Genomic DNA, 105,314 nt, shown 5'->3' on the forward strand with positions numbered 1-105,314 from the left:
GGGGTAGCGGTGGTGCAATTGCACCACCGCTTGCTCCAACTCCGGATCGCTGCGCCCTGGGCTGCTCAAAGGCCGCCGAGATCGATCCTGCAGGCCCGTATCACCTTGCTCACGGTACCGATCCAACCACTTGTAACCAGTCCTGGGACTGACGCCATACCGGCGACAAAGCTCCCGCACATTGCTTTCGGGTTGCCCCGCCAACAGAACAAATTCACGCCTTATCGACATAGTGCTGCGCTCCGGCCACGGCATCACTCGATCTCCCGATTCGATGAACCCCGTAAGCCTAAATGCGTTACCTATGTCTCCCGACACCCGTTACCTATGTCCCCCGGCTGAACACCGTGCGCACCAAGAAATCGCCAATATCATGCCGCTTGGGCGGCACCACGACACGCTACGCGTAACCCAGACGGGCGCGCAGCGTCTGCTCCAAACGTTGCGCCACCTCGTCGAACGCGGGCGGCGATGGCAGCAGATCACGCACCTGCACCATCTTCAACCCGGCGTAACCACAAGGGTTGATGCGCAGGAACGGCGACATGTCCATATCGACGTTAAGCGCCAAACCATGGAAGGAGCAGCCACGGCTGACGCGCAGCCCCAGGGAGGCGATCTTGTCGCCCACCACGTACACGCCCGGCGCATCCGCCTTGGGCGCAGCCTCGATGCCATAGCCGGCCAACAGGTCGACCAGGCTCTGTTCCATGGCGGTGACCAGCTCACGCACACCCATGTCCAGGCGGCGCAGATCCAGCATCAGATAGGCCACCAACTGCCCGGGACCGTGATAAGTCACCTGCCCGCCGCGCTCGACCTGGATCACCGGAATATCGCCCGCAGCGAGCACATGCTCGGCCTTGCCGGCCTGGCCCTGAGTGAAGACCTTGGGATGCTGCAACAACCAGATTTCATCCGGCGTCTGCGCGTCACGCCCGACCGTCAGCCGACGCATGGCCTCCAGCGTGGGCTGGTAATCGACCAGTCCGAGGTAACGGACGATGAGCTCAGGCATTGCGTTCACAGCACCATGTGCACACGACCAGTCGCGCGCAGGTCGACGTGAATCGCCTGCAACTGCTCGACGCCGGTGGCTGTGATCAATACCTGAACGGAAAGGAAGTTACCGTTGCGGCTGTCGCGCATCACCAGGGTGGAGGTATCCAGATCGGGCGCATGGCGCTGGATCACTTCGATCACCAGATCGGAAAATCCTTCACCGGCAGTGCCGATCACCTTGATCGGGTAACGCTCGCAGGGGAATTCGATTTTGGGTGCTTGAACGTCGCTATCGGTCATGTCATCAGCGGGCTTGTGGCCCGTCCAGAAAGGGCCGCCCCGGATTGGAGCGGACTGGATAAGTCAGGGCGCCTCGACAAGTCAATCAGCACAAGGTTCGGCGACCAGGGAAACAGGCTGAATGAAACAGGCGGAGCAACACCCTTTACCAGGGGTAAATGGGCATCGCTCCGCCTGTTTTCAATGCTGGACCACAATGTGGGTCGTTTCCAGCGTTCCCCGTCAGTTGAACAGGCCGAAGAAGAACAGTCGAATGCTGTCCCACAGACGACGCAGCAGGCCGCCCTCTTCTACCGGCTCAAGCGCCACCAGATCGGTGCTGCGCACCACGTCGTCGCCCAGTTTGACTTCGACCTTGCCGATCACGTCGCCCTGTTGGATCGGTGCGATCAGCTGCGGGTTGAGGGTCATGCTGGCCTGCAGTTTTTCCAGCTGGCCCTTGGGCATGGTGATGGTCAGGTTCTCCGCCAGACCCGCCTTGACCTGATGCGCAGCGCCCTTCCAGACGGTGGCCTGAGCCAGCTCAGCGCCCTTCTGATAGAAGGTGCGGCTTTCGAAGAAGCGGAAGCCATAGGTCAGCAGCTTCTGGGTTTCCGCGGCGCGAGCCTGCTCGCTGTCGGTACCGAATACCGAGGTGATCATACGCGCGCCATCACGTACGGCCGAGGCCACCAGGCAGAAGCCGGCTTCCTGGGTGTGACCGGTCTTCAAGCCATCGACCGTGCGATCACGCCACAGCAACAGGTTGCGGTTGGGCTGCTTGATGTTGTTCCAGAGGAACTCCTTCTGCGAGTAGATCGCGTAGTGCTCGGCATCTTCGTTGATGATCGCGCGAGCCAGGATTGCCATGTCATGGGCACTGGAATAGTGCTCCGGATGCGGCAGGCCAGTGGCATTCATGAAGTGGCTGTTCTTCATGCCCAGACGCTCGGCGGTGGTGTTCATCATGTCGGCGAAGGCGTCTTCGCTACCGGCGATGTACTCGGCGATGGCGATGCTCGCATCGTTGCCGGACTGGATGATGATGCCGTGCAGCAGATCGTCGACCGTGGCCTGGCTGTTCAGCGGCAGGAACATGGTGGAACCACCGGAAGCGGCACCACCGGTGCGCCAGGCGTGCTCACTGATGGTCACCAGATCCTTCTCGCCGATCTTGCCATTACGGATTTCCAAGGTGGCAATGTAAGCAGTCATCAGCTTGGTCAGGCTGGCTGGCGGCAGGCGCTCGTCAGCGTTGTTCTCGACCAGGACATTGCCGCTGGCGGCGTCCATCAGCACGTAGGATTTGGCGGCCAGTTGCGGCGCCGCAGGCACCACCTGCTGGTTGGCCATGGCGAGTGGCGCGGCCAGAAGGGTAAGAACCAGTGAAGCACGTTGCACGAAGCTGGTGATGTTCATCCGTCTCTCGAAAATCGTTGCATGGGTTGTACGGCCCCGAAAGGCCATCTTTCGACTCGCCACCAGGCAAGCCTCGGATTTAGTCCGGCAAAAACCGGTTAAGTTGCCATCAGTCGGCGCGTACCAGCGTGGGCTGTCCCAGATTGGCCAGGCGCACGCTGCTCTGCAACTGCTCAGCCTCGCCCTGGTTGCTGATCGGCCCCATCCGGACCCGATGCAAAATCTGCTGGTCGCGCACCACTGAGCTGATGAACACCGGCACACTGCTGGTCTGGCTCAGCTTGGACTTGAGCAGCTCCGCAGCGTCCGGATTGGCGAAGGCTCCCACCTGGAGATACAGGCCAGAGGCTCCGAGTGAATCGTTTTTTTTTGCGTCGATCTGTACCGGCACCACCGCAGCGGCGTGCTGGGCGGGCGGCGGCGCGTAATGCTCGACGACCTGCGGCACAGGCTGGGCAACCGGCTGGGCAAGAGCAGCCTTGGCCGGCTGGTTGTTGGCCAGCACCAGCGGTACCGGGCGGCCCTGCTGCGCCCACCACTCATGCGGGTCGATACCTTCGACCTTGACCCGCGCGGTGCCCTTCTCCGCATAGCCGAGCTTCTTCGCCGCCGCGAAGGACAGGTCGATGATGCGATCGGAGTAGAACGGCCCACGGTCATTGACCCGCAGGATCACGACCTTGCCGTTCTCCAGGTTGGTCACGCGCACGTAACTGGGCAGCGGCAGGGTCTTGTGCGCAGCGGTCATGCCGTAGAGATCGTAGGTCTCACCGTTGGCAGTGGCCTGGCCATGGAACTTGGTGCCGTACCAGGACGCCGGACCGACTGCCTGATAGCGGCGCGCGTCCTGAATCGGGTAGTACTGCTTGCCGAACACCACATAGGGGCTGGCCTTGACCGGCCCGTAGTGCGGCATGGGAATGGCGTCCTGAATCTTCGAGACATCGACATCCCACCAGGGTGCACCATCACGATGCGGGCGGTTGAAATCGTCCGGCCCGGAGAGACCGGCCGACTGACCGGGTGCTACCGCAGGCTGCGGTGCCCGATTGGAGGAGCAGCTCGCCAACAACAGCGCTGCCGTTACGCAGGCTGCCAGCGGCAGCAGTTTTGACGCACTCATCGATTACCCCGTGCTTCGACCAGCAGCTCGGCCAGTTGGTTGACCGCCATGGCATACATCACGCTGCGATTGTAGCGGGTGATGGTGTAGAAGTTGGGCAAACCGAACCAGTATTCGTCGCCTTCGGCACCTTCCAGACGAAACGCGGTGACTGGCGCGTCTTCAGCCAGCTTGTCCTGACTCTTCCAGCCTAGCTCGCGCAGCTCGGCGACGTTCTTCACCGGGTCCAGGCCCTGGGTCAGGCCTTCGTCGACGCGCGCACCGCTGGCCTCGACGCGACTGGCGACCTGGCCGCCGGCCTGCCAGCCGTGACGTTTGAAATAGCTGGCAACACTGCCAATGGCATCGGTCGGGTTGCCCCAGATGTTGATGTGGCCGTCACCGTCGAAGTCCACGGCGTAAGCGCGGAAGCTGCTCGGCATGAACTGCGGCAGGCCCATGGCACCGGCGTAAGAGCCCTTGAGCGTAATCGGGTCGACCTGCTCTTCACGGGTCAGCATGAGGAACTCGCGCAGCTCCTTGCGGAAGAACGGCGCGCGCGGCGGGTAGTCGAACGCCAGGGTCGACAGAGCATCCATCACGCGCCAGCTGCCGGTGTTACCACCGTAGAAGGTCTCTACGCCGATGATCGCGACGATGAACTGCGGCGGCACACCGTACTCAGCCTCGGCCTTCTCCAGCGCAGCCTGGTTCTTGCTCCAGAACTCCACACCCTGGGCGATACGCTTGTCGGTGATGAAGATCGGGCGGTATTCCTTCCAGGGTTTGACCTTTTCTGCCGGACGCGAAATGGCGTCGAGAATGGCCTGCTTGCGCTCGACCTCGGCGAACAGGGCGTACAGCTGCTCACTGGCGAAACCGTAGTCGCGGGTCATTTCCTCGACGAACTCGGCCACCTGCGGCGAGCCGTCGTAATCGGCTGCCAGCGCCTGGGCGCTGGTGCCGAGCATGCCGGCGACGCCAACCCCGATGAACGTACGAGCGGCCCAACTACGCAGAGAATGCATTAACTCAAAACCCCCAAAATCAAACCTGAGCGATCCACTTTCTGTGTGTGTGAATCGCCATCAATATCCCGAAGCCTGACAACAGCGTGACCAGATGGGTTCCGCCATAACTAATGAAAGGCAGCGGAACCCCAACCACCGGCAGCAGCCCGCTGACCATGCCGATGTTGACGAATACGTAGACGAAGAAGGTCATGGTCAGCGCCCCGGCCAGCAGTTTGCCGAACAGCGTCTGCGCCTGGGCAGTGATCACCAGGCCACGCGCCAGCAACAGCAGGTAGAGCAGCAACAACAGACAGACGCCGACCAGGCCGAACTCCTCCGCGAGCACGGCAATGATAAAGTCCGTATGGCTTTCCGGCAAAAAATCCAGGTGCGACTGAGTACCCAGCAGCCAGCCTTTGCCCAATACACCGCCGGAGCCGATGGCCGCCTTGGACTGGATGATGTTCCAGCCAGCCCCCAGTGGATCGCTTTCCGGGTTGAGGAAAGTCAGCACGCGGCGCTTCTGATAATCGTGCATGACGAAGTACCACATGCCCACCGCGACGGGCACAACGGCAGCGGCGGCACCAATGATCCAGCGCCACTGCAGGCCGGCCATGAACACCACGAAGGCGCCCGAGGCGAGAATCAGCAATGAGGTACCCAGATCCGGCTGCTTGACGATCAGCACGAAGGGAATACCGATCATCGCCAGGCTGACGACGATATGCTTGAAACGGGGCGGGAGGTTATGCCGTGACAGGTACCAGGCGATGGTCATCGGCATGATGATTTTCATCAGTTCAGAAGGCTGGAAGCGGATCACGCCAGGGATGTTGATCCAGCGCGTCGCGCCCATCGCCGTATGTCCCATCACCTCCACCACCATCAGCAGAGCGACGCCCACCACGTAAGCCAGAGGCACCCAGCGCGCCATGAAACGCGGGTCGAACTGAGCGATCGCCACCACCGCGACCATGCCGATGCCGAACGACGAGGCCTGCTTGAGCAGCAGGTCGACATTCTTGCCACTGGCCGAATAAAGAATGAACAGGCTTCCAGTACCCAGAATCAGCAACAGCAACAGCAACCAGCCATCGATGTGCATGCGCTGCAACAGACTGGCACGACGACGCAGTACGTCCTCGTCGGACAGGGTACGGTCGAAATTGCTAATCATCGCTGACTGACCTCGGCAGACTTGGGTAACGCAAACTCGGCCTTGAGCTGACCGGTTTCCTTATCCAGCAACCAGGCGTCCATCACCTGCTTGACCACTGGGGCAGCAACGCCAGAGCCTGACTCACCGTTCTCCACCATCACCGCCACGGCGATCTGCGGCTTTTCCGCCGGAGCGAAGCCAATGAACAGCGCATGGTCGCGATGGCGCTCCTGCACCTTGTTACGGTCGTACTTCTCGCCCTGCTTGATCGCCACCACCTGTGCCGTACCGCTCTTGCCGGCGATGCGATAGACGGCGCTGTCACCGACCTTGCGCGCGGTGCCGCGGGCGCCATGCAGAACTTCTTCCATGCCGTGAATGCCGTAATCCCAGAATTTGGGATCACGCAGGACGATATCCGGAATTGGATTGGGGTCGACCGGCAGGCGACCATCGACGCTCTTGGCCAGGTGCGGACGAATCCACTTACCGCGCGTGGCCATCAGCGTGGTGGCTTGCGCCAACTGCAGCGGCGTGGTCTGCATGTAGCCCTGGCCAATACCGAGAATCAGCGTCTCGCCCGGATACCAGGGCTGGCGGTAACGCGCCCGTTTCCAGTCACGCGAGGGCATCAGGCCGGCGGTTTCCTCGAACATGTCCAGCGAAACGCGCTGGCCGAGGCCAAAGCGGCTCATGTAGTCATGCATGCGATCGACGCCCATCTTGTGCGCCAGATCGTAAAAGTAGGTGTCGTTGGAACGAGCGATGGCCAGGTTCAGATCCACCCAGCCGTCGCCATTACGGTTCCAGTTGCGGTACTTGTGGCTGTGGTTGGGCAACTGATAGAAGCCGGGGTCGAACACCCGTGTCTGCGGCGTGACCACGCCGGCATCGAGCCCCGACACGGCGACCATCGGCTTGATCGTCGAGCCAGGTGGATAGAGACCGCGCAACACGCGGTTGTACAGCGGCTGATCGATGGAATCGCGCAGCTCGCCGTAGGCCTTGAAGCTGATCCCGGTGACGAACGGGTTGGGGTCGAAACTGGGCTGGCTGACCATTGCCAGCACCTCGCCGTTGTTCGGGTCGATGGCCACCACCGCACCACGGCGACCGCCAAGGGCGTTCTCCGCCGCTTCCTGCAGGTTCACATCGAGGCTGAGGACGATGTCCTTGCCCGGTTTCGGATCGACACGATTGAGCACGCGCAACACGCGACCACGGGCATTGGTCTCGACCTCTTCGTAGCCGACTTCACCGTGCAGCTCATCCTCGTAGAAACGCTCGATACCGGTCTTGCCGATATGGTGCGTGCCGGCGTAGTCAGTCGGATCCAGGCGCTTGAGCTCCTGCTCGTTGATGCGCCCGACGTAACCGACCGAATGAGCGAAGTGTTCCCGCTGCGGATAATGCCGCACCAGTTGCGCAGCCACCTCGACACCCGGCAGGCGGAACTGGTTCACCGCGATGCGCGCGATCTGCTCTTCAGACAATTCGAAAAGGATCGGCACCGGCTCGAACGGGCGCCGCCCCTGACGAACCCGACGCTCGAACAGCGTGCGCTCGTCCTCGGAAAGTTCCAGCACCTCGACCACCGTATCGAGCACACTCGGCCAGTCGCCGGCGCGCTCGCGGGTCACGGTGAGGCTGAAGCTCGGCCGGTTGTCGGCGATGATCACCCCGTTGCGGTCGTAGATCAGCCCGCGGGTCGGCGGCAGCGGCTGCACATGGATGCGGTTGTTTTCCGCCAGGGTGCTGTGATGCTCGTACTGAATCACCTGCAGGTAGTACATGCGCATGATCAGCACGCAGGTCAGCAGGATGATCACCATGCCGCCGACGAGCACCCGGCGCTTGACCAGGCGCGCGTCCTTTTCGTGATCCTTGAGGCGAATCGGCTGCGGCATGACTACTTGATCACTTGTGGTACGGGTGGCCGGACAGCACGGTCCAGGCCCGGTAGATCTGCTCGCCAAGCAGGATACGCACCAGCGGGTGCGGCAGCGTCAAAGGCGACAGCGACCAGCGCTGTTCGCTACGCGCACAGACTTCCGGCGCGAGCCCTTCCGGGCCGCCGACCATGAGGTTGACATTGCGCGCATCGAGGCGCCAGCGATCCAGCTCCGCCGCCAGTTGCTCGGTGCTCCATGGCTTGCCATGGACCTCCAGCGTGACGATACGTTCGCCGGGCTGCACCTTGCTCAGCATGGCCTCGCCCTCCTGACGAATCAGGCGGGCGACGTCGGCATTCTTGCCGCGGGTATTGAGCGGAATTTCCACCAGTTCCAGCGGGAGTTCGGCAGGCAGGCGCTTGACGTACTCCTGCCAGCCCTCCTCGACCCAACGCGGCATGCGCGAACCGACGGCGATCAGTTTGATCCGCACGGCTTGCGCTTACTCGGCCGAATGTTGCGCGCGGCTCTGCTCGGCACCCTGCCACAGGCGCTCGAGGTCGTAGAACTGACGGGCAGTCGGCAGCATCACGTGGACGACGATATCGCCCAGGTCGAGCAGGGCCCATTCGCCGCTGTCCAGACCTTCGCTGCCGATTGGACGCACGCCCTGCTCCTTGACCTTTTCCAGCACGTTTTCCACCAGCGACTTGACCTGACGGCTGGAGCTACCACTGGCGATCACCATGAAGTCGGTGATGCTGGTCTTTTCCTTGACGTCGATCACGGTGATGTCGGTCGCCTTGATCTCTTCCAGCGCCGCCACGGCGATCTTGACCAGCTCTTCGCTGGGCATGTTCTGCTTGCTCATAAAAACTCATTTGCCTCGTGTAATGGACGCCAGTGCACATGCGCGGCGTTTCAAGCATTGGGCGCACGGTACAGATCGTGCGCCTGGATATAGGCCAGTACCGCATCCGGCAGCAGATAACGCGCGGAGCGGCCGGTTGCCAGTAAACGGCGAATCTGCGTGGCGGAAATCGCCAGCGGAGTCTGCCAGATGAAACTGATTTGCCCACTTGCACCATTCAGGCTCAGTGGGTCGCTGACACTGCGTGCGGCCAGCAGATCGCGCAGCGCTTCCGGTGCCTCGCTGTCGGCATCCGGTCGCTGCAGCACCAACAGATGGCAGTGCTCGAGCAACTCCTGCCAGCGATGCCAACTCGGCAAGCCGCAGAAGGCATCCCAGCCGAGCAGCAGGAACAACTGATCGTCGCCTGCCAGTTCGGCGCGCACCGACTCCAGCGTGTCCACGGTGTACGACGGTTTGTCGCGACGCAGCTCGCGATCATCGACCGTCAACCGCGTCTCACCGGCTACCGCCAATGCGACCATGGCCAGACGCTGCTCGGCCGTTGCCTGTGGCGTATCACGGTGCGGCGGCCTGGCGTTGGGGATCAGCCGCAGCTCGTCCAGCGCCATGAATTCGGCCACTTCCAGCGCCGCGCGCAGATGTCCGATATGCACCGGATTGAAGGTACCGCCGAGCAAGCCGATGCGTCGGGCGCCGATCCGTTTCATTTATGTGCGAATGTGTCCGTCGCCAAAGACCACGTACTTCTCGCTGGTCAGGCCGTCCAGGCCGACCGGGCCGCGTGCGTGCAGCTTGTCGGTGGAGATGCCAATCTCCGCCCCCAGGCCGTACTCGAAGCCATCGGCGAAGCGGGTCGAGGCATTGACCATCACCGAAGCGGAATCCACCTCGGTGAGGAAGCGTCGCGCATCGCTGAAGTTCTCGGTGATGATCGAGTCGGTGTGCTGCGAGCCATAGTGGTTGATGTGCTCAATGGCTGCATCCAGCGAATCGACGATGCGAATCGCCAGGATCGGCGCGTTGTACTCGGCGAACCAGTCGTCCTCGCTCGCTTCCAGCACATCACCACCGAGCAGTTCGCGGGTGGCGGCATCGCCACGCAGCTCCACACCCTTGTCGCGGTAGATGGCAGCCAGCGGCGGCAACAGGCGTGCGGCGACGGCCTGGTGCACCAGCAGGGTTTCCATGGCGTTGCACGGCGAATAGCGCTGGGTCTTCGCGTTGTCGCAGACGCGAATGGCCTTGTCGAGATCGGCAGCAACGTCGACATAGACGTGGCAGACGCCGTCCAGGTGCTTGATGACCGGCACCTTGGCATCACGGCTGATGCGCTCGATCAGGCCCTTGCCACCGCGCGGCACGATCACGTCGACGTATTCGGGCATGGTGATCAGCTCACCGACGGCAGCGCGGTCGGTGGTTTCCACCACCTGCACGGCTGCTGCCGGCAGATCGGCCTCGGCCAGGCCCTGCTGAATGCAGCGGGCAATCGCCTGGTTGGAATGAATGGCCTCGGAGCCGCCACGCAGGATGGTGGCGTTGCCGGACTTCAGGCACAGGCTGGCGGCGTCGATGGTCACGTTCGGACGCGACTCGTAGATGATGCCGATCACGCCCAGCGGCACGCGCATCTTGCCGACCTGAATACCGGACGGCAGGTAGCGCATGCCCTGAATCTCGCCGATCGGGTCGGGCAGGGTCGCCACCTGGCGCAGGCCTTCGATCATCGAGTCGATCACTGCCGGGGTCAGCGCCAGACGGTCGACCATGGCCGGCTCCAGACCGCTGGCGCGGGCGGCGGCCAGGTCCAGTTCATTGGCGGCGGCAAGCGTGGCGCGAGCGGCGTCGAGGGCATTGGCAGCGGCTTGCAGCGCGCGATTCTTCTGCGCGGTGCTGGCGCGGGCGAGCACCTTTGAGGCCTGGCGGGCGGCCTGGCCCAGGCGGATCATGTAGTCGTGCACGGACTCGGTCATGGCGGCGGAGGTCTGGCAGTTGGAAAAAGGGGCTGATTATAGCGGGCTCGCAAGTCCGCGCCCAGCGGCGTCTGGCAAGCGGTAGACAGCGCGTCCACCAGGCCCCAGCGGTAACGCCCCAATTCCCGCCGCAGAGGCTCGCGAAACGCAACGGTGACACCCGGAAACGGAGGCCGCCCGAAGGTTGGGTAAACAAATCGCCCCCTGATGTTTACCTTGCAAGCGAGGTTTTGCCGCACCAGGCGAGACGGCGCCGTGTGCCGCCCCACCCAGAAGAACAACAAAAGACACTGGAGTGCACCCATGCGTTACCGCACCGACTACAGCGCCGCCCTGCTCACCTGCCCGCCCGACGTCATCGAGATCGCCGGTTGGCGCCTGCACTATCAGGCCTATTCGACGCATCAATGTGATACCCGCGCGCCAGTGCTGATGCTGGGCGGCGCCTTCCAGAGCTTTCGTTCGTTTGCCGCCGAGGTCGATGAACTGCTGGTAGAACATCCCGTCATTCTCCTCGACCTGCCCAGCCAGGGCAGCAATCTGCAACTGGCCCCCGAGCTCGGCCTGGAACAGCTGGCCGACTTGATCGCCGGCTTCACCGAACAACTGCAACTACCGCCCGTGATGCCCATCGGCCTGTCCTATGGCTCGGCCTTGGCGGCACTGTTCGCCGTCCGCCACCCGCAGCGCTGCGCGCGCCTGCTGCTGGCCGGCGTCACCGCTTTCGCTCGCCCGGGCGCCCGGCGATTGCTGGAGGAAGGCCTGGCCCTGCTCGATGACGGGCGCAACGGTGAATTCGCCCAGGGCGCACTGACCGGCCTGCTCAACCCACTGCAACTGCAGGACACCGGCGTCGCCCCGGTTTTTCGCAAGGCGCTACTGCGCCAGATTCAGCGCCTGTCAGCGGCCGAGGTGGAGCGCTACCGGCAGAACAGCCGCCGCCTGCTGGCCTTTGGTGGTTTCAGCGCACACCCGCAGTGCCCGACCCTGGTGCTGGCCGGCGAACATGACCACTTCACCCAGCCCTGGGAGCACGCGCACTTCGCTGCGGCCTGTACCAAGGCCGACTGCGTGCTGATCCACCATGCCGACCACCTCGCCCAGTTCGAACAGCGCGAAGCCTGCTCGGCGCTGTATCGCCCCTTCCTCAGCGAACGACCGCTGCCATTGCGCTCGCCCGGCAGCACGCCGCTGGCTAGCGAGCAGCTATTGCAACTGGAGAAACGTTGCGAGCCACGCCATACGCCGCGCCAACGTCAGGCCTGGCTTCAGCACGCCGATGGCCAGCAATGGGCGGTCGAGCTGAGCGAGCTGGGTTTCTTCGGCGGGCGGCTACAAGGCGACCTGCCCCGAGACCTGCCGTTGCGTGGCTGGCAACTGAGCTACGCAGACCTGCCGAACCAAGCGCTGCTGCCCCTGCGTCACGACGACCAGGGCCTGGCCTTCGTCTTCCCACATACCGATGCCGACGCCAGCCTGGCGTTGGCCGAACGCATCTATCCGGCGCCACTGCCGGCTGCGGCCTGCGCCTAACGTCGGCAAGCCTCGGTGCGCGCGGCGCCCCCTAAGTCCGCGCCTGAATCACCCGCACCAGTCCGGGCAACCGCGAAGGCTGCAGACCCAGGCTGGACGCATCGGCGCTGGGGTCGAGCACCTGGACCTGGGCGAAACCGCAGCGCTGGAAGCCCGCGACGATCTCGTCGTGATCACGGTAATGCAGCGGATAGCTGCCGCGAGTGAGCCGGCCGATCAGGTCGACACCCCAGCGCAACTGACGGTAACGCGGATGCTCACGCAGATCCGGATAGAGTTCGGTCAGGTAGGTGGCACTGGGGAACTCGCCCAACTCGGCGGCAAGCCGGCTCCAGAACCCCTCGATCAGCGCCAGCGGGAAATAGTTGACCAGCCCCTCGGTGATCACCACCACCGGCTGGCTGTGGTCCAGGCCTGCGAACAGCCCCTTGAGGCGCTGGTTGCCGCACTCGGCAAGGATGTCCACCGCGCGCACCTGATGCCGGCCATCCAGCCAGCCTTCGCCATGCAGCAGCAGGCGCTTGCGCGCCGCCATGGCCGGTAGATCGGCCTCCAGATACTGCAATTGCGGGTAGCGCGAGCAGAAACGCCGGCCGCGCGGCGACAGACCGCAGGCGATCTCCACCACCTGGCGCACACCCTGCTGCTCGATGGCTGCAGTGAGTTGCGCGTCGATCTGCAAGTGGCGCTGCAGCAGGAACGCCTCGATATCCAGCCCGAAACCAGCCCTGGCCCCCCAGGTCAGCGGCCACAGCAGCTTGTGCACGAAACTACCGAACGTGGTGACGAAGGCCGGCTCGGCCAGATGGTGGCGATACCACACATAGCCGGTGTAATGCGCCGACGGGCTGATATGGGCACTGCTGGCCCTGATACGTTCAGGCATCTTTAAGGTTCTTGTTTTATGCTCGCGGCCCAGATTAGAACGCTGCGAGCCCATTCAACAGATCATGCCCGCCGAACCCACCCTTAGTTTGCCCTGGCCCGGCGCCAGGCCGCTGCCCGATACCTTCTTCGACCGCGACGCGCAACTGGTCGCTCGCGAGCTGCTCGGCAAGGTGATCCGCCATCGTGTCGGCACGCTGTGGCTGAGTGCGCGGATCATCGAGACCGAGGCCTATTACCTGGTCGACAAGGGCAGCCATGCGTCGCTCGGCTACACCGACAAGCGCAAGGCGCTGTTCGCCGACGGCGGGCACATCTATATGTATTACGCGCGCGGCGGCGACTCGCTGAACTTCAGCGCCCAGGGGCCGGGCAACGCGGTGCTGATCAAGTCTGCGCATCCGTGGCTCGATGCCGTCAGCGGCGCCAATGCCCTGGCCGCGATGCAACGCAACAACCCCGACAGCCAGGGCCAGCCGCGCGCCCCTGAACGCCTGTGCGCCGGGCAGACCCTGCTGTGCAAGGCGCTCGCCCTGAAAGTACCGGACTGGGATGCACGCCGCTTCGACCTGCAACGGCTGTTCGTCGAGGATGTCGGCGAACGACCGCAATCGATTATCCAGTGTGCGCGGCTGGGCATTCCCAAGGGCCGTGACGAGCACCTGCCGTACCGCTTCGTCGACGCCCGCTATGCCCGCCACTGCACGCGCAACCCTTTGCGCCGTGGACAGGTCGAAGGACACGACTATCAACTGCATGCGCTGGAGCAAACCCAACCATGATGCAATGGTTCGACAGCATGACTACCTGGCTGCAAGGCAGCCCGCACTGGCTGGCATTGGCCATTTTTCTGGTCGCCTGCCTGGAGTGCCTGGCAGTGGCCGGCATCATCATCCCTGGCACCGTACTGCTGTTCACCCTCGCCGTGCTGGCCGGCAACGGCGCCCTGGAGTTGTGGCAAACGTTGCTGCTCGCCTATACCGGCGGGCTGCTCGGCGACGCGATCTCCTACGGGCTGGGTCGCCGATTCCACCAGGGCATCCGGCGCCTGCCGGTGCTGCGTGACCATCCGGAGTGGCTGACCAGCGCCGAGAATTACTTCCAGCGCTACGGCGTGATCAGCCTGCTGGTCGGCCGCTACATCGGCCCGCTACGGCCGATGCTGCCCTTGGTGGCCGGCATGCTGGACATGCCGGCCGTGCGCTTCGCTCTGGTCAGCCTGCTGGCTGCCGCTGGCTGGGCAGTGGCCTATATGCTGCCCGGCTGGGCCACCGGTGCCGCCTTGCGCCTGCCACTACCGGAAGGTTTCTGGGGCGCAGCCGGAATCGTCAGCGCGACACTGGCGGCGATGTTGCTGCTGATCATGCAGGCCAGCCTGCGTGAAAGGCGCTGGGCCGCCAGCCTGGCCGCGCTGCTCGGTGCGGTCGCCCTGGCCGCCATGCTGATCGGCTTCCCTCACCTGGACAGCCTCGACCAGGGCCTGATGACACTGGTGCAGGACGAGCGCAGCGCCGCCTTCGATCCCATCGCCGTGTTCATCACGCGCTTCGGTGACTTCCATATCCAGTTCGCGGCAGGCGTTCTACTGGTGGCGCTGCTGTTCGCCGTGCGCCGCTGGCAGGCCGGACTGTTCGTCGGCGGCGGCCTGTTGCTCGCCTCCATCGCCACCACGGTGCTGAAGAATCTGCTGGCGCGTTCACGCCCGGATGTCTTGCTGCAGCCGCTGGAAAGCTACAGCCTGCCGAGCGGACACAGCTCTGCAGCGTTCGCCTTCTTTCTGGCATTGGGCGTGCTGGCCGGTCGCGGCAGCTCGGCACGCACACGCCTGACCTGGCTGCTGGTGGCGAGCCTGCCGGCTCTGGCCATCGCCTTGTCGCGGGTGTACCTGGGGGTGCATTGGCCCAGCGACATCATCGCCGGAGCATTGGTGGCGGCGACCAGTTGTGCGCTCAGCCTGGCCCTGATCCAGCGCGCGGCACCGATGCAGCCATTGCCGGCGCAGGTGTGGTGGCTGGTGATCCCGGCCTGCGTTGCGCTGTTTGGCGCCATGGTTACCTGGGAACTGTCAGCGACACTACTGCGCTACAGCTATTGAAGCCTGGAGCGCCTTGGGGTCGCCCAGGCATTTCTGTGCGCACGGCGCACCCTAGGAGGCGTCGCCCTGTAGCTGTTCCACCATGGCCTGCAACTGGCTCAGACGCTGCTCGGGATCATCCAGCTGCAGCAACTGCAGCTTCTGCCCCGGCTCCAGCGGCAGCAGATAGGCGAGCTGATTGGCCAACTGCAGTTGGCCATTGGGCAACCCGGCCATGCCCAGTCCCTCGACCAAGGGATGCTGGGCCAAGGCCGAGAGCAGCGCCGCCAGATCGGCATGCTCGCCGAGCAATGGGCGCTCTTCATGGTCTTCCAGCCACTGCACATCGGCGATGGTCAGCTGGTCCGGCAGCACCCGGGCACGCTCCACCTTGAAGCGACGGCCACCCTCCACGCGAATCCCCAGCAAGCCGTTGGGGCGCTGCTGGAAGTCACGTACCAGCGCCTCGCAGCCAATGGCCGCAAAATGGCTGGCAGCCTCGCCCACTTCCTCGCCCTCGACGATGCACACCACCCCGAAACCACTGCCCTGCTTCATGCAGCGGCTGATCATGTCCAAGTAGCGCGCTTCGAATATCTGCAAGTCGAGCACGCAGCCGGGGAACAGTACGGTGTTGAGCGGAAACAGCGGGAGATTCATGGTTTCAGGGCCTGCTATCAATCAATGCAATGTGCCAGGTCATCAGAGATCGTCGGGCAGGCTCTCACCGCAACAGGGCAATCGCCAGAGGCAACAACACGGCGGTGATCACCCCCATCAGGCTCATCGCCAAGGCCGCGAAGGCGCCGCACTCGTCACTCTCCTGCAGGGCACGCGCCGTGCCCACGGCATGCGCGGTGATGCCCAGCGCCATGCCTTGCGCTGCCGGATGATGAACCCGGCACAGCCGCAGGATGGACGGCCCGACGATAGCGCCGATGACTCCGGTGATCATCACGAACACCGCCGCCAGCGCCGCGATACCGCCGATCTGATCGGCCACAAGCATGGCGATCGGCGAGGTCACCGACTTGGGCGCCATGCTCATCAGCATGATGTGCTCGGCACCGAACAACCAGGCCAGCCCCGCGCCGAGCACGGTGGCGAAGGTGCCGGCAACCAGCAAGGTCAAGATGATCGGCCAGAACAGCTGGCGAATCCGCCGCAGGTTGAGATACAGCGGCACAGCCAGGGCCACGGTGGCTGGGCCGAGCAGCAGAGTCAGTGCCGCAACGCTGTTGCGGTACTCGGCGAAGCCCAGGCCGCAGAGCAGCAGGATGCCGATCACCGTGAGCATCGATACCAGTACCGGCTGCAGGAACACCCAACGAGTGCGCTCGTAAGCGGCCATGGCCAACTGATAAGCGCCCAGGGTAATGCCGATGCCGAACAGCGGATGATGGGTCAGCGCCTGCCAGGCGCCCTGCCAATCGGGCGTCATACGTCCTCCCGGCGCTGCTGGCGCTCGATCAGTTTCTGCATCAGCCAGCCGGCGAAGGCCAGCGAGATCAGCAACGACAGCAGCAATGCACCGACCACGGCCCAGAAGTCAGCAGCGATGTCGCCGGCATAGGCCATTACGCCCACGGCGGGCGGCACCAGAATCAGCGGCAGGTACTTGAGCAGGCTGCTGGAGGCGACGCTCAGCGGCTCGCCCACCTCACCACGCAGCATGAGAAAGACGAACAGCAGCAGCATGCCGATGATCGGACCAGGCAGCATCGGTAGCAGCAGCACGTTGAGAACGGTACCCAGCAACTGGCACAGCACCAGCCAGGAGAGGCCGCGAAGCAGCATGTTTGAGGTCTCCAAAAAGCGAGCGATGACCGTGATCGCCGCTCATAAGAGGGGATTCCGGGCATCTGTTGAGGCATGTCGGCCATTATAGGCGCGATGCCCCCTCGCTGGCCCCTGTATTGCTTCGTCGGATTGGCCTATGCCGCGTCATTCATTACGCCAAGGCAGGCTTGACCCGCTGTCGCCCCCATGATGATCTAGGCCGCAACGGTTTCACGCACACAAGAAAAACACCCGCGTCCTCAAGGAGGAACTATGCCGTTAGTACCCGTAGCAGAGCTCAAGGACTATGTTGGCAAGGAACTCGGCAAGTCCGAGTGGCTGAGCATCGACCAGGAGCGCATCAACCAGTTCGCCGAGTGCACCGGCGACCACCAGTTCATCCACGTCGACCCGGAAAAGGCCAAGCTGACGCCCTTCGGTACCACCATCGCCCACGGTTTCCTGTCACTGTCGCTGGTGCCGATGCTGATGGAAAAGATCATGATCATGCCGCAGGGCCTGAAGATGGCGGTGAACTACGGCCTCGACAGCGTGCGTTTCATCCAACCGGTCAAGGTCAACTCCAAGGTACGCCTAGTGGTGACGCTGACCGACGCCACCGAGAAGAACCCCGGCCAGTGGCTGCTCAAGGCACGCGCCGTGCTGGAGATCGAAGGCCAGGAGAAACCGGCCTATATCGCCGAACCGCTGACCCTCTGCTTCGTCTGACCCTTCGCGGGTATCTCCAGCCGCTCCTGCTTCCCGCACCATACGCCGAAGCAGGAGTGCTCTCGCATCCGCAACGAGTGCGGCTATGCAGCGCAAGCCTGCGGGCTTGCGGCATACTGCGTGCAAAGCACCGACCTGGACGTCCGTCATGAATCCCCTTGCCTTGCGTTTGCTGCCGCTGTGCCTGTCCCTGCTGATCGCCGGTTGCGATGAAGCGCGCCCGCTGCTGCCGGCCAATGCCACCCTCCCCGATGGCGGCCAGTACCGTGGCGAGATCGTCGACGGCCTGTTGCAGGGCCCAGGGCGCCTGGACTACCGCAATGGCAGCTGGTTCGTCGGCCAGTTCAAGGACGGCATGCTCGAAGGCAGCGGCGAGTGGCAGGGGCCCGGTGGCGAGCACTACCTGGGCGAGTTCCACGAAGGCATGTTCCATGGCCAGGGCACTCTGACCTACAGTGACGGCAGCCGCTACCAGGGCGGCTTCGAGCGCAACCGTTTCAGTGGCGAAGGCCTGCTCGAACAGGGCGGCCAGCGCTACCAGGGCGAATTTATCAACGACCGCTTCCATGGCCTGGGCAAACTGGAGATGGCCGATGGCAGCAGCTTCCAGGGCCAGTTCGTCGACGGTCAACTGCAAGGCCAGGGCGTGCGCAGCGACGCCTATGGCAACCAGTACAGCGGCGTGTTCGCCGAAGGGCTGCTCAGCGGCCAGGGCAGCTATCGCAATGCCGAGGGCGACAACTACAGCGGCGGCTTCAAAAACGACGAATTTCACGGCAAGGGCCGCTACCAGAGTGCCGGCGGCGAGCTCTGGGCCGGCGAGTTCGTGGAAGGCGTGCTGCAGGGCCCCGGCGAGTACACCGATGGCGACGGTACTCGCTACCTCGGCGAGTTCGCCGACTGGCAGTACGAAGGCGAAGGCCTGCTCACCCTCCCCGACGGCAGTGCCTACCGAGGGCATTTCTCGGGCGGCGAATACAGTGGTGCGGGCACCCTGACCCTGGCCGATGGCAGCCGCCAGGCCGGCACCTGGCAAAGCGGCCGCCTGGTACGCGACGAAAATGGCCAGCTCCTGCCGGACAGCCTCGAGCTGGGCCTACTGCAACAAGGGCACCTGCTCGACCAAGCCATCGCCGCCATCCCTGCCTCGACACCGGCACGCGAGCTGTATGCGCTGACCTTGGCCGGCGACGGCAAGCAAAGTGTGTTCATGCGCGAGGCCGACTACGTCAGCCGGCTGATGCGCGAGCGCTTCGGTGCCTATGGCGGCATCAGCCTGGTCAACCATCGCGACCATCTCGCCGACCGCCCGCTGGCCACCCGCGAGAACCTCACTCGCGCCGTCCAGGCTCTGGCTGAACGCAGCGGCGAGGAAGATCTGATCTTCATCTACCTGACCAGCCACGGCTCGCGCCGCCATGAACTGAACCTCGACCAGCCGCGCCTGCAGCTGGCAGACCTGCCAGCCAGCGAGCTGGCCGCCCTGCTCGCACCGCTCAAGCAGCGCAACAAGGTGGTGGTGATCTCCGCCTGCTATTCCGGTGGTTTCATCCCGCCGCTGAAAGACGAAAAGACCCTGGTGATGACCGCCGCACGCGCCGACAGGGTGTCCTTCGGCTGCAGCGAGGAAAACGACTTCACCTATTTCGGCCGCGCCCTGTTCGCCGAGGCACTGGGCGAAACCGACAACCTCGAACGGGCCTTCGAACTGGCCAAGGAACGTGTCGCCGAGCGTGAGCAGAGCGACGGCTTCGAACCTTCCGAACCGCAGATCTGGGCGCCTCGTGGCGTACTCCAGCACTGGCGCGAACTGCGCCAAAGCCAGGCCGAGCGTGCGCTCGGTGCCGTGGCCAGCGGTCCGGCAAAGGACTAAGCTCACCTGTAACGGACAAGAGACAACCGAATGTACCTGACCCCACAGCACATCCTTATCGCCGGCGCCACCGGGCTTACCGGTGAACACCTGCTCGACCGCCTGCTCAGCGAGCCGACGGTCGCCCGCGTGCTGGCACCTACCCGCCGCCCCCTGGCCGCACACCCACATCTGGAAAACCCGGTAGGCGACCTGCAGACCCTGCTGCCGCAGCTATCTGGCCAGGTCGACACCGCCTTCTGCTGCCTGGGCAGCACCATCAAACAGGCCGGCTCGCAAGAAGCCTTCCGCGCTGTCGACCATGACCTGGTACTGGCCTTCGCCCGCCGTGCTCGCGAGCTCGGCGCACGACACTTGGTGGTGATCAGCGCCCTGGGCGCCAACCCCAACGCGTCGGTGTTCTACAACCGCGTCAAGGGTGAGACCGAGGAAGCGTTGAAAGCCATGGACTGGCCGCAACTGACCATCGCCCGCCCATCGCTGCTGCTCGGTGCGCGCCATGAGTTTCGTCTCGGCGAGCGCCTGGCAGCGCCGCTGCTGCGCTGGTTGCCGGGCAAGTACCGTGGCATCGACGCCTGCGCCCTGGCCCGTGCCCTGTGGCGTCTGGCGCTGGAGGAGGAAGACGGTGTGCGCGTGATAGAGTCTGCCGACCTGCGCCGCCTGGGGCGCTGATGCCGTGGATGATGCGATGAAACCGACAAGCCTGATCGAGGCCCTGCAAGACGCCGAAATGCTCGAGATCGACGGCCTGTATGCCTGGCAGTTCGACCTCGACACCGAACTGCTGGCGCAGATCAGCGCCGGCACGGCTGGCAGCGACAGCGCTGCCAAACCGCTGTTGCAGGTGCACTGCATCGATGGCCGCGAACGGCGTCTGTGGAAGTTTTCCCTGGCTGCGGTGCAGGCCGCACGCCACAGCGAAGCGGACGACAACTGGCTGATCGAGGGTAACGATGCCAGCCACACGCTCAAGTGCTTCGCCGCCTACCGTGGCGACAACGATGACGACGAAGCGGCAGACGAAGCCTGAACCATGGGTCTCTATGACCGCCACGTCCTGCCACATCTGATCGATTTCGCCTGCGGCATGGGCGCGGTCATGAAAGCCCGTTCGCAGATCGTGCCGCTGGCCAAGGGCCGCGTGCTGGAGATCGGCATCGGCAGCGGCCTCAACCTGAGCTTCTATGATCCACAGCGGGTCGCGGTGGTCGTTGGCGTCGACCCGTCCGCCGCCATGCAGCGCCTGGCCCGCGAACGCGCCTCACGCTGCCAGGTGCCGGTGCCGGTGGAAATGATCGCCCTGGAGCTGGGCCAGATTCAGGCCGAGGACGCCAGCTTCGACGACATTGTCTGCACCTTCACCCTGTGCACCATCCCCGATGCAGTCGCCGCCCTGCATGAGATGCGCCGCGTGCTCAAACCCGGCGGACGCCTGCTGTTCTGCGAACACGGTCTGGCGCCCGACTTACCGGTGGTACGTTGGCAACGTCGCCTCACCCCGCTATGGAAACCGCTGGCTGGCGGCTGCCACCTGGACCGCGACATACCCGCACTGATTGCTGCCGGCGGCTTTCATGTTCGTCAGTTGGAAACCGGCTACCTCAAAGGCCCAAGGCCGATGACTCACGTCTATCGCGGTTGGGCCGACTGATCGCCCTTCGCCGGAACCAATTTAAGGTGCGCCATGCGCACCGAGACGATAAACGGCGCTCCCAGTACATCAGGCAGCCCCGGTGCCCGTGGCGCACCCTACGGGCGTGACGTAGCGCTTACGCGCCGGAGCGGAACGCCAGCGGGTCGACAAGACCCGCGGCAATGACCATCCCCACCAGTTCCGGCAGGCTCTCGGCCTGCATGCGCTTCATCACCCGTGAGCGATAGAGATCGACGGTCTTCACGCTGATATCGAGCTGCTCGGCGACCTCACGGTTGGTGTGGCCGCGCACCAATGGCAACAGCACGTCACGCTCGCGTGGGGTGAGTTGATCGAGCCGTGCCTGTACGTCGGCCAAACGCGGATCCTGCCTGGCTGCAGGCGCACGACGCTCCAGCGCCTGCTGCACGCTGTCGAGCAGCAGTTGCTCGTTGTAGGGCTTCTCGATGAAGTCCACCGCGCCGGCCTTGAATGCACGTACCACGATGGGCACGTCGGCATGACCGCTGACGAAGATTATCGGCAGGTCGATAGCGCGCGCGCGCATCTCTTCCTGCACGTTCAGCCCGCCCATTCCCGGCATGCGCACATCGAGCAGTACGCAGGCATTGGCGGTCGCATCGCAGGCCTCGAGAAAGGCGCGACCACTGGTGAACGGCACGCCTTTCAGGCCCACCGACTCCAGCAGCCAGAGCGTCGAGTCGAGCATGCCCTGGTCGTCATCGACCACATAAACCAGTTGTTGCATCTGCGTGCAGCTCCTCTTGTTGTTATGCGTCTCATCGCTCGCGGCTACGACTGCATGGATGCAGGATGCCCGAGCCGAAAGCCCCTTCCACAGCTTGCATGCTCCGTGGGAGGGGCTTCAGCCGCGACAACTCGACAACGAATCGTCATCTCTGCCCAGCGGCAAACGGCACTCCAGGCACAAACCGCCACCTTCGGCCGGAAACGCCTCCAATGCGCCACCAAAGCCTTCGATGATGCTGCGGCTCATGGACAGACCAAGCCCCAGGCCATCGGCCTTGCTGGTGTAGAACGGGGTGAACAGTTTGCCCATCTGCTCGTCGCTGACGCCCGGCCCCTGGTCAATCACCCGGATCGCCAGGCTGCCACCGCCCTCGCCGGCCTCCAGGCGTATCTGCGACGCACTGCCCGGATGCTGATCACGGTTCGCCTCGATAGCGTTGCGCAGCAGGTTCAGCAGCACCTGTTCGAGCAACACACGGTCGGCGAATACCGGCGGCAGATTGTCCGGCAAGACGTCGCTGACCGCCACCTGAGCCGCACCCGCCTCCCAGTTGCACAGGCGCACGGCCTCGCGTGCCACCTCGGCCAGGTTCAATGCCTGCATGCGCCGCTGCCCCTTGCGCAGGAAAGCACGCAGACGCTTGATCACCACCGAGGCGTGATTGGCATGCTCGGTGATACGCGCCAGCCCCTGGGCCACCTTGTCCACACCCACCGGATCGCCACCGACGCCTTGCAGATAGCGCTGGCTGGCGCTGGCGTAGTTGACCACCGCCGCCAACGGCTGGTTGATCTCATGGGCGATGCCGGAGGCAAGCTCGCCCAGGGTGATCAGCCGCGTGGTATGGGCCAGCTCGTCCTCCAGGCGGCGCTTGTTCTCCTCTGCATGGATGCGCGCGGTAATGTCGCGCGAGACGCTGACCACTTCCACCACCGCGCCGGTGTAGGTCTCGCGAATGGCGCGGCTGGCGGTCTCGAACCACAGGTAGTGACCATCGCGGTGGCGAATGCGATAGGTCATGGTGTGGTAGCCATCCTGCTCCAGCGCCTCACGGGCCTGCCGCGCCTGCTGGGCCTGATCCAGAGGGTGCAACAGGCTGTCGACGCTGCGCCCACGCAACTCCTCCGGCCAGTAGCCGAGCAGCGTCCAGCTGGCCGGCGAGGCGTCGAGGAAGACCCCGTCCGGGGTGTGGCGGGAAATCAGGTCCGTGGTGTTTTCGGTGATCAGACGGTACAAGCGTCGCGCCCGAGCAGCTTCGCGCTGCTCGCGAATTTCCTGGGTCGCCTCGCGACAGCGCGCCAGCACAAGGCGCTCAGCAAGGTCGGGGATGAAACTCCAGATCAGGATGCGTTCGCCGTCTTGCGCCTCCACCGCCTCGATGGCGCGGCCCTGCTCCAGGCAGGCGCGTACCAGCGGCAGATGGTTGACCGGCAGCAGCTCGCCCACCTGCGCCAGCGCGCGTTCGCCGAGCAGCCCCTGCAGCGCCTGGTTGAACTCCAGCGCCCGCGCCTGTTCATCGAGCAGCAAAGCCGGCTGCGGATCGGCCGACAACAGCGGCGCACTGCGAGCCATGCCACCAGCCAGCGCGACCAGTTGCGCTAGCAGCTCGCGCAGCCAGGGTAGCCATTCCAGGCCGGCGTTCTCGTCGACCTGGAGCAACAGCAGACCAGCACCGCCCGGCTCCAGGCTCAGCGCCAACGCCTGACCGTGGTGAATCGCGGCGCGGCGCAGTCGCCCGGCCAGCCAGCAGGGCAGTTGACGCACTGCTTCCAGGCTCAGGCAGGGCTGTGTAGTCAACGCCTCGAACAAAGCCTGATCGCTGGCGGCCAGAGGATCGCCCTGCCCCGGCGGCAAGCGTGGCCCGCCATCGTCCTGGGCATAGGTACGGCTGGCCGGCTGCCAGGTCAGGTACCAGGCCTGGCGTACCTGTGGGCAGCCCAGCACGGCACGGCGCAAAGCCGCCGCCCGCTCGTTGAGGGATGGGGCTTCGCGCTGGATACGTAGCCAGGCCTGTAGCGGCACTGCCGCCTGATCACTGGAAAAACTCATATAGTAATTATTCTATAAAACCTTGGTACAACTTCCATATTTATTAGAAATGACCTATAAATTACCGCCAGCAAACTTCGGTAATGCCTGCATCATTACCGGAATAACCAGAGCTAACAATCAGCCAAAGGTGTATCCGCCATGTCGATCTACGAGCAGGGCCTCGGCCGCGCCGCCGTCAACCATGTCGCCCTCAGCCCCCTGAGCTTCATCGAACGCACGGCGGCGGTGTACCCGCACTACCCAGCGGTGGTGCATGGCTCGATTCGTCGCGACTGGGCCGAAACCTACGCACGCTGCCGGCGCCTGGCCTCGGCGCTGGCCGGGCGCGGCATTGGCCAGGGCGATACGGTGGCAGTGATGCTGCCGAACATTCCGGCGATGCTCGAAGCGCATTTCGGCGTGCCGATGATCGGCGCGGTGCTCAACACCCTCAACGTACGCCTGGACGCCGAAGCCATCGCCTTCATGCTGCAGCATGGCGAAGCCAAGGTGGTGATCGCCGACCGCGAGTTCTTCGACGTGGTGCACGCCGCCATCGGCATGCTCGACCATCCGCCGCTGGTGATCGATGTCGACGACCCCGAGTACGGCGAAGGCCAGGCGGTCAGCGACCTGGACTACGAGGCCTTCCTCGCCGAGGGCGACCCCGAGTTCGCCTGGCAGTGGCCGACGGACGAGTGGCAGGCGATCAGCCTCAACTACACCTCCGGCACCACCGGCAACCCCAAGGGCGTGGTCTATCACCACCGCGGTGCCTTCCTCAACGCCATGGGCAACCAGATGACCTGGAACATGGGCAACCATCCGGTCTACCTGTGGACCCTGCCGATGTTCCACTGCAACGGCTGGTGCTACCCCTGGACGATCACCGCCCTGGCGGGCGTGCACGTGTTCCTGCGCCGCGTCGACCCGGCGAAGATCCTCACCCTGATCCGCGACGAGCAGGTCTCCCACCTGTGCGGCGCGCCCATCGTGCTCAATGCCCTGGTGAACATGCCGGACGAGGCCAAGGCGGCCATCGATCATCCGGTCAAGGCCATGGTCGCCGGCGCTGCGCCACCCGCGAAGGTGATCGGTGCGGTGGAGGAAATGGGCATCGCCGTGACCCACGTCTACGGCCTCACCGAGGTCTATGGCCCGGTGACCCTGTGCGCCTGGCACGCGGAATGGGACGAACTGCCGCTGGAAGAGCGCGCCACCATCAAGGCGCGCCAGGGCGTGCGTTACCCGACTCTGGAAGGGGTGATGGTCGCCGACCCGAAAACCCTGGAACCGGTGCCGCGTGATGGCCAGACCATCGGCGAGATCTTCATGCGCGGCAACACCGTGATGAAGGGTTACCTGAAGAACCCCAGCGCCACCGCCGAGGCCTTCGAGGGTGGCTGGTTCCACACCGGCGACCTGGGCGTGTGCCACGCCGACGGCTACGTGGAAATCCGCGACCGGCTCAAGGACATCATCATCTCCGGCGGCGAGAACATTTCCACCATCGAGGTCGAGGGCGTGCTCTATCGCCACCCGGCGGTGCTGGAGGCGGCTGTGGTCGCCCGTCCGGACGAGAAATGGGGCGAGACGCCCTGCGCCTTCATCACCCTGAAGACCGGCCAGCAGGTCAACGACAGCGACATCATGACCTTCTGTCGCGAACACCTGGCCAGCTTCAAGGTGCCCAAGACCGTGGTCTTCACCCAGTTGCCCAAGACCAGCACCGGTAAGATCCAGAAGTTCGTCCTGCGCGATATGGCCAAGACGCTGTAGAGGCGCCCTCTCCCCCGGCCCCCGCTCCGCGCCCCAGCCCTTCGCAGAGCTCAGGGCGCTGCAGCGGGCGAAGCGGTGCTTCGCTGAATCCGCTTACGCCCCGCAAGCGGGAGAGGGGTGAATGAACCGTTTTCACAACAACAAGAACCGGCCCAGGCGGCCGACGGAGAACCCTCATGCAAATTTTCAAGCGCCGTGACGGCGACGAACAACCGCACTGGCCTCTGGGCCCGTTCAAGGTGCGCCTGCCCTTCGTGCATTACCGCTGGGAAACTGCCGAGATGCTGCAGGCGCTGATCATGTTCGTGGTCAGCCTGGCGATGATCCCACTGCTGGAGAAATACCTCGGCCTGCCCTACGACGTGGCCCTGGCCTACGTGGTGGTATGCGGCATCGGCTTCATGCTGCCGGCGCTGCTCGGAGTGCCTTTCGTACCCGGCTGGATCACCCCCGGCATCCCGGTGGTGCTGCTGTTTCTCGGCAATTTCGAACCCGGCCCGCAAGCCATCCAGGCGCTGTTCGCCCTGCAGTTCCTGGTATTCGTGATTTTCCTCGTGCTCGGCGTCACACGTCTGGGCAGCGCCCTGGTGCGGCTGATCCCCAACTCGATGAAGGGCGGCATCATCATCGGTGCCGGCATCGCCGCACTGATGGGCGAGATCAGCGCCGGCGGCCGCCTGGCCAACACGCCGATCTCCCTGGTGCTGGGCAGCCTGATCTGCCTGTACCTGATGTTCTCGGTGTCCTTCAAGGGCCTGACCGAGCGCGTGCCCTTCGCCCGCAAGATCGTCAACTACGGCATGGTGCCAGGCATGCTGATCGCCATCTTCATCGGTATCGGCGTGGGCGAGTACAAGATGCCGGACGTGAAGTGGGGCATCACCGCGCCGGCCTTCGGCGAGATGTGGAACTACCTGCCATTCAATGTCGGTTTCCCTGGCCTCGACGTGTTCCTGCTGGCCGTGCCCACGGCGGTGATCGCCTATGTGATCGCCTTCGGCGACATCATCGTCGGCCAGTCACTGATGCAGCGCGCCGATGAACTGCGTACCGACGAGGTGATCGAAAACAACGTCGACCGCGTACACCTGGTGACCGCCATCCGCAACGCCCTGCATGCCTTCTTCGCGCCCTACCCGGGCCTGGCCGGTCCGCTGTGGACAGCGGTGGCGGCTACCATGGCCGAGCGCTACAAGTACGGGCGCAAAGCGATGGACTCGATCTACAGCGGCGCCGGCACCTTCTGGATCACCGGCTTCGCCGCGCTGTTCATGCTGCCGCTGGTGAGTTTCTTCCAGCCGGTGCTGCCGATCGCCCTGTCGCTGACGCTGATCCTCACCGGCTATATCTGCCTGATGGTCGGCTTCGAGCAACTCAACAACAACACCGAGCGCGGCATCGCCGGCACCATGGGTGTGGTGCTCGCCGTCTACGGCGCTGGCTGGGGCCTGGCTGCGGGTGCAGCGCTGTACATCCTGGTCGAACGTACCCATCTGCTTAAATTCACCAGCGTCAAGGATAAGCCGCACAGTCCGGCGGAAGCCGACTGACAGGCCGTTGAAAAACTACCTGCGTTGCCATTGCTGCGTTAAAAACAGACTCAAAATGCTCATTTACAGCTCGTAAACTCCTCTTTTTCGCCTGTTTTTGCCTGGCACTGGCTGCCTCGCCTACGTTTTTCAACGGCCTGCTAACGTTTTTTCGTTCCACACGCGCCGCGCTCGTCGCGGCGCCACTGCTGTCGAGGTTGCACCATGCCCGAATTCAACGCCCCGCTGCGCGATATGCGCTTCGTCCTCCATGAAGTGTTCCTGGCGCCGAGCCTGTGGGCACGTCTGCCGGCCCTGGCGGAAACCGTCGACGCCGACACCGCCGATGCCATCCTCGAAGAAGCGGCCAAGGTCACCGGCGGCCTGATCGCACCGCTCAACCGCAGCGGCGACGAGGAAGGCGCGCAGTGGGTCGACGGCGACGTGCGCACCCCGGCTGGTTTCCGCGAGGCCTACGCCACCTACACCGAAGGCGGCTGGGTCGGCCTCTCCGGCAACCCGAGTTACGGCGGCATGGGCATGCCCAAGATGCTCGCCGTGGCCTTCGAGGAAATGCTCTACGCCGCCGGCTCCAGCTTCGCGCTGTATTCGGCGCTGAGTTCCGGCGCCTGCCTGGCCATCGACGCCCACGCCAGCGAAGAGTTGAAAACCACCTATCTGCCGCCGATGTACGAGGGCCGCTGGGCCGGCTCCATGTGCCTGACCGAGGCCCATGCCGGCACCGACCTGGGCATCATCAGAACCAAGGCAGAGCCGCAGGCCGATGGCAGCTACAGGATCACCGGCAGCAAAATTTTCATTACCGGCGGCGAGCAGGATCTGACCGAGAACATCATCCATCTGGTGTTGGCCAAGCTACCGGACGCACCGGCCGGGCCGAAGGGCATCTCGCTGTTCCTGGTGCCCAAGGTAATGGTCAACGCCGATGGCAGCCTCGGCGCGCGCAATGCGGTGAGCTGCGGCTCGATCGAGCACAAGATGGGCATCAAGGCCTCGGCCACCTGCGTGATGAACTTCGACGGCGCCACCGGCTACCTGATCGGCGAAGTCAACAAGGGCCTGGCGGCGATGTTCACCATGATGAACTACGAACGCCTGTCCATCGGCATCCAGGGCATCGGCTGCGCCGAGGCGTCCTACCAGTCAGCAGTAGCCTATGCCCGCGAACGTATCCAGAGCCGCGCCGCCACTGGCCCGGTCAATCAGGACAAGCTCGCCGACCCGATCATCGTGCATGCCGACGTGCGCCGCATGCTGCTGACCATGAAGGCACTGAACGAAGGTGGCCGTGCTTTCGCCTGCTACGTTGGCCAGCAACTCGACCTGGCCAAGTACACCGAGGACGCCAGTGAACGGCAGAACGCCGAGGCGCTGGTCGCCCTGCTCACCCCGGTGGCCAAGGCCTTTTTCACCGACACCGGTCTGGAAAGCTGCGTGCACGGCCAGCAGGTGTTCGGCGGCCATGGCTACATTCGCGAGTGGGGCCAGGAGCAGCTGGTGCGTGACGTGCGCATCGCGCAGATCTACGAGGGCACCAACGGCATCCAGGCGCTCGATCTGCTCGGGCGCAAGGTAGTGGCCAACGGCGGCGCTGCGCTGCGTCTGTTCGCCAGCGAAGTGCGCGACTTCGCCCACGCAAACGAATCGCCTTTCGGCGAGCGCCTGATCGAAGCGCTGGAACGCCTGGAGGCGGTCAGTGGCTGGCTGCTGGAGCAGGCCAAGGCCGACCCGAACTCGGTCGGTGCCGCCTCGGTGGAGTACCTGCACCTGTTCGGCTACGTCGCCTACGCCTACATGTGGGCACGCATGGCCGCCGTGGCGCAGAGCAAGCGCAGTGAGGACCAAGCCTTCTACGGCGGCAAGCTGGCCACTGCAGAGTTCTTCTTCGCTCGCCTGCTGCCGCGCACCCTGAGCCTGGAAGCGAGCATTCGGGGTGGTAGCTCATCGCTGTACGGGCTGGCCGCCGAGCAGTTCTAAATGTAGGGCGGGTGAACCCCGCCAACGCCAAGCCGGAGGCCCAACAAGGTTGAGCGTGTTGCGCGGCGCTTCGGCGGCGCGCTTTTTTATTCGAGCTTCGGCTGGCCCTGCCCAGCCGACGAGGAGTCCTTATGCGTGAAGTCGTGATAGTCGCCGCCTGCCGTACTGCCATCGGCAGCTTCCAGGGTGCGTTGAGCCGTATCCCCGCCCCGCAACTGGGCGCCGCGGTGATCCGCGAATTGCTCGCCCGCACGGCAGTCGAGGGCGAACAGATCGACGAAGTGATATTCGGTCAGGTGCTCACCGCAGGCAGCGGGCAGAACCCGGCCCGGCAGAGCGTGCTGCTAGCCGGCCTGCCACATACGGTGCCAGCCATGACCCTGAACAAGGTCTGCGGCTCCGGTCTCAAGGCGGTGATCCTCGGTGCCCAGGCCATTCGTGGTGGCGATGCCGAGATCATCATCGCTGGCGGCCAGGAGACCATGAGTCTGGCGCCCTACGTCATGCCCGGCGCACGCAGTGGCCTGCGCATGGGCCATGCGCAACTGGTCGACAGCATGATCCAGGACGGCCTGTGGGACGCTTTCAACAACTACCACATGGGCATCACCGCCGAGAACCTGGCCGAGCAGTACGGCGTCACGCGCGCCGAGCAGGATGCCTTCGCCCTGCGCTCGCAGCAGCGCGCCCAGACGGCCATCGAGTCCGGCCGCTTTGCCGGCGAAATCGTCCCTGTGGAAATTCCCCAGCGCGGCGCCGCACCGCTGCGTTTCGCTGAGGATGAACAGCCGCGCGCCGGCACCAGCCTGGACAGCCTCGGTAAGCTGCGCCCGGCGTTCAAGAGCGACGGCACGGTGACCGCCGGTAACGCCTCTACGCTCAACGATGGTGCCGCCGCCGTCATGCTGATGAGTGCCGAAAAAGCCGCCGAACTGCAACTGCCGGTGCTGGCCCGTATCGCCGCCCACGCCAGTGCCGGAGTCGACCCAGCCGTGATGGGTATCGGTCCGGTATTCGCCAGCTGCAAGGCGCTGGAGCGCGCCGGCTGGAGCCTGGAGCAGCTCGACCTGATCGAGGCCAACGAAGCCTTCGCCGCCCAGGCCATCGCCGTCGGCCGCGAGTTGCATTGGGACAGCGCCAAGGTCAACGTCAACGGTGGCGCCATTGCCCTCGGCCACCCCATTGGTGCCTCCGGCTGCCGCATTCTGGTCAGCCTGATCCATGAGATGCAGCGCCGCGATGCCCGCCGTGGGCTGGCGACCCTGTGCATCGGCGGTGGCCAGGGTGTGGCTCTGGCCATAGAACGCTGAAACAATCACCACGAACGGACAAGAACAAGAGAAGCCCCATGCGAACCCTGACCACCCTGACCGGCAACAGCCAGAAACTCGATGGCGGCGCCATGTTCGGTAACGCGCCCAAGGCCCTCTGGCAGCGCTGGATGTCGGCCGACGAACTGAACCGTATCGACCTCGGTTGCCGCGCCCTGCTGGTGCAGGAGGACGAGCGCAACATCCTGGTCGAAACCGGCATCGGCGCCTTCTTCAGTCCAGAGCTCAAGCAGCGCTTCGGCGTGCAGGAAGATCGCCACGTGCTGCTCGACAGCCTCGCCGCCGCGGGCCTGAGCGATGCCGATATCGATATAGTGGTGCTCACCCACTTGCACTTCGACCATGCTGGCGGTCTGCTTGCCGCCTGGCAGGAGGGCCAGCCTCCACGCCTGCTGTTCCCCAATGCACGATTCATCACGGGGCGCAGACAATGGCAGCGCGCACGCCAGCCACACGCTCGCGACCGCGCTTCCTACATCCCGGAAATGCTCGACCTGCTGGAAAACAGCGGCCGCCTGCTGCTGATCGACGAAACTGACCACTGCGACCAGCTCGGCCCCGACTGGCGCCTGCACTGGAGCGACGGCCACACGCCCGGCCAACTGCTACCGGAAGTGGCCATGCCGGGCGGGCCGGTGGTATTTCCCGGTGACCTGATCCCTGGCGCGCCCTGGGTGCACCTGCCAATCACCATGGGTTACGACCGCTTCCCCGAAGGCCTGATCGAGGAGAAGGAAGCGCTACTCAGCGATCTGTTTGCCCGAGGTGGCCGGCTGGTGTTCACCCATGACCCGGACGTAGCCATGGGCCGGGTAACGCGAGATGAAAAAGGTCGCTACGGGCTCGATGAGGCAGCGAAAACAACACATCTGCTGGCAACCTGACGCCATCAGGCCTTGACGTGCTGGTCATGCAGCGCGAGCATGGCCGCTTGTTTTTCGCCGTGCTCACGACCACGCCAGCGCCATGAAGGCGCTGCGCCAGACCAGCACCAGACTGGCCGCCGCGTCGTGTTTCACCTCGACAGCCCTGGGGAACCGCTTCATGAGCCTGGCCTCTGTACGCGCCTTCTTCGCCGCCAAGGCGCCCGACATCGCGATCATCGAGCTGCAGTCCAGCACCGCCACCGTGGCGCTGGCTGCCGAGGCGCATGGCGTATCGCCGGGACAGATCGCCAAGACCCTGGCCTTTCGCATCGCCGAACGCGACGTACTGATCGTCGCCCGCGGCGACGCGCGCATCGACAACCGCAAGATGAAGGAATGCTTCGGCGCCAAGTCGCGCATGCTCGATGCGCAAACGGTGATCGAGCTGACCAGCCACCCAGTGGGCGGCGTCTGCCCATTCGGCCTAGCTACACCGCTCAGCGTCTACTGCGACCGCTCGCTGCTGGCCTTCGACGAGGTGCTGCCAGCTGCCGGTGCTACTCACAGCGCCGTGCGCATCACCCCGCAGCGCATGGCCGAACTGGTGGATGCCGAGTGGATAGACGTGTGCCAGGAAGTGGAAACCGAACCCTGCTGAACGGCGTCACGTACATGTAGGGTGCGCCGCGCGCACCGGGCTTTCCCGGATGACATCCCAGCCGACAACCTTAGGGCGCACCACTGCAGCCGAGATTCGGTGCGCACAGCGCACCCTACGAAATCATGGCACCATCGCGGATTGCATCCGGCCTACAACCCGCCGCTGACACCCAGGCTCACCCCCAGCGCGGCGGCCAGGGAAAAGGGTAATAGCAGAGTATCGAGCAGCGCACTGGCCGGCAGGTCCAGCCCCGCATAACGAGGCGCCTCGGCACCGAAACGATCCAGCGGGCAGCAGCCGCCATTGATCGCATACCAATCCAGTCGCGTGCCGGCATAGACCACCGGCGCACCAGGCTTGGCCGCATCCAGCGTGCGCACGGTGGCACAGCCGCTCAGGCTCAGCAGCGCCACGGCGCATAAGAGCAGGCGCACGCTGCTAGTCATCCGACACCAAATGATGCTCGCCCCAACGCGGCAGCATGTCCTGGGGGATATTCAGGCAATTGAGGATACGCGCGACGACGAAATCCACCAGGTCATCCAGCGTCTGCGGCTGGTGATAGAAGCCAGGAGAGGCCGGCAGGATGGTCACGCCGAGGTTGGACAGTTTGAGCATGTTCTCCAGATGGATGCTCGAATACGGCGCCTCACGCGGCACCAGAATCAGCTGGCGGCGCTCCTTCAGCGCCACGTCGGCGGCGCGTTCGATCAGGTTGTTGCAGGCCCCCGCAGCGATCGCCGACAAGGTGCCGGTGCTGCACGGTACCACCACCATCGCGGTTGGCGCACCAGAGCCGGAGGCCGCCGGGGCCATCCAGTCTTCCTTGCCATAGACGCGGATCTGCCCAGGCGCCGCGCCGGTGTATTCGGTGAGGAACTGGGCCATGGACTGCGGTTTGGCCGGTAGCGCCACGTCGGTCTCGGTGGCCATCACCAATTGCGCAGCCTTGGAGATCAGGAAGTGCACCTCGCGATCTTCCTGCACCAGGCAGTCGAGCAGACGCAGGCCGTACTGAGCGCCGGAGGCGCCGGTCATGGCCAAGGTAATTCGTTCGGGGCCGCTCATGGATGCTCCGTAGGGCGGGTGCAACCCGCCGGTTCTTGATCTGTGGCGGGTTCCACCCGCCCTAATGCTAATCTGCGCTCGCGACGCTTTGAGCGCGAATTTCGGCTCTTTATGAAAGGGCCTTGGCCAGCTTGCCATGCAGGCCGCCGAAGCCGCCGTTGCTCATGATCACTACCTGGGTACCAGGCCGCACCAGCGCCTTGACGCCGTCGATGATCGACTCCAGCGAATCGCACACCTGGGTCGGGTTGCTCGCCCCGGCGACGGTGGCAGCCAGGTCCCAGCCCAGATTCGGTGGTGCATACCAGAACACCGCATCGGCCTGTTCGGCGGACTCGGCCAGGCCGTCGCGATGGGCGCCGAGCTTCATCGAGTTGGAGCGCGGCTCGATCACTGCGATCACCTGGGTACCGTCGCCGACGCGCTTGCGCAGGCCATCCAGGGTGGTGGCAATGGCGGTCGGGTGGTGAGCGAAGTCGTCGAATACGGTCACACCCGCCACCTCGGCGACCTTCTCCATACGCCGCTTGGCGTTGATGAACTGGCCCAGCGCCTCGATGCCCAGCGCCGGTACCACGCCAACATGGCGCGCCGCGGCGAGCACGGCCAGGGCGTTGGCGACGTTGTGCTGGCCGGTCAGGTTCCACGCCACGGTGCCCTCGACCTTGCCGTCGAAGCTCACCTCGAAGCGCGAGCCATCCGCGCTGAGCAGACGCGCCTGCCACTGGCCACCCTCACCGGTGGTCTGCACCGGCGTCCAGCAGCCCATCTGGATCACCCGCGCCAGCGCCGTTTCACTGGCCGGATGAATGACCAGGCCTTCGCTGGGAATGATGCGCACCAGATGGTGGAACTGCCGCTCGATGGCTGCCAGGTCCGGGAAGATGTCCGCGTGGTCGAACTCCAGATTGTTGAGGATGGCCGTACGCGGGCGGTAGTGGACGAACTTGCTGCGCTTGTCGAAGAAAGCGCTGTCGTATTCGTCGGCCTCGACCACGAAGAACGGCGTGTCGCCCAGGCGTGCGGAGATGCCAAAGTTCTGCGGCACACCGCCGATCAAAAAGCCCGGGCTCATGCCGGCATGCTCCAGCACCCAGGCCAGCATGCTCGAACTGCTGGTCTTGCCATGGGTGCCGGCCACCGCCATCACCCAGCGACCCTGCAGCACGTGGTCGGCCAGCCACTGCGGGCCGGACACATAGGGCAGGCCCTTGTTCAACACGTATTCCACCGCCGGGTTGCCACGGCTCATGGCATTACCCACCACCACCAGATCGGGCGCCGGCTGCAGGTGCGCCGGGTCAAAGCCCTGCATCAACTCGATGCCCTGGGCTTCCAACTGAGTGCTCATGGGCGGGTAAACATTGGCGTCGGAGCCGGTGACGCGATGGCCGAGCTCTTTAGCCAGCACCGCGAGCGAACCCATGAAGGTGCCGCAGATGCCGAGAATATGAATGTGCATGAATGACCTCTGAACAAGCCCAATAACCGGGCGTGAAGCGATGGCGGCAGGTTAGCACAGCGCCCGCCAGGCGACTGCTGCGCTCAGTTCAGACAGGTGGACGAATGCCAAGTTGCTCGGCCACGATAAAATCAAACGCTTGCTTGGATTGCGCTTTCAACTGGCTTTGAGGCAGCATCGGCTGACCCGCTGGCACAACAGCTGCATCGCCACTCCTGCCCCACTACAGAGAGAAGCCGAGGCCCACCATGCGCATAGTCCAAGCCACCCTGGAGCACCTGGACCTGTTGACCCCGCTGTTCGTCAAATACCGTGAGTTCTACAACGAACTGCCCTACCCCGAGTCGTCACGCAAATTCCTCGAGAAGCGCCTGCGCCGCAAGGAGTCGGTGATCTACCTGGCCCTGGCCGACGACGAAGACAAGCTGCTCGGCTTCTGCCAGCTCTACCCCAGCTACTCCTCGCTGTCGCTCAAGCGCGTGTGGATTCTCAACGACATCTATGTGGCCGAAGATGCTCGCCGCCAACTGGTGGCTGATCGCCTGCTACACACCGCCAAGCAGATGGCCAAGGAAACCAACGCCGTGCGCATGCGCGTAGCCACCAGTCGCGATAACGAGGTGGCACAGAAGGTCTACGAGTCCATCGGCTTCGTCGAGGACGAGCAGTTCAAGAACTACGTACTGCCCATCAACTCCGACTGATCGATCGGCCGACACGGCGGTTGCCCGTCAGCCGCCAAGACTGAGCAGCAGCCCCAGCAGTAGCGGCAGCGTGACCAGCCCCAGCGCAGCCAAGCGTGCCGACCGCAAGGGTGCGCGTAGCAGCGCCTGGCTGCGACGAGCCTGCAAGGGTTGCTGCAAGGCCAGCTGAAACTCCGACAATGCCTCGAAGCGCGCCTGCGGTTGCGGCGCCAGGGCACGGGCGAGCACACCGTCCCAACCTTGCGGCACATGCACGGCAAAGGTCGCCAGCGGCACATAGCAGTGGCCAGGGCCGACATCGCTACGTGCCGCCTCCGGCCATTGCCCACACATCAGCCAGTAGAGCAGCGCCGCCAGGGCGAACTGGTCGGCACGACCATCAAGCGCACGGCCGCTGCGCAGCTCCGGAGCCAAAGGCACCGCCTGCTCAGGCAGAGGCTGGCGCGCCACACCGGGCAGGATGGCGACTGCACCAGGCAGCAACAGTACCCGTCCGTCGTCACCGAGCAGAATCTGCCTGGGACTCAGCCACAGGCCCTGCATGCCGCGGCGCTGCAGCGAGCGCACGGCGGCAATCAGTTGCGTCATTATCCCCATCAGCGTCGGTGTGTCGGGCACACCGTAGGCGGCCACCCAATCGAACAGATTGCGCATGCCGCGGGGTGGTTTGGCCAGTACCAGGTAGGCATGACTGCGTGTCTGCCGCGGCGACAGCACCTGTGGCAGGGCCTTCTGCGGGCTGCGGCGCAAGGCCCACTCGCGCTGCCAGAAGGCCTCGTCGGCATCCGCCTCGGAGAACCAGAGCACTGCCTCGCACCCGGCCTCATCACGCCCGACAAACATCCGCCCAGGCGGGCCGTAAGCGCATTCGCGCAAGAGCGTCCAGCCATCGACTAGCTGGCCACTGACGACCGGCGTCAGTGCCGAGCGTAGCGGGCTGGGTAACGCGGGCGTATGACACCGGTGCTCACATACTCGCAGCAGCACCCCGGCCCCGGGCGCCTGCAAAAGTGGCTGCACCAGCTCGCCCAGTGGTATATCCACCTGGCTGCACAGCGTGCGCAGCTCGCTGACATCGAGCAAGGGCTGCGGCGCCAGCAGCAAATGCTCGCCACGGCTTGGCAGTAGGCTGTGCTGGACCAGCGCCAGCTCAGCCTGGGTGCCGAGAGCCTGACCTTCACGCCCCGTCAGGATGTGCAAGGCGCCTTCCTCCGCCCGCGCCAGGCCAACGCTGCCCGCCTGCAGAAATTGCAGTTCATCGCCCTGGATCAGCAGCACACCGGCGTGCAATTCGGCGACATCCTGTCCCGACTGCTGGCGACGAAACAGCTGCAGATTCAACGCTGCCAGCACCTGCCGTGCCGCCTGGGTTTCGCTCCAGCCCTGCGGTGTGCAGCGAAAGTCGGCGAACAGCGCGTCAAGGTAAAGCTCCAGACTTTGCACCACATCAGGGCAGTGGCGCGCCCAAAGCAACACCACCAGCAGCAACGGCGGACGCTGCTGGCGACCGGCCAACCACATCGCCCGAGCCCGTGCAGCCTGGTGCGGCAAGTCCAGTCCGACGCCGGACGCCAGGCTGATTCCGGGATGTTCCAGCAGTTGCAGCGCCATGCTCAGCCCTCCTGCTGCAGCGAAGCTGTAAACACCACTGCAGCCTTTGTGCCGACTTGTCGCGAGCGTCTGACGCCCTTATGGTTGCCGGGTCCTCCCAACGAGCCCGCATGCATGTGGTCCTTCAAGGCCTGGCGCCGTCGTCGCACCCTCGAAAACAACCCTGTCGATCCCGCCCACTGGGCCGAGGTACGCAGGCGCCTGCCCATTCTCGATGGCTTCACCGAACGCGAAGAGCAGCAACTGCGCGAGCGCGCTGTGCTGTTTCTGCATGAAAAGCACCTGACCGCCCTGCCCGGCCTCGAACTCGGTCCGGTCGAGCGATTGTTGCTGGCGGCCCAGGCACAATTGCCCCTGCTGCACCTGGGCGATCTGGATTGGTATCAGGGTTTTCACGAGATCGTTCTCTATCCGGATGACTTTCTCAGCCCGCAGCGCCATCGCGACGCCAGTGGCATCGAACACGAATGGGACGACGCCCGCAGCGGCGAAGCCTGGCAACAAGGTCCAGTGATCCTTGCCTGGCCGGGCGTCGAAGCCAGCGGCGGCTGGGAGGGCTACAACCTGGTGATCCATGAACTGGCGCACAAGCTGGACATGCTCGAAGGCGGCGCCAATGGCCTGCCGCCGCTGCACCGCGATATGCGCGTGCAGGACTGGGCCAGCGCCATGCAGAGCGCCTATGACGCGCTGAACGCCGAGCTGGACGCCAATCCCGAGGCCGAAACGGCTATCGACCCCTACGCCTCCGAAGACCCCGCCGAGTTCTTCGCGGTCACCAGCGAATACTTCTTCAGCGCACCGGACCTGCTGGCTGAAGCCTTTCCCGAGGTCTACCGGCAGCTGGCGCAGTTCTACCGCCAGGACAGCCTGGCGCGATTGCAGCGTCTGCAGGCGGAACACCCCGACTACAGGGCGGTCGAAAACGCGACCAATGGCTGAGTAGGCCGCCGTAGTAACGCATTGCGATTACGCCTATAATGCGCCCCACTTTTTTGGCCCTCCCTGGGAGTTTCCCCCATGAGCTACAGCAAGATCCCGGCTGGTAAAGACCTGCCGAACGACATCTACGTTGCCATCGAAATCCCGGCCAACCATGCGCCGATCAAATACGAAATCGACCACGACACCGATTGCCTGATGGTCGATCGTTTCATGGCCACCCCGATGTTCTACCCGGCCAACTACGGTTTCATCCCGCACACCCTGGCTGACGATGGCGACCCCCTCGACGTGCTGGTCGTGACGCCTTATCCGGTCGCGCCGGGTTCGGTGATCCGCGCCCGTCCGGTCGGCGTACTGCACATGAGCGACGAAGCCGGCGGCGACGCCAAGCTGGTTGCGGTTCCGCACGACAAACTGACCGTTCTGTACAAGGACGTTCAGGAATACACCGACCTGCCCGCGCTGCTGATTGAGCAGATCAAGCACTTCTTCGAGAACTACAAGGATCTGGAGAAGGGCAAGTGGGTCAAGGTAGAAGGCTGGGGCGGCGCTGAAGAAGCCCGCGGCCTGATTCATAAGGCAGTCGCGGCTTACCAAAAATAAGCCCTGACCACCTCCTAAAAGCCGGCCACAAGCCGGCTTTTTTATTGCCCGAAGAAATCCAGCAAGATCTCACACGCTAGAATTCACAAGGCCTGCAGCGTACCATCCCTCCCATAACGTCCGATGAGAATCCACTGAATCCCACATAAAGGTGTGGGTCAGAGTGTGGGTCAAAAGGAAGACATAATGGGTAAGCTCACAAGCAAAACAGCCGAATCTCTCGCCAAGGCTGCAGTACCAGGGAAGAGCAGTGATGGCGAAGGCCTGTACTTTCAGGTTTCAAAAAGCGGAGTCTCCAGCTGGATATTTCGCTACAAGCGGGATGGCCGCAGCCGTGAAATGGGCCTAGGCCCCTTCCCCACCATCACCTTGAGCGCGGCCCGGCAACTGGCCGCTGACCAACGTAAGGTACTGGCAAACGGCTCTGACCCACTAGGCACCCGGGACGCAGAACGAGAGGCCAAGCGCGAAGCGCAGCGCCAAGCCGATGCCAGCCGTATAACCTTCAAAGACCTCGCTCAAGAGCACCAAAACGCTCATGGCGCCTCCTGGTCAGAGAAATGGCGTAAAGGCTGGTTAAGGAAACTGGAGCTCTACGCATTCCCTACCATAGGGATGCTCTCGGCGGATGCGATCAAAACCGAACAAGTGGTGAGTGTTTTACGCCCGATCTGGGCAACCAAGACCCGTACAGCAGACGAAGTCCGTGGCCAGATCGAGCAGATCTTGGACGCGGCCAAGACTCGCGGCCTACGCTCAGGTGACAACCCAGCTCGCTGGCGCGGTCACCTGGATAATCTTCTGAGCAAGGCGGAAAAAAAGAAGGCTCGTCAGCGCACCCACTTTCCGGCCATGCACTGGAAAGAACTACCAAGCCTGATGGAAAAACTCGCTCAAGCCCCAGGCCGAGATGCTATTGCTACGCGCCTATTGATCTTGACTGGCGCCCGCTCCCACATGATCCGCTTCGCTCAATGGTCTGAGCTCGACCTAGAAGCAGGCATATGGTCACTACCTGCCGCACGCATGAAGATGCGAAAAGCCTTTGTCATTCCGCTGCCTGAAGCTGCGGTAAGCATGCTTCGAGATATGCCAACCACGAACTCGCCCTACGTGTTCCCTGGACAAGGAAAGACCGGCGTGATCCACGCCAACGCAGTTCGCAACCTGCTGCACAAACTCGGCCATGCAGACATCACCCGACACGGCTTCCGCTCTACCTTCAGGGACTGGGCAAGCGAAAACACTCACTACCCTAGAGAGGTATGCGAATTTGCGCTGGCTCATGATGAGCGAGACCAAACAGAGGCTGCCTACTCTCGTTCGGACTTTCTAGATAAACGTAGAGAATTGATGACCGACTGGGCAGTATTTTGTACAAATACCAATGCAGACACACTGACGGATAACGGCAAAAGCCTGTAGTCGGCACTGCGCCCGCAGATCGTATCCACAGCAACAGGCAGGCGGCGAATATAGCACTAGAACGCATGGGCTCGAGGGACGCCTAGTCAGCCATGGCATGCACTCAGTGGCCAGTACCGCGTCAAATGAACGCGGCTGGGAATCTGAACTTATCAGTACACACATCGACAAGGGCGAGGTTCGTGGCGAACTATAATAGTACTGACTACATCAAGTCAGTGACAGCCTAGTAGAGTGAGCATATTCAGGACACAGCTACCGGAAACTTATCGACGTCAGCCATGCGAGAAAACGCGAAATAAACGTCGCTTCGATATGCTGTTCAAAAGGCGACTACTGATTGAAGCCAAGCTAGCACTGCGCCTGCAGAGCTCTCTCAATATTGCTCAGGATGAATGGTGTAAGTGGGCCGCTGATCTTACAGGCTGCTGATCGTGAAAATCCTATCTGCCCCTTAACCCCTTTGTAGGTGACCTCGTAGGAGGCTGCATCAACCAAAAAATCAGCCATCCCTAGTAGTTTAATATTTTCTGTATTGATGCCCTCTTTAGATACCAACTCAATCCGAGCAAGGGAATTGGCCTTCGGGATCGCACCCGACACTTTTAAACTGTTCAGAACTTTTCTAGTGGCACTTTCTAGTGCCGTTTGTACCAGAGCATCGCTGATGACTATCTGCTCACAAGCAAAGCCAAACCCTATCGCATTCTCCAAGGCGTTCAGGACTTCACGTATTGACCTTGCCGGACTCTCAAATCGAAAAATTGTGGATCGTTCGTTAAGCACAATAATAGACTGAGAGTTGACGGTGATGATCTGCTGATACTCAGCGTTCCCTTCACTGTCTAGACGGACAGCGTTGATAGTAGATGGCCAAATGTAGCGAAAAGATGACTCGCTTTCGCTAGTCAAAAAGCCCGCAGTGCCTGCACTGTCGTATCCTACGGCTCGTAACTTGGTAAAGAACTCGGCTACAGAGCAAGGTAGACGCACCTGGTACCACTTGTAGCGTGAGATCATACTTGATCACCTCCTTGAGTGCATTCCGCCTTAAGTTTCTGCATCTGCTCACGCGCGGCCTTTTCAATCAACCTAGACATCGAGTCGATTTCAGACTTCAAGGGCGCGCGTTTTTTCCCCACTTTGCCGTCTACATAAGGGTATACCGACTTGACTAAGATCGAGAAATCCATGCAATTCTTGGGATCTGCGAACAAAACCTCCACACTAATTACATCTCCATTCCCAAGAGTGCGCTGCGCAGTCCAACACATCTTAAAAATATAGAATGCATCTTCATCCACGAGATCAAGGAGCAAGGACGAACGAGTAACACCATTACCCTTAAGCAATACTTTTTCGATATGCGTCTCATGCTCATCGGATGCTAATTCTTCATCATCGGCGTCCAGCTTCGGCTTATATACATATACGTCAGATACATCACGACGACTAAAGCCATCCAAGCTTGTACTAAGATCAATGAAGAAGCGCGTCCTCATCTTAGGATTAATTACGTCATACAGGTTAACCGTGATACGTTCAATATCATCAGGTACTAGCGTGTCTACCTTTGCAACGATCTCATCGCGCACAGTGTTCATGAATTCATTTTGCGCGTTGTTGATCAGGTAGCCGTCAGCGCTCTTAATAAACTCAACCACACCATCCTTGATTTGCTGCTGTGCAAATTCGGTTTTTTTGTAATCAATGAGCGAATACTGGACTTTCAGCGTAAAATCATTACCACTCCTAACAATGTGGGCGACATCACCATTGGCAATGATTTCCTTCTTAATAGCCTCAAGCGCAAACTTAAGCTCCTCGGGATCAATGGCTCCAACAAGATCCATAGAGGTAGTGCGCTCCCTGCGAGGAAGAACCCCCAATTTCTCCGATATTATCCGATGATCATAGTAGTCATGAGGAAGGCGGGAGAAATACTCTGCCAGATCGTCTCTTGGGGTCTTTTTGGAAACAATCATGTTACGTCGCTCGAACAGCACCGCCAAGGTAGGGGCATCCACTCGGTGTTGAATCAGTGCATCAAAGACATTTTTATCCGATGCGTAGTACATGGCCGGGCCGAATGTTCTTTTTTTCAATTGCGCCACCCCATCCAACCTGGATTGTACGAGTCCGTCACTGCGGTAACTGCCTCAAAACTGATCGCGTTCAAGACAGTTTCTCGAATCGGATCGAAGCCCCAAGCCTTGGCGTACCTCTCTTTGGCCGCTTTGAAGTTTGCCACCATTTGAGGGTCAGCATTTGGCACTGTGACTCGAATTTGAACTGACTTGCCTGACTCCAACATCTGATATCGCGAAAGGCTGTCTAAAAAATATTCAAACTCAGTATGCGAGGCACCGGGACGGTTGTAGTACACCACGTAGCCTGGCTCGGTCTTGTCCGTACCTTTATGCTGAACAATCAGGTAAGGACTGGTAAGCGCTTCGATGGTTGCGGGCTGCCCCCATACATCCCCTTGCCGCCGACGCAATACAAGGTCGGGATAATAGAAGGTGTATTCGCTAGACATTTTCTTCTGGCTAGTCAGGCGAATCATATCGTTGGCGATGGTAAACAAACGATTGATGTCATGTGGCCCAAGGTAGTGAAGATAGACATTGGGCGGTATGGGAATCGAGTCAAAACCAATTTTCTCGATCAGGCCGTAAAATGGCTTTTCATACCCATGATCATGGTTGTGCACAAAGAGAAGACCTCGAACTTCATAGTTATCGCAGTCAGTAATCGCGAAACTACTTCGCCAAGATTCCGAATCCCTAGCGCATTCGACAGTAACAGCCAAGGACTTGAAGGCGTCGCGAAGCTTTTGCTTCCCGATACTCTCTTTCTTGTAGGCTTTCAGGTCAGTGTGAAGATAGATCGTGCTCCCGAGATAGGGATCTTCGTAATAGAAAATCGCATCACCAGGATGTTGAGTCTTTGGTTTGCCATCACTACCCAAGTGAGCAGGACAGTGGCAGTTAAAATTCTCGTTCCATTTATCCTTCATTTGCCAGAAAAAGCTGCCAAATATATCAACTGAAAGCTTCTCAGCAATCTCACCAACGTTTACGGTTTCCGACATGGCTCCTCCTAAGCAACTGTCCCTGGCGCTCGAGCCAAGGGATGTGAGGAGCCAGCATAGCAGGATCAGCGGTACGCAGAAGCCATATGCCACTACGGCATACATGGCCAACAGCTTTTGAGTCAATAGCCCTACCACCACCGTAAATCCAGCTCCAAAAAATCTCAGTCACACATCACAGCAATGACATCCCCACCATGGAGTCTTCAACCATGTCATTGCACTGCCCGAGCTGCGGCTCTCCTCAGGTCTCTACGCACCTCACCGCCATGCGGATTGCTGCCTTCATCGGCATGCTGGGCGGTGCGCTGCGTGGCGCAGGCACCATCCTGCTCACTGGCCCGACTGTTACCAGTAGCGATCTCGCCAAACCTCCCAACGTAAATCTCAATGCCCTGTCATCGGCCATTCTCAGTGGCCTGGTTGGCGCTGCTGGAGGCTGCGCGATGGGCGCTCAGCTTGGCGAAAAACTCGACCGTCATGTGCTGGCCCACAACTTCTGTCTGAGCTGCGGTCACCGCTTCAATCAGCCGGTCTGATCCAGACACCTACTTCTCTCACTCATCTCTGATTGCCGGTGCTGCGCCATGCGCAGCGCTTTATGCCGGCGCGCACCCAAAGGAAATTCATCATGGCTCATCAAGTCGAACAAATGGCCTACGTCGGCGCGACTCCCTGGCACGGTCTGGGCAACAGCCTGCCGCGCAAACAGCCCATCGAAATCTGGCAACGTGAAGCCGGTATGGACTGGCAGATCCAGGAAAGCCCCGTGCATTTCAAATCCGATGCCGTCGGCCACCTGGGCACGATCCATTCCTTCCCCGAACAGAAGGTGCTCTATCGCTCCGACACCAAGGCACCGTTGTCAGTGGTCTCCAGTCGCTATCACACCGTGCAGCCTCGCGAGGTGCTGGAGTTCTACCGCGATCTGACCGAGGTCTCCGGCTACGAGCTGGAAACCGCTGGCGTGCTCAAGGGTGGCCGCAAGTTCTGGGCACTGGCGCGTACCGGGCAAGAAACCGCCATCAAGGGTAATGACCAGGTCAACGGCTACCTGCTGCTGGCGACGTCCTGTGACGGCACCCTGGCTACCACAGCGACACCGACCACCGTGCGCGTGGTGTGCAACAACACCCTGACAGTGGCATTGGACGGCACCAGTCGCGCAATCAGGGTGCCACACAACACGCGCTTCGATCCGAAGGTGGTGAAGAAGCAACTCGGCATCGCCGTCTCGCAATGGGACGACTTCATGTACCGCATGCGCGCGTTGGCTGAGCGCAAGGTGCAGTGGCATGAGGCGCTGGGCTATTTCATGAATGTGCTGTGCGAGGTCAGCCCGACCGGCCAGTTGCCCGAGCAGTTGCCCAACGAGCGCGCTCTGCGCCGCGTTCAGGAACTGTACGAAGGGCGTGGCCGTGGCTCGGATCTAGAGTCGGCTCGTGGCACTGCCTGGGGTCTGCTCAACGCGGTGACCGAATACGTCGACCATGAACGTCGTGCTCGCAGCACTGAGTACCGCCTCGACTCGGCCTGGTTTGGCCAAGGCGCGCAGGTCAAGCAACGCGCGCTGGATGCGGCCCTGCAAATGGTCGCCTGATCCTCCTCTTTCTCCATTTCATCCACTCCATGACGCCCGGTCAGATCAGCGCTGATCGGGCGTTTTTGTGTCCGCGAGGTGAACACCATGAAAGCAACGTCATTGAATGGCATCACCAGCAATAAACGCCCTGCCCTGCGCCTGGTCAGCACCAAGGAACTACCGCGCGAGGACTGGCTGCAGATCCGCAAGCAAGGCATCGGCAGTTCGGATGCAGCAGCAGCGGTCGGTCTCAATCCCTACAAATCCCAGTTGGAGCTGTGGCTGGAGAAAACCGGCCGCGACAGCAACCTGCCGAAGACCGACCCGCACGACGAAGAAAGCCCGGCCTACTGGGGCAACGTGCTGGAGCCCATCGTGGCCTGGCATTACAGCAAACGCACGAAGCACAAGGTACGTCGCATCAACGCCGTGCTGCAGCATCCCAATCCGGAGTTGCCCTGGATGCTGGCCAACATTGATCGCGAGGTGATTGGTACAGATGAGGTGCAGATCCTCGAATGCAAGACAGCCGGCATAAACGGGGCACGCCTCTGGAAAGAAGGCGTCCCCGAATATGTGCAGTTGCAGGTGATGCACCAGCTCGCCGTCACCGGCAAGCAGGCGGCGGATGTAGCGGTGTTGCTCGGTGGCCAGACGCTGGAGATCCATCGCATCGAACGGGACGAGCAGATGATTGCTCGCCTGATCGAGTTGGAGCGCCGTTTCTGGCAGTACGTTGAAACCGATACGCCACCGCCTGTCGACGGCACTGCCTCGGCCGAACTGGCGCTGCGTTGCCTGTATCCACAGGACAACGGTCAGGTCGTCGATCTCAGTGGCAATGCCGGCCTGGCTGCTGCATTCCTGGAGTTGAAGGCTGTACGCCAATCGATCTCCGATAAGGAGAAACGCGAGGCCGAGCTCAAGCAGATGCTGCAGCAAGCCATGGGTGAATCCACCCGGGCCGAGTTCTCCAGCGGCTACGTGAGCTGGCGCAAAGCCAAGGACAGTACCGTGCTTGATGTCGAGCGCCTGCTCCAGGAAAAGCCCTACCTACAGGCCCGCTATCCAAAACTCAAGGAAGGTAGCCGGCGCTTTCTGATCGGCTGATCACCCTCTTCCACTCAATCCCTCCCCTTGGCCAGTCCATGCAGCTCACGCTGTGTGGCTGGCCTTTTTTGCTTTCAAGGAGCGCCATCATGCTCAAAGGTCTGGCAATTACCCCGCCCGTGCTCGGGCGTATTTCCATCGGAAAGGTCGTCGAGAAAAACGGCAAGCGCCTGCCGGAGAAAGACGACCAATTCACCATCACCTCTCAGGTGCAGGGCAAGGACGGCTGGCTTCTGCATCCGCTCAATGACGAGCTTCGTCAGGGTAAGGACGACAAGCTGCGTAGCATTCCTGTGCGCTTGTTGTTCAACGAACCGGAGCTGAATTTCCGCGCTAATTACACCCTGTTTGATCGGCAGAACGGTCGACCGGTATGTGTCGGCAACGGTGAGACCTGCAAGCGCATCAGCAAGGACGGCGTTCAATCGCTGCCCTGCCCCTCGCCCGATGCCTGCCCCCTGGCCAAGGGCAATGCCTGCAAGCCCTACGGGCGCATGAACGTAGTGATCGGCGATGAGGATGCCCTGGGCAGCTTCGTGTTTCGCACCACCGGTTTCAACAGCATCCGCACGCTAATCGCCCGTTTGCAGTACTTCCGGGCCATATCAGGTGATCGCCTGGCGTGCCTGCCGCTGGAGCTGCGTTTACGTGGCAAATCCACCCGGCAGAGCCACGGCACGCCGATCTTCTACGTCGATCTGACGCTGCGCGGCGGCATGACCGTGGAGCAAGCGTTGCTCACTGCGCGGGAGCTGGATGAGACGCGTCAGGCAGCGGGCTTTGATCAGGTCGCGCTGGATGCCACTGCGCGTGTCGGTCTGGGTAACGGCATCTTCGAGGACGACGGCGAGGACAGCAGCGCCATTGCTGAAGAGTTCTTTCCGGAGGGTCAGCCCACCGCGTCGAAACCCGACAGCACCGTTCACACCCAAACACTCGCCGAGAAGCTCGAAGCCCAATCCCAACAGCTCGAACCGTCCGCCTAACCACGGGCGATAGCCCTTACCTAGAGGTCTGCATCCAGAAGTAAATCCGAAGGTTTGCAGCCCAGAGCATGAGCAATCCGCGCAATGTTCAGAAATGTCACGTTGCGCTCTCCCCGCTCAATTTTCCCCATATGCGAACGGTCAATCCCAGCCGCATCAGCAAGCGCTTCTTGGGAGAAGGCCTGCTGCGCTCTACGGGCACGCACAGCCTTTCCCAGACGTATCAGGCTTTGGTCTTGATCTTGAGTCGCGGAGATTCTTGGCATGCCGCGAATCGTTTCGTTATGCTGCTAAAACGACCACGGTATTTACGACCCATTTCTTTGATCGCACAGGGAGTACTGAAATGACGCAACTCACTTTTGATGACCTGGCCACCGCCAAACTTCCTCAACTCATCAGCCGCAAGGAGTCCTTCGAGGTCGTAGGCCTCAGCGGCAAATTGCTCGAAGCCGTTCGCCTGGTCGAAAACAAGATTGAGGTCACTGGGCTGACCTGCCGCGTTTACACAGCCGGTCGCATTGGCTTGGCAGCAGGCAGTTTCGCGGGGGGTGTTACGGGTGCCTTGGGATTGCTCACGGCCACCGGCATTGCCATGCACAACCTGCTGACACTCAGCCCTGACTACGTGATCGAGAAGTATCCGACCTACAACCGGATCGTCGTTCGCTACAAGAAAAAGAAGAAGTAACCCTCCCTCACCTTTCTCTTCAGCAATCACCTACGCCACATGGCCTCCATGCAGCTTCTACCTACATGGGCCAAATAAATGAAAAGGAGTCCTCATGACCATATTCAGGAAGTCGCTCATAGCTCTGGGGCTGATCAGCAGCCTCCCTACCTTCGCAGAACAAGTGGAGTACTTCGATTACACGCCCGCCATGAACGTTATGTCCTGTGACACCAAGATGGAGATCCCGACTCTGGGCCTGAGAAGGGCCGATGGCTCCTTGCCAACCCGCACCGTCTACGACTGTCGGCCGGCGGGCAAGAACACGCCCAGCCAAAAGCAGATGGCATTCATCAACCGGGAAACAGGGGAGCGCTTTGTAAAACACACCGCAGGGACTTTAACCATGGAGTGTGGAGAACATGGATGCGCCCTTCAAAATGAGGTCGACGGATACACTCCCGGTGCGCTGCTTGGACAGGGACGCCAGGGGAATTACCTAATCGAAAATGGCTGGTATCTGGACTATGACGCTCAAGGCAATACCGTGGCCTATCGCAACGATGTCGGCCCCAAGAAAAATCAAGCCCCGTTCGGTAGCTCGAAGCCACGCCCGAAGAACTATGGAAAGGAAGCCTGCTATGAAGATGCGCTGGATGAGCTCGAACGCAGATTCGGCGTGCCGAACGAAGACTACTATCTAGAGCTTCAGATTCGCGAAGAATGCGGCCTACCGCTTCAGTAAGCGACACTAGTATCAGCTCAGATCCCGCGCCAATCGGCGCGGGATCACTTTTATTTTTTGCGATTACAGTATCCTTCAAATGGCTGCTTTCGACAGACTCTGTTGAGAAATGGGCCGGGTAACTAGGCCTTACGCGCCATCCGTTACCAACCCATTGAGCCATTGCCACTTCGCCGGTTCGTAATAATTCCGCACCAGCGCCGCGATATACTCGCTCTCAGTCTTTCAGCTCAGCCTCCTCCTCACGCCGATAGGCCCAACGATAGAGCGCAGGCAACACCAGCAGCGTAAGTGCGGTAGAGGACAGAATCCCACCGATCACCACAGTCGCCAGAGGGCGCTGTACTTCAGCCCCAGTCCCAGTCGCCAGAGCCATGGGCACGAAGCCAAGTGATGCAACGAGCGCAGTCATCAATACCGGGCGCAGACGTTGCAGGGCACCGTCGGTGACGGCCTGCTGCAACCCCATTCCCTCCTCGCGCAGATTACGAATGAAGGAAATCATCACCAGACCATTGAGAACCGCCACCCCCGACAGAGCAATAAAGCCCACCCCGGCGGAGATCGAAAGCGGTATGTCACGCAGCCACAGCGCCATCACGCCACCGGTCAACGCAAAAGGAATACCGGTAAACACCAGCAAGCCATCACGCACGTTGTTGAACATCATGAACAGCAGCATGAACACCAGCAGCAGGGCAACCGGCACCACCACTTGCAGACGTTTGGCCGCCGATTGCAGTTGCTCGAACTGTCCGCCCCAAGTCGTCCAATAACCGGCTGGCAGCTTCACATCGCTGCGAATCTTCTCTTCGGCCTCTTGCACAAAGGAGCCGATGTCACGCCCCCGCACGTTGGCACTCACCACAACCAGGCGCTTGCCATTCTCGCGACTGACCTGATTTGGCCCTGGCGCCAGTTGCAGACTGGCCACCTCAGAGAGCGCGATAAAGCCGACGCTGGTGGCTGCCCCCGTTGCTGGAACGGGTATCAGCAGTCGCGAGAGCCCCTCGATATCGGTACGCAGGTTTTCCGGTAGACGTACTACCAGATCGAAACGGCGATCCCCCTCGAATAACGTCCCCGCGCGGCGCCCACCGACAGCCACGGCGACGGTTTCCTGAATGTCACCGACATTCAGACCATAGCGAGCCGCCTTGTCTCGGTCGATGGCCACGGTCAGCACCGGAAGGCCTGTTGTCTGCTCGGCCTTCACCTCGGACGCCCCATCAATACCGCCCAAGGTCTCGGCCACTTCGGCTGCCGTGCTATTGAGGACGTCCATATCGTCGCCGAAAATCTTCACCGCGACATCGCTACGCACACCCGATATCAATTCGTTGAAACGCAATTGAATAGGCTGCGAAAGCTCGTAGTTACTGCCCGGCACCAACTCGGCAGCGGCCTGCAGCTCGGCGATCAGAGTCTCACGCGACTTTTTCGGATCAGGCCATTGATCACGCGGCTTGAGCATCACGTAGCTGTCGGAAATGTTCGGCGGCATCGGGTCGGAGGCGATTTCCGCCGTACCGGTACGCGCGAATACTCGCTCCACTTCCGGCACCTTGGCCAGAATGGTCTCCTCCAGGCGCATCTGCATATCCACCGACTGCGTCAGGCTGGTACCTGGGACACGCAGCGCCTGCAGCGCGAAGTCCCCCTCACTGAGACTCGGCACGAACTCGCTGCCCATACGTGATGCCAGCAGACCGGAGAACAGAACCAGCGCCACAGCCGCACTGAAGGCCAGCATACGCCGCCGCATGACCCAGGCCAGCACTGGCTCGTAGGTGCGTCGGGCAACGCGCATCAGCGCGTTTTCCTCTTCCTTCACCTTACCGGTGACGAATAGCGCAATGGCCGCAGGAACGAAGGTCACCGAAAGGATCATGGCCCCGAACAGGGCGGTCACCACGGTAAAGGCCATAGGGTGGAACATTTTGCCCTCGACCCCGGTCAGGGCGAAGATCGGCAGGTACACCACCATGATGATCAACTGACCGAAAATCAGCGCACGACGAGCTTCCTTGGATGCCGCGAAGACCTCATGCAGACGCTCACTACGGGTCAGCTCGCGGCCAAGCCTGTGCTGCGCATGAGCCAGACGGCGAATAGCGTTCTCGACGATGACCACGGCACCATCGACGATGATGCCGAAGTCGAGTGCACCCAGACTCATCAAGTTGGCGCTGACCTTATTGCTGAACATGCCGGTGAAGGTGAACAGCATCGACAGCGGAATGACCATGGCAGTGATCAGCGCCGCACGGATGTTACCGAGGAACAAGAAGAGGATGACGATAACCAGGATCGCCCCTTCGATCAGGTTCTTCTTGACCGTGGCGATGGCCTTGTCCACCAGATTGGTGCGGTCATAGACGGTCACCGCAACCACCCCTTCAGGCAGCGAACGGTTGATCTCCTCCAGACGTGCGGCCACGGCCTGCGACACACTGCGGCTGTTCTCGCCGATCAGCATGAACACTGTTCCCAGCACGACCTCGCGACCATTCTCGGTCGCAGCACCAGAACGTAGTTCACGACCCAACATCACCTGCGCCACATGACTGACACGAATGGGCGTGCCGTCCACATTGGCCACGACGATATTAGCGATATCGTCCAGCGTGCTCAGTTGCCCAGGTGCCCGAATCAGTAGTTGCTCGCCATTGCGCTCGATATAGCCAGCACCGACGTTGGCATTGTTGCGCTCCAGCGCCAGCAGCAGGTCACCCAGCGTCAGCTTGTAGGCAGCCAGGCGTTTGGGATCTGGAGCGACCTGGAACTCCTTGGCGAAGCCACCAATAGTGTTGATTTCGGCAACGCCAGGCACCGTGCGCAACTGCGGTTTGATGATCCAGTCCTGGATCACCCGCAGATCGGTTGGTGTGTAAGGCGTACCGTCCTCCTTGAGTGCACCCTCCTCGGCCTCGACCGTCCATAGAAAGATTTCACCCAGGCCGGTGGAAATCGGCCCCATGGATGCCTCGACCCCCTCGGGCAATTGCTCCTTGGCACTTTGCAGGCGCTCGTTGACCAACTGGCGGGCGAAATACAGATCCGTGCCATCCTCGAAAATCACGGTAACCTGCGACAGCCCCGAGCGTGACAGCGAGCGGGTCTGTTTCAAATGCGGCAGGCCGGCCATGGCCGTTTCAATCGGGAAAGTGATGCGCTGCTCGGTTTCCAGCGGCGAAAAGCCCTCGGCAGCGGTACTGATCTGTACCTGGACGTTGGTGATGTCGGGAACGGCGTCGATCGGCAGCTTCTGATAGCTGGCCACGCCCACACCGGCCATCGCCAAAACGGCCAACAGCACCAGAAAGCGCTGTTCTATGGCGAATTGAATGATGCGCTCAAACATGAAAAATACTCGTCGGTGAGGATCAGTGCGCGTGTTCGGCGCTGCCTTTGCCCAGTTCGGACTTGAGGATGAAACTGCCTGTGGCAGCTACACGTTCGCCTGACTTCAGGCCTTCGCGTACCTCGACGAAGCCATCGCTGCGGGTGCCCAATGTCACCGGACGCACTTCGAAGCCTTCAGCGGTACGCACGAAGACACTAGTCTTGTCCTCGACATCCTGAATCGATGAAGCCGGCACCACGGCCGCGGCCTCATGGCTTTCAGTCGCCAAGGCAACCGAGACGAACAGGCCGGGACGCCAAATGCCGTCGGCGTTATCCAGGTCGATGCGGCCTGTCGCCGTCCGCGTCTGCTCACCCAGCAGGCGGCTGATGTAAGCCACCTTACCCGTAGCTTCGCGCCCCAGCTCTGGCGCACTGACACGTACTGACTGCCCGACTTTCACCTGTTCCAGATCACGTGGGGAAACGCTGAAGGTGACCCAGACGCGACTCAGATCAGCCACCGTGAAGGCATTACTGGTCTCACTGACGACTTCGCCAGGTACCAGGTGCTTCTCCACCACCACACCGGAAAAAGGTGCACGCAGGTTGTAACGGCTGCCCTCGCCAGCCTCGCCCTGAGGGCTGATCGTCTTGCCCTTCTGTCGGGCATTGGCCAGAGCGATCTCGGCCTCCTGTAGCGTTTGCCGGGCCTGGAGATAATCCTGCTCGGCCGAAATACCGTCCTTCCACAATTGGCGTTCACGCTCGAAGGTCGTGCGGGCCAGCTCAACGCGTCGAGCGGCAGCCGCCATTTCACTGCGCAACTCGGAAACCTGCTGACTGACGATAGTCGCCAGGCCATCCCCAGCAGCCACCTTCTGCCCCAGCCCGACCAGCACGCGCTCGACCACGCCAGCGCTGGGCGGCACGACATGAGCCGTGCGCTCCTCGTCGAAATTCACCTCGCCAGGTAGAGAGATGTATGTGCTCATGGCTCGCGCTTGTACGTCGACGAGCTCAATGCCCGCAGCGGCTATTTGCGCCTTGCTCAGCACCAGCCCCCCCTCTTCGGCATGCCCCCCCGCGGACTCACCGTGATCATCGCCAGCCTCGCCATGATCATCGTCGGCATGTTCGTCCTCGACCTCACTGACCTGCCTAACCTTGACTGCATCAACGCTGTCGTTACTGGCAAGCATGTGTCCGATTTCTGCGGCATAGCGCCCGCCGTTGTAGAACAACGCACCACCGACGAACCCCAAGGTCAGGGCCGCCGCGATGGCAACACCAAGTTTCTTCTGCATGAACAACCCCAAAAGATGATCAGTAACCGGCATCGCGCCGATCGTCGTGACAGGAAATCAGTAGCTATCCGCTTGGGCAGACAGATCGCCGTAGATGCGCTCCAGGCGAACCCAGGCATCGAGTGCTTCGCCGAGTGCCTGCAGGTAACGGGAGCGAACGTCGATCAATGTGCGCTGGGCATCGAGCACATCGATAAAACCGAACTTGCCCATCTGGAATCCACGCGTCGTGTTTTCCAACGCGGTGTCCGCGGACGCGAGCAAGTCACCTTCGAAGCCGCTAATTGCTCCCTGCGCCGTTCGCCACTGCTGATAGGCCTGCTGCACCTCACTGCGTAGGCGTAACTCGGCAGCATTTCGCAAGTCGCGCGCCTGATCAGCCCGCCGCGAGGCAGCCAGAACATTGCCCTGGTTGCGATCGAACAGAGGCAGAGGCATGGACAAACCAACAAGGTTGACGCGCTCACGATCCTCACTGCTGTATTGACTGCCGAGGCTGACCGTCAGATCGGGAATCCGCCGGCTTTTCTCAACGGCGATTCCGGCCTCCTGCCGGTCGATCTCGACCCTGGCAAGACGCATCTGCGGGACTTTGTCCAGGCGGCTCAGAAGTGCGACTTCGGAGGGTATTGCGGGCATATCGGTAACATCGCCACTGAGGCTAGGCTCACCACTGGCGGATGCCCCCCCAATCAAGGCCAGCAACTGATTCATGGCGTTGATGTACTGATCTCGAGCCCGTGCGGCCTCAAGTCGAACCTCTTCGTACTGCAGCCGGGCGCGCGATGCCTCCAGGGCAGAGGCCTTGCCCGCCTTGACGCGCGCATCGACGACCGCCACGCCGCGCTCGCTCAGGCGCTGTGACTGCTCAGCCAACTCTTGGCGCATCTTCGCCAACAAGGCTCCTTGGAAAGCCCCTACCACCTCGGCACGCAGCTCATTGCGCAGTTGCTCCTGACCGATCGCAGCACTGTCGATACCGCGTTCGGCCATTTCTATACGGGCGCCGCGCTTGCCGCCCAGCTCGATAGGCTGGCTGATCTGTACCGTCGTGGTTCTCGTAGCACTGCGGGTGTCCTCAACCTCCCAAGACAACTCCGGATTGGGAATCACACCGGCTTGGCGACGCTCACCTTCTGCGATGCCGACATTGCGATCACCCGCCATCAACGACGGGTTGGTCTGCAATGCTTGCCCCCATGCGTCGCCCAGGGTGATCGGCGTTGATGCCACGGCCTGGCTCACGATGAATGAGCAGGCAACAGCGAGGCAAAGTGCCTCAGCAATTCTCGAATAACGCCTCGACAAGGGCTTTTCCTCCACACCTGGATAAATTCGGAGACATGCATGAAACCTCCGAAAACTTTATTCGGTGCAGAATTTAGGGAGCCTCACCTATCGTCGAGGTGACTGCAAAATTACAAATACGTAATGCCCAACCACGCCATATAACGCTGTATTAACATGCCGCGAATGCAACAATCATTCGAGTCATAAAGTTACAACTGGACATATAAAAAGCATCATAAAAGCAACCGGCGGCGTACACGGACGGGGCTGTAGCCCTCTAAATCAGGGGGCTCCCGCTTGACCCTGTAGTTACTACAGGGATCATCATCCGCCACGCAAATGCCGATCGCCCCCAAGCCCAACAATCATCGCGACTCGATAAAAATTTCTCTCCCCCACCAAGGTCAACTACTACATGCGAATCCTGATTGTTGAGGACGAGCTTAAAACTGCCGAATATCTCCACCAGGGACTTACCGAGAGCGGCTATGTCGTCGATATTGCCACCAATGGTGTCGACGGCTTGCACATGGCGGCCCAGGCGTCCTACGAATTGATCATCCTTGATGTCGACTTACCAGAGATCGATGGCTGGGGCGTACTGGCCAGCATTCGCCGTAATAGTCGCACCCCTGTGATGATGCTGACGGCACGCGGGCGCCTGGCCGACAAGCTCAAAGGCTTCGACTCCGGTGCCGACGACTATCTGGTGAAGCCATTCGAGTTCCCCGAGCTTCTGGCCAGAGTTCGCTCGCTGCTACGAAGAGGTGAACAGGTCAGCGCGCCAGACGTGCTCAAGGTCGACGACCTTGAGCTGGATCCAGCCCGCCACCGCGCCTATCGCAACGGCCAACGAATCGATCTGACCACCAAGGAGTTCGCTCTGCTGCACCTGCTGATGCGACGCAGCGGCGAAGTACTCTCGCGCACCCAGATCATCTCGCTGGTCTGGGACATGAACTTCGACTGTGATACCAACGTCGTCGAAGTTTCCATCCGCCGCTTGCGCGCCAAGATCGACGACCCTTTCGAGAACAAACTGATCCACACCTTGCGCGGCGTCGGCTATGTACTGGAGGCTCGTCAATGAGGCCTGCCAGACTCTCAAGCCAACTCAGCCTGTCGGTCGCAATACTGGGCCTGATACTGGTTGCACTGCTGAGTGCGCTGGCTTATTTCTCGTTAAGCCGGCAGCTCGACTACATTGCAGAGCAAAGCCTCGAGGACAAGCTTCAGCAAATCCGCCATGGCATGAGAGAAATCAACACTCGCCCGGAAGTCGGTGACCAGGCCCACAACATCAGAGATTTGATCAAGGGCCACGATCGCCTTTCGCTCGCTCTTTATGATGACAGCTCGTCTCCCAAGGAAATCATGAGCGTGGGCCAGACACAGGAGGCCCTACCTTCCTTTATAGAAAACGCCAGCGAGACCATCGCCTTCGAACATTGGCGAGATGCGCAGGACAAGCAGCTCTTGACCGCCTCGCAGCTTATTCTGCGTAAGGACGGATCACGAATACGCGCCGTCCTTACACTGGAGCGCTCCGCTGACCAAGCACTGCTACATGCCTATGTCGAATCCACCTTGATTGCCCTGCCCTTCGTACTGGCTCTGATCGCGGCCGGAGCCTGGTGGATCGCTCATCGCGGCCTGAGCTCCCTGAATCAGTTCCGCAAGGTTGCAGAACTCGTCTCGACCCAGGATCTGAGCCATCGCCTGCCACTGGATAACCTACCGCAGGAGCTTCGCGAATTGGCTAACAGCATCAACTTCATGCTTCATCGCCTGGACGGTGGCGTACAACAGCTTTCGCAATTCTCTGACGACCTGGCACATGAATTACGCTCCCCCATCACCAATCTGATCGGTAAAGCGCAGGTGACGCTCTCACGGGAACGCCCGCCAGAGGAATACAAACTGGTGCTGGAGAACTGCACTGAGGAGCTCGGCCGGGTCACACGGATCGTATCGGACATGCTGTTTCTCGCCCACGTCAGCCATCCGGCAGCACTTATCCCCTTCGAGGCAATTGCACTGCACGAAGAGGCAGAGAAAGTAGTGGAGCTTTTCAGCCTCACGGCCGAAGAAAAGGACATCAAACTCAACGTATCAGGGTACGCAACAATTAATGGCGATCGCTTGATGGTACAGAGAGCTATCTCTAACCTGCTATCCAACGCCATCCGCCATAGCCCGGAAGGCTCGAAAATCGATATTGACCTCGTCACTAACACGACGAACGCCACCCTGGCAGTGAGCAACCCAGGTGCAGGCATTCCTCCCGAGCACCTACCCAAACTGTTCGAGCGTTTCTATCGCGTGGATCGTGGACGGTCACGTGCTGATGGCGGCACCGGGCTGGGCCTGGCCATCGTGCGTTCGATCATGAGCCTGCACCATGGCCACGTGGGCGTGAGCAGCATCGCAGATCAGACCACAGTTTTTACGCTGTACTTCCCTTTACCAAAGCCCTTGATCGAACAGGCCCGCCAAAGCGCAACGGAAAAGACTGCTTAATCGAATTGCGCCAGGGATGGCGCCCCCTTTTCGCCCCATCTACGTCGAATACAAGCCCCTCACCAGACGACACATTTTCTCAGTTTCAGCCGCCCACTTCGTCCCCTACAGACATTCACCTCATGGTAGATGGTGTGGTTCTCCTTGCTCAGACGCCGACTCGCCATCTTTCACACCGAGGGAGGCCGCTGCTGCCAGGCATAGAAACCGTTGCTTAATACCCACAGCAGCCGGCACATCAGTGCTACGGGATAGAGACCGACCAATGCCTCGACAGCGCGAAACTTGACTCCGTGGGCTGTGAGGAGATGGCGAGCGTCTTTAGAGCATCGCATTACTGGTGACCTGAGCCAGCCGCTGGCGCAGCTCCACACTTTCACCACTCACACTGCTGTTCGTTCTAGCACTTCCACTTGCCCAACAGACTTTCAGCGATACCAAGCGTCTCTCGAACATATGACGAAGCGTCGTGCCAGTAAGCACTGCTCTACCGTCTCTCTTTTGAATTATTCGGAAAACGTCGCCTGGTATGGATCATGGACACTTATTACGGCAGACACTATCCACTATCAATCAGTGCCCACTCAACTTGGGATAGAGCAAACTCAAGTGGAGAGATATCGCGCCCACAAGACTAAGCAGTTCCAACCCAATTCTTTGACGAACAAAAAAAGCGCCCCCAAAGGGGCGCCAAGGAACCATCTCTCACCAAAGGAGCGGGAGCTACCAAGAGATGGACTGGAGAGAGCGAGCAGGACGGCTGCGTTAGTTCATACGCTCAATCGTCTTGCTCACTCTGAGCACTTTGGGACTTCTGCTGCTCAACGGCGTTGTCACCATGAATACGCTGTTGATTCTCACGGAATTGCTTGACGGCATTGAGAGAGCGCTCAGAGCCATCTTCTGCAGAGGCAACCATGCTGGCTGCCCCCAGAAACACGATAAACAGAAACTGGGAAAAAACTTTCATATGCACCTCGGACTGACTGAGCAAATATGGAAACGAATGCTTCGAAGACAGTCTCATGTTACGGATCGGCACCTAACATGAGCATGAGGTTCAAATTACAATCTTGTCAGAGAGGGGCGGCTATGCCGCCCCTGAATGTCGTTACAGCACCTGAAGCGGATACTCGACGATTACACGCACTTCATCGAGGTCGCTTTCGTAAGCAGTAGCGCGAGTGGTCATCTGACGTACACGCACGGACAGATCCTTCAGAGAACCCTCGAGGAACACGTATTTGACCTCAAGGTTGCGCTCCCAGCGCTTCTGATCGGTCAGCGGGTTACCGGCATCATCCGTGCGCATGTAGGTGCTGTTGGCATTGGAGTAATCCGCATCACGTCCCAGCGCGTAACGCGCCATGAAGCTCAGCCCTGGCACACCAAAGTCAGCCATGTCCAGATCGTAGCGCACCATCCAGGAGCGTTCCTTGGGCGAGTTGAAGTCGCTGTACTGAAGGGAGTTGTCGAGGAAGATCGAGTCGGACTGACGCAGGTAGTCAAAGTCGTCATCGCCGTTGTTACGCTGGTGAGAGAGCGCTACACGGTGAGCGCCGTACTTGACACCGATGCTACCGCTATAGATGTTGTTACTGAAATCACCCAGCTGCTTCTTACCTTCGTCGGTGGCGTTGTAGTAATTCAGACCACCAAACAACGACAGGTCCTCGGAAAGTGGGTAAGTCCACCACATGCCAGCGTAGTACTGATCCCAGGCATCCTTCAAACGGCTGCTGTAAAGGCTGAAGCCCAGGTTGTCGTTGAGCTCGTAGTCACCACCAAAGTAGCCGACCCAGGGAGAGTCCACCTGCCCAGCATAGAAGGTCGCGAAATCACCGCGTGAAGTGCTCTCCTGCGGTTGGCTCATGGCATGTAGACGACCGCCTTGCAGGGTCAGGCCCTCTATGCTTTCGTTGACGACCGTCACACCTTTGAAGCTCTGCGGCAGCAGACGAGAGTCCCCGTAGTGCACGACGGGCGTGGTTGGGAATACGTCACCGGCCTTGACGACCGTATCAGCGAAGCGCGCCTTTACCGCGGCCCCCACTTTCGAATACGAGTCCTCGGCACGATCATCGCTGTCGACCGGGAACATGTTGACACTACCACCGGGACCATAACGTCCATCACCGGTATCAAGCTTCAGGCCCAGTCCGGCATAGGCGTCAATGCCGAAACCAACGGTTCCCTGAGTGAAACCGGACTCGAAGTTAGCCATGATGCCGTGCCCCCAAGCCTCGGTGTAGCTGCTGCGCTCACCGTTGGGTAGTACCCTGGCCTCCCCCTTGCGAAAGTCCCGGTTGAAATACATGTTTCTGTTAAGAATATTCAGGCTACTTCCTTCGATGAAGCCTTCGGCAACCTGAGACTCGGATGCCTGAGCCATCGCGCTTGCACCGAATGCCAACGCGGAGATGATCGCCATGGTTAGAGGACTTTTTTTCATGCATTGCTCCTGATGCTTACCGGCAGTTCTGGGATTGTCATAGGCCGATTTCTTCTTGTGGATTTGGCCCCTCTATCCTTGCAACCTCCAGATAACTCGAAGATGAGCGCTGCATTACAATTTCGTAATCAAAGAACCTCTTCATTTCCAGGCTGTCACGAAGCCATCAATCTAGATGATGGCAAGCCGCTCTAACGGCTTTATCAGCCCCTCATGCTGGCGTACTCTGGAAGCATCATTATGAAAATTGGTGAACTCGCTAAGCTAACTGGCTGCCCAGTGGAAACCATTCGTTACTACGAGCATCAGGGATTACTACCCAGCCCCTCGCGCAACAACAGTAACTATCGTTTATATAGTCAGCTGCACTTCGAACGCCTGACATTCATCCGCAATTGTCGTGCACTCGATATGACATTGGAAGAAATAGGTCGATTATTGGCAATGCATGATCGGCCGCATGCGAGTTGCGCACTCATTAGTACATTGGTGGAAGAACACATCGCTCATGTCGAGGCACGCATTCAGAATTTGCAGGCACTGCATGCGCAGTTGCGCGAATTGCTCGGGCGCTGCAAGGGAGGAAGTGAAAAAACGGCATACTGTGGCATCGTACTCCAGTTGAGCAGCCACGGTAGCGGTTCGTCTTTATCAAATGCTGAAAAAAACGAATTGAAGTGAATCATGTTGCCCCTTCTGCACAGAACAGAAGAGGCAACTTTCCATGGTTTAAAGCAGTGGCAAGCTGTACGTCACATAAAGCCGATTCTCATCGACGTCTGCCCCAACATTGCCACGCAGACTGGCATTGCGCAGAGAGAAGCCGAGTCCCTTCATTGATCCTTCCTGCAGCACGTAATCGAGGCGTAGGTCACGTTCCCATTCGTTACGCTCACCCTGTGCGCTGTCAACGTTATCACCCGACAAATACATCACCGAGGCTTTTAGCCCCGAGATACCCAGCTTGCCAAAATCATAGGCATAGCCGGCCAGCCAAGTGCGCTCGCCAGCACTGAGGAATTTACCGCCACGACCGATCTGCCGATCAGTGATCAGGTAACTGGTTGCCCCGTCGCCAGCATTCAGGTACGGGAAGGCGCTATCGCCGGACACCTGCTGATAACCCGCGCTCAGCTCATGACCGCTATGGCTGTAGGTGAACAAGGCACTCCATGTACGGTTATCTACCTCACCACGCTTGCTGTCACCGACCGTCCAGTAACCGTTGCTGCGATAGCCCTCAGCCCGGCCGCTCTCACTGCTGTTCTTGCCATCGGAGGTGCTGTAGAAGTAACGCAGGTCAGTCTTGAGATTGCCACCGCCCAGTGCGTAGTTGTGGATCAATCCCAGGAAATGTTGCTTGTAGAAATCTTCCAGATTGCCGAAGTAATACTGAGCGGTGAGATCCTTGGTGACCTTGTAGTCGCCACCCGCGAAATAGAACGTATTAACGAACTGTCCAGTGGTTGCATTGTTGGATCCGGCGATGGACAAGCCACGTGAGTCAGTCGAGCTCCGACCTTTTGCGTGCTCCAACTGACCGGCTGTCAAGGTCAGCCCTTCGATCTCGTTGGAGACGATCTGACCACCTTCGAACAACTGCGGCAACAGGCGACCATCGTTGAAAGTCACCACCGGCAACTTCGGCTGCAAAGTGCCTAGGCGCAACTCGGTCTTGGAAAGACGCGCCTTGGCCGTTACACCGGCCTTGCTATAGTCACTGACTGCAGAACCATCGCTATCCAGCGGGAACAGGGCGCCAGGGTTACGATCAATACCTGCCTTGCCCGACCGGCCACCGCCATCGAGGCGTACCCCCAGCAGGCCAATGGCATCAACCCCCAGGCCGACCGTCCCTTCGGTGAAGCCAGACTGATAGTTGAGGATGAATCCCTGCCCCCACTCCTGAGTAGATGGAATGTCGCGATCACGCACATCCTCATTGAAGTAGAGGTTGCGCATATCGAGCGTCGCCTTGCTGTCTCCGAGAAAATCGGCGGAAGCAGCCTGACTGAGTGCCGCCGCCGTGATGGCCAGTGCCAGGGTGGATCGTTTCATGCTTTATTCTCCAATTGTCATGGGTGAGGCATCGTTGTTCTTGTAACCATGTTGTCGAGTTCGCCATGTAGCTTCACTCACCGTCATCAGGCAGAAACCACTGCCGCCGCTCCTCGAACGCAGCCTGGATCAACGCCACCAGCCCAACGACGTCCTCGCGCTGCGCGGACAATGGTGCGCAGGACAGCCAGATCGATTGCCTCATGGGCTGCGTGAAGAGGGTGGGTAGCGATTGCAGGTTCGCATCGAGATGAGTGATGTAGTTCGGCATCAGACCAACGCAGGCGGCATGCTTGACCAGTTCCATCGCCCACTGCTGAGAATGCACTCGCGTCACTGCGCTGCGCCTTGAGTCCACCAGAGCATTCCACGGTGAAAACAGGGCCGATGTGGAGATATCGGCCTGCTGAACCAGCATGTAGTCATTCAGATCTTCGAGGCTGGCGGGGAGGCGCCGCTCACGCGCATAGCGCTTGGCTATGCACGCCTGAAAGTCGATGCAGGCCAGACGCTGCGGTCGCGTCATGGCGAAACCTGGGTCGGGTCGAGTCTGATTAGGATCGGCCAACCAGATCATGACCTCACTCTGCATTAACGGGCCACGCTCCTGGCGGATCAGCTCCAGGTGCACACCAGCATCCCTACGCAGAAAGGCCACCAGATGCCGTCCCAGAATATCGTTGAGCACTCTCTCAGGTAACGCCAGACGGAGCTTGGGCTTTTCAAGCAAACCGGCCTCTGGACGCAAATCTTGATACTGGGCAGCCAGCTCTGCCTGCAAAGAACGACCGCGCACCGTCAGAGCAAGGGCACGCTCCTGATACACGAAGAGCGCCTCTCCAACAGTTTTCTCGAGCCGCTGCAACTGCCTGCGTAGCACCATGGGAGGCAGATTCAGGCTGCGCGCAGCCTGCTTGAAACTGGCACAGCGCGCAGTCGTCAGGAAGCTTCTGGCCACCCGCCGTTCGACCTCAGCCACGGCAGCCCCCATAAGCGCCGCCCGGTATTCGATTCGATGTGTGACCCAGAAGCATCATGTAAGGCAGATGAGAAGTGATTGCGTGCAAGCAAGCCTACTCACCACCACCTATCACCAGCCTTGCTGGAAAATTACTTATCTGTAATGCGGGAACGTGACCCGCACAGAGCACTCAAACTTCGGCTGGTCTAGCTGGATCGCCTTTACCTTCAGCGTAGGGGTCATCACAGCCTGCGGTTTCACCAAACGGTAATTGAAGTGAAACCACCCACGGACGATTACCGAAAAGCCCCAACGCCCGCCAGCTCTGGGCTGGCAAAACCAGCCTACACCCCGCAATCAAATCGTCACGAAACAGACCAATAACCGTCACCCGAACTGCAAAGCATCGCGTCGCCAACACCTAGCACTCGGCGATAAGGAGCCATGCATGTTGATCAAAAGCACCCAACTCTCCCCACTGGCACTCGGCATTCTGCTAAGCCTGCCGGCCTTCTCGGTAATGGCCGGCACGGTCACCACCGATGGTGCTGACATCGTTATCAAGACCAAAGGTGGCCTGGAGGTCGCGACGACCGACAAGGCATTCAGCTTCAAGATCGGTGGGCGTCTACAGGCCGACTATGCGATGTTCGACGACTACTACACCCGTAATGGCAACGCTGCCGATGCGGCATACTTCCGTCGTGCCTACCTGGAATTGGGTGGCACTGCTTACAAAGACTGGAAGTACCAGGTCAACTATGACCTGTCACGAAACACCGGTAACGACAGCGCAGGTTATTTCGATGAAGCCAGCGTGACCTACACTGGTTTCAGCCCCCTGAACATCAAGCTCGGGCGTTTCTACACCGACTTCGGCTTGGAAAAAGCTACCAGTTCCAAATGGACGACAGCCCTGGAACGCAACCTTTCGTACGACCTGGCCGAATGGACAAATGACAACTCGGGCATGGGCGTACAGGCCAGCAGCGTACTCGCTGACAGCGTGTTCCTGTCAGGCAGCGTTTTCAGCGAGAACAATAACGATACCGACGGCGACAGCGTCAAACGCTACAACGCTCGCAGCGTTTTTGCGCCTTTGAACCAACCGGGTAACGTTCTGCATGTAGGCCTGCAGTACGCCTATCGCGACCTCAGTGGCAGTGCAGTGGATACTCGCATTCGCTCGCGTATGGGGATGCGCGGCGTCGATACCAACGGTGGCAACAGTGCCGGCGCCAACGGCAACCGTGCGCTGTTCGGTGGTAGCGCGGCCACTGCCGACCTTTGGGAAGACGATGCCGTTTGGGGCGTAGAAGGTGCATGGGCACTGAATGCCTTTTCGATTCAGGGCGAATACCTTAGCCGCACACTCAAGGCCGATCAGGCTAGCAGCGATATAGACGCCAAGGGCTACTACGTGCAGGTGGCCTATACGCTCACAGGTGAGCCGCGCCTCTATAAACTCGATGGAGCCAAGTTCGACACCATCAAACCTGCCAACAAACAGTTAGGCGCATGGGAGTTGTTCTACCGATTCGACTCGATCAACGTAGAAGATGACAACGTGACCAGTAGTAGCGCGACGCGGCAAGTCGGCGATGCAAGCGGCAAGGCTCACACCTTGGGTGTCAACTGGTACGCCAACGATGCGGTAAAGATCAGTGCCAACTACATCAAGGCCAGTACCGACAGGGTCAGTAACTCGGTCGGTGATGATAGCGGCGACGGAGTCGTCATGCGCTTGCAGTACGCATTCTGAGTCAGTCGCTGGCAGGTGCCCTCACCTGCCAGCCCCCTTTCGCGATTGTAATGTTGGCGCAATGCCTGGGTAAGGGACGAATCGCTAATGTTTGCCCTGTAAACACTAGCCAACGGGCCTACTCATGAAACTGCTCAAACGCCTCCTTCCGATCACTCTTCTGCTGGCTGCTGGCTACACTTACGCACAGTCCTTTCCAGAGGACAAGGTCAGGCAGATCGAACAGAAGAGTGTCGAGATCGCTCAGAAATATGCCGAGCGCACCGGCAAGCCAGTGCCTGAAATTCAAGACTATAGCTACAGCATGAAACTGAACGTAGCCAAAGTCATTTATCAGAGCCCGAACATCGAGTACTGCGGCGCAGTACCGATGATCATGGTATTCGAGGACTCAAACGATGAACTACGCAGCATCCGCTATCGAAGTTATGGCGAGTGTCGCAATCAACGCTGACAGCCAGCCCCCTTTTCAAGGGGGTATTGCATAAAGCCCACGCAAGTTCTCATTAACTCAGTTTGGTATGCTCGGCTTCGTCGATGAAAACGTCGCGACCACACCGGATTTAAGTCCGCCAATCAGCCATCTTGACGCTCGGCAAGCAAAGTAGGCTGGTCTCGCCTCGCCCTTGGATAAACGCTTCCCTGCTAATAGCAGATTTGAAGTCATCAAATCACAGCAAGGTCGATACCGTTGCTTTTACACAAACAGGGGCAGAAGAGGGTATCCATTGGCGCTAAAGCCAGCGCCTGACCTGACGACAGTACTGTACGAAGTCATTTCCAAAGAGACCGGTAAGGGCTCGCTCCTCAGGTGCGATCTGAAAACGGTTCATGTACAGCACAAAGCCCAGCACACCCAGCAGTGCTGGCGGCCAGGCTAGATAGACCGACCAGGCAAGCAAGCCAGTAGCAAAGCCGAGATACATGGGATTACGCGTATGTCGGTATATGCCCGAGCGTACCAACGCCGAAGCCGTTTCCGGCCTCAGCGGGTTGACCGTGGTACGGGCTACACGGAAGGACAGCACGCCAGCCAAGCAGATGGCGACGCCCGCCAGCAACACCAACAGAGCTATGCTGGCACGCCACTCGACTTTCAGTTCCAGAGCACCCGGCAGATGATGGGCTGCAAGCCACATCAGCAAGCCAAAAAGGGTGGCGACTAAAGGCGGAGGAATGCGGTTCTCCAATGCGCCCATGACATCACTTCCCGACCTTGGCGACTTCGCTGGCGACCATCTGGCGCAGCGGCTCAGGGCCGAACTTATCCAGTGGACGACCATTGACGAAGAAGGTCGGCGTGCCCTGGACACCTACAGCCTTCACATCCTGCATATCCAGTTGCAGCACCGCATCAACGGCTGGCGTATGCATGTCTGCGCGAGCCTTCTCTATATCCAGTCCGGCGCGCTCAGCGGCAACCCAAGCTTCCAGTACTTTGGGATCGTCATGCCAGCCTGGCTGAGCCTCAAGCACCGCTTCCAGGACTTGCGGGTAGAGATTCTGCTTGCGAGCTGCTTCCAGCAGCCGTGAGACTTCTTCCGAGCCCTGGTGGAACAGTACGTAGCGCAACACCAGGCGTACGCTGTCGGGATTCTCGTCGAGGATCTTCTTCACATGGGGATAGAAGGCGCGGCAGGCCTCGCAGGAAGGATCGAAGAACTCGACGATGGTGACCGGTGCCTGCGCAGGGCCGAAGACCGGCGAGTGGAAGCGAACCAGATTGGCTGCACTGGAAGTTGCCTGCTGTGCCGGGGACTGGGCTTGAGCGGGCTGCTCCGCTGGGGGCGGCGCAGACGGCGAGTAGAAGTAAGCGGCTGCAGCGAAGGCGATCAGAATCACCACGCTGATGATCAGGACCAGAGTACGGCGGTTCATGGGGTGGTTCTCCGACGGATAAGGACAAGCAAAATGACGATCAGAACGAAAGCGAACAGCGCCAGCCCCGGCAGCGGTACGCCGCCGAAGATGGTCATGCCGGCACCGGAGCACGATGGCCCGGTGGCCGTGCAGGGTTGAATCGGCTGCGGAATCAAGCCGGCGTAGAGCAGTACGTGCACAAAGGCTAGTAACGCACCGATGCCGGCCAGCGGCAGTGCATAGCGCCAGACGGCGAAATCCGAGCGGTAGCAGGCAATAGCCAGGATCACCGCCAGGGGAAACATGAAGGCGCGCTGGAACCAGCACAGCACGCAGGGCGCCTGGCCCATCACCTCACCGATGAAGAGTGCGGAAAGCGTCGACACCAGCGCTACCAGCCAGGCAAGGAGCAGGAGAGCCCACAGATGCGAGGGCGTTTGGGTGGTCATTTGCTGATCCTCAGTCCGCGCCAGGCGGTACGGTGGTGAAGGTCACCGACAGGCTCTGGCCATCGGCGAAGAGCAGGCTTGCTTCGACTTGGTCGCCCAGGGCCAACTCGCGTTGGCGCTGCATCAGCATCAGGTGATAACCGCCGGGGGCGAATTTCAACGTCGCGCCAGCGGCTACCTCGACCTGAGCGACGTGCTGCATGCTGGCCATGCCGTTTTCCAGCGAGCTGCGATGCATCATCACCTGGAGGAAGGCGGTGCTCTGGGCGCCGGTCAGTACCACCGGCTGGTTGCCGGTGTTGGTCAGAGTGAAATAGCCGGCCGCCGGTAAGTTACCCGGCAACAGCCTTAGCTTTGCCTCGCTGACCTGCAGCTCGGCCATGGCCGCCGTCGAGGCGATCAGCAGCAGTGCTGTAGTCGCGAGTTGTACGAGTCTGCGCATCGCTGTACTCCTTGTTGTTATGAGTTTCTAGTCCTGTTGCTTAGGCGAGCAGCAGCCCTTCACCGGCGTGCTGGCGGCTCGGGGCTGTTCGCAGCAGGTGTCCTTCTTCGCTGTCTGAGCCTCACCCGCGCAGCAACTCTTGGCCGGCTCAAACTGGACTGGCGTAGCGGTCGGTTCGGTGATACCCAGCAACGGCTGTGGGCATTGCTGCGGCTCAGGCGCGCTGGCTCGCCACTCTATCCAAGCCTCGCGGATGATCTGCCCGGCGGAGTGCAGGAACAATGCGGCGATGGCCAGGCCGACGAGGATGTCCGGCCACAAGCTGCCTGTCAGCGCGACCATGCCTGCTGCGATAATCACGCTGCTGTTGGCCAGCAAGTCGTTACGCGAGCAGAGCCAGGTCGAACGCATGTTCAGGTCATCGGAGCGATGGCTGTAGAGCAGCGCGAAGCAGTAGCCATTGGCGATCAGTGCGAGTGTGCCGATGACACCCATCAGATCGGCAGACGGCACTTCCTGCAGTATCAGTTTGCGCAGAGCATCGGCTACCACCAGCACGCCGAACAACAGCATGAACCCGCCTTTGAACAGCGCGGCTCCGGCGCGGGCTCGAACACTGCGGTGCATGACGAACAGCGTAAGGGCATACACCGACGCGTCGCCGAACATGTCCAGCGAGTCACCGAGCAGCGCCGTTGAGTTGGCGATCCAACCGGCGATGAACTCCACCAGGAACATGACGACGTTGACGGCCAGGACGATATAGAGCACTCGGCTCTGTTTAGCGCGCAGCTGGGCCAGTTCGCCGGCCTTGTTTTCGCAGCAGCTGTCCATGATCCGTACCTCGTTCGCTCGATCTTGTCGTTAGAATGAGGGTTATAGCGACTATAAGGTCAAGTGCCATGAGTACGACGAACTTCACTGTGGGCCAACTGGCGCGCCTAACCGATACCAAGGCGGTAACCATTCGCTACTACGAGCAATTGGGCCTGCTGCCCATGGTTTCGCGCAACGCTTCCGGCTACCGCCAGTACACAGCGGAGGAACGTGATCGACTGCTGTTCATTCGTCGCAGCCGCGCCTTGGGCTTCAGTCTTAACGACATCCGTCAGTTGCTGGTTTTTTCCGACCACCGCCAAGCGTCATGCGCCTCGGTGGATGCCAAGGTGGCCGAGCAGTTGGAGCAGGTGAGATTGCGCATCCACGACCTACAGGGGCTGGAGAACGAACTGCAGCACTTGCTGTCCTGCTGCCATGGTGGGGTAATCGAGGAATGCCGGATTATCGGGTCGCTGAGTCAGCAGCGCTAAATTGACGAGCTCGAAGGGCGAGCAGGCGAGCGGCTAAGTAGACCAAGGGAGCAGCCCCTTCGAGGAGCCTATTCCGGTCAAACGCTGACGCCCGCCTCAACCGTATCTCCACACCACCGAGCACACCTTCCCAGGGAATAGGGCTAGCGGCGTACCAATACCAAGCTACCGGAGTACAGGTTGCCCCTTACGCAAGCACTTCGCCCCCTTCGGACGTAATCTAAGTCGCTGAAACCGCTTGACCAGATAGCTCATCGTACGATGCACATTGCCACGAGTCCGCTCGTCACGACGGTGAATCATCCCGATACCGCATTTATCACCGTACTGGGCTTTGTTGTGATTGCAGCTGTCGTAGCTCCCCCTACTACGGGTGATCTGCTCCCACAGGGCACCGATCTGCTGCGCTTTGTAGATATCGCCACGCACCATAGCGCCATTGAAGAAAAAGGCCGCATGGATGTGGTACCCACGACGCTTTCCCTGCTCTACACGGCAGATGTAACCAGTCTCATGGTCGAAGATCGGATTGCGCTCACGCGCCCGAATCAGTCGGTGCAAATCCGCAAACACATGCTCCACCCTCAGCCTCGCCTTAGCAGCGGAGCGGTAGTACAGGTTGACCCTGATCACCAGGGTCGTGGCATAGCGATCCAGTACCTGGTCAACGTATTCAGCCACCTCACGGGACTGCTGGCGCTGCTGATATCGTGCGTCATCCCGACGACGACGGTAGCTGCGTTCACGATTCAGTTGGCGGATACGCTCAGCCAGGCAGTTGAGCGTATCGCTGTAGTCACGGTACTGGGAGGTTTCTTCATTGAAAGAATTGATCCCTACCAGTGGACTGTGTTCCACACCGACGTCGTAACACGCCTGTTGGAACAGCCGCAGGCACGGCCCGTAGTGGTAGTCATCGCTGTGGCTAACTAGCGCCAGCATCTGATCGAGGTTCTCGAAGTACCGAGTGAGCTTGGTACGTTTGGTTTTGCCGCTGGCAGTCAACGACTGCACAGGCCCTTCGCTGCGTTCTACCGCTTCAACCAAGTCTTCGATCTGGAGTGCGATATCGGACTGAGAGAGGGTTTTTGATGTGTGACGATGGTTCATGATGATGCACCTGGGTTGTGAGTACATATCAGGTGCAAGGTCTGTATTTTTTTACTGCTCGGAGCCTGCTAGTGCTGTTGCTGTGTGGTCAGCAACAGCGCCCTGTCATGACCATGCGCAGCTAGTTCTGATGGCTACGGGTCATGGTGCTATGGGTATGATTGATGAGGTATTGAGGTATATAACTAGAACAAGCAGCCCGTCGCTCAGCACGGTATCGACCAGCCAGGAAAACCAGAGGCAAGACTTTCCCAGCAACCTAGAGATTTTCTATTCGTAGAGGACGGGGAGTTAGCTGAGGGCATTTGGCAGCAAGGCGGCATAAATACCCTGACCGGTTTAGCCGGTCAGGGCATCAATACACACCTTCAAATCGAGACAGGCTGCCCGACTCCCGCAGCCATATCGCGCGCCTCAATCTTGGCCATGATCCAGTCGTGCACCTCCTCCTCAACCCATCCGACGCAGCGATCGCCAAGCGGAACTGGTTTAGGGAAGGTGTCTTCTGCGATGTACTTGTAGAGAGTCGACCGAGCAAGGCCAGTCGAGTTGGTGACTTCTTTCAGACGGATGATCCTCATGAACGGGCTCCTGTAATACGTTCAGAGGATTGCCAGGGTTTGTTAAAAAGTACTGGTTTTGCGCGCTCTCAGGCTCTTGAGCGCAGCACAATGAACCCTTCATCACCACTAATGTGCGGCAGCCAAATGATGCGGCAGTTCGCCCATCCAGGAAGAGTCTCATCCCTCACACAAGCCCGGAGAACCTGAACCACCTGGAGAACGTACCTGCAAATGACTCGTGCCATATCCGATAATTCGGCCAGCGATCCATCTTCATCCAACACTACCCTCAAGCTAGGCTCAGGCATGTCATGCGGTACCCCTGACCGCCGCCACAACTCGCCATCAGAGGGTTTGGGTACTTGGAAATCAGCACGAATGAGGGGTTTGAGTACGCGGTGGAGCTCCGAGTGCTTCAACCGCTCGATACCACTCTCGAGGATAATGCAGGCGTACTCACATAGCCGGAGCGGTAGCTGCCTGAAATACACGTCAGACTCCTCCCGGCGCAGAACCCAGTGATAGCGCCCCCAGGGATCATCACCGTATCCCTGAGGATCACGATCAAGCTGACGTACCCGCTCTTGATGATGATGTAACGTCCAGTCCCAATGATCTCTGCTCGCCCTTTGACTTCGTACAGATGAATAATCCAGCAACTCGGGCAAACCGCCTGCTCCAGAAACAATGGGGTGGGAGCAGTTCAACACATAGACACTTTCCAACCGACCGCCAAGCATCCGCGAGTAACCACCTGGTATCACATGACAAATAAAGCCTTGCTCCACTAGTCGCCCAAGACGGTGCTTCAAGCTTTCCTTATCAAGCCCCGTCAGCGTAGACATCAGTTTTGCACCAACGCCCTCTACTACCCCAAAGCGATCAGCGTAAGCCCAGAGCGCAACGAGCAGAAGGCAATTCACATACGAAATCTTCTTACTGGATCGAACAGCCCTGACCGCAGCCATCCGCGCCTCGACAACCTTGCCCGACATAGAGGCTCGGGAGCACGAACTCAGCAACTTAGATATCACGTCCAGATAAGGTGTTTTCGACACTAGTTCAGCCATGAGCTCGTGGCTCCATTCCTCTGCCCATTTCAGCTGAGCCCTAGGTCGACCGCTCGGTGCTGCTAGGCTCGACTCAAACAAGATCTCATGCTCGATCAGGCCATCCTTCGCTTTGGTAAATGCGGAATCAGGCATACCAAAGTACTTCGCAAGCATCTTGCTTCCCACATCCAGCGGCTCCGATGTATGCGCACGAAAAGCCAATCGAACCAGGACATACCTCTCCTCCGGCGTTAAGCCAGTAGCCGGCTTGAGCAGCTCAGCGATGGACATAGAACCTCACTCATATCTAGCCTAAGGCTCACCGATTTAATCACATATTTTAACCCCTATAAAATAAGTCAAATCGCTACATTCAACTTGGAACAAACATTACGTGTCACATTTTACAGATTCCTGAGAGTAGTCTAGGCTCTGACATCCCCACGAATAGGCTCACGCCCTTGCGCAAGCGACTCACTCCAGACGACTGGCTAGCCACCTTGACCCCAAGAGAAATCCAGTGGGTTTACGAAAGCCTTATAAAGAAAAAGGTTGTTAGTGCACGAGATGACCATTCTTCCGCCGACCTAAAGGCACTAATCAGTGATCGTCTGCATCGCTCCCGCAACGCTGATGACCTGTTCAAGCAGTGCAAAAATGGGATAAGAACGAGGCGATGCCGAGAAAAGACGAAGAAAAGTACCTATGCGTTTCGGCTCACCGAGAACGAAGCAAATAAACTTCAAGCGATGGCCTCTGCGGCAAAAACAAACCGGACAGAGATCATCAGAAGGCTGATTCGAAACGGGCCAGAAATGCTCTGTGCGATTGATCAGCAAGAGGAAGTCAACCTCCGAGCGCAGCGCGACCTCACACTCAAAGGCAAAGATATGGAGAAACTGGCCGAAGCAGCCAAAGCCCTCGCGAATCAGAACGCGCGGATGCTAGGCATGGCACAGTCGTTGCTGGCACATCACGGTATAAAATGGGAGCAGCCATCGTTCTCCCAGCTCCAGCTAGGCATGGCGTACTACCACTTAATCGAAGCCGAAATGGAAAAGTTCTACGAAGAGGAGAAGAGGAAACTCAAAAAGCAGCTGCATCATTTGGATCGCAGCATTCCTCGACCAACCCACCCTCGAAACGAGAAAGCACAAGAAGACTCATTGAAAGCCCACGACAAGGGAATGGGTCAAAGTGTGGGTCAAGGACAAGAATAAAAAATTAAATCATTAATAATCAACAACATGGAAAAACAAGAACACCGGCCACAAGCCGGCTTTTTTATTGCCTTTAACCCGGCAACCGGTACACATTCGTTACACCCAGGCAAAACGGCGGCACGCCGGTGTGCTGTAATCGATTAGCAAAACTGACTAGCCAGGCCCAATGGACATGATGAACCTGACCGTACGCAATCGAATCATTGTCAGCTTCCTGCTGATCATCGCCATTCTGGTTCTGCTGGCCGGTGCTTCCTACATGCGCCTGGTGAAGATCGAGAACGAAGCCAATGGCATCCGCAACGAGTCGATCCCAGGCCTGTATTACCCGAGCAAGGCGCAGGAGCTGTGGTCCCATCACATGCTCGACACTCGCCGCCTGCTGCTGCGTACCGTCGATGAAGACGTTGCCACCCTGCTCGACAGCTACCGCGACCAGTTCGCTGCTTTGGAGCAAGCGCTCGATGAGGAGTTCGGCCGCTATCAGAGCGCCACGGTGGACGAGCAGGAGCTGGCACTGGCCGAGCAATTCCGCCAGGTACAGCGCCAGTACCTGAACCGCCACGGGCAATTGCTCGACACCCTACCGAGCATCGAACTCAAGCAGGCTCGGCAGTTCAGTGCCGAACGCCTATTTCCCGAGTGGGAAAAAGGCGAGAGCCTGCTGAGCGAGTTGATCGAGATGAATCGCGGCCAGGCCGATAGTGCTGCGCGTGAGATTCGCAGCGCGGTGCGCATCATGGAGGTGGGCCTGTTGATCGCCATCCTGCTGGCCATCCTCGTCTCCGCCGTTTGCGGCTGGCTGCTGATGAGCGCGATCACTACACCGGTGAACCGCATCGTCAACACCCTCAAATCCCTGGAAAGCGGTGACCTGTCAGTGAAGCTCGACTTGCACCGGCGTGACGAATTCAACGCCATCGAGCTGGGCTTCAACAGCATGGTCGGCGAGCTCAAGAACCTGGTCGGCAATGCCCAGCGCTCGGCGGTGCAGATGACCACCTCGGTCACCGAGATCGCCGCCACCTCGCGCCAACAGCAGGCCACGGCCACCGAAACCGCCGCTACCACCACTGAAATCGGCGCCACCTCGCGGGAGATCGCGGCCACTTCGCGTGATCTGGTCCGTACCATGGGTGAAGTCTCCGACAACGCCGAGCAGACCTCGATTCTCGCCGGTACCGGCCAGCTCGGCCTGGCGCGTATGGAAGAGATCATGCACCAAGTGATGGGCGCGGCCGACGTGGTCAACGGCAAGCTGTCGATCCTCAACGAGAAGGCCGGCAACATCACCCAGGTGGTCACCACCATCGTCAAGGTGGCCGATCAGACCAACCTGCTGTCGCTCAACGCCGCCATCGAGGCTGAGAAAGCCGGCGAGTACGGCAAGGGCTTCGCCGTGGTGGCCGTGGAAGTGCGTCGCCTCGCCGACCAGACCGCCGTGGCCACCTACGATATCGAGCAGATGGTGCGTGAGATCCAGTCCGCGGTATCGGCCGGCGTGATGGGCATGGACAAGTTCTCCGAAGAAGTGCGGCGCGGCATCGGCGAGATGGCGCAGATGGGCGATCAGCTCACCCAGATCATCCAGCAGGTTCAGGCCCTGGCGCCGCGTATCCAGATGGTCAACGAAGGCATGCAGGCGCAATCCACCGGTGCCGAACAGATCAACCAGGCGCTGGTGCAACTCGGTGAAGCCAGCAGCCAGACCGTCGATTCGCTGCGCCAGGCCGGCGCCGCCATCGATGAACTCAATCAGGTAGCCAACAACCTGCGCGTTGGCGTCAGCCGCTTCAAGGTCTGAGCATGCCAGCCCCCAGCAAAGCAGCCACAGGCGAACTGCACCTGCAGTTTCAGCTCGGTGACGATCGCTACGCCCTGCCGGCCAGCCAGGTGGTCGAAGTGCTGCCGCTGCGCCGCCTGAAACAGGTGCCCGAGGCGCCGCAGTGGGTGGCCGGACTGTTCGAGCACCGCGGTCGGGTCACCCCGGTGATCGACCTCAGCCGCCGCGTGCTGGGTCGCCCCGCCCTGCCCCGCAGCAGCACGCGGGTGGTGCTGGTGCGCTTCGACCTGCAACTGGGCGAGCAATCGCCGGTGCTCGGGCTGATTCTGGAACAGGCCACCGACACCCTGCGCTTGCCCAGTGAAGCCTTCAGGGCCAGCGGCCTGGAGGCGGGCCAGGCGGATTACCTGGGGCCGCTGCAGCGCGACGCCCAGGGCATGATCCAGCGCATCGAGGTCGCCGGGCTGCTCGACGACGAAGTGCGTGCCCTGCTGTTCCAGTCGACGCCGCAGGACTGACGGCATGATCGAACATATCGAGCGCCTGCTGAAAAGCCGCATCGGCCTGGAAGCCGAATCAGTCGGCCGCACGGTGATCGAACGCGCCGTGCGCCAACGCATGAGCGCCCTCGGCCAACAGAATCTGGAAGGCTACTGGACCACCCTCGGTGGCTCGCCGCGCGAGCAGCAGGCCCTGGTGGAAGCGGTGGTGGTGCCGGAAACCTGGTTCTTCCGCTACCCGGAATCGTTCAACGCGCTGGCCAGCCTGGCCCTGGAGCGTCATGCCCAGTTGCACGGCGCCAGGCCGCTGCGCCTGATCAGCATGCCCTGCTCCAGCGGCGAAGAACCCTATTCCATCGCCATGACCCTGCTCGACGCCGGCTTCGCCGCCGAGCAGTTCCAGATCGACGCGCTGGACGTCAGCGACAAGGTGCTGGAACAGGCCCGCAAAGGTCTGTACGGGCGCAACTCGTTCCGTGGCGACGCCCTGACCTTTCGTGATCGCTTCTTCCGCGAGCAGGACGCCGGGGGTTTTCTCCTCGATGAACGGGTGCGCACAGGCGTCAGGTTGCGCACCGGTAACCTGCTCGACGCCAACCTGTTCGCCGGTGAGCCCAGCTACGACTTCATTTTCTGCCGCAACCTGCTGATCTACTTCGACCGCCCGACCCAGGTGCGTGTGCTGGAGCTGCTCAAGCGCCAGCTGCAGGAGGGTGGCACGCTGTTCATCGGCCCGGCCGAGGCCAGCCTGGCCAGCCAGAACGGCTTGCAGGCGCTGGGCCGGCAGCAGACCTTCGCCTTTCGCATGGCTCAGGCCCAAGCGCCCATCAACTTAGCGACACGAGCGCCAGCCCCCCGTGCGCGCCCGGCAGTGGTCGCAGTGCCGCACCCTGTCCCACCCAGCAGACCACGAGCACTGGCCAGAACCCTGAGCGCGGCGGCGCCAGCAGTCGTGGTAACGGATACCTGGGCCGAAGTCGCCAGCCTGGCCAACGCCGGACGCACCGACGAGGCTCGCCAGCGCAGTGAGCAGCATCTGCAGCAGAACGGCCCCAGTGCCGCGGCCTATTACTGGCTGGGTCTGCTCTGCGATGCCGCAGGCCAGGGCGACCAGGCCTGCGCCTACTACCGCAAGGCGATCTATCTCGAACCGCAGCACCGCGAGGCGCTCACTCATTTGGCCGCGCACCTGGAAGCACAGGGCGACCCGGCCGGTGCCCAGCGCTTGTATCGACGTGCGCAGAACCCCGAGGTAGGCGACGGTGACTGATCAGGACCTGCTCTACAGCCAACCCGCCGTGGACGACTGCTGGAACCGTATCGGCGTTTTCGGCGACAAAAGCTGCCCGCAGCTGGAACGGCACATTCATTGTCGCAACTGCGAGGTGTACGGCGCGGCGGCCATCGCCCTGCTCGACCGTTACGGCAGTGCGCTGGAGCGCGGCGACGACGACTACGGCCAAGGTGAAACCCAGGAGGTGCAGGGAGAGCAGCGCTCACTTCTGATCTTCCGCCTTGGCGAGCAATGGCTGGCCATCGCCACGCGCTGCCTGGCCGAGGTGATGCCGATGTCGCCGATTCACGTGCTGCCGCACCGCAAGAGCCGCGGCCTGCTGGGCGTGACCAACGTGCGCGGCACCCTGGTCGCCTGCCTGTCGCTGGCCGAGCTGCTTGACCTCGACACACAACAGGATGCGCGCCGCAGCGAGCGCCGGGTGATCCCACGCATGCTGATTCTGGAGAGCGGTAGCGGTCCGCTGGTGACGCCGGTGGATGAAGTCAGCGGCATCCAGCGCATCCCCGTGGCGCGCATCAGCAGTGCCAAGCACGACGACAAACGCGCCATCAGCCGTTTCACCGCCGGGGTCCTGCAATCGCAGGAACAGAGCATTACCCTGCTCGATGACGAACAGTTGCTGCACAACATGATCGGGAGCCTCGCGTGACACCGGACCAGATGAGGGATGCATCGCTGCTCGACTTGTTCCGGTTGGAGGCCGAGGCGCAGAAGCAGGTGCTCGATACCGGACTGCTGATTCTCGAGCGCGACCCGACCAACGCCAGCCAGCTGGAAGCCTGCATGCGCGCCGCGCACTCGCTCAAGGGCGCCGCGCGCATCGTCGGTTTGGACCATGGCGTGCAGGTCGCCCACGCCATGGAGGACCTGCTGGTCGCCGCTCAGGAAGGTCTGCTGCGCCTGCTACCCGATCATATCGACGCCCTGCTGCAAGGCTCCGACCTGCTGCTGCGCATCGGCCAGGCGCAACAGGACGCCGAACTGGAAACGCGAGTGGAAACCGTCACCACGCGCCTGCAGATACTGCTTGGCAACGCCGTGCCGGCACTGCGTGTGCAACCCGGCGCAAGCGCCGCGTTTGCCGCAGAAGCCGCAGCTCCCAGCCAGCCCGAAACACCCACGACGACCGCGCCGCAAGCAGCCGAGCCGGTAGCCGACGAGCGCATCAGTCGCGTACTGCGCGTATCGGCGGAGCGCTTCGACCACCTCATCGACCTGTCCGGCAAGTCACTGGTGGAGTTTCAGCGCACCAAGCCATTGAACGAGTCGCTACACCGCCTCAAGCGCCAGCAGGAGTCGGCGCGGCGTACCCTGGAAACCCTGCGCGAGCAGTTGCTCGGCACGGACCTGGACGCCTCCGCCCAGGCGCTGTTCGCCGAGAGTCGCAATCTGCTGATCGAATGCCAGCAGCAGCTGCAGGCCCATCAGGAACTGTTCGACGACTTCGTCTGGTACGGCGGGCAACGCACGCAGCAACTCTACGATCTGGCCCTGGCCTCGCGCATGCGCCCCTTCGCCGATGTGCTCACCGGGCACACACGCATGCTGCGTGACCTTGGCCGCTCATTGGGCAAACAGGTGCGTCTGGAGATCGAAGGCGACAACACCCAGGTCGACCGCGACGTGCTGGAGCGCCTGGAAGCGCCGCTGACGCACCTCTTGCGCAACGCCGTCGACCACGGCATCGAGCCACCGGCACTGCGCACCCGCAAGGGCAAGCCGGAGGAAGGCGTGGTGCAACTGCGCGCACGTCATCACGCTGGCATGTTGGTGCTGGAAGTCAGTGACGACGGCGCCGGCATCGATCTCGAGCGCGTCGCGCAGGCGGTGGTCAAACGGCGCTTCGCTACCGCCGAGCAGGTGCAGCAGATGACCGAGGAAGAGCTGCTGGCCTTTCTCTTCCTGCCCGGTTTCAGCATGAGCCAGCAGGTCACCGAGGTCTCCGGTCGCGGTGTCGGCCTCGATGTGGTGCAACACGAGATTCGCCGCATGCGCGGCAATGTGCGGCTGTTGCAAAGCCCCGATCAAGGCTGTCTATTCCACCTCGAGCTGCCCTTGACGCTCTCGGTAGTGCGCGCCCTGGTGGTAACCATCGGCGGCGAGGCCTATGCCTTCCCGCTGGCGCAGATCGAACGCATGCTGCGCCTGCCGCGCAGCGCCATCGTCCAGCTCGAGGGACGTCAGCACTTCTGGCTGGAGGACGAGCACGTCGGCCTGATCTCCGCTGCCCAGTTGCTGCAATGCGACGAGAAACAGGGCGACGATGACAGCATTCCCATCGTGCTGGTGCGCGACCGCGAGCAATACCATGGCCTGGCGGTCGAAGCCTTCCTCGGCGAGTTCACCCTGGTGCTGATGCCGCTCGATGCGCGCCTGGGCAAGGTCCGCGACGTCGCGGCCGGCGCCCTGCTGCACGACGGCACGCCAGTGCTGATCCTGGACGTCGACGACCTGCTCAACTCGGTGAGCAAGCTGCTCGGCACCGGTCGCCTGGACAGGGTCGACCATGCCAGCAGCACACATCAGGCGTCCAGCAAGCGCGTACTGGTGGTGGACGACTCGCTCACCGTGCGCGAACTGGAGCGTAAACTGCTGCTTAGCCGCGGCTACCAGGTTTCGGTCGCCGTGGACGGCATGGATGGCTGGAACGCCCTGCGCGCAGAGGCCTTCGACCTGCTGATCACCGATATCGACATGCCGCGCATGGACGGCATCGAGCTGGTCACGCAAGTGCGCCAGGACCCGCGCCTGCGCTCGCTACCGGTGATGGTGGTGTCGTACAAGGACCGCGAAGAGGATCGCCGCCGCGGCCTGGAAGCCGGCGCCGACTATTACCTGGCCAAGGCCAGCTTCCACGACGAAGCGCTGCTGGACGCCGTACAAACCCTGATCGGTGAGGCCCGCGAATGAGGATCGCCATTGCCAACGACATGCCCCTGGCGGTCGAAGCCCTGCGCCGTGCGCTGGCGGCAGAACCCGAGTACCAGTTGATCTGGGTCGCCAGTAACGGCGAGGAGGCGGTCAACCATTGCCGCGACGACCTGCCCGATCTGCTGCTGATGGACATGCTGATGCCCGGCATGGACGGCGTGGAAGCGACCCGGCGGATCATGCACGACACGCCCTGCGCCATTCTCATCGTCACCTCGGATGTCGAGCGCAACATGTCGCGGGTGTTCGACGCCATGGGTGCCGGTGCGCTGGATGTGGTTGCCGCTCCCTCACTTGGCCCGCAACAGGTGCTCGATGCCGCGACCGTACGGCGCAAGATCCACAACATCGCCTGGATGATCGGCCACAAGACCTCGCGCTCGGTCAAACCAACGCCCGTGCGCAGCGCAGACAATCGCGGCAAGCGCCTGGTGGCCATTGGCGCATCGGCCGGCGGACCCGCTTCTCTGGTGGAGCTGCTGCGGCAGATCCCGGCGGATTTTCCAGCCAGCATCGTGCTGGTGCAGCATGTCGACGAGGTCTTCGCGGCCGGTATGGCCCAGTGGCTCGGCAGCGAATCCAATATTCCCGTGCGCCTGGCCCGAGAAGGCGAAGTGCTGCAGCCGGCCACCGTGCTGCTGGCCGGCACCAACAATCACCTGTACCTGGCACCGGAAGGGCGCCTGGTCTACCGACGTGAACCCGCCGACCAGGTCTACCGGCCTTCTATCGATGTATTCTTCGAAAGCGTGGCCACCTACTGGCGAGGGGAAGCGGTCGGCGTGCTGCTGACGGGCATGGGCCGCGACGGCGCCAGGGGCTTGAAGCTGATGCGCGAACGCGGCTTTCATACCATCGCCCAGGACCAGGCCAGCAGTGCCGTTTACGGCATGCCCAAGGCCGCTGTGGCACTGGGTGCAGCGGCAGAAGTGCTACCCCTGGACAGAATTCCAACGCGCCTGATCGAGCGCCTGGGCTAAGAACGCCAACCCGCGGCCAAAGCAGCCGCGTAACTTACGAAAACAAAGGCGGAGACGCGCTTATGCAACGGCCTCAAGGTAACTCCAACCATCATCACGGCTTGCCCGACTACTCGATGATGGTGCTGCTGGTCGACGACCAGGCCATGATCGGCGAAGCCGTGCGGCGTGCGCTGGGTGAAGAGAGCGACATCGACTTCCACTTCTGCTCCGACCCGCATCAGGCGTTGAGCGTGGCTCAGCAGATCAAGCCAACGGTGATCCTGCAGGACCTGATCATGCCCGGCGTCGACGGCCTCGAACTGCTTGCCCAGTACCGCGCGGCACCCGGCCTGCGCGACGTGCCGATCATCGTGCTGTCGACCAAGGAAGACCCCAAGGTCAAGAGTGCCGCCTTCACTGCCGGCGCCAACGATTACCTGGTCAAGCTGCCGGACGTGATCGAACTGCTCGCGCGCATTCGCTACCACTCGCGTTCCTACCTGACCATGCTGCAGCGTGACGAGGCCTACCGCGCGCTGCGCGAGAGCCAGCAGCAGTTGCTCGACACCAACCTGGTGCTGCAGCGCCTGATCAAGTCCGATGGCCTCACGGGCCTGGCCAACCGCCGCTACTTCGACGAATACCTGGAGATCGAATGGAGCCGCGCCCTGCGTGATCAGAGTGAACTGTCGCTGCTGATGATCGACGTCGACTACTTCAAGGCCTACAACGACCAGCAGGGTCACGTCGCTGGCGATCAGGTGCTACGCCGCGTCGGTGAGTCACTGCGCAGCAGCTGCACGCGCGCCACCGATCTGGCGGCCCGCTACGGTGGCGAGGAGTTCGCCGTGATCATGCCCGGTACCGCAGCCGGCGGTGCGCGTCTGCAAGCAGAAAAGATCCGTCGCGCGGTCGAGGCGCTGGGCATTCCCCACGACTTGCCCAAGCCCGGTTCGCCAATCAGCGTGAGCATCGGCATCGCCACCATCAGGCCGTCTCCGGAACGCGACCCGCTGAGCCTGGTGATCAAGGCCGACGAAGGCCTGTACCTGGCCAAACACAGCGGCCGCAATCAGGTAGCGCAGGCGGGTGAGAGCAGCTGATTTCGGCGCTCAGGGCGATAATCGCCCACTTTCCTACCATCCTTCCGCCCTGCCGAGATCCTTCGCAACCCGCGTATCCACTGAGCCTGGCACACCCGATGAGGGCGCCAGGCATTTTTTTGCGCCTCCGTCTGACGCTCGCTCAATTGACTGAATTAACCAGTTAGTACATTTTTCCTGCAGTCACGTCACAACAACAAGAGACGCCCCATGACGCCCTGCATTCTCGTACTCAACGGCCCCAATCTGAACCTGCTCGGAACCCGCGAGCCGGCGACCTATGGCCATGAAACCCTCGCCGACATTTCCCAGCTCTGTGCCGACACGGCTGCCGAGCATGGTCTGCAGATCGAGTTTCGCCAGACCAACCACGAAGGCGAGTTGCTCGAGTGGATTCATGCTGCTCGCGGCCGCTGCGCCGGCATCCTGATCAATCCCGCGGCCTGGACCCACACGTCGGTGGCAATTCGCGATGCACTGGTGGCCAGCGAACTGCCGGTGATCGAAGTGCACCTGTCCAACGTGCACAAGCGTGAACCCTTCCGCCATCACTCCTTCGTATCGTCCATTGCGGTAGGTGTCATTTGCGGGCTGGGCAGTCAGGGCTATCGGCTCGGTCTGCAGTACTTCGCTCAATCGTTCAAGGGGTAAGGCCATGTCTACCGTCACCAGCGGCATTCTCGCCGGACTCATCGGCAAAGGTATTCAGGGCTCGCGTACACCCGCCCTGCACGAGCAAGAAGGCGACGCACAGGGCTTGCGCTACCTCTATCGCCTCCTTGACCTCGACCAGCTCGGCCTCGATGTCGATGCACTACCCGAGCTGCTGCATGCGGCGGAAAACATGGGATTCACCGGTCTCAACATCACCTTCCCGTGCAAACAGGCAATCATCCCACTGCTCGACGAGCTGTCGAATGAGGCCCGCGGCATCGGTGCGGTCAATACCGTACTGCTCAAGGACGGTAAACGTGTCGGCCATAACACCGACTGCCTGGGCTTCGCCGAGGGCTTTCGCCGTGGCCTGCCCAATGTGGCACGCCGCAGTGTGGTACAGATGGGCGCCGGGGGAGCCGGTGCAGCCGTGGCGCATGCTCTGCTCACCGAGGGTGTCGAGCGGCTGTGCATTTTCGAAGTGGAACCCGGCCGTGCCCAGGCTCTGGCCGATAACCTGAACGCCCACTTCGGCAGCGAACGCGCCGTGGCAGGCGTCGATTTGGCGGCCGAAGTGATGGCGGCTGACGGCCTGGTCAATACCACTCCGGTAGGCATGGCCAAGCTGCCGGGCACTCCGCTACCGGTGGAATTGCTGCACAGCGCCCTGTGGGTCGCCGAGATCATCTACTTCCCGCTGGAAACCGAGCTGCTGCGCCACGCCCGCGCCCTGGGTTGTCGCACATTGGATGGCGGCACCATGGCGGTGTTCCAGGCGGTCAAGGCGTTCGAACTGTTCAGCGGCCGCCCGGCCGATGCAGAACGCATGCAGGCGCACTTCGCCAGTTTCCGCTGAGCTTGCCCCTAGCGGGGCGCACCATGCGCCCCGATCGCCTGCTGCGCCTAGCCGAGGACCGGCTTGAGCAGCGCCTGCGCCTCGTACAACGGGGTGAGATAGCGCTGGCGCATCTCATCGATTGCCATCCGTGATGCATGGGTCGTCAGCGCCATCGCCGCCTTCAGCTCGCCATTGCGATCCCGCAGCGGCACCCCCAGAACGCGCATTCCCACCTCATATTCACCATCGACCGTGCAATGACCCTGGCGGTTGATCCGCTGCAGTTCTTCACGAAATTGCTCGACGTTGGTCTGGGTATAAGGTGTCAGGCTGCGCAGCTCGGTACGCTGCAGGTACTGGTCGAGCGCCTCTGCCGGCAAATTGGCCAACCAGATCCGCCCACTGGCCGTGCAGTACAACGGCATACGCGCGCCGGGTCGAATCGACAGCGACGAAATATGGCTGTAGCGGCTGCGCACGATATGCACGATGTCGTCACCATCGCGCACGCCAACCGAGATGTGCTCACCAGTGATGCGGGCCACCTGCTCGACGATCGGCCGCAGCATCAGCGGCAGTTGCGCCGAGTCCACATACGCCTGGCCAATACGCAGTGCTTTGGCCGTTAGCCAGTAGTGGCGCCCATCCGTCTCGGCGAACCCCTCATGCACCAGCGTCAGCAGAAAGCGCCGCGCCGCACTGCTGGTCATGTCGCAGCGCCGTGCAGCCTCCGGCACTGTCAGTCGTGGCGTATCCACACTGAACAACTGCATCAACGCCAGGCCCTTCTGCAGCCCCGCAATCAGATCACGGGGATGGATCACCGGAGTCTTCATATCGATCTCAATTCATGCATATGCATGCGATTATCGCACTGGCAATGCGATTAACAACCTAAACCTCGATCTGACGCGTTGTGAGGGCGCCCCGCTCACCGCACCATGCAATCCAACAACAACTCCAAGACGCAGGCACCTCGCATGGTCAACGGCTCTACAGAACTGGTCGCGATCGTCGGCTCGCCCATCGCCCAGGTCAAATCCCCGGAAAACTTCAATCGCTGGTTCGAAGATAACGCCCTGAACCGGGTGATGCTGCCAATCGACATCGGCGCCCAGGCACTTTCCTCCTTCATCGACACCCTGCGTGGCTGGCAGAACCTGCGCGGTTGCGTGGTCACCATTCCCTACAAGCAGCAGGTGGTCGAGCATCTCGACGAACTCAGTGAACGCGCCCGTGCCCTGCGTTCGGTCAACGTGATTCGCCGCGAGGCTGACGGCCGTCTGATCGGCGATAACGTCGACGGCGAAGGTTTCCTAAACGCCGGCCGCCAGCAGGGCTTCGAAGCCAAGGGCAAGCGTGCGCTGGTCATTGGTGCCGGCGGCGTTGGTAGCGCCATCGCCTATTCGCTGTGCCAGGCCGGTGTCTTTGCCCTGAGCCTGTCCGACGTCAACCATGAGCGCGTGGAGGCCCTGGCGCAACTGCTGCGCAACGCCTTCCCCGAGCTGCCGATCAGCACCCGAGTCGACAGCCTGAGCGCGTTCGACCTGATCGCCAACGCATCCCCGGTGGGCATGGGCGACAGCGGCGAGTTGCCGCTGCCGGAGGCTCTTCTACAGAGTCTGCCGGCCAGCGCACACGTCGCCGATGTGGTGACCGCCCCTGAAATCACGCCCCTGCTGACCTTGGCCAAGGCCCGTGGCTGCAGCATCCAGACCGGCCCGCAGATGGCTCTGGCCCAGGCCGGCAATCTCGGCCATTTCATGGGCGCGACCGCGCTGGTTCTGTGAGGAGAACGAGATGAACGCTGCCATTCAAACTGCCACAACTCAAACCACTGCAAGCAACGCGCAGGTCTACGACTTGATCGTACTGGGCAGCGGCGCCGCCGGTTTTGCCGCCGCCACGACCGCCGCCTGTCGTGGCCTCAAGGTGCTGATCGTCGAGAAAGCCTCCACCTTCGGTGGCACTTCGGCGATTTCCGGTGGTGCCGTATGGATCTATGGCACCGACCAAGCCAAGGCCGCAGGCGCCAAGGACAGCGCCGAGGCGATGCGCAGCTACTTGCAGCACGTGATCGGCGCTGGCTACGACCCTGAACTGGTCGACGCCTTCATCGAGCGTGGCCCTGAAGCAATGCGCTGGCTACATGCCAACACCGAGCTGAGCTACAGCCTGCGCCCACATTCACCGGACTATTACCCCGACGCCCCCGGCGGCACCGAGCGCGGCCGCGCGCTGGAAATCGATGAGTACGACGGCAATCGCCTGGGCGAGCACTTCGCCAGACTGCGCATGCCACCACCGGGCATGCTGCTGTTCGGCGGCATGATGGTGAACCGCGTCGACATCCAGCATTTTCTCAGTTTCCGTCGCTCGCCCGTCTCGCTGTGGCACTGCATCAAGCTGATGAGCCGCTACGCGCTGGATCGCATGCGCCACCCGCGCGGTACTCGCCTGACCACCGGTAATGCACTGATCGCGCGCCTGGCCACCACCGCGTTCGCCAATGGCGTGGAACTGTGGCTGGACAGCCAGGCGCAGGAGCTGATCATCGAGGACGGCGCCGTGCGCGGCGCCCGCATCACTCGCGACAGTCGCACGCAGGACGTGCGCTCGCGTGGCGGTGTGGTCTGCGCCATGGGTGGTTTTGCCGCCAGCGCCATGGCCGCCAACTTCCGCCCACCCAGCCCCGATCCGCACCTGAGCATGTCGCCGTCCAGCAACATCGGCGACGGGTTGCGCCTGGGCGCAGCGGCCAATGCCGCAGTCGGCGAGGATCTGGCGGCGAATTTCTTCTGGGCTCCGGTTTCCGAGGCGGTGCATGCCAACGGCGAGCGCGAGCGCTTCCCACATCTGGTGACCGACCGTGCCAAGCCGGGCGTGATCGCTGTCAACCAGGCCGCAGAGCGCTTCGTCAACGAGTCCAACTCCTACCACCACTTCGTGCAGACCATGTTCGCCACTGGCAACACCCGTTGCTGGCTGATCTGCGATGCCACCGCGATGAACAGCTATGGCATGGGCCTGGCTCGCCCTAGTCCGGTAGACAACAGCGCACTGATTGCTTCCGGCTACCTCAAGCAGGGCAAGACCATCGAGCAACTGGCGCAGACCATTGGCTTGAACCCACTCGCTCTGCGCCAGACCCTGGAGCGCTACAACAATGACGCTCGCCAAGGCATCGACCGTGCGTTCGAAAAAGGCGGCAACAGCTACAACCGCTACATGGGTGACCCATCCCGCCGCCCGAATCCGTGCCTGGCGCCGCTGGAGCGCGGCCCGTTCTACGCCATCGCCATCCATACCGGTGACCTCGGCTCGGCACGCGGCCTGCGTACCGACCGTTTCGCCAACGTACTGGACAACCACGGCAAGCCCATCGAAGGCCTATACGCCGGCGGCAACGACATGAACTCGATCATGGACGGCACCTACCCCGGCCCCGGCATCACCCTTGGCCCAGGCCTGACCTTTGGCTACATCGCCGCCACCCATATCGCCGAGCGCCTCGCCTCGGCCACCACGACGCCCAAGGAGTAATTCATGTTCTACGAAATGCGCACCTACACCCTCAAGCCCACCTGCATGGCCGATTGGCTGGCGCTGTACCAGAGCGATGCGCTGGCCGTGCAGACCGAGCACCTGGGGCAACTCGTCGGTTTCTTCACCACCGAGTTCGGCGAGGCCAACCAGGTGGTGCACATCTGGGCCTACGACAGCCTCGACGATCGCAGCAAGCGCCGCGCCGCCATGGCCGCCGACCCACGCTGGGCCGCCTTCGGCCGCAAGAACAAGGAACTGGACGCGGTGGTCACCCTGGAGTCGCGCATCCTGCGACCGACCGGGTTCTCGCCCCTGCAGTGACCTGACCTAGCTCCGTACCCCCTACAAACGCAGGCGCCACGGCGCCTGCGCAGGACTCGCTCGCCCATGCAAAACGACAAGACCAAGCAGGCTACGCGTACGCTCGATTGTGACGTGCTGGTGATCGGCTCCGGCGCTGCCGGGCTGACGACGGCAGTAACTGCGGCAGAGCACGGTTTGAGCGTGGTGGTTGCGGAAAAAGCCGAGCAGCTTGGCGGCACCAGCGCCTGGTCCGGTGGCTGGTTGTGGGTACCGCGTAACCCGTTGGCCCAGGCCGAAGGGCTGATCGAAGAAAGCGATGCGCCAGAGCGCTACCTGCGCGAGCAGACCCATCGCCAGCGACTCGACGCGCTTCAGCAGGCTTACCTGCAACGCGGCCCGGAAATGGTCGAGTTCTTCCAGAACCGTACCGCCGTGCAGTTCTACTCCGGCAGCCGCATGCCGGACATGCGCGATGGCGATGGTGCGGCAGCCGGCGGTCGCTCATTGTGTGCGCAGCCTTTCGACGGTCGTCTGCTCGGCGATGCCCTGCAAAGGATGCGCGCCCCGCTGGATATCGTCAGCCTGTTCGGCATGGGTATCGCCGGCGGCGCCGACATGGCCGCGTTCTTCAACGCTCGCCGCTCGCTACGCGCCGCGTTGCATGTTGCTGGTCGCCTGCTGCGCCATCTGCGCGACTACCTGCTGCATGGCCGCGGTATGCAATTGGTCAACGGCAACGCGCTGGTGGCGCGCCTGCTGCGCAGCGCCCTGGATCGCCAGGTCGAACTGCTCAGCGGCTGCCCCGCACGCCACCTGCTGCACGCCAACGGCCGGGTCTACGGCGCAGTGTTGCAACAGGCGCAGGGCGATCTGCAGGTCAATGCACGACGTGGTGTGGTGCTGGCCTGTGGTGGCTTTCCCCATGATCGCCAGCGCATCGCACAACTGATCGCGCACGCCCCCACCGGCACCGAGCATCACAGTGCCGCCCCAGCAGAGAACAGTGGTGATGGCCTGCACCTGGGCGAAGCTGTGGGCGCCGTGGTCGCTGCTGACCTGGCACATGCCGGCGCCTGGGCACCGGTCTCGCGCGTGCCTCGTCGCGATGGCAGCATCGGCAATTTCCCGCATTTGGTCGACCGGGCCAAACCGGGCTTTATCGCAGTTCGCCGCGACGGCAAGCGCTTCACCAACGAGGCCGACTGTTACCACGACTTCATGAACGCGCTGATCGAGGCCACGCCCGCAGACGAGCCCATAGAGGCCTGGCTGATCTGCGACGCCAGGGCGCGCTGGCGCTACGGCATTGGCTGGGCCAAACCGCTGCCATTCAGCGATGCCCATTATCAGCGCTGCGGCTACCTGCATAGCGGCGCCAACAGCGCCGAACTCGCGGCCCGCTGCGCCATCGATGCACCGGCACTGCAAGCCACGCTCGAGCGTTTCAATCGCTTCGCCAGCCAGGGCGAGGACCCTGACTTCCAGCGCGGCCGCTCGGCCTACAACCGCGCCCAGGGCGAGGTGCTGCAGCAGCCCAACCCGTCACTGCGCGCCCTGCGCGGACGCCTTTATGCGGTGAAGTTGCACCCCGGCAGCCTGGGCACCTTCGCTGGCCTGCGCACCGATGCCGACGCACGCGTTCTGGATGCCAGCGGCCACCCCATCACCGGCCTGTTCGCCGTGGGCAACGACATGAACAGCGTGATGGCCGGCTATTACCCCAGTGGCGGCATCACCCTCGGTCCCGCGCTGACCTTCGGCTACCTCGCCGGCCTGGCCCTGGCCGATGACAGCACATCGCACCAAACGACCCGTCCCGTCCCCACACAACAGGAGGTTCAGGTGCTGTAGCAGGGTGCCTCGCATGCTCTCGACTCACCTGCAAGACAAGGTACGCCCCGGCCTGAACAGGGGTTCACAACAACAACCGATGGAGAACATCCACATGCTCAAATCCCTACTGACCGGCGCCGCTCTCGGACTCGGCGCCATCACCATGGCCCTGCCGGCTCACGCCGCCTACCCCGAACGCAGCATCCAGGCCGTCGTCCCATGGGGCGCAGGGGGCGCCACCGACAACGTGATGCGCAGCTTGAGCGCCCATGTCGAGAAAGAACTCGGCACCAAGCTGGTCATCACCAACCGTCCTGGCGGCACCGCGCTCATCGGTGGCACCTACGTCAGACAACAACGCCCCAACGGCTATACCCTGCTGCTGGGCGCGGAGAACCCACAGTTGTACCAGGTGATGGAGCTGGCCGACTTCGATTACAGCGCCTTCTACCCGGTCAACATCATCGCCCAGAACAACGTCCTGATCGCCGTTAAGGCCGACAGCCCATGGCAAACCATGGACGACCTGCTCAATGCCATTCGCAAGGGCGAGGGCAATATACGCATGGGCAGTACCGGCGTTGGAGCGCTGCAAAACACCGTGTTCTCGATGTTCCGCGCGGTAGAAGATCTGAAAGTACGGGAAGTGAATTTCCAGGGCGAAGGCCCGATCGTCAGCGCTCTGCTCGGCGGTCATATCGACTTCACCCCGCTGTCCTTCGCCGCTAGTAAGGAAATGGTCGCCTCGGGCAAATTCCGCGCCCTGGCGGTCTTCGCCAGCGACGAGTTACCGGAGCTGCCAGGCGTGGAGCCGATCACCAAGACCTTGCCGAATCTGGCCCAGTACCTGCCATGGGGCCCGTTCTATGGCGTGTTCGTCCACAAGGACACCCCGGACGAAATCAAGCAGACACTGGTCAAGGCTTACGCCAATGCGGTGGCAAGCGATGACTACCAGGCGTTCCTGAAGAATTTCGGCGCCAAGACCCTGAATATCCACGGCGCCGAAGCTGACGCCTTCCTCAAGCGCTGGCAGTCGGTCACCACCTGGTCGATGTACAAGGCCAAGGCCGTGGCCATTTCACCAGAGTCGGTTGGTATCGCGCAGCCATAACCCATGAAAAAGCCCCCTGACGATGACGTGGCAGGGGGCTTTCGTATCAGGTTTCCGCACGAACTAACGCTGCACGTAGCGCAGCACAGCCTCACAAATCATCTCTTTGTGACGCTGCTTGATCTCATCACCCTGAAAATCGATGGCAAAAATATGCCCGAAGGTATGCCTGTTCGATACGCGGTAGAAACAGAACGAGCTCATCAGCAGGTGCACGTCCAGTACGTCGATGTTGGAACGGAACACGCCTTCCTGCTCGCCACGACGAATGGTTTTGCCGAGGGTGTCGAGCACCACGTTGCTCATCTGACGGATGGCAGGCGACTGTTTGACGTACTCGCCGTAGTGGATGTTCTCGATGCTGACGATGCGTACGAAATCGACATTGCGGTCATGGTGGTCGAAGGTGAATTCCACCAGGCGACGGATCGCCAGAGCCGGAGGCAGCGACGCCAGATCGAGCCGGCTCTCGGTGCCGCGAATATCGCCGTAGAGCTTGATCAGAACCTCGAGATAGAGCTGCTCCTTGCTGCCGAAGTAGTAATAGATCATCCGCTTCGAGGTGTCGGTACGCTCGGCGATGGCATCCACCCGCGCGCCCGAGAGGCCCTGTTGGACAAACTCGGTGATAGCCGCCTGGAGAATGCTCTCGCGGGTCTTCTCAGGGTTGTTCTTGCGCGCCTTGCGCACCGCTCCCGATGGGGCGGAGGCAAGGCCTACGGCTGCTTCAGTCATACGGCAATGATCTTTTTATAGGTATGGATGGAACGAATTATGGCAGGCCGCACAGTCTCTGGGCAGCGTCGCCCTGTCGGGACAGCGCTGCCTCACAGTCAGAGCCTTGGTTTCTTCATCGAACCACTGCGCGCCTTGGCCATGGCCGCCAGGCGCACCGCGACATTGGCCGCGCCATAGCCGACATAACCATTCTTGCGCTGAATGATTTCGAAGAAGAAGCGTTCTTCGAACGGCTCGGTGTAAACATGAAACAGCTCGCCACCCTGAGCATCGCGGTCGTAAAGCACGTTGTAGTAGGCCAACTCGCTGAGGAACTCATCGTCGAAATCGAAGCGCGCGGCCAGATCGTCGTAGTAGTTCAGCGGGATTTCCAGCAGCGGCACACCCGCCTCTTTGGCCCGTGCCACTTCGGCGAAGATGTCCTCACAGGAGAACGCGATATGGTGCACACCAGAGCCCTGGTAGCTGGACAGCGCATGGGCGATGGCAGTGTTGCGGTTCTCCGAGATGTTCAGCGGCAGGCGGATCGAGCTGCAACGGCTACGGATCGCGCGACTCTTCACCAAGCCGTAGGGATCCGGCAGCACCACTTCATCATCGGCCTCGAAGTCGAGCAGGCTCTTGTAGAACAGCACCCAGCTATCCATGGAGTCAGCCGGCAGCGCCAAGGCCATGTGGTCGATGCGCTGCAGGCCGCCGCTGGCTTCCGCACTGGCATCCAGGCTGAAGTCGGTGTCATAGATGGTCTGCCCTTCTCCTGCCTGCTCCACCAGGTAGATCAGGCTGCCATCCGGCGCACGCACCGCTGGAATCTCACGTTCGTTGGGCCCGACCAGACCACGATAGGGCTGGCCGTGATAATCGCAGGCGCGCTGCAGCGCCTCGGCGCCATCCCTGACCCGCAATGCCGTGGCACACAGTGACGGGCCATGGGACGCGAAGAAATTGTGCGCGAACGAATAGGGTTCGGCATTGAGCACGATGTTGATATCGCCCTGGCGCAGCAGGCTGACATCCTTGGAGCGGTGCTGGCCGGCGTGGGCGAAGCCAAGGCGCTCCAGCCAGCCGGCCAGGCGTGCACCAACCGCCTCATCGACGGCGAACTCGAGAAACTCCACACCATCGTAACGGTGCGCCGAAGGCGGCGTGAACAGCACGCCCGGCTCGATGCTCACACCCTCTTTTTCCAGGCGCTTGTGGGTTTTCTCTTCCAGATAGAGCAGCGAACGCAGGCCGTCAGCGGCGTTCTGTCGAGTCGGCGCAGCACGGAAGCCATCGTTGAAGATTTCCAACGACAACGGGCCGCGATAACCGGTGCGCAGGATCGGCGCGAGGAAACCCGCCAGGTCGAACTCGCCCTGCCCAGGGAAGCAGCGGAAGTGGCGGCTCCACTCCAGCACGTCCATCGCCAGGATCGGCGCATCGGCCATCTGCACGAAGAAGATCTTGTCACCGGGAATCTCGGCGATGGCGCTCGGGTCACCCTTGAGCGACAGGGTATGGAAGCTGTCGAGGATCATCCCGACGGCCGAATGATCGGCCTGTCGCACCAGGTTCCACACCTGCTGATAGGTGTTGACGTGGCGTCCCCAGGCCAGCGCCTCGTAGCCGATACGCAGACCGCGCGCACCGGCGCGTTCGCCCAGCAGGCGCAGGTCGTCGATGAGAATTTCGTCATCGCCCAGCGAGTCGGCGGCGACGTTGCTGCACACCAGCACCAGGTCGGTGCCCAGCTCTTGCATCAGGTCGAATTTGCGCTCGGCGCGATCGATATTGCGCTGCAAGCGATCACGGCGGCACCCTTCGAAATCGCGGAAGGGCTGGAACAGGGTGATGGCGATGCCAAGGTCAGCGCAACGCTTGCGAATCTCGGTCGGGCTGCCGTCGTAATAGAGCAGGTCGTTCTCGAAGATTTCCACACCGTCGAAACCGGCCGCGGCGATGGCTTCGAGTTTCTCGGGCAGGGTACCGCTAAGGGAAACGGTGGCAATTGAACGCTGCATAGACGGCTCCGGGCTGAGGCGGCGCCGTGGAGGGCAAAGTGAGGGAGGCGAGACGCGCTCATGAGCCCTCACTTAGCCGGTTGGTCGGCGCTCATGGATTGTTCGTAGCCTGGATTATTGGCAAGGGCGGACATATCGGCAATTCAAAATGAACGAACCAGTTAGTTTTCGTTCGATTATCGAACACCTACTGTTTCCGAGGACCTCGCCTGTTCTGCCAGGCAGCCGCCAAACCGCTGAGGCAGATGATGAGTATTCCGATCAGCGCGGTGTTATCCGGCCTGTGCTGGAATACCAGCAACCCCAACAGCCCGGCAAAGACGATCTGCACATAGCCAAACGGCGCCAGCAAGGCCGGCGCCGCGTAGCGAAAGGAATGCGTCAGCAACAGGTGCGCCGCCATGCCGCAACCGCCCAGGGCCAGCATCATCAGGCCGTGTGCCAGGCTCGGCACATGCCAGAAGAACGGCACCAACAGGCTCATCACCAACGTGTTGACCAGCCCCGCGAAGAAGTTGCTGGTAGTGGCACTGTCCACAGTGCTCAGGCGCCGGGTCAGTATCTGATAGAAACTGAAGCAAAGCGCCGCGCTCAGCGGCAACAGAACCGCCGGGGTGAACAGATCACCACCGGGATGGACGATGATCATCACGCCGATAAAGCCGACGATCACTGCGACCCACTGCCCAAGGCTGACCTTCTCCCCCAGCAGCGGTACCGACAGTGCAGTTACCAGCAGCGGAGCCAGGAAGATCACCGAGGTCGCCTCGGCCAACGGCATGTACATCAAGCCCGTGGTGAACAGCAGGCTGACGGAGAGCAGACAGAGCGCCCTCAATACCTGCAGGCCAGGCCGCTTGGTACGCAGCACACGCAAGCCGGACTGCGGCAGGAAGATGCCGGCCATCAGCAGGGTGTGCACGACATAACGTGCCCAGACGATCAGGATGATCGGATAGAAGCCGGACAGGTATTTGGAAATCGCATCGTGGCTGGCGAACAGAAAGGTCGCCAGCACCATCAGCGCAATGCCCTTGAGTGGATGATTGACGCCGGATAGCGGTGTGGAACTCATTGAATGCTCGGGATGCGGACATGCCGCGGAACCATAGATAGGCAGCTAACTATACAGATCTCCCAATCCTGCCGCCTATGACCCGCGTGACAGTATCTGACCCGCGGGTGACGGACGGCATCGAGACGCTATACCTGCCCTAGCAAACGCCGCGTCTTGTCCATGGCCATCTGTGCCCGCTGCAGCGCACTGACGCCCTGCTCGAGCAACTGACGCGTGGGAATTTCCAGGCTCAGAGCAATGGTCGGCGGCAGCGCACGCAGTAACCCGAGCAGATCGCTGTCGCCATCGCCAGGGAAACGTCGCTCGTTGCGCGCTTGACGCAGAATCTCATCCATATCGTCCGGGCAGGGGCCATTGACGTCGCACAGTTGCGCGTAACGCATGCGTTCGGCCGGCACCCGCGCCAGGTCCGCCAGGCTGGAGCCGGAGCGATCGAAGTGGAAGGCATCGACCAGAATGCAGCCATTGGGACGGTTTGCCGCATCAACGATGCGCCTGGCTTGGGTCAGATCGCGGGCGTTGGTCCAAGGCATGAACTCCAGGTGCGGGAACAAGCCAAATGGCGCGGCCAGGTCACAGACGGCTGCGAAGTTCTCGGTCAGACGCGCTTCGTCCGGGTCATTGCCGGCGATCAGCACGTCGGTCGCGCCGAATTCGGCGCCCACCTCGAAAATGGCTTCTAAATCGCTGACCCGGGTTTCCGGCTTCAGACGCAGGATCTCGATATCCGCCACTTTGATTCCGGTATCGCTCAGGCGCTTGCGGGTCTGGGCGCGCAGACCGGCATCGGCCATCAGCGGAAAGTGGTGCTCCTCCGGCGTAGCCGGCACCAGGCGCAAGCCAACATGGCTGTAGCCCGCACGGGCGGCCACATCGATCATTTCCGGTGGTGACACTTCGAGGACGGTGAGGGCAGCAAGGGACAGAATACGTTCGCTCATGATGATTCTCGAATCAGATAATTTCAGGGGCACAGGCCTGGCCGCTTTCGGCTGCCTGGCGGATGGCCTCTACCAGCGCCAGGGTGCGACCGGCATCGGCGGCGTTGATTAGCGGTTGGGCCTGACCTCGGGCAACCGCGATGAAATGCAGCAACTGACGGCGCAGGGCTTCGCCGGCTTCGAAGCCTTCCTGCACCTGCAACAACGGCTGGTGCCAGCCGGCGCCGTCCTCGGCGTAATGCCAGCGCTTGAGCTGCGGAATACTCAGTGCCCCGCGCGTGCCGGCGAGCAGGTAGCAGGGCTGGTCAGCCTGCCGCGGGTAGACCGGGTTCTCGCCCGAGTCCAGCTCCCAGCTCCAGGGCGCAGCGACGGCGTCGGAGCCAGTCAGGCTGCCCAGCGCGCCGCCTTCGAACTGCAGTAGCACCGCGGCGCTGTCCTCGTTGGCGAAGCCACGCACACCATTGCTGGTGATGGCTTGAACCTGGCGCACCTCGCCACACAGGTGGCGTAGCAGGTCGAGGTCATGAATCAGGTTGGTCAGCAGCATGCCGGCACCCGCTTCGCGGCGCCAGGCGATGTCGTAGTAGCTGTCGGGCTTCTGCACCTGCCACAGTGCGGTCACTGTGGTCAGCCGGCCAAGAGCGTCCTGTTCGATCAGCTCGCGGGCACGGGCGATCAATGGATTGTGTCGACGATGATGGCCAACCAGCACAGGCACGCCACTGCGCTCACTGGCAGCCACCAGTTCGCGCACCTCATCCAGGTGCACACCCACCGGTTTCTCCAGAAGTACCGGTACGCCCGCTGCGATGCAGTCGAGCGCAGTGCTGACATGCAGCGCATTCGGGTTGGCGACGATCACCGCCTCGGGTCGCGCTTGCGCCAGCATCTGCTGGTGATCGGCGAAATATGGCACGCCACATTCAGCCGCAAAATCGGCAGCCTGCGGACCAGGATCGGCGATGGCGCACAACTGTGCTTCGGCCAGATTCTGCAGGTGCTGATAGTGCTGGCGGCCCATGACGCCAGCGCCGATCAGGGCAATACGCAAAGGGGAAGTCACGCGTTGATCCTCTTGTTGTCGTTCTCACGCAGGTGCGCCGAATGCATCAGGCACAGCCATTTAATATTTAGAACTTAGTTCCAAAAGTTACGCAAGACGAAAATGCAGCGGATATCGCAGGCCTCGCTGCACACCTCTAGAAGTCGTCGCGGAATTCGTAAGGTGCGCCATGCGCACCGCGCCTTCAGAGCAATCGGATTTGGCATCCGGCCCGCGGATTACTGCAGGCGCGGCAGTGCCGAGAAGGACGCTGATTCGCGGCTGAAGCGGAATGCCGCCCAGCCGCTCCGACGATGGATTGGGTATATCGCCGTCTAGCCGATCAGGCGAACAACTCGGAGGCGGGGCTTGCAGCGGACAACTCATTGGCGGCTGCCAGCAGTTCCGCCGCCAGCTCATGCATGCGCGCGAGCGGCAAGCGTGCGCTCGGGCCGGCGATGCTGAGCACACCGATCACCCGACCATCACGCGGGTCACGCACCACAGCAGCCAGCGCTGCGGTGCCGAGCGACGAACTCTCCATGACCCAGGCATAACCCTGCTGACGCGCCAGGGCCAGGCGCTGCAGCAACTCCTGTTCGTTGCGTGGCGCATTGGGGCCGACGTCGGCAGAGTCGGCGACACCCTGCCGCGCCACCAGTTCCAGGGCCTCGGCATCGCTCATGCTGGCCAGCCAGGCGTGCCCGGAGGCGGTATAGAACAGCGGCGCGTCACGCCCCATGTCGGGGTCGTAACGCAGGCCGGAGCGGGCGCCCTGGCTCTTGGCGATCCAGGTCTGGCGCTCGCCCTCGATCACGCCAAGGCGTACCAGCTCGCCGCTGGTTTCAGCCAGGCCATCAAGAATCGGCTGTACCACGTCAGCGCCGCTGTTGGTCAGATAGCGAAAGCCCAGCGCCACCAGTTTGGTGGAAAGCCGATAGCGACTGGTGAGCGCATCCTGGCGTACGTAACCCAGGCGAATCAGTTCGGCGAGCATGCGATGCGTGGCGCTCTTGGGAATACCCAGCTCATCGGCCAGAGCCTGCATCTGCACACCACGGGCGTCGCGAGTGAGGCTTTCGAGAAGGCTGAGCGCGCGTTCGATCTGACTGCCGGCCATGAGAGAGTCCTGGAAAATTTGCGCCGATTCTAAGAGACAAGCGCCCGCCGATGCGAGCCAGACGCACGCCTGCCTCTGGATGCATGGGCGCGGACGCGCGATACTGCCGAGGCGACGCGTAATGTACTAACTGGTTCGTTCTTGTTCGGTTATCGAACAGAACCCCGTTTAGCGAATTGAAATGGCCAGCCTGGTCGGCTCACTATTCCTACCACGCCTGAAAACGAAGCGATCTTCTGCCTGGTGCATCACGCTTCGAATGTTTCAGCAGCCAATAAATATAAGAAGGTCAATTGTCATGTCACAGCCTATGCACCTGCGTGCCCCGGCCTCCCATGCCACAGCCAGGGCCACTCCTCGCCCGGCCACCAGCTCGTTGCTCGACGACTGGTCATCCCTATCGACGCTAGCCATGCCCGTCCTCGCCCCTGCCTGTCATGACATGCACTGGAGCTTCCGGCCGCGCCTGTTCAGCTCGCTGCTTGCCAGGCTGCTGCCTGCGCGCAAAGCCTGACTCAGCCCCTTACTCTCCCCCATTCTGTCGGAGCGATAGCATGAACAAGACAGACAAGATGCTGGTCGGCGAGCGCACGTTCTGCGCCCTGCTGCTGGTATTAAGCCTGGCGATCTTCTACCTGGCCTACCAGATTTCCGGCTTCTCCTCGGCCAACTCTCCGGGCGCCTTTCCTATCGGCGTGGCGCTGGTGATGATCCTGTCGGCGGTGAAGATTGCCTTCGAGCTGGTCGGCAAGGCACGCCCCGACTGCAGTGGCTGGCTCGATGCCTTCCAACAGTTCCGTCGCCAACATTTCCCCAAAGCTGTCCTGATCTTTGGCCTGCTGGCCGTGGTGTACCTAGCGGCTATTCAGTGGGCCAGTTTCTACGTCAGCACCTTCCTTTTCCTGGTGCTGTCGATTGTCTACCTGCGCAATGGCCGCGTTCTCAACGCCATCCTGATCGCAGCTGTGCTGCTGGTGCTGATCTATCTGCTGTTCAGCCTGGCCTTCAGCGTTTACCTGCCATAACGAGGCACCCGAGATGAGCGATACCTTTTCCTACCTGCTGATGGCCTGGAGCGATCCGCAGCTGCTGATGCTGACTGCGCTGGGCACCTTTGCCGGCATCTATATCGGCGCCATCCCGGGCCTGTCGGTGACCATGGCAGTGTCCATCCTGGTGTCCTTCACCTTCTCCTGGGACGTCAACGACGCCCTGGCGCTGATCGTCGGCATCTTCATTGGCGGCGTTTACGGTGGCTCGCGCAGCGCCATCCTGCTGAACATCCCCGGCGCGCCCTCCTCAGTGGCCACGGCCTTCGATGGCTACCCGCTGGCACAACAGGGCGAAGCCGGACGCGCCATCGGCCTGAGCACCGTAATGTCGGTGGTCGGCGGTATCGTCGGTACCATCATGCTCGCCAGTGCCGCACCGCTGATCGGCGATCTGGCTCTGCGGTTTGCTCCGCGCGACTACTTTCTGGTGGCGACCATCGGCCTGCTACTGGTCGGTAGCCTGTCCGAAGGCTCGCTGGCCAAGGGCATCTTCGCCGCAGCACTGGGTGCGATCATCGGCCTGGTAGGCATGGACCCGGTCACCGCCGAAGGGCGCTTCACCCTCGGCCAGGTCGAACTGATGGGCGGCATCCACTACGTGGTGCTGATGATCGGTCTGTTCGGCGTCGCCGAGGCCTTCTATCAACTGCATAACCTGGACAGCCCCGTCATTCGGCAGAAGGTGGACAAGATCCTGCCGTCCTTCGCCATGGTCCTGAAATTCCTGCCACTGTCGATCCGCACCTCGATCATCGGCGTGGTGGTCGGCGTGTTGCCGGGCGTGGGTGGCGACATCGCTGCGCTGATGGCCTACGACCATGCCAAGCGCACCGTGAAAAATCCGTCCAAACCATTCGGCAAGGGTGCCTACGAAGGCCTGGTAGCCCCGGAAACCGCCAACAGTGCAGCGGTCGGTGGCGCCTACGTGCCGATGCTGACCCTGGGCATGCCGGGCGACGCGGTCACCGCGGTGATCATCGGCGCCCTGGTTGTGCATGGCCTTAACCCCGGCCCGATGCTGATGGTGGAGAACCCGCACATTTTCTACTTCACCGTCGGCAACCTGCTGCTGGCCAACGTGTTTCTGATGATCTTCGGCCTGATGGGCATCAAGCTCTTCGCCAAGTTCGTCGAGATGCCCAAGGCCGTGCTGATTCCGCTGATCCTGGTGCTCTGCGTAGTCGGTACCTACTCGATCAACAGCAGCATGACCGAGGTGTACTGGATGCTCGGCTTCGGTGTGCTCGGCTATCTGCTGAAGATCTTCGGCTTCCAGATGGGCCCGATCATCCTCGGCGCCATCCTCGGCCCGCTGATGGACACCTCGTACCGCCAGGCCATGTCCTCGGCCGGCGATCACCCGGGCGAACTGCTGCAGGGTCTGGTCACCAGCCCGCTGTCGCTGATCCTGACCAGCGCGGTAGTGCTGATCCTGCTGGGCAACACCCCGCTTCTGAAGAAACTCAAGAGCAAGTTCAGCCCGGCTTCGGCCCGCGGCTGATACCCGATTTCACCAGGCGTGCCCCGGCCTACAGGGGCTCACAACAACAACCGATGGAGAGTCTCCACATGTTCAAATCGTTACTGACTGGCGCCGCTCTCGGACTCAGCGCCCTCACCATGGCTCTGCCAGCCCACGCCGAATACCCCGAGCGCAGCATCCAGGCGGTCATTCCCTGGGGTGCAGGTGGCGCCACCGACAACGTCATGCGCAGCCTTACTCCGTACGTGGAAAAAGAGCTGGGCGGCAAGTTCATCCTCAACAACCGTCCGGGTGGCACCGCCGTCATCGGCAGCACCCACGTCATGCAGCAACGCCCGAACGGCTACACCATCCTGCTCGGCGCCGAGAACCCGCAGCTCTATAAAGTGCTGAAACTCGCCGACTTCGATTACGCCGACTTCTACCCGGTCAACATCATCGGCCAGAACGTGGTGGTAATCGCCGCCAACGCCGACGCGCCATTCAACAACATGGCCGAGCTGATGGCGGCTGCCAAGGCCAACCCGGACACCCTGCGCATGGGCTCCACTGGTGCCGGCGGCCTGCCGAGCACCGTCAGCGCGATGATCAACGCAGTGGATGAGCTGAAAGTGCGTGAAGTGACCTTCGGTGGCGACGGCCCCGGCATCACCGCGCTGATGGGCAAGCACATCGACTTCATGCCGCTGAGCCTGGCCGCCGCGCGCGAGCTGGTGCGCAGCGGCAAGCTCAAGGCCCTGGCCGTGTTCGCCACCGAGGAAACCCCGGAACTGCCGGGCGTGGAGCCGATCACCAAGTCCCTGCCGGCCATCGCCGAGTACCTGCCTTGGGGTCCGTTCTGGGGCGCCTTCGTGCACAAGGACACCCCGGATGACGTCAAGCAGAAGCTGGTCGATGCTTACGCCAAGGCCGTGGCCAATCCCGAGTTCCAGGGCTTTCTGAAGAACTTCGGTGCACAGAGCCTGAACCTCAGCGGCGCAGAAGCCGAAGAGTTCCTCAAACGCTGGCAGTCGGTCACCACTTGGTCGATGTACAAAGCCAAGGCCATCGAGATTTCCCCGGACTCGGTTGGCATCGCCAAGCCCTGATCCCTTCCCCTGCGAGTGCTTTCGGCGCCCGCCTCTCTTTCGCCTGCATCGCTGCTCAGCGATGCAGGCGAAATGCCTTGGGCGAAAGCCCGCTGCCACGCTTGAAGAAACGGGAAAAATAGCCCGGTTCGGAAAAACCCAGACTGTCTGACACCTGGCTCACCGTCATGGTGGTGTACACCAGACAGCGCTTGGCCTCGAGCAACAGACGCTGATTGATCAGCTGCAACGCGGATTGCCCGGCCAGCCGCCGGCAAAGCGCATTGAGGTGAGCGGTACTGATCCCCAGGCGCGAAGCGTAATGTTCAATTGGTAGATGCTCGCGAAAGTGCGTTTCGAGCAAATGCACGAATGCCTGCACATGCCCGCGCCCTCGGCCATCGGCAGGCTCCTGCGCCTCACTTCGCGCCAGTTGCCGGCGCGCGATGGCAACCAGCAGGACACTGATCAGCGATTGCAGCATCAGCTCCCGCGCAGGCTCCAGACGGCCGTACTCCTGGCTGATCGACTCGAACAAGGCATCTAGATAACGGCGCTGCTCGCCAACCTCATAGCACATGGGACTCTGCAAGCATTGCTGGCCCAGCGGCGCAGCCAATTGTTCCACCAGCGGTCGCGCCAGGCTCAGCACATAGCCCTGAACATCACGCGAGAAACGAAAGCCGTGCACGCACAGTGCAGGTACGACTTGCAGCGAAGCACTGCGCACCAGGCGCACTTGCCCCTCCACCTCCAGCTCCGCCTCACCCACCTGCACATAGAGCAACTGCAGCAGGTCAGCGTGGCGGTGCGGTTTGATTTCCCAACCGTGCAACTGGCTGCGCTCGGGAATCGATTCGCAGTGGATAAGGTCGGGGGTCGGCCATTCGGTCGTCTCACCGTACAGCTTGAATACCGGCACCAGGGAGGCTTTCGAAGCAGTCATGAGCGGGCTCTAGAAATCATCGGAAAGTCCAAGAATCCTTTTCGATATTGCCTTCTAACCGAGCATGTATCCACAAAAAATACAGACCTGAGCCTGTGAATCGACATACAGCCGATCACGTACTGGAGAACAATAATGAACACTCAGGTCGCCATCATCGGCGCTGGTCCTTCCGGCTTGCTGCTCGGCCAACTGCTGCATAACGCCGGCATCGACAACGTCATCCTCGAGCGCCAAAGCCCCGACTACGTGCTCGGCCGCATCCGCGCTGGCGTGCTCGAACAGGGTATGGTCGACCTGCTGCGCGAGGCCGGCGTGGCTGCGCGCATGGATAGCGAGGGCCTGCCGCACGATGGTTTCCAGCTGGCCTTCGATGGCCGCTGCGAGCGCATCGACCTCAAGGGGCTGACCGGTGGCAAGAGCGTGATGGTCTACGGCCAGACCGAAGTCACTCGCGACCTGATGGAGGCACGCCAGGCCAGCGGCGCCGTCACCTTTTACAACACCAGCCAGGTGCAGTTGCACGAGCTCAAGGGCGAGCGCCCCTACCTGACCTTCGAGCATGAGGGCCGCACGCAGCGCCTGACGTGCGATTACATCGCGGGCTGCGATGGCTTCCATGGCGTATCACGACAATCCATCCCGGCTGGGGTACTTCAGGAATTCGAGCGGGTGTATCCGTTCGGCTGGCTGGGCATCCTTGCCGACACTCCTCCGGTACATGAGGAACTGATCTACGCCAACCACGCACGTGGCTTCGCCCTGTGCAGCATGCGCTCGCCGACACGCACGCGTTACTACGTGCAGGTGGGCGCCGAGGAGAAGGTCGAAGACTGGTCCGACGAGCGCTTCTGGGACGAACTCAAGCGCCGCCTGCCCAGCGAGATCGCCAGCCAGCTGGTCACCGGCCCTTCGATCGAAAAGAGCATCGCGCCGCTGCGCAGCTTCGTCGTCGAACCGATGCAGTACGGTCGCCTGTTTCTGCTGGGTGATGCCGCGCACATCGTTCCGCCGACCGGCGCCAAAGGTCTGAATCTGGCCGCCAGCGACGTCAGCACGCTGTACCGCATCCTGCTCAAGGTCTACCGAGAAGGCCGTGTGGATCTGCTCGAACGCTACTCGTCGATCTGCTTGCGGCGTATCTGGAAGGCCGAGCGCTTCTCCTGGTGGATGACCTCGATGCTGCATCGCTTCCCCGACACCGATGCCTTCAGCCGCCGCATGCAGGAGACCGAACTGGACTACTTCGTCAGTTCCGAAGCCGGCCGCAGAACCATCGCCGAGAACTACGTCGGCCTGCCCTACGAGCCCATCGAGCGGGAGTAATGATCGATATTCGCCCGGGGCCTTCGATGGAGGCTCTGGGCACACGCAATTCGTTCGTTTATCGCACACTAAGTCGTTAATCGAATTGAATAGCCCCTCGCTAACTCGCACCATGCGAGCAGCGAATCCTAGCGGCGGCAGTATTGCAGCCGAATTTGGCTGTATCTGAGTCGCCTACTAACAATGAATAAGAAAGGACATTTGCGATGCACAAGCTTTCCAAGGCTTTGCTGACGCTGCTTGCCACCAGCGTCATGACCTGGGCCAACGCCGACGAGGCCGAGGTCACCCTCAAGGTTCACCACTTCCTGCCGGCGCACTCGGTGACCCAGGCCGACTTTCTCAAGCCCTGGGCAGAGAAGATCACCGCCGAATCCAATGGTCGGATCCAGTTTCAGTTCTACCCCTCCATGCAGTTGGGCGGCACCCCGCCGCAGCTGATCGACCAGGCGCGTGACGGTGTCGCCGACATCGTCTGGACCCTGCCTGGCTACACTAGCGGCCGCTTCCCGCTGGCATCGGCATTCGAGATGCCGTTCATGAGCCGCTCTTCGGAAGCCAGCAGCCAGGCCATGTGGGACTTCCTCGAAGCCCACGGGCAGAAGGAGTTCGCCGATGTGCATCTGCTCGCGACGCACCTGACCGATGGCGCGCTGCTGCACACGGCGAAGAAGCCGGTACGTAGTCTGGCCGACTTCCGTGGCCTGAAACTGCGTTCGGCCAACCGCATCTCCACCAAGCTGATCTCCATGCTCGGTGCCACTCCGGTAGCAATGCCGGTACCGCAGGTGCCGGAAGCGCTGTCCAAGGGTGTGGTCGACGGCGCAGTGCTGCCCTGGGACGTGGTCCCTGCACTGAAGCTGCAGGAACTGGTCAAGTACCACACCGAAATGGCGCCGGGTCAGCCAGCGTTGATGCACACCGCGCTGGTGCTGGCAATGAACCCGGCCAAGTACGCCAGCCTGCCCGATGACCTGCGCAAGATCATCGACGCCAACAGCGGCCGTGAACTCTCACGTCAGGCCGGCCATATCTGGGATACCAACGTGATCGAGACCGGGCACAAGCTGGCTGAAGCGCGTGGCAACGAAATCTACGTGCTGCCTGCAGAAGAGCAGGCCAAGTGGATGGCCATCGGCCGCAAGCTGGACAACGACTGGATCAAGGAAGTCGAGAGCAAAGGCAACGACAACGGTGCTGCGCTGCTGCAAGAAGTGCGCGACCTGATCGAAAGCTACAACGCCAAGCTGCCGCACTGATCGTTAACCCTCGTTGTGCTGGCCGGCACTTGCGGTGCCGGCCTTGCGGAGTCCTCTCATGATCGAAAACCCTGCCTTTCCCGGGCAGCCTCAGCGCACGCGCCCGTTCGGCCAGTTGCTCGACACACTGGCACGCTGGCTGGCACTGGCTGGTGGCCTGGTACTGGTCGCCATCACCCTGCTGTCGGCCTACAGCATCACCATGCGCAGCCTGTTCGATGCGCCACTGCTCGGTGACGTCGAGTTGGTGCAGATGGGCTGCGGCATTGCCGTGGTGAGTTTCCTGCCGCTGTGCCAGTTGCGTCGCAACAATGTCATCGTCGACGCCTTCACCTTGCGCGCCTCGGCCAGCACCCGGCGCTATCTCGACACGCTCGGCTGCCTGCTGATGGCTGCCTGTGCAGCGCTGCTAGCCTGGCGCTCGGTACTCGGCACGCTGGACACTTACCGCAACGGTGAAGAGTCGATCATCATGGGCATTCCGATGTGGTGGTCGATGACGCCTTTCGCGCCGTCTTTCGCCCTGCTCGCCGTCGTTTCCCTTTACACCGCCTGGCTCGACCAGCGTGGTGAGGGAGGCCAGCAATGAGCAGCGTCGCATTGGGCGGACTCTTCCTCGCCTTCCTCTTGGCTCTGCTGGCTATCCGTATTCCGATCGCCATCGCCATGCTGCTGACCGGTATTGGCGGCTACGTCTCGATCAGCGGCTGGGACCCATTGCTCAACTACTTGAAGACGGTGGCCTACGCCCGTTACACCGTGTACGACCTGTCGGTGATCCCGCTGTTTCTGCTGATGGGGCAGTTCGCCTCGCGTGGCGGCCTGGCTACCGGCCTGTTCCGTGCCGCAGCCGCCATGGTCGGGCACTGGCGCGGTGGCCTGGCAATCTCCGCCATCGGCTCCTGCGCAGCCTTCGGCGCGGTCTGTGGCTCATCGGTGGCAACCGCTGCGACCATGGGTCAGGTGGCCCTGCCGGAGCTGCGTCGCTACAAGTACTCCAACTCGCTGGCAGTCGGTTGCCTGGCAGCCGGCGGCACCCTGGGAATTCTCATTCCGCCCTCGGTGGTGCTGGTGATCTACGCCATCCTCGCCCAGCAGAACATCTCCACGCTGTTCATGGCCGCCTTCGTACCGGGCATTCTCGCCGTCATCGGCTACATGATCGCCATCGCCATCTATGTGCGGCTGTTCCCGGACTCCGGCCCAGCACAGGAGCGCTCGAGCTGGAAGCAGCGACTGCAGGCGCAGCAGGGAGTGTGGCCGGTACTGCTGATTTTCCTGGTGGTGCTCGGGGGTATCTACGGCGGCTGGTTCACCCCTACCGAGGCGGCAGCCATCGGCACCGTGGGCACGGGTTTCTTCGCCTTCACCCTGGGCAAGATGCGTCTGGCCGAATTCAAGGAGGTGCTGCTGGGCACCGGCGTGACCACGGCCATGATCTTCATGATCCTGCTCGGCGCCGATGTGATGAACGCCTTCCTGGCCATCTCGCAATTGCCCAACTTCATCGCCGAAACCATCAGCGGCGCAGGTCTGCCACCCTTCCTGGTGCTGGCCGGGATCCTCGTTCTGTACCTGATCCTCGGCTGCGTGATGGACACCATGTCGATGATCCTGCTGACCATCCCGATCTTCTTCCCGGTGATCATGGGGCTGGACTTCTATGGTCTGGACCAGACCGAGAAGGCCATCTGGTTCGGCATCCTGGCCTTGATGGTGGTGGAGATCGGCATGGTCACCCCGCCACTGGGCATGAACGTGTACGTGATTGCCGGCATGGCACGCGATATCCCCATGAGTGACGCCTTCAGAGGCATCGTGCCGTTCCTGATCTCGGACATCGTGCGCGTGCTCATCCTCGTGCTCTTCCCATCGATCACCCTGTGCCTGGTGCGCTGGCTGACCTGAGGACTCGCGATGCATTCAAACAAACGCCGCTGAACCCCGAATAACTGCCACCACTCTCCCCGATGTAGAAGCGTATCCGCCGCTGCGGAGGGGAGCTTTCAACCTTGAAAAAGGAAACGATAACAATGAAAAAAGCTCTGTACCTCGCTCCCAGCGCAATCGCCGTTGCCGTCATGGCCTCCAGCCTCTCGGTCGGCGTTCAGGCTGCCGGCTTCGTTGAAGACGCCAAGGTCACCCTCGGCCTGCGCAATTACTACTTCAACCGTAACTTCCTCAACCAGACCCAGGGCGGTCAGGGCCAGGCCGAAGGCTGGACCCAGAGCTTCATTCTCGACGCTCGCTCCGGCTACACCGAAGGCACCGTCGGTTTCGGCCTCGATGTACTGGGCCTGTACTCGGTGAAACTCGACGGCGGCCGTGGCACCACGGGTAGCCAGTTGCTGCCGGTGCATGACGACGGCCGCCAGGCTGACGACTTCGGTCGTACCGCCGTGGCCGCGAAAGCCAAGATTTCCAAGACCGAGTTGAAGGTCGGCGAGTGGTTCGCCGTGCTGCCGATCCTGCGTGCTGACGATGGCCGTTCGCTGCC

102 protein-coding genes and 1 pseudogene are annotated in these 105,314 nt (G+C 61.4%); 54 read left to right on the plus strand and 49 right to left on the minus strand.

All coding sequences use genetic code 11. The annotated features are described in order from the left end of the window. The 12 genes from BM059_RS22720 to BM059_RS22775 all read right to left on the minus strand — a co-directional run. A partial coding sequence (locus BM059_RS22720; RefSeq protein ID WP_139220747.1) for a helix-turn-helix domain-containing protein occupies window positions 1-255 on the minus strand: 255 nt, incomplete at its 3' end. Window positions 256-400: 145 nt separating this feature from the next. Then, window positions 401-1,018, minus strand: a complete 618-nt coding sequence (gene lipB, locus BM059_RS22725; protein WP_074941453.1) for a lipoyl(octanoyl) transferase LipB — start codon at window positions 1,016-1,018, stop codon at window positions 401-403. 5 nt (window positions 1,019-1,023) lie between these two features. Next, window positions 1,024-1,302: a DUF493 domain-containing protein gene (locus BM059_RS22730; protein ID WP_074941454.1), complete on the minus strand. Its 279-nt coding sequence runs from the start codon at window positions 1,300-1,302 to the stop codon at window positions 1,024-1,026. Window positions 1,303-1,524: 222 nt separating this feature from the next. After that, entirely contained in the window at window positions 1,525-2,700 is a 1,176-nt protein-coding gene (locus BM059_RS22735; protein ID WP_074941455.1) for a D-alanyl-D-alanine carboxypeptidase family protein, read from the minus strand. Between the two features lie 109 nt (window positions 2,701-2,809). After that, window positions 2,810-3,823 carry a septal ring lytic transglycosylase RlpA family protein gene (locus BM059_RS22740; RefSeq protein WP_074941456.1) on the minus strand — a complete coding sequence of 338 codons (1,014 nt, stop codon included), beginning with the start codon at window positions 3,821-3,823 and terminating at the stop codon, window positions 2,810-2,812. Further along, window positions 3,820-4,830 carry a lytic murein transglycosylase B gene (gene mltB / locus BM059_RS22745; protein ID WP_074941457.1) on the minus strand — a complete coding sequence of 337 codons (1,011 nt, stop codon included), beginning with the start codon at window positions 4,828-4,830 and terminating at the stop codon, window positions 3,820-3,822. Before mltB ends, BM059_RS22740 begins: the two co-directional genes overlap by 4 nt. A gap of 19 nt (window positions 4,831-4,849) precedes the next feature. After that, a complete protein-coding gene (rodA, locus tag BM059_RS22750) occupies window positions 4,850-5,995 on the minus strand; it encodes a rod shape-determining protein RodA (protein ID WP_036998267.1) in 1,146 nt (381 codons plus the stop codon). Then, window positions 5,992-7,884: a penicillin-binding protein 2 gene (gene mrdA, locus BM059_RS22755; protein ID WP_036998269.1), complete on the minus strand. Its 1,893-nt coding sequence runs from the start codon at window positions 7,882-7,884 to the stop codon at window positions 5,992-5,994. The genes rodA and mrdA overlap by 4 nt, the downstream gene beginning before the upstream one ends. A gap of 10 nt (window positions 7,885-7,894) precedes the next feature. After that, the gene (gene rlmH, locus BM059_RS22760; RefSeq protein ID WP_013717179.1) at window positions 7,895-8,362 is read right to left on the minus strand and encodes a 23S rRNA (pseudouridine(1915)-N(3))-methyltransferase RlmH; all 468 of its coding nucleotides are present in this window, start codon (window positions 8,360-8,362) and stop codon (window positions 7,895-7,897) included. A gap of 9 nt (window positions 8,363-8,371) precedes the next feature. After that, window positions 8,372-8,725, minus strand: a complete 354-nt coding sequence (gene rsfS / locus BM059_RS22765; RefSeq protein ID WP_036998344.1) for a ribosome silencing factor — start codon at window positions 8,723-8,725, stop codon at window positions 8,372-8,374. A 65-nt stretch (window positions 8,726-8,790) separates the two neighbouring features. Continuing rightward, window positions 8,791-9,450 carry a nicotinate-nucleotide adenylyltransferase gene (gene nadD, locus BM059_RS22770; RefSeq protein ID WP_074941458.1) on the minus strand — a complete coding sequence of 220 codons (660 nt, stop codon included), beginning with the start codon at window positions 9,448-9,450 and terminating at the stop codon, window positions 8,791-8,793. After that, complete coding sequence (locus BM059_RS22775) at window positions 9,451-10,716, minus strand: glutamate-5-semialdehyde dehydrogenase (RefSeq protein ID WP_074941459.1); 1,266 nt, start codon at window positions 10,714-10,716, stop codon at window positions 9,451-9,453. A 303-nt stretch (window positions 10,717-11,019) separates the two neighbouring features. Here BM059_RS22775 and BM059_RS22780 point away from each other — a divergent pair, with 303 nt between their 5' ends. Beyond that, entirely contained in the window at window positions 11,020-12,249 is a 1,230-nt protein-coding gene (locus BM059_RS22780; RefSeq protein WP_074941460.1) for an alpha/beta fold hydrolase, read from the plus strand. A gap of 31 nt (window positions 12,250-12,280) precedes the next feature. Here the strand turns inward: BM059_RS22780 and BM059_RS22785 are convergent, their stop codons facing one another. Beyond that, complete coding sequence (locus BM059_RS22785) at window positions 12,281-13,135, minus strand: class I SAM-dependent methyltransferase (RefSeq protein WP_074941461.1); 855 nt, start codon at window positions 13,133-13,135, stop codon at window positions 12,281-12,283. Window positions 13,136-13,199: 64 nt separating this feature from the next. On the opposite strand from BM059_RS22785, the gene BM059_RS22790 reads away from it, so the two are divergent. Both BM059_RS22790 and BM059_RS22795 read left to right on the plus strand, forming a co-directional pair. Further along, window positions 13,200-13,916 carry a DNA-3-methyladenine glycosylase gene (locus BM059_RS22790; RefSeq protein ID WP_074941462.1) on the plus strand — a complete coding sequence of 239 codons (717 nt, stop codon included), beginning with the start codon at window positions 13,200-13,202 and terminating at the stop codon, window positions 13,914-13,916. Beyond that, window positions 13,913-15,229, plus strand: a complete 1,317-nt coding sequence (locus BM059_RS22795; protein ID WP_036998279.1) for a bifunctional DedA family/phosphatase PAP2 family protein — start codon at window positions 13,913-13,915, stop codon at window positions 15,227-15,229. The genes BM059_RS22790 and BM059_RS22795 overlap by 4 nt, the downstream gene beginning before the upstream one ends. Window positions 15,230-15,280: 51 nt before the next feature. On the opposite strand, the gene BM059_RS22800 is transcribed toward BM059_RS22795, so the two are convergent. The 3 genes from BM059_RS22800 to BM059_RS22810 form a co-directional block, all read right to left on the minus strand. Then, window positions 15,281-15,868: an LON peptidase substrate-binding domain-containing protein gene (locus BM059_RS22800; RefSeq protein ID WP_074941463.1), complete on the minus strand. Its 588-nt coding sequence runs from the start codon at window positions 15,866-15,868 to the stop codon at window positions 15,281-15,283. Between the two features lie 64 nt (window positions 15,869-15,932). Beyond that, entirely contained in the window at window positions 15,933-16,649 is a 717-nt protein-coding gene (locus BM059_RS22805) for an LrgB family protein (protein ID WP_074941464.1), read from the minus strand. Beyond that, window positions 16,646-17,005: a CidA/LrgA family protein gene (locus BM059_RS22810; RefSeq protein ID WP_036998282.1), complete on the minus strand. Its 360-nt coding sequence runs from the start codon at window positions 17,003-17,005 to the stop codon at window positions 16,646-16,648. The genes BM059_RS22805 and BM059_RS22810 overlap by 4 nt, the downstream gene beginning before the upstream one ends. 255 nt (window positions 17,006-17,260) lie before the next feature. On the opposite strand from BM059_RS22810, the gene BM059_RS22815 reads away from it, so the two are divergent. The 5 genes from BM059_RS22815 to BM059_RS22835 all read left to right on the plus strand — a co-directional run bounded on the left by BM059_RS22815 (window position 17,261) and on the right by BM059_RS22835 (window position 21,240). Continuing rightward, window positions 17,261-17,716, plus strand: coding sequence for a MaoC family dehydratase (locus tag BM059_RS22815; RefSeq protein WP_036998283.1), 456 nt, complete (start codon window positions 17,261-17,263; stop codon window positions 17,714-17,716). Between the two features lie 148 nt (window positions 17,717-17,864). Continuing rightward, on the plus strand, window positions 17,865-19,589 hold the full coding sequence (locus BM059_RS22820) for a C13 family peptidase (protein ID WP_074941465.1): 1,725 nt from the start codon (window positions 17,865-17,867) through the stop codon (window positions 19,587-19,589). 30 nt (window positions 19,590-19,619) lie between these two features. Continuing rightward, window positions 19,620-20,261, plus strand: coding sequence for an oxidoreductase (locus BM059_RS22825; RefSeq protein ID WP_074941466.1), 642 nt, complete (start codon window positions 19,620-19,622; stop codon window positions 20,259-20,261). Between the two features lie 16 nt (window positions 20,262-20,277). Continuing rightward, window positions 20,278-20,619 carry a DUF5629 family protein gene (locus BM059_RS22830; protein WP_074941467.1) on the plus strand — a complete coding sequence of 114 codons (342 nt, stop codon included), beginning with the start codon at window positions 20,278-20,280 and terminating at the stop codon, window positions 20,617-20,619. A 3-nt stretch (window positions 20,620-20,622) separates the two neighbouring features. Then, entirely contained in the window at window positions 20,623-21,240 is a 618-nt protein-coding gene (locus BM059_RS22835; RefSeq protein WP_074941468.1) for a class I SAM-dependent methyltransferase, read from the plus strand. A 118-nt stretch (window positions 21,241-21,358) separates the two neighbouring features. On the opposite strand, the gene BM059_RS22840 is transcribed toward BM059_RS22835, so the two are convergent. Together BM059_RS22840 and BM059_RS22845 are read right to left on the minus strand one after the other, a co-directional pair. Continuing rightward, window positions 21,359-21,991, minus strand: a complete 633-nt coding sequence (locus BM059_RS22840; protein WP_074941469.1) for a response regulator transcription factor — start codon at window positions 21,989-21,991, stop codon at window positions 21,359-21,361. Window positions 21,992-22,108: 117 nt separating this feature from the next. After that, window positions 22,109-24,043 carry a PAS domain-containing sensor histidine kinase gene (locus BM059_RS22845; RefSeq protein ID WP_083413317.1) on the minus strand — a complete coding sequence of 645 codons (1,935 nt, stop codon included), beginning with the start codon at window positions 24,041-24,043 and terminating at the stop codon, window positions 22,109-22,111. A 141-nt stretch (window positions 24,044-24,184) separates the two neighbouring features. On the opposite strand from BM059_RS22845, the gene BM059_RS22850 reads away from it, so the two are divergent. From BM059_RS22850 to BM059_RS22875, 6 genes are all read left to right on the plus strand, one after another. Continuing rightward, a complete protein-coding gene (locus BM059_RS22850; RefSeq protein ID WP_074941470.1) occupies window positions 24,185-25,804 on the plus strand; it encodes an acyl-CoA synthetase in 1,620 nt (539 codons plus the stop codon). A 176-nt stretch (window positions 25,805-25,980) separates the two neighbouring features. Next, window positions 25,981-27,354, plus strand: coding sequence for a solute carrier family 23 protein (locus BM059_RS22855; protein ID WP_074941471.1), 1,374 nt, complete (start codon window positions 25,981-25,983; stop codon window positions 27,352-27,354). A 204-nt stretch (window positions 27,355-27,558) separates the two neighbouring features. Then, window positions 27,559-29,331 (plus strand): acyl-CoA dehydrogenase C-terminal domain-containing protein, encoded by a 1,773-nt coding sequence (locus BM059_RS22860; protein WP_074941472.1) that lies wholly within the window; start codon window positions 27,559-27,561, stop codon window positions 29,329-29,331. Between the two features lie 131 nt (window positions 29,332-29,462). After that, window positions 29,463-30,641 carry an acetyl-CoA C-acetyltransferase gene (locus tag BM059_RS22865; protein WP_074941473.1) on the plus strand — a complete coding sequence of 393 codons (1,179 nt, stop codon included), beginning with the start codon at window positions 29,463-29,465 and terminating at the stop codon, window positions 30,639-30,641. Between the two features lie 38 nt (window positions 30,642-30,679). After that, window positions 30,680-31,546, plus strand: coding sequence for an MBL fold metallo-hydrolase (locus BM059_RS22870; RefSeq protein WP_074941474.1), 867 nt, complete (start codon window positions 30,680-30,682; stop codon window positions 31,544-31,546). Between the two features lie 160 nt (window positions 31,547-31,706). Then, window positions 31,707-32,186: a YbaK/EbsC family protein gene (locus BM059_RS22875; protein ID WP_074941475.1), complete on the plus strand. Its 480-nt coding sequence runs from the start codon at window positions 31,707-31,709 to the stop codon at window positions 32,184-32,186. Window positions 32,187-32,338: 152 nt separating this feature from the next. Here BM059_RS22875 and BM059_RS22880 read toward each other — a convergent pair whose 3' ends face one another. The 3 genes from BM059_RS22880 to mpl all read right to left on the minus strand — a co-directional run bounded on the left by BM059_RS22880 (window position 32,339) and on the right by mpl (window position 34,719). Next, entirely contained in the window at window positions 32,339-32,635 is a 297-nt protein-coding gene (locus BM059_RS22880; RefSeq protein ID WP_074941476.1) for a YceK/YidQ family lipoprotein, read from the minus strand. Next, on the minus strand, window positions 32,628-33,257 hold the full coding sequence (ubiX, locus tag BM059_RS22885; RefSeq protein WP_003463066.1) for a flavin prenyltransferase UbiX: 630 nt from the start codon (window positions 33,255-33,257) through the stop codon (window positions 32,628-32,630). Before ubiX ends, BM059_RS22880 begins: the two co-directional genes overlap by 8 nt. 109 nt (window positions 33,258-33,366) lie before the next feature. Then, complete coding sequence (mpl, locus tag BM059_RS22890; RefSeq protein ID WP_074941477.1) at window positions 33,367-34,719, minus strand: UDP-N-acetylmuramate:L-alanyl-gamma-D-glutamyl-meso-diaminopimelate ligase; 1,353 nt, start codon at window positions 34,717-34,719, stop codon at window positions 33,367-33,369. 248 nt (window positions 34,720-34,967) lie between these two features. On the opposite strand from mpl, the gene BM059_RS22895 reads away from it, so the two are divergent. Next, entirely contained in the window at window positions 34,968-35,423 is a 456-nt protein-coding gene (locus BM059_RS22895; RefSeq protein ID WP_036998299.1) for a GNAT family N-acetyltransferase, read from the plus strand. A gap of 27 nt (window positions 35,424-35,450) precedes the next feature. Here BM059_RS22895 and BM059_RS22900 read toward each other — a convergent pair whose 3' ends face one another. Next, on the minus strand, window positions 35,451-37,034 hold the full coding sequence (locus BM059_RS22900) for a serine/threonine-protein kinase (protein ID WP_074941478.1): 1,584 nt from the start codon (window positions 37,032-37,034) through the stop codon (window positions 35,451-35,453). A 114-nt stretch (window positions 37,035-37,148) separates the two neighbouring features. Between BM059_RS22900 and BM059_RS22905 the strand changes: the two genes are divergently transcribed. The 4 genes and pseudogenes from BM059_RS22905 to BM059_RS25690 form a co-directional block, all read left to right on the plus strand. Continuing rightward, complete coding sequence (locus tag BM059_RS22905; RefSeq protein WP_074941479.1) at window positions 37,149-37,976, plus strand: M90 family metallopeptidase; 828 nt, start codon at window positions 37,149-37,151, stop codon at window positions 37,974-37,976. A 78-nt stretch (window positions 37,977-38,054) separates the two neighbouring features. Further along, window positions 38,055-38,582: an inorganic diphosphatase gene (gene ppa, locus BM059_RS22910; RefSeq protein ID WP_036998302.1), complete on the plus strand. Its 528-nt coding sequence runs from the start codon at window positions 38,055-38,057 to the stop codon at window positions 38,580-38,582. Between the two features lie 186 nt (window positions 38,583-38,768). Next, the gene (locus BM059_RS22915; protein WP_074941480.1) at window positions 38,769-40,007 is read left to right on the plus strand and encodes a tyrosine-type recombinase/integrase; all 1,239 of its coding nucleotides are present in this window, start codon (window positions 38,769-38,771) and stop codon (window positions 40,005-40,007) included. An 11-nt stretch (window positions 40,008-40,018) separates the two neighbouring features. Beyond that, a pseudogene (locus tag BM059_RS25690) lies at window positions 40,019-40,309 on the plus strand (integrase); the annotation flags it as partial. A 49-nt stretch (window positions 40,310-40,358) separates the two neighbouring features. Here BM059_RS25690 and BM059_RS22920 read toward each other — a convergent pair. From BM059_RS22920 to BM059_RS22930, 3 genes are read right to left on the minus strand one after another with little or no spacing between them, the layout of a single operon-like run. Continuing rightward, entirely contained in the window at window positions 40,359-41,027 is a 669-nt protein-coding gene (locus tag BM059_RS22920) for a hypothetical protein (RefSeq protein WP_074941481.1), read from the minus strand. Then, on the minus strand, window positions 41,024-42,121 hold the full coding sequence (locus BM059_RS22925) for a hypothetical protein (RefSeq protein ID WP_208606124.1): 1,098 nt from the start codon (window positions 42,119-42,121) through the stop codon (window positions 41,024-41,026). The genes BM059_RS22920 and BM059_RS22925 overlap by 4 nt, the downstream gene beginning before the upstream one ends. After that, on the minus strand, window positions 42,109-43,101 hold the full coding sequence (locus BM059_RS22930) for a PD-(D/E)XK nuclease domain-containing protein (protein WP_074941482.1): 993 nt from the start codon (window positions 43,099-43,101) through the stop codon (window positions 42,109-42,111). The genes BM059_RS22925 and BM059_RS22930 overlap by 13 nt, the downstream gene beginning before the upstream one ends. 212 nt (window positions 43,102-43,313) lie before the next feature. Between BM059_RS22930 and BM059_RS22935 the strand changes: the two genes are divergently transcribed. The 4 genes from BM059_RS22935 (at window position 43,314) to BM059_RS22950 (ending at window position 46,779) form a co-directional block, all read left to right on the plus strand. Then, entirely contained in the window at window positions 43,314-43,640 is a 327-nt protein-coding gene (locus BM059_RS22935; RefSeq protein ID WP_074941483.1) for a hypothetical protein, read from the plus strand. 92 nt (window positions 43,641-43,732) lie between these two features. Then, window positions 43,733-44,701, plus strand: coding sequence for a DUF932 domain-containing protein (locus BM059_RS22940; protein WP_074941484.1), 969 nt, complete (start codon window positions 43,733-43,735; stop codon window positions 44,699-44,701). Window positions 44,702-44,788: 87 nt separating this feature from the next. Further along, window positions 44,789-45,793 (plus strand): YqaJ viral recombinase family nuclease, encoded by a 1,005-nt coding sequence (locus BM059_RS22945; protein WP_074941485.1) that lies wholly within the window; start codon window positions 44,789-44,791, stop codon window positions 45,791-45,793. 89 nt (window positions 45,794-45,882) lie between these two features. Then, window positions 45,883-46,779, plus strand: coding sequence for a recombination directionality factor (locus BM059_RS22950; RefSeq protein WP_074941486.1), 897 nt, complete (start codon window positions 45,883-45,885; stop codon window positions 46,777-46,779). 20 nt (window positions 46,780-46,799) lie between these two features. On the opposite strand, the gene BM059_RS22955 is transcribed toward BM059_RS22950, so the two are convergent. After that, window positions 46,800-47,045, minus strand: coding sequence for a helix-turn-helix domain-containing protein (locus BM059_RS22955; RefSeq protein ID WP_074941487.1), 246 nt, complete (start codon window positions 47,043-47,045; stop codon window positions 46,800-46,802). An 80-nt stretch (window positions 47,046-47,125) separates the two neighbouring features. On the opposite strand from BM059_RS22955, the gene BM059_RS22960 reads away from it, so the two are divergent. Beyond that, window positions 47,126-47,470 carry a hypothetical protein gene (locus BM059_RS22960; protein WP_074941488.1) on the plus strand — a complete coding sequence of 115 codons (345 nt, stop codon included), beginning with the start codon at window positions 47,126-47,128 and terminating at the stop codon, window positions 47,468-47,470. A 94-nt stretch (window positions 47,471-47,564) separates the two neighbouring features. Then, on the plus strand, window positions 47,565-48,194 hold the full coding sequence (locus tag BM059_RS22965) for a hypothetical protein (RefSeq protein WP_074941489.1): 630 nt from the start codon (window positions 47,565-47,567) through the stop codon (window positions 48,192-48,194). Window positions 48,195-48,411: 217 nt separating this feature from the next. Here BM059_RS22965 and BM059_RS22970 read toward each other — a convergent pair whose 3' ends face one another. From BM059_RS22970 to BM059_RS22980, 3 genes are read right to left on the minus strand one after another with little or no spacing between them, the layout of a single operon-like run. Continuing rightward, window positions 48,412-51,558 (minus strand): CusA/CzcA family heavy metal efflux RND transporter, encoded by a 3,147-nt coding sequence (locus BM059_RS22970; RefSeq protein ID WP_074941490.1) that lies wholly within the window; start codon window positions 51,556-51,558, stop codon window positions 48,412-48,414. A 22-nt stretch (window positions 51,559-51,580) separates the two neighbouring features. Beyond that, window positions 51,581-52,846, minus strand: a complete 1,266-nt coding sequence (locus BM059_RS22975; RefSeq protein ID WP_074941491.1) for an efflux RND transporter periplasmic adaptor subunit — start codon at window positions 52,844-52,846, stop codon at window positions 51,581-51,583. Between the two features lie 57 nt (window positions 52,847-52,903). Beyond that, window positions 52,904-54,154, minus strand: a complete 1,251-nt coding sequence (locus BM059_RS22980) for a TolC family protein (protein WP_074941492.1) — start codon at window positions 54,152-54,154, stop codon at window positions 52,904-52,906. Between the two features lie 397 nt (window positions 54,155-54,551). Here BM059_RS22980 and BM059_RS22985 point away from each other — a divergent pair, with 397 nt between their 5' ends. Both BM059_RS22985 and BM059_RS22990 read left to right on the plus strand, forming a co-directional pair. After that, a complete protein-coding gene (locus BM059_RS22985; RefSeq protein WP_003464910.1) occupies window positions 54,552-55,226 on the plus strand; it encodes a heavy metal response regulator transcription factor in 675 nt (224 codons plus the stop codon). Next, window positions 55,223-56,656 carry a heavy metal sensor histidine kinase gene (locus BM059_RS22990; protein WP_074941493.1) on the plus strand — a complete coding sequence of 478 codons (1,434 nt, stop codon included), beginning with the start codon at window positions 55,223-55,225 and terminating at the stop codon, window positions 56,654-56,656. Before BM059_RS22985 ends, BM059_RS22990 begins: the two co-directional genes overlap by 4 nt. A 778-nt stretch (window positions 56,657-57,434) precedes the next feature. Here BM059_RS22990 and BM059_RS22995 read toward each other — a convergent pair. After that, entirely contained in the window at window positions 57,435-57,626 is a 192-nt protein-coding gene (locus BM059_RS22995) for a hypothetical protein (RefSeq protein ID WP_021488260.1), read from the minus strand. Between the two features lie 141 nt (window positions 57,627-57,767). Further along, the gene (locus BM059_RS23000) at window positions 57,768-59,108 is read right to left on the minus strand and encodes an OprD family porin (RefSeq protein WP_074941495.1); all 1,341 of its coding nucleotides are present in this window, start codon (window positions 59,106-59,108) and stop codon (window positions 57,768-57,770) included. A gap of 240 nt (window positions 59,109-59,348) precedes the next feature. Here BM059_RS23000 and cadR point away from each other — a divergent pair, with 240 nt between their 5' ends. Next, a complete protein-coding gene (gene cadR / locus BM059_RS23005) occupies window positions 59,349-59,789 on the plus strand; it encodes a Cd(II)/Pb(II)-responsive transcriptional regulator (protein ID WP_074941496.1) in 441 nt (146 codons plus the stop codon). 48 nt (window positions 59,790-59,837) lie between these two features. Here the strand turns inward: cadR and BM059_RS23010 are convergent, their stop codons facing one another. Both BM059_RS23010 and BM059_RS23015 read right to left on the minus strand, forming a co-directional pair. Then, the gene (locus BM059_RS23010) at window positions 59,838-61,166 is read right to left on the minus strand and encodes an OprD family porin (protein WP_074941497.1); all 1,329 of its coding nucleotides are present in this window, start codon (window positions 61,164-61,166) and stop codon (window positions 59,838-59,840) included. Between the two features lie 73 nt (window positions 61,167-61,239). Next, the gene (locus BM059_RS23015; protein WP_244154451.1) at window positions 61,240-62,145 is read right to left on the minus strand and encodes a LysR family transcriptional regulator; all 906 of its coding nucleotides are present in this window, start codon (window positions 62,143-62,145) and stop codon (window positions 61,240-61,242) included. A gap of 502 nt (window positions 62,146-62,647) precedes the next feature. On the opposite strand from BM059_RS23015, the gene BM059_RS23020 reads away from it, so the two are divergent. Together BM059_RS23020 and BM059_RS23025 are read left to right on the plus strand one after the other, a co-directional pair. Then, a complete protein-coding gene (locus tag BM059_RS23020; protein WP_371916944.1) occupies window positions 62,648-63,889 on the plus strand; it encodes an OprO/OprP family phosphate-selective porin in 1,242 nt (413 codons plus the stop codon). 124 nt (window positions 63,890-64,013) lie between these two features. After that, a complete protein-coding gene (locus tag BM059_RS23025) occupies window positions 64,014-64,343 on the plus strand; it encodes a DUF2790 domain-containing protein (RefSeq protein ID WP_074941500.1) in 330 nt (109 codons plus the stop codon). Between the two features lie 280 nt (window positions 64,344-64,623). Here BM059_RS23025 and BM059_RS23030 read toward each other — a convergent pair whose 3' ends face one another. Genes BM059_RS23030 through BM059_RS23050 form a run of 5 tightly spaced genes read right to left on the minus strand, consistent with a single transcriptional unit; the run spans window position 64,624 to window position 67,474 of the window. Next, entirely contained in the window at window positions 64,624-65,088 is a 465-nt protein-coding gene (locus BM059_RS23030; protein WP_074941501.1) for a methyltransferase family protein, read from the minus strand. A 4-nt stretch (window positions 65,089-65,092) separates the two neighbouring features. Further along, window positions 65,093-65,767 carry a DsbA family protein gene (locus BM059_RS23035; protein WP_074941502.1) on the minus strand — a complete coding sequence of 225 codons (675 nt, stop codon included), beginning with the start codon at window positions 65,765-65,767 and terminating at the stop codon, window positions 65,093-65,095. After that, the gene (locus BM059_RS23040; protein WP_074941503.1) at window positions 65,764-66,198 is read right to left on the minus strand and encodes a disulfide bond formation protein B; all 435 of its coding nucleotides are present in this window, start codon (window positions 66,196-66,198) and stop codon (window positions 65,764-65,766) included. Before BM059_RS23040 ends, BM059_RS23035 begins: the two co-directional genes overlap by 4 nt. Before the next feature lie 10 nt (window positions 66,199-66,208). After that, window positions 66,209-66,640 carry a copper chaperone PCu(A)C gene (locus BM059_RS23045; protein WP_074941504.1) on the minus strand — a complete coding sequence of 144 codons (432 nt, stop codon included), beginning with the start codon at window positions 66,638-66,640 and terminating at the stop codon, window positions 66,209-66,211. 27 nt (window positions 66,641-66,667) lie between these two features. Continuing rightward, window positions 66,668-67,474 carry a cation efflux transmembrane domain-containing protein gene (locus BM059_RS23050; RefSeq protein ID WP_074941505.1) on the minus strand — a complete coding sequence of 269 codons (807 nt, stop codon included), beginning with the start codon at window positions 67,472-67,474 and terminating at the stop codon, window positions 66,668-66,670. A 68-nt stretch (window positions 67,475-67,542) separates the two neighbouring features. On the opposite strand from BM059_RS23050, the gene BM059_RS23055 reads away from it, so the two are divergent. Beyond that, the gene (locus BM059_RS23055; RefSeq protein WP_074941506.1) at window positions 67,543-67,950 is read left to right on the plus strand and encodes a MerR family transcriptional regulator; all 408 of its coding nucleotides are present in this window, start codon (window positions 67,543-67,545) and stop codon (window positions 67,948-67,950) included. A 165-nt stretch (window positions 67,951-68,115) separates the two neighbouring features. Here the strand turns inward: BM059_RS23055 and BM059_RS23060 are convergent, their stop codons facing one another. From BM059_RS23060 to BM059_RS23070, 3 genes are all read right to left on the minus strand, one after another. After that, a complete protein-coding gene (locus BM059_RS23060) occupies window positions 68,116-69,060 on the minus strand; it encodes a YagK/YfjJ domain-containing protein (protein ID WP_074941507.1) in 945 nt (314 codons plus the stop codon). Window positions 69,061-69,428: 368 nt separating this feature from the next. Beyond that, a complete protein-coding gene (locus tag BM059_RS23065) occupies window positions 69,429-69,641 on the minus strand; it encodes a helix-turn-helix transcriptional regulator (protein WP_074941508.1) in 213 nt (70 codons plus the stop codon). A 68-nt stretch (window positions 69,642-69,709) separates the two neighbouring features. Further along, window positions 69,710-70,966 (minus strand): hypothetical protein, encoded by a 1,257-nt coding sequence (locus tag BM059_RS23070; protein ID WP_074941509.1) that lies wholly within the window; start codon window positions 70,964-70,966, stop codon window positions 69,710-69,712. Window positions 70,967-71,136: 170 nt separating this feature from the next. Between BM059_RS23070 and BM059_RS25305 the strand changes: the two genes are divergently transcribed. The 10 genes from BM059_RS25305 (at window position 71,137) to BM059_RS23120 (ending at window position 81,984) form a co-directional block, all read left to right on the plus strand. Continuing rightward, entirely contained in the window at window positions 71,137-71,895 is a 759-nt protein-coding gene (locus BM059_RS25305; RefSeq protein WP_129591673.1) for a ribbon-helix-helix protein, CopG family, read from the plus strand. A 169-nt stretch (window positions 71,896-72,064) separates the two neighbouring features. Beyond that, entirely contained in the window at window positions 72,065-73,702 is a 1,638-nt protein-coding gene (locus tag BM059_RS23080) for a methyl-accepting chemotaxis protein (protein WP_139220782.1), read from the plus strand. Between the two features lie 2 nt (window positions 73,703-73,704). Continuing rightward, entirely contained in the window at window positions 73,705-74,199 is a 495-nt protein-coding gene (locus BM059_RS23085; protein ID WP_036998305.1) for a chemotaxis protein CheW, read from the plus strand. Window positions 74,200-74,203: 4 nt separating this feature from the next. Further along, window positions 74,204-75,451, plus strand: a complete 1,248-nt coding sequence (locus BM059_RS23090; protein WP_074941511.1) for a CheR family methyltransferase — start codon at window positions 74,204-74,206, stop codon at window positions 75,449-75,451. After that, entirely contained in the window at window positions 75,444-76,127 is a 684-nt protein-coding gene (locus tag BM059_RS23095; RefSeq protein ID WP_074941512.1) for a chemotaxis protein CheW, read from the plus strand. Before BM059_RS23090 ends, BM059_RS23095 begins: the two co-directional genes overlap by 8 nt. Next, a complete protein-coding gene (locus BM059_RS23100; RefSeq protein WP_074941513.1) occupies window positions 76,124-78,388 on the plus strand; it encodes a hybrid sensor histidine kinase/response regulator in 2,265 nt (754 codons plus the stop codon). The genes BM059_RS23095 and BM059_RS23100 overlap by 4 nt, the downstream gene beginning before the upstream one ends. Continuing rightward, window positions 78,385-79,389 (plus strand): chemotaxis response regulator protein-glutamate methylesterase, encoded by a 1,005-nt coding sequence (cheB, locus tag BM059_RS23105; protein WP_036998310.1) that lies wholly within the window; start codon window positions 78,385-78,387, stop codon window positions 79,387-79,389. The genes BM059_RS23100 and cheB overlap by 4 nt, the downstream gene beginning before the upstream one ends. 62 nt (window positions 79,390-79,451) lie before the next feature. Next, entirely contained in the window at window positions 79,452-80,474 is a 1,023-nt protein-coding gene (locus BM059_RS23110; RefSeq protein WP_036998312.1) for a response regulator, read from the plus strand. A 210-nt stretch (window positions 80,475-80,684) separates the two neighbouring features. Then, window positions 80,685-81,125, plus strand: a complete 441-nt coding sequence (gene aroQ / locus BM059_RS23115; RefSeq protein ID WP_074941514.1) for a type II 3-dehydroquinate dehydratase — start codon at window positions 80,685-80,687, stop codon at window positions 81,123-81,125. Window positions 81,126-81,129: 4 nt separating this feature from the next. Further along, window positions 81,130-81,984: a shikimate dehydrogenase gene (locus BM059_RS23120; RefSeq protein ID WP_074941515.1), complete on the plus strand. Its 855-nt coding sequence runs from the start codon at window positions 81,130-81,132 to the stop codon at window positions 81,982-81,984. 47 nt (window positions 81,985-82,031) lie between these two features. On the opposite strand, the gene BM059_RS23125 is transcribed toward BM059_RS23120, so the two are convergent. After that, window positions 82,032-82,802 carry an IclR family transcriptional regulator domain-containing protein gene (locus tag BM059_RS23125; RefSeq protein WP_074941516.1) on the minus strand — a complete coding sequence of 257 codons (771 nt, stop codon included), beginning with the start codon at window positions 82,800-82,802 and terminating at the stop codon, window positions 82,032-82,034. A gap of 144 nt (window positions 82,803-82,946) precedes the next feature. Here BM059_RS23125 and BM059_RS23130 point away from each other — a divergent pair, with 144 nt between their 5' ends. From BM059_RS23130 to BM059_RS23150, 5 genes are all read left to right on the plus strand, one after another. Beyond that, window positions 82,947-83,756 (plus strand): shikimate dehydrogenase family protein, encoded by an 810-nt coding sequence (locus BM059_RS23130; protein ID WP_083413318.1) that lies wholly within the window; start codon window positions 82,947-82,949, stop codon window positions 83,754-83,756. A 10-nt stretch (window positions 83,757-83,766) separates the two neighbouring features. Further along, complete coding sequence (locus BM059_RS23135) at window positions 83,767-85,509, plus strand: FAD-dependent oxidoreductase (protein WP_074941518.1); 1,743 nt, start codon at window positions 83,767-83,769, stop codon at window positions 85,507-85,509. 3 nt (window positions 85,510-85,512) lie between these two features. Beyond that, window positions 85,513-85,833: an NIPSNAP family protein gene (locus tag BM059_RS23140; RefSeq protein WP_074941519.1), complete on the plus strand. Its 321-nt coding sequence runs from the start codon at window positions 85,513-85,515 to the stop codon at window positions 85,831-85,833. 66 nt (window positions 85,834-85,899) lie between these two features. Next, window positions 85,900-87,666: an FAD-dependent oxidoreductase gene (locus BM059_RS23145; RefSeq protein ID WP_074941520.1), complete on the plus strand. Its 1,767-nt coding sequence runs from the start codon at window positions 85,900-85,902 to the stop codon at window positions 87,664-87,666. 94 nt (window positions 87,667-87,760) lie between these two features. Then, a complete protein-coding gene (locus BM059_RS23150; RefSeq protein ID WP_074941521.1) occupies window positions 87,761-88,762 on the plus strand; it encodes a tripartite tricarboxylate transporter substrate binding protein in 1,002 nt (333 codons plus the stop codon). 63 nt (window positions 88,763-88,825) lie between these two features. Here the strand turns inward: BM059_RS23150 and BM059_RS23155 are convergent, their stop codons facing one another. The 6 genes from BM059_RS23155 to BM059_RS23180 all read right to left on the minus strand — a co-directional run bounded on the left by BM059_RS23155 (window position 88,826) and on the right by BM059_RS23180 (window position 95,684). Continuing rightward, window positions 88,826-89,497 (minus strand): TetR/AcrR family transcriptional regulator, encoded by a 672-nt coding sequence (locus tag BM059_RS23155; protein ID WP_036998316.1) that lies wholly within the window; start codon window positions 89,495-89,497, stop codon window positions 88,826-88,828. 98 nt (window positions 89,498-89,595) lie between these two features. Then, entirely contained in the window at window positions 89,596-91,503 is a 1,908-nt protein-coding gene (gene quiC, locus BM059_RS23160; RefSeq protein ID WP_036998318.1) for a 3-dehydroshikimate dehydratase QuiC, read from the minus strand. 187 nt (window positions 91,504-91,690) lie between these two features. Further along, complete coding sequence (locus tag BM059_RS23165) at window positions 91,691-92,578, minus strand: DMT family transporter (RefSeq protein WP_074941522.1); 888 nt, start codon at window positions 92,576-92,578, stop codon at window positions 91,691-91,693. Window positions 92,579-92,706: 128 nt separating this feature from the next. Continuing rightward, entirely contained in the window at window positions 92,707-93,522 is an 816-nt protein-coding gene (locus BM059_RS23170; protein WP_074941523.1) for a sugar phosphate isomerase/epimerase family protein, read from the minus strand. A gap of 13 nt (window positions 93,523-93,535) precedes the next feature. After that, entirely contained in the window at window positions 93,536-94,585 is a 1,050-nt protein-coding gene (locus BM059_RS23175; protein ID WP_074941524.1) for a Gfo/Idh/MocA family protein, read from the minus strand. Between the two features lie 322 nt (window positions 94,586-94,907). Then, window positions 94,908-95,684 carry an IclR family transcriptional regulator gene (locus BM059_RS23180; RefSeq protein ID WP_074941525.1) on the minus strand — a complete coding sequence of 259 codons (777 nt, stop codon included), beginning with the start codon at window positions 95,682-95,684 and terminating at the stop codon, window positions 94,908-94,910. Between the two features lie 554 nt (window positions 95,685-96,238). Here BM059_RS23180 and BM059_RS23185 point away from each other — a divergent pair. The 3 genes from BM059_RS23185 (at window position 96,239) to BM059_RS23195 (ending at window position 99,307) form a co-directional block, all read left to right on the plus strand. Next, window positions 96,239-96,709, plus strand: coding sequence for a tripartite tricarboxylate transporter TctB family protein (locus tag BM059_RS23185; RefSeq protein ID WP_036998327.1), 471 nt, complete (start codon window positions 96,239-96,241; stop codon window positions 96,707-96,709). A gap of 13 nt (window positions 96,710-96,722) precedes the next feature. After that, the gene (locus BM059_RS23190) at window positions 96,723-98,237 is read left to right on the plus strand and encodes a tripartite tricarboxylate transporter permease (RefSeq protein WP_036998328.1); all 1,515 of its coding nucleotides are present in this window, start codon (window positions 96,723-96,725) and stop codon (window positions 98,235-98,237) included. A gap of 68 nt (window positions 98,238-98,305) precedes the next feature. Beyond that, window positions 98,306-99,307 (plus strand): tripartite tricarboxylate transporter substrate binding protein, encoded by a 1,002-nt coding sequence (locus BM059_RS23195; RefSeq protein ID WP_013717226.1) that lies wholly within the window; start codon window positions 98,306-98,308, stop codon window positions 99,305-99,307. Between the two features lie 55 nt (window positions 99,308-99,362). On the opposite strand, the gene BM059_RS23200 is transcribed toward BM059_RS23195, so the two are convergent. Then, entirely contained in the window at window positions 99,363-100,232 is an 870-nt protein-coding gene (locus tag BM059_RS23200; RefSeq protein WP_036998330.1) for a helix-turn-helix domain-containing protein, read from the minus strand. A gap of 135 nt (window positions 100,233-100,367) precedes the next feature. Here BM059_RS23200 and pobA point away from each other — a divergent pair, with 135 nt between their 5' ends. From pobA to BM059_RS23225, 5 genes are all read left to right on the plus strand, one after another. Next, entirely contained in the window at window positions 100,368-101,558 is a 1,191-nt protein-coding gene (gene pobA / locus BM059_RS23205; RefSeq protein WP_074941526.1) for a 4-hydroxybenzoate 3-monooxygenase, read from the plus strand. Window positions 101,559-101,764: 206 nt separating this feature from the next. Further along, on the plus strand, window positions 101,765-102,817 hold the full coding sequence (locus tag BM059_RS23210) for a TRAP transporter substrate-binding protein (protein WP_036998333.1): 1,053 nt from the start codon (window positions 101,765-101,767) through the stop codon (window positions 102,815-102,817). A gap of 58 nt (window positions 102,818-102,875) precedes the next feature. Next, complete coding sequence (locus tag BM059_RS23215) at window positions 102,876-103,406, plus strand: TRAP transporter small permease (protein ID WP_051563873.1); 531 nt, start codon at window positions 102,876-102,878, stop codon at window positions 103,404-103,406. After that, window positions 103,403-104,725 (plus strand): TRAP transporter large permease, encoded by a 1,323-nt coding sequence (locus BM059_RS23220; RefSeq protein ID WP_074941527.1) that lies wholly within the window; start codon window positions 103,403-103,405, stop codon window positions 104,723-104,725. The genes BM059_RS23215 and BM059_RS23220 overlap by 4 nt, the downstream gene beginning before the upstream one ends. A 125-nt stretch (window positions 104,726-104,850) precedes the next feature. Beyond that, window positions 104,851-105,314, plus strand: a 464-nt coding sequence (locus BM059_RS23225) for an OprD family outer membrane porin (RefSeq protein ID WP_139220783.1), incomplete at its 3' end; no start/stop codon positions are given.

Source organism: Ectopseudomonas composti (genome assembly GCF_900115475.1).
Lineage (GTDB): Bacteria > Pseudomonadota > Gammaproteobacteria > Pseudomonadales > Pseudomonadaceae > Aquipseudomonas > Aquipseudomonas composti.

Excerpts from the sequence above, each read along its gene's own strand:
- lipB (WP_074941453.1), bottom strand. The coding sequence starts at position 1,018 with ATGCCTGAGCTCATCGTCCGTTACCTCGGACTGGTCGATTACCAGCCC.
- BM059_RS22730 (WP_074941454.1), bottom strand. The coding sequence starts at position 1,302 with ATGACCGATAGCGACGTTCAAGCACCCAAAATCGAATTCCCCTGCGAG.
- BM059_RS22735 (WP_074941455.1), bottom strand. The coding sequence starts at position 2,700 with ATGAACATCACCAGCTTCGTGCAACGTGCTTCACTGGTTCTTACCCTT.
- BM059_RS22740 (WP_074941456.1), bottom strand. The coding sequence starts at position 3,823 with ATGAGTGCGTCAAAACTGCTGCCGCTGGCAGCCTGCGTAACGGCAGCG.
- mltB (WP_074941457.1), bottom strand. The coding sequence starts at position 4,830 with ATGCATTCTCTGCGTAGTTGGGCCGCTCGTACGTTCATCGGGGTTGGC.
- rodA (WP_036998267.1), bottom strand. The coding sequence starts at position 5,995 with ATGATTAGCAATTTCGACCGTACCCTGTCCGACGAGGACGTACTGCGT.
- mrdA (WP_036998269.1), bottom strand. The coding sequence starts at position 7,884 with ATGCCGCAGCCGATTCGCCTCAAGGATCACGAAAAGGACGCGCGCCTG.
- rsfS (WP_036998344.1), bottom strand. The coding sequence starts at position 8,725 with ATGCCCAGCGAAGAGCTGGTCAAGATCGCCGTGGCGGCGCTGGAAGAG.
- nadD (WP_074941458.1), bottom strand. The coding sequence starts at position 9,450 with ATGAAACGGATCGGCGCCCGACGCATCGGCTTGCTCGGCGGTACCTTC.
- BM059_RS22775 (WP_074941459.1), bottom strand. The coding sequence starts at position 10,716 with ATGACCGAGTCCGTGCACGACTACATGATCCGCCTGGGCCAGGCCGCC.
- BM059_RS22780 (WP_074941460.1), top strand. The coding sequence starts at position 11,020 with ATGCGTTACCGCACCGACTACAGCGCCGCCCTGCTCACCTGCCCGCCC.
- BM059_RS22785 (WP_074941461.1), bottom strand. The coding sequence starts at position 13,135 with ATGCCTGAACGTATCAGGGCCAGCAGTGCCCATATCAGCCCGTCGGCG.
- BM059_RS22790 (WP_074941462.1), top strand. The coding sequence starts at position 13,200 with ATGCCCGCCGAACCCACCCTTAGTTTGCCCTGGCCCGGCGCCAGGCCG.
- BM059_RS22795 (WP_036998279.1), top strand. The coding sequence starts at position 13,913 with ATGATGCAATGGTTCGACAGCATGACTACCTGGCTGCAAGGCAGCCCG.
- BM059_RS22800 (WP_074941463.1), bottom strand. The coding sequence starts at position 15,868 with ATGAATCTCCCGCTGTTTCCGCTCAACACCGTACTGTTCCCCGGCTGC.
- BM059_RS22805 (WP_074941464.1), bottom strand. The coding sequence starts at position 16,649 with ATGACGCCCGATTGGCAGGGCGCCTGGCAGGCGCTGACCCATCATCCG.
- BM059_RS22810 (WP_036998282.1), bottom strand. The coding sequence starts at position 17,005 with ATGCTGCTTCGCGGCCTCTCCTGGCTGGTGCTGTGCCAGTTGCTGGGT.
- BM059_RS22815 (WP_036998283.1), top strand. The coding sequence starts at position 17,261 with ATGCCGTTAGTACCCGTAGCAGAGCTCAAGGACTATGTTGGCAAGGAA.
- BM059_RS22820 (WP_074941465.1), top strand. The coding sequence starts at position 17,865 with ATGAATCCCCTTGCCTTGCGTTTGCTGCCGCTGTGCCTGTCCCTGCTG.
- BM059_RS22825 (WP_074941466.1), top strand. The coding sequence starts at position 19,620 with ATGTACCTGACCCCACAGCACATCCTTATCGCCGGCGCCACCGGGCTT.
- BM059_RS22830 (WP_074941467.1), top strand. The coding sequence starts at position 20,278 with ATGAAACCGACAAGCCTGATCGAGGCCCTGCAAGACGCCGAAATGCTC.
- BM059_RS22835 (WP_074941468.1), top strand. The coding sequence starts at position 20,623 with ATGGGTCTCTATGACCGCCACGTCCTGCCACATCTGATCGATTTCGCC.
- BM059_RS22840 (WP_074941469.1), bottom strand. The coding sequence starts at position 21,991 with ATGCAACAACTGGTTTATGTGGTCGATGACGACCAGGGCATGCTCGAC.
- BM059_RS22845 (WP_083413317.1), bottom strand. The coding sequence starts at position 24,043 with ATGAGTTTTTCCAGTGATCAGGCGGCAGTGCCGCTACAGGCCTGGCTA.
- BM059_RS22850 (WP_074941470.1), top strand. The coding sequence starts at position 24,185 with ATGTCGATCTACGAGCAGGGCCTCGGCCGCGCCGCCGTCAACCATGTC.
- BM059_RS22855 (WP_074941471.1), top strand. The coding sequence starts at position 25,981 with ATGCAAATTTTCAAGCGCCGTGACGGCGACGAACAACCGCACTGGCCT.
- BM059_RS22860 (WP_074941472.1), top strand. The coding sequence starts at position 27,559 with ATGCCCGAATTCAACGCCCCGCTGCGCGATATGCGCTTCGTCCTCCAT.
- BM059_RS22865 (WP_074941473.1), top strand. The coding sequence starts at position 29,463 with ATGCGTGAAGTCGTGATAGTCGCCGCCTGCCGTACTGCCATCGGCAGC.
- BM059_RS22870 (WP_074941474.1), top strand. The coding sequence starts at position 30,680 with ATGCGAACCCTGACCACCCTGACCGGCAACAGCCAGAAACTCGATGGC.
- BM059_RS22875 (WP_074941475.1), top strand. The coding sequence starts at position 31,707 with ATGAGCCTGGCCTCTGTACGCGCCTTCTTCGCCGCCAAGGCGCCCGAC.
- BM059_RS22880 (WP_074941476.1), bottom strand. The coding sequence starts at position 32,635 with ATGACTAGCAGCGTGCGCCTGCTCTTATGCGCCGTGGCGCTGCTGAGC.
- ubiX (WP_003463066.1), bottom strand. The coding sequence starts at position 33,257 with ATGAGCGGCCCCGAACGAATTACCTTGGCCATGACCGGCGCCTCCGGC.
- mpl (WP_074941477.1), bottom strand. The coding sequence starts at position 34,719 with ATGCACATTCATATTCTCGGCATCTGCGGCACCTTCATGGGTTCGCTC.
- BM059_RS22895 (WP_036998299.1), top strand. The coding sequence starts at position 34,968 with ATGCGCATAGTCCAAGCCACCCTGGAGCACCTGGACCTGTTGACCCCG.
- BM059_RS22900 (WP_074941478.1), bottom strand. The coding sequence starts at position 37,034 with ATGGCGCTGCAACTGCTGGAACATCCCGGAATCAGCCTGGCGTCCGGC.
- BM059_RS22905 (WP_074941479.1), top strand. The coding sequence starts at position 37,149 with ATGTGGTCCTTCAAGGCCTGGCGCCGTCGTCGCACCCTCGAAAACAAC.
- ppa (WP_036998302.1), top strand. The coding sequence starts at position 38,055 with ATGAGCTACAGCAAGATCCCGGCTGGTAAAGACCTGCCGAACGACATC.
- BM059_RS22915 (WP_074941480.1), top strand. The coding sequence starts at position 38,769 with ATGGGTAAGCTCACAAGCAAAACAGCCGAATCTCTCGCCAAGGCTGCA.
- BM059_RS22920 (WP_074941481.1), bottom strand. The coding sequence starts at position 41,027 with ATGATCTCACGCTACAAGTGGTACCAGGTGCGTCTACCTTGCTCTGTA.
- BM059_RS22930 (WP_074941482.1), bottom strand. The coding sequence starts at position 43,101 with ATGTCGGAAACCGTAAACGTTGGTGAGATTGCTGAGAAGCTTTCAGTT.
- BM059_RS22935 (WP_074941483.1), top strand. The coding sequence starts at position 43,314 with ATGTCATTGCACTGCCCGAGCTGCGGCTCTCCTCAGGTCTCTACGCAC.
- BM059_RS22940 (WP_074941484.1), top strand. The coding sequence starts at position 43,733 with ATGGCTCATCAAGTCGAACAAATGGCCTACGTCGGCGCGACTCCCTGG.
- BM059_RS22945 (WP_074941485.1), top strand. The coding sequence starts at position 44,789 with ATGAAAGCAACGTCATTGAATGGCATCACCAGCAATAAACGCCCTGCC.
- BM059_RS22950 (WP_074941486.1), top strand. The coding sequence starts at position 45,883 with ATGCTCAAAGGTCTGGCAATTACCCCGCCCGTGCTCGGGCGTATTTCC.
- BM059_RS22955 (WP_074941487.1), bottom strand. The coding sequence starts at position 47,045 with ATGCCAAGAATCTCCGCGACTCAAGATCAAGACCAAAGCCTGATACGT.
- BM059_RS22960 (WP_074941488.1), top strand. The coding sequence starts at position 47,126 with ATGACGCAACTCACTTTTGATGACCTGGCCACCGCCAAACTTCCTCAA.
- BM059_RS22965 (WP_074941489.1), top strand. The coding sequence starts at position 47,565 with ATGACCATATTCAGGAAGTCGCTCATAGCTCTGGGGCTGATCAGCAGC.
- BM059_RS22970 (WP_074941490.1), bottom strand. The coding sequence starts at position 51,558 with ATGTTTGAGCGCATCATTCAATTCGCCATAGAACAGCGCTTTCTGGTG.
- BM059_RS22975 (WP_074941491.1), bottom strand. The coding sequence starts at position 52,846 with ATGCAGAAGAAACTTGGTGTTGCCATCGCGGCGGCCCTGACCTTGGGG.
- BM059_RS22985 (WP_003464910.1), top strand. The coding sequence starts at position 54,552 with ATGCGAATCCTGATTGTTGAGGACGAGCTTAAAACTGCCGAATATCTC.
- BM059_RS22990 (WP_074941493.1), top strand. The coding sequence starts at position 55,223 with ATGAGGCCTGCCAGACTCTCAAGCCAACTCAGCCTGTCGGTCGCAATA.
- BM059_RS22995 (WP_021488260.1), bottom strand. The coding sequence starts at position 57,626 with ATGAAAGTTTTTTCCCAGTTTCTGTTTATCGTGTTTCTGGGGGCAGCC.
- BM059_RS23000 (WP_074941495.1), bottom strand. The coding sequence starts at position 59,108 with ATGAAAAAAAGTCCTCTAACCATGGCGATCATCTCCGCGTTGGCATTC.
- cadR (WP_074941496.1), top strand. The coding sequence starts at position 59,349 with ATGAAAATTGGTGAACTCGCTAAGCTAACTGGCTGCCCAGTGGAAACC.
- BM059_RS23010 (WP_074941497.1), bottom strand. The coding sequence starts at position 61,166 with ATGAAACGATCCACCCTGGCACTGGCCATCACGGCGGCGGCACTCAGT.
- BM059_RS23020 (WP_371916944.1), top strand. The coding sequence starts at position 62,648 with ATGGCCGGCACGGTCACCACCGATGGTGCTGACATCGTTATCAAGACC.
- BM059_RS23025 (WP_074941500.1), top strand. The coding sequence starts at position 64,014 with ATGAAACTGCTCAAACGCCTCCTTCCGATCACTCTTCTGCTGGCTGCT.
- BM059_RS23030 (WP_074941501.1), bottom strand. The coding sequence starts at position 65,088 with ATGGGCGCATTGGAGAACCGCATTCCTCCGCCTTTAGTCGCCACCCTT.
- BM059_RS23035 (WP_074941502.1), bottom strand. The coding sequence starts at position 65,767 with ATGAACCGCCGTACTCTGGTCCTGATCATCAGCGTGGTGATTCTGATC.
- BM059_RS23040 (WP_074941503.1), bottom strand. The coding sequence starts at position 66,198 with ATGACCACCCAAACGCCCTCGCATCTGTGGGCTCTCCTGCTCCTTGCC.
- BM059_RS23045 (WP_074941504.1), bottom strand. The coding sequence starts at position 66,640 with ATGCGCAGACTCGTACAACTCGCGACTACAGCACTGCTGCTGATCGCC.
- BM059_RS23050 (WP_074941505.1), bottom strand. The coding sequence starts at position 67,474 with ATGGACAGCTGCTGCGAAAACAAGGCCGGCGAACTGGCCCAGCTGCGC.
- BM059_RS23055 (WP_074941506.1), top strand. The coding sequence starts at position 67,543 with ATGAGTACGACGAACTTCACTGTGGGCCAACTGGCGCGCCTAACCGAT.
- BM059_RS23060 (WP_074941507.1), bottom strand. The coding sequence starts at position 69,060 with ATGAACCATCGTCACACATCAAAAACCCTCTCTCAGTCCGATATCGCA.
- BM059_RS23065 (WP_074941508.1), bottom strand. The coding sequence starts at position 69,641 with ATGAGGATCATCCGTCTGAAAGAAGTCACCAACTCGACTGGCCTTGCT.
- BM059_RS23070 (WP_074941509.1), bottom strand. The coding sequence starts at position 70,966 with ATGTCCATCGCTGAGCTGCTCAAGCCGGCTACTGGCTTAACGCCGGAG.
- BM059_RS23080 (WP_139220782.1), top strand. The coding sequence starts at position 72,065 with ATGGACATGATGAACCTGACCGTACGCAATCGAATCATTGTCAGCTTC.
- BM059_RS23085 (WP_036998305.1), top strand. The coding sequence starts at position 73,705 with ATGCCAGCCCCCAGCAAAGCAGCCACAGGCGAACTGCACCTGCAGTTT.
- BM059_RS23090 (WP_074941511.1), top strand. The coding sequence starts at position 74,204 with ATGATCGAACATATCGAGCGCCTGCTGAAAAGCCGCATCGGCCTGGAA.
- cheB (WP_036998310.1), top strand. The coding sequence starts at position 78,385 with ATGAGGATCGCCATTGCCAACGACATGCCCCTGGCGGTCGAAGCCCTG.
- BM059_RS23110 (WP_036998312.1), top strand. The coding sequence starts at position 79,452 with ATGCAACGGCCTCAAGGTAACTCCAACCATCATCACGGCTTGCCCGAC.
- aroQ (WP_074941514.1), top strand. The coding sequence starts at position 80,685 with ATGACGCCCTGCATTCTCGTACTCAACGGCCCCAATCTGAACCTGCTC.
- BM059_RS23120 (WP_074941515.1), top strand. The coding sequence starts at position 81,130 with ATGTCTACCGTCACCAGCGGCATTCTCGCCGGACTCATCGGCAAAGGT.
- BM059_RS23125 (WP_074941516.1), bottom strand. The coding sequence starts at position 82,802 with ATGAAGACTCCGGTGATCCATCCCCGTGATCTGATTGCGGGGCTGCAG.
- BM059_RS23130 (WP_083413318.1), top strand. The coding sequence starts at position 82,947 with ATGGTCAACGGCTCTACAGAACTGGTCGCGATCGTCGGCTCGCCCATC.
- BM059_RS23135 (WP_074941518.1), top strand. The coding sequence starts at position 83,767 with ATGAACGCTGCCATTCAAACTGCCACAACTCAAACCACTGCAAGCAAC.
- BM059_RS23140 (WP_074941519.1), top strand. The coding sequence starts at position 85,513 with ATGTTCTACGAAATGCGCACCTACACCCTCAAGCCCACCTGCATGGCC.
- BM059_RS23145 (WP_074941520.1), top strand. The coding sequence starts at position 85,900 with ATGCAAAACGACAAGACCAAGCAGGCTACGCGTACGCTCGATTGTGAC.
- BM059_RS23150 (WP_074941521.1), top strand. The coding sequence starts at position 87,761 with ATGCTCAAATCCCTACTGACCGGCGCCGCTCTCGGACTCGGCGCCATC.
- BM059_RS23155 (WP_036998316.1), bottom strand. The coding sequence starts at position 89,497 with ATGACTGAAGCAGCCGTAGGCCTTGCCTCCGCCCCATCGGGAGCGGTG.
- quiC (WP_036998318.1), bottom strand. The coding sequence starts at position 91,503 with ATGCAGCGTTCAATTGCCACCGTTTCCCTTAGCGGTACCCTGCCCGAG.
- BM059_RS23165 (WP_074941522.1), bottom strand. The coding sequence starts at position 92,578 with ATGAGTTCCACACCGCTATCCGGCGTCAATCATCCACTCAAGGGCATT.
- BM059_RS23170 (WP_074941523.1), bottom strand. The coding sequence starts at position 93,522 with ATGAGCGAACGTATTCTGTCCCTTGCTGCCCTCACCGTCCTCGAAGTG.
- BM059_RS23180 (WP_074941525.1), bottom strand. The coding sequence starts at position 95,684 with ATGGCCGGCAGTCAGATCGAACGCGCGCTCAGCCTTCTCGAAAGCCTC.
- BM059_RS23185 (WP_036998327.1), top strand. The coding sequence starts at position 96,239 with ATGAACAAGACAGACAAGATGCTGGTCGGCGAGCGCACGTTCTGCGCC.
- BM059_RS23190 (WP_036998328.1), top strand. The coding sequence starts at position 96,723 with ATGAGCGATACCTTTTCCTACCTGCTGATGGCCTGGAGCGATCCGCAG.
- BM059_RS23195 (WP_013717226.1), top strand. The coding sequence starts at position 98,306 with ATGTTCAAATCGTTACTGACTGGCGCCGCTCTCGGACTCAGCGCCCTC.
- BM059_RS23200 (WP_036998330.1), bottom strand. The coding sequence starts at position 100,232 with ATGACTGCTTCGAAAGCCTCCCTGGTGCCGGTATTCAAGCTGTACGGT.
- pobA (WP_074941526.1), top strand. The coding sequence starts at position 100,368 with ATGAACACTCAGGTCGCCATCATCGGCGCTGGTCCTTCCGGCTTGCTG.
- BM059_RS23210 (WP_036998333.1), top strand. The coding sequence starts at position 101,765 with ATGCACAAGCTTTCCAAGGCTTTGCTGACGCTGCTTGCCACCAGCGTC.
- BM059_RS23215 (WP_051563873.1), top strand. The coding sequence starts at position 102,876 with ATGATCGAAAACCCTGCCTTTCCCGGGCAGCCTCAGCGCACGCGCCCG.
- BM059_RS23220 (WP_074941527.1), top strand. The coding sequence starts at position 103,403 with ATGAGCAGCGTCGCATTGGGCGGACTCTTCCTCGCCTTCCTCTTGGCT.